81 protein-coding genes, 3 tRNA genes and 1 pseudogene are annotated in these 89437 nt (G+C 68.1%); 40 read left to right on the top strand and 45 right to left on the bottom strand.

Annotation, left to right across the window (positions count from 1 at the left end; translation table 11 throughout):
- The 4 genes and pseudogenes from EJ105_RS07715 to EJ105_RS07700 all read right to left on the bottom strand — a co-directional run.
- Positions 1 to 320, bottom strand: a pseudogene (locus EJ105_RS07715) (transposase); the annotation flags it as partial.
- A gap of 1179 nt (positions 321 to 1499) precedes the next feature.
- Complete coding sequence (locus tag EJ105_RS07710; RefSeq protein WP_347881305.1) at positions 1500 to 2126, bottom strand: type IIL restriction-modification enzyme MmeI; 627 nt, start codon at positions 2124 to 2126, stop codon at positions 1500 to 1502.
- Positions 2127 to 2155: 29 nt separating this feature from the next.
- Complete coding sequence (locus EJ105_RS07705; protein ID WP_250165838.1) at positions 2156 to 4396, bottom strand: class I SAM-dependent DNA methyltransferase; 2241 nt, start codon at positions 4394 to 4396, stop codon at positions 2156 to 2158.
- 38 nt (positions 4397 to 4434) lie between these two features.
- On the bottom strand, positions 4435 to 5781 hold the full coding sequence (locus EJ105_RS07700; protein ID WP_250165837.1) for a site-specific integrase: 1347 nt from the start codon (positions 5779 to 5781) through the stop codon (positions 4435 to 4437).
- A gap of 417 nt (positions 5782 to 6198) precedes the next feature.
- Between EJ105_RS07700 and EJ105_RS07695 the strand changes: the two genes are divergently transcribed.
- Positions 6199 to 7317, top strand: a complete 1119-nt coding sequence (locus EJ105_RS07695) for a trypsin-like serine protease (protein ID WP_250165836.1) — start codon at positions 6199 to 6201, stop codon at positions 7315 to 7317.
- A 23-nt stretch (positions 7318 to 7340) separates the two neighbouring features.
- Positions 7341 to 7667, top strand: a complete 327-nt coding sequence (locus EJ105_RS07690; RefSeq protein ID WP_250165835.1) for a hypothetical protein — start codon at positions 7341 to 7343, stop codon at positions 7665 to 7667.
- A 48-nt stretch (positions 7668 to 7715) separates the two neighbouring features.
- On the opposite strand, the gene EJ105_RS07685 is transcribed toward EJ105_RS07690, so the two are convergent.
- The 3 genes from EJ105_RS07685 to EJ105_RS07675 form a co-directional block, all read right to left on the bottom strand.
- Positions 7716 to 8489, bottom strand: coding sequence for a queuosine precursor transporter (locus tag EJ105_RS07685; RefSeq protein WP_250165834.1), 774 nt, complete (start codon positions 8487 to 8489; stop codon positions 7716 to 7718).
- A gap of 86 nt (positions 8490 to 8575) precedes the next feature.
- Entirely contained in the window at positions 8576 to 9799 is a 1224-nt protein-coding gene (locus EJ105_RS07680; protein ID WP_394041701.1) for a class I SAM-dependent RNA methyltransferase, read from the bottom strand.
- Positions 9793 to 10569: a TlyA family RNA methyltransferase gene (locus tag EJ105_RS07675; protein WP_250165833.1), complete on the bottom strand. Its 777-nt coding sequence runs from the start codon at positions 10567 to 10569 to the stop codon at positions 9793 to 9795. Before EJ105_RS07675 ends, EJ105_RS07680 begins: the two co-directional genes overlap by 7 nt.
- A 170-nt stretch (positions 10570 to 10739) precedes the next feature.
- On the opposite strand from EJ105_RS07675, the gene EJ105_RS07670 reads away from it, so the two are divergent.
- Together EJ105_RS07670 and EJ105_RS07665 are read left to right on the top strand one after the other, a co-directional pair.
- The gene (locus tag EJ105_RS07670; protein WP_250165832.1) at positions 10740 to 11312 is read left to right on the top strand and encodes a hypothetical protein; all 573 of its coding nucleotides are present in this window, start codon (positions 10740 to 10742) and stop codon (positions 11310 to 11312) included.
- A gap of 73 nt (positions 11313 to 11385) precedes the next feature.
- On the top strand, positions 11386 to 11874 hold the full coding sequence (locus EJ105_RS07665) for a hypothetical protein (RefSeq protein WP_038193536.1): 489 nt from the start codon (positions 11386 to 11388) through the stop codon (positions 11872 to 11874).
- A 37-nt stretch (positions 11875 to 11911) separates the two neighbouring features.
- On the opposite strand, the gene ureG is transcribed toward EJ105_RS07665, so the two are convergent.
- The 13 genes from ureG to urtA all read right to left on the bottom strand — a co-directional run bounded on the left by ureG (position 11912) and on the right by urtA (position 23997).
- Positions 11912 to 12535, bottom strand: coding sequence for an urease accessory protein UreG (ureG, locus tag EJ105_RS07660; protein ID WP_250165831.1), 624 nt, complete (start codon positions 12533 to 12535; stop codon positions 11912 to 11914).
- Complete coding sequence (locus EJ105_RS07655) at positions 12532 to 13215, bottom strand: urease accessory protein UreF (RefSeq protein ID WP_250165830.1); 684 nt, start codon at positions 13213 to 13215, stop codon at positions 12532 to 12534. The genes ureG and EJ105_RS07655 overlap by 4 nt, the downstream gene beginning before the upstream one ends.
- Positions 13208 to 13954, bottom strand: coding sequence for an urease accessory protein UreE (locus tag EJ105_RS07650; RefSeq protein WP_250165829.1), 747 nt, complete (start codon positions 13952 to 13954; stop codon positions 13208 to 13210). Before EJ105_RS07650 ends, EJ105_RS07655 begins: the two co-directional genes overlap by 8 nt.
- A gap of 64 nt (positions 13955 to 14018) precedes the next feature.
- Positions 14019 to 14558: a Dps family protein gene (locus EJ105_RS07645; protein ID WP_374251755.1), complete on the bottom strand. Its 540-nt coding sequence runs from the start codon at positions 14556 to 14558 to the stop codon at positions 14019 to 14021.
- Between the two features lie 89 nt (positions 14559 to 14647).
- Positions 14648 to 16360 (bottom strand): urease subunit alpha, encoded by a 1713-nt coding sequence (gene ureC / locus EJ105_RS07640; RefSeq protein ID WP_250165828.1) that lies wholly within the window; start codon positions 16358 to 16360, stop codon positions 14648 to 14650.
- Positions 16361 to 16398: 38 nt separating this feature from the next.
- Positions 16399 to 16755 carry a GFA family protein gene (locus EJ105_RS07635; RefSeq protein ID WP_250165827.1) on the bottom strand — a complete coding sequence of 119 codons (357 nt, stop codon included), beginning with the start codon at positions 16753 to 16755 and terminating at the stop codon, positions 16399 to 16401.
- Position 16756: 1 nt separating this feature from the next.
- Complete coding sequence (locus tag EJ105_RS07630) at positions 16757 to 17377, bottom strand: urease subunit gamma (RefSeq protein ID WP_081837726.1); 621 nt, start codon at positions 17375 to 17377, stop codon at positions 16757 to 16759.
- Positions 17378 to 17399: 22 nt separating this feature from the next.
- Positions 17400 to 18257, bottom strand: a complete 858-nt coding sequence (locus EJ105_RS07625) for an urease accessory protein UreD (protein ID WP_347881304.1) — start codon at positions 18255 to 18257, stop codon at positions 17400 to 17402.
- Positions 18223 to 18918 (bottom strand): urea ABC transporter ATP-binding subunit UrtE, encoded by a 696-nt coding sequence (gene urtE / locus EJ105_RS07620; RefSeq protein WP_250165826.1) that lies wholly within the window; start codon positions 18916 to 18918, stop codon positions 18223 to 18225. The genes EJ105_RS07625 and urtE overlap by 35 nt, the downstream gene beginning before the upstream one ends.
- Positions 18919 to 18922: 4 nt before the next feature.
- A complete protein-coding gene (gene urtD, locus EJ105_RS07615; RefSeq protein ID WP_024278964.1) occupies positions 18923 to 19669 on the bottom strand; it encodes an urea ABC transporter ATP-binding protein UrtD in 747 nt (248 codons plus the stop codon).
- 116 nt (positions 19670 to 19785) lie between these two features.
- Entirely contained in the window at positions 19786 to 20919 is a 1134-nt protein-coding gene (gene urtC, locus EJ105_RS07610; protein ID WP_250165825.1) for an urea ABC transporter permease subunit UrtC, read from the bottom strand.
- Positions 20916 to 22574, bottom strand: coding sequence for an urea ABC transporter permease subunit UrtB (gene urtB / locus EJ105_RS07605; RefSeq protein ID WP_250165824.1), 1659 nt, complete (start codon positions 22572 to 22574; stop codon positions 20916 to 20918). Before urtB ends, urtC begins: the two co-directional genes overlap by 4 nt.
- Positions 22575 to 22761: 187 nt before the next feature.
- The gene (urtA, locus tag EJ105_RS07600; protein WP_374251838.1) at positions 22762 to 23997 is read right to left on the bottom strand and encodes an urea ABC transporter substrate-binding protein; all 1236 of its coding nucleotides are present in this window, start codon (positions 23995 to 23997) and stop codon (positions 22762 to 22764) included.
- Positions 23998 to 24693: 696 nt separating this feature from the next.
- Between urtA and EJ105_RS07595 the strand changes: the two genes are divergently transcribed.
- Positions 24694 to 25305: a carbonic anhydrase gene (locus tag EJ105_RS07595; RefSeq protein WP_024278960.1), complete on the top strand. Its 612-nt coding sequence runs from the start codon at positions 24694 to 24696 to the stop codon at positions 25303 to 25305.
- 193 nt (positions 25306 to 25498) lie between these two features.
- On the top strand, positions 25499 to 26839 hold the full coding sequence (gene mgtE / locus EJ105_RS07590) for a magnesium transporter (RefSeq protein ID WP_250165822.1): 1341 nt from the start codon (positions 25499 to 25501) through the stop codon (positions 26837 to 26839).
- A gap of 4 nt (positions 26840 to 26843) precedes the next feature.
- Here the strand turns inward: mgtE and EJ105_RS07585 are convergent, their stop codons facing one another.
- Complete coding sequence (locus EJ105_RS07585; protein ID WP_250165821.1) at positions 26844 to 27104, bottom strand: hypothetical protein; 261 nt, start codon at positions 27102 to 27104, stop codon at positions 26844 to 26846.
- Positions 27105 to 27259: 155 nt separating this feature from the next.
- On the opposite strand from EJ105_RS07585, the gene EJ105_RS07580 reads away from it, so the two are divergent.
- On the top strand, positions 27260 to 28627 hold the full coding sequence (locus tag EJ105_RS07580; protein WP_250165820.1) for an HdeD family acid-resistance protein: 1368 nt from the start codon (positions 27260 to 27262) through the stop codon (positions 28625 to 28627).
- A complete protein-coding gene (locus tag EJ105_RS07575) occupies positions 28624 to 29796 on the top strand; it encodes an MFS transporter (protein ID WP_347881303.1) in 1173 nt (390 codons plus the stop codon). Before EJ105_RS07580 ends, EJ105_RS07575 begins: the two co-directional genes overlap by 4 nt.
- Before the next feature lie 13 nt (positions 29797 to 29809).
- Here the strand turns inward: EJ105_RS07575 and EJ105_RS07570 are convergent, their stop codons facing one another.
- Entirely contained in the window at positions 29810 to 30472 is a 663-nt protein-coding gene (locus tag EJ105_RS07570; RefSeq protein ID WP_197023032.1) for a DUF1796 family putative cysteine peptidase, read from the bottom strand.
- Between the two features lie 209 nt (positions 30473 to 30681).
- Positions 30682 to 30758 (bottom strand) — tRNA-Pro (locus tag EJ105_RS07565).
- Positions 30759 to 30924: 166 nt separating this feature from the next.
- Here EJ105_RS07565 and fabI point away from each other — a divergent pair.
- The 4 genes from fabI to EJ105_RS07545 all read left to right on the top strand — a co-directional run bounded on the left by fabI (position 30925) and on the right by EJ105_RS07545 (position 33814).
- On the top strand, positions 30925 to 31752 hold the full coding sequence (gene fabI, locus EJ105_RS07560) for an enoyl-ACP reductase FabI (protein ID WP_024278954.1): 828 nt from the start codon (positions 30925 to 30927) through the stop codon (positions 31750 to 31752).
- 31 nt (positions 31753 to 31783) lie between these two features.
- Positions 31784 to 32296 carry a hypothetical protein gene (locus EJ105_RS07555; protein WP_250165819.1) on the top strand — a complete coding sequence of 171 codons (513 nt, stop codon included), beginning with the start codon at positions 31784 to 31786 and terminating at the stop codon, positions 32294 to 32296.
- 35 nt (positions 32297 to 32331) lie between these two features.
- Positions 32332 to 32919, top strand: a complete 588-nt coding sequence (locus EJ105_RS07550; protein WP_024278952.1) for a histidine phosphatase family protein — start codon at positions 32332 to 32334, stop codon at positions 32917 to 32919.
- A gap of 142 nt (positions 32920 to 33061) precedes the next feature.
- Positions 33062 to 33814, top strand: a complete 753-nt coding sequence (locus EJ105_RS07545) for a hypothetical protein (protein WP_229644416.1) — start codon at positions 33062 to 33064, stop codon at positions 33812 to 33814.
- A 33-nt stretch (positions 33815 to 33847) separates the two neighbouring features.
- On the opposite strand, the gene EJ105_RS07540 is transcribed toward EJ105_RS07545, so the two are convergent.
- Entirely contained in the window at positions 33848 to 35176 is a 1329-nt protein-coding gene (locus EJ105_RS07540; protein WP_029558596.1) for a hemolysin family protein, read from the bottom strand.
- Between the two features lie 163 nt (positions 35177 to 35339).
- Between EJ105_RS07540 and aroC the strand changes: the two genes are divergently transcribed.
- Together aroC and EJ105_RS07530 are read left to right on the top strand one after the other, a co-directional pair.
- Positions 35340 to 36455: a chorismate synthase gene (gene aroC, locus EJ105_RS07535; RefSeq protein ID WP_250165818.1), complete on the top strand. Its 1116-nt coding sequence runs from the start codon at positions 35340 to 35342 to the stop codon at positions 36453 to 36455.
- Positions 36456 to 36469: 14 nt separating this feature from the next.
- Positions 36470 to 37237 (top strand): polysaccharide deacetylase family protein, encoded by a 768-nt coding sequence (locus EJ105_RS07530; protein WP_250165817.1) that lies wholly within the window; start codon positions 36470 to 36472, stop codon positions 37235 to 37237.
- Between the two features lie 108 nt (positions 37238 to 37345).
- On the opposite strand, the gene EJ105_RS07525 is transcribed toward EJ105_RS07530, so the two are convergent.
- Positions 37346 to 37430: transfer RNA gene (locus EJ105_RS07525), tRNA-Leu, on the bottom strand.
- A gap of 203 nt (positions 37431 to 37633) precedes the next feature.
- On the opposite strand from EJ105_RS07525, the gene lipB reads away from it, so the two are divergent.
- Positions 37634 to 38362: a lipoyl(octanoyl) transferase LipB gene (lipB, locus tag EJ105_RS07520; RefSeq protein WP_250165816.1), complete on the top strand. Its 729-nt coding sequence runs from the start codon at positions 37634 to 37636 to the stop codon at positions 38360 to 38362.
- Between the two features lie 189 nt (positions 38363 to 38551).
- Here the strand turns inward: lipB and gatB are convergent, their stop codons facing one another.
- Positions 38552 to 40042, bottom strand: a complete 1491-nt coding sequence (gene gatB, locus EJ105_RS07515; RefSeq protein WP_029558601.1) for an Asp-tRNA(Asn)/Glu-tRNA(Gln) amidotransferase subunit GatB — start codon at positions 40040 to 40042, stop codon at positions 38552 to 38554.
- Positions 40043 to 40300: 258 nt separating this feature from the next.
- On the opposite strand from gatB, the gene EJ105_RS07510 reads away from it, so the two are divergent.
- The gene (locus EJ105_RS07510) at positions 40301 to 41362 is read left to right on the top strand and encodes a glycosyltransferase family 2 protein (protein ID WP_081837729.1); all 1062 of its coding nucleotides are present in this window, start codon (positions 40301 to 40303) and stop codon (positions 41360 to 41362) included.
- A gap of 132 nt (positions 41363 to 41494) precedes the next feature.
- Here the strand turns inward: EJ105_RS07510 and gatA are convergent, their stop codons facing one another.
- The 4 genes from gatA to EJ105_RS07490 form a co-directional block, all read right to left on the bottom strand.
- A complete protein-coding gene (gene gatA / locus EJ105_RS07505; RefSeq protein ID WP_029558603.1) occupies positions 41495 to 42979 on the bottom strand; it encodes an Asp-tRNA(Asn)/Glu-tRNA(Gln) amidotransferase subunit GatA in 1485 nt (494 codons plus the stop codon).
- Complete coding sequence (gene gatC, locus EJ105_RS07500; protein WP_029558604.1) at positions 42976 to 43263, bottom strand: Asp-tRNA(Asn)/Glu-tRNA(Gln) amidotransferase subunit GatC; 288 nt, start codon at positions 43261 to 43263, stop codon at positions 42976 to 42978. The genes gatA and gatC overlap by 4 nt, the downstream gene beginning before the upstream one ends.
- Positions 43264 to 43343: 80 nt before the next feature.
- Positions 43344 to 43643: a type II toxin-antitoxin system RelE/ParE family toxin gene (locus tag EJ105_RS07495; protein WP_250165815.1), complete on the bottom strand. Its 300-nt coding sequence runs from the start codon at positions 43641 to 43643 to the stop codon at positions 43344 to 43346.
- Positions 43644 to 43649: 6 nt separating this feature from the next.
- Complete coding sequence (locus EJ105_RS07490) at positions 43650 to 43892, bottom strand: type II toxin-antitoxin system ParD family antitoxin (RefSeq protein ID WP_250165814.1); 243 nt, start codon at positions 43890 to 43892, stop codon at positions 43650 to 43652.
- 91 nt (positions 43893 to 43983) lie between these two features.
- Here EJ105_RS07490 and ruvX point away from each other — a divergent pair, with 91 nt between their 5' ends.
- Positions 43984 to 44502, top strand: coding sequence for a Holliday junction resolvase RuvX (gene ruvX / locus EJ105_RS07485; protein WP_024278940.1), 519 nt, complete (start codon positions 43984 to 43986; stop codon positions 44500 to 44502).
- 178 nt (positions 44503 to 44680) lie between these two features.
- The gene (locus tag EJ105_RS07480) at positions 44681 to 45616 is read left to right on the top strand and encodes an AEC family transporter (RefSeq protein WP_024278939.1); all 936 of its coding nucleotides are present in this window, start codon (positions 44681 to 44683) and stop codon (positions 45614 to 45616) included.
- A 67-nt stretch (positions 45617 to 45683) separates the two neighbouring features.
- On the opposite strand, the gene EJ105_RS07475 is transcribed toward EJ105_RS07480, so the two are convergent.
- Positions 45684 to 46109 (bottom strand): hypothetical protein, encoded by a 426-nt coding sequence (locus tag EJ105_RS07475; RefSeq protein WP_250165813.1) that lies wholly within the window; start codon positions 46107 to 46109, stop codon positions 45684 to 45686.
- A gap of 245 nt (positions 46110 to 46354) precedes the next feature.
- On the opposite strand from EJ105_RS07475, the gene EJ105_RS07470 reads away from it, so the two are divergent.
- The 5 genes from EJ105_RS07470 (at position 46355) to topA (ending at position 53670) form a co-directional block, all read left to right on the top strand.
- Positions 46355 to 47302, top strand: a complete 948-nt coding sequence (locus EJ105_RS07470) for an aspartate carbamoyltransferase catalytic subunit (protein ID WP_024278937.1) — start codon at positions 46355 to 46357, stop codon at positions 47300 to 47302.
- Complete coding sequence (locus EJ105_RS07465; protein ID WP_250165812.1) at positions 47295 to 48611, top strand: dihydroorotase; 1317 nt, start codon at positions 47295 to 47297, stop codon at positions 48609 to 48611. The genes EJ105_RS07470 and EJ105_RS07465 overlap by 8 nt, the downstream gene beginning before the upstream one ends.
- 58 nt (positions 48612 to 48669) lie before the next feature.
- A complete protein-coding gene (gene plsY, locus EJ105_RS07460) occupies positions 48670 to 49275 on the top strand; it encodes a glycerol-3-phosphate 1-O-acyltransferase PlsY (protein WP_250165811.1) in 606 nt (201 codons plus the stop codon).
- A 6-nt stretch (positions 49276 to 49281) separates the two neighbouring features.
- Positions 49282 to 50430: a DNA-processing protein DprA gene (dprA, locus tag EJ105_RS07455; RefSeq protein WP_250165810.1), complete on the top strand. Its 1149-nt coding sequence runs from the start codon at positions 49282 to 49284 to the stop codon at positions 50428 to 50430.
- 552 nt (positions 50431 to 50982) lie between these two features.
- A complete protein-coding gene (gene topA / locus EJ105_RS07450) occupies positions 50983 to 53670 on the top strand; it encodes a type I DNA topoisomerase (protein ID WP_250165856.1) in 2688 nt (895 codons plus the stop codon).
- 28 nt (positions 53671 to 53698) lie between these two features.
- On the opposite strand, the gene EJ105_RS07445 is transcribed toward topA, so the two are convergent.
- Together EJ105_RS07445 and EJ105_RS07440 are read right to left on the bottom strand one after the other, a co-directional pair.
- Positions 53699 to 55198, bottom strand: coding sequence for an MDR family MFS transporter (locus EJ105_RS07445; RefSeq protein ID WP_250165809.1), 1500 nt, complete (start codon positions 55196 to 55198; stop codon positions 53699 to 53701).
- A gap of 140 nt (positions 55199 to 55338) precedes the next feature.
- Positions 55339 to 56511, bottom strand: coding sequence for a zinc-binding metallopeptidase family protein (locus EJ105_RS07440; protein WP_029558613.1), 1173 nt, complete (start codon positions 56509 to 56511; stop codon positions 55339 to 55341).
- A gap of 205 nt (positions 56512 to 56716) precedes the next feature.
- Between EJ105_RS07440 and EJ105_RS07435 the strand changes: the two genes are divergently transcribed.
- Positions 56717 to 57184: a DUF488 domain-containing protein gene (locus EJ105_RS07435; protein WP_250165808.1), complete on the top strand. Its 468-nt coding sequence runs from the start codon at positions 56717 to 56719 to the stop codon at positions 57182 to 57184.
- Here EJ105_RS07435 and EJ105_RS07430 read toward each other — a convergent pair.
- The 3 genes from EJ105_RS07430 to EJ105_RS07420 form a co-directional block, all read right to left on the bottom strand.
- A complete protein-coding gene (locus tag EJ105_RS07430) occupies positions 57156 to 58808 on the bottom strand; it encodes an NTP transferase domain-containing protein (RefSeq protein ID WP_250165807.1) in 1653 nt (550 codons plus the stop codon). The two genes, EJ105_RS07435 and EJ105_RS07430, sit on opposite strands and share 29 nt — an antisense overlap.
- Positions 58805 to 59503 (bottom strand): XdhC family protein, encoded by a 699-nt coding sequence (locus EJ105_RS07425; protein ID WP_250165806.1) that lies wholly within the window; start codon positions 59501 to 59503, stop codon positions 58805 to 58807. Before EJ105_RS07425 ends, EJ105_RS07430 begins: the two co-directional genes overlap by 4 nt.
- Before the next feature lie 82 nt (positions 59504 to 59585).
- Positions 59586 to 59909, bottom strand: a complete 324-nt coding sequence (locus EJ105_RS07420) for an XdhC family protein (protein ID WP_029558617.1) — start codon at positions 59907 to 59909, stop codon at positions 59586 to 59588.
- A 62-nt stretch (positions 59910 to 59971) separates the two neighbouring features.
- Here EJ105_RS07420 and EJ105_RS07415 point away from each other — a divergent pair, with 62 nt between their 5' ends.
- Positions 59972 to 61066 carry a lysine-2,3-aminomutase-like protein gene (locus EJ105_RS07415; RefSeq protein WP_250165805.1) on the top strand — a complete coding sequence of 365 codons (1095 nt, stop codon included), beginning with the start codon at positions 59972 to 59974 and terminating at the stop codon, positions 61064 to 61066.
- Positions 61059 to 61925, top strand: a complete 867-nt coding sequence (locus EJ105_RS07410; protein WP_250165804.1) for a PPC domain-containing DNA-binding protein — start codon at positions 61059 to 61061, stop codon at positions 61923 to 61925. Before EJ105_RS07415 ends, EJ105_RS07410 begins: the two co-directional genes overlap by 8 nt.
- On the opposite strand, the gene EJ105_RS27980 is transcribed toward EJ105_RS07410, so the two are convergent.
- The 6 genes from EJ105_RS27980 to tpiA form a co-directional block, all read right to left on the bottom strand.
- Positions 61888 to 63093, bottom strand: coding sequence for a vWA domain-containing protein (locus EJ105_RS27980; protein WP_250165803.1), 1206 nt, complete (start codon positions 63091 to 63093; stop codon positions 61888 to 61890). The two genes, EJ105_RS07410 and EJ105_RS27980, sit on opposite strands and share 38 nt — an antisense overlap.
- 11 nt (positions 63094 to 63104) lie before the next feature.
- Positions 63105 to 64037 carry an AAA family ATPase gene (locus EJ105_RS07400; RefSeq protein WP_250165802.1) on the bottom strand — a complete coding sequence of 311 codons (933 nt, stop codon included), beginning with the start codon at positions 64035 to 64037 and terminating at the stop codon, positions 63105 to 63107.
- A gap of 58 nt (positions 64038 to 64095) precedes the next feature.
- Positions 64096 to 65601 carry an EAL domain-containing protein gene (locus tag EJ105_RS07395; RefSeq protein ID WP_250165801.1) on the bottom strand — a complete coding sequence of 502 codons (1506 nt, stop codon included), beginning with the start codon at positions 65599 to 65601 and terminating at the stop codon, positions 64096 to 64098.
- 136 nt (positions 65602 to 65737) lie between these two features.
- Positions 65738 to 69247 carry a transcription-repair coupling factor gene (mfd, locus tag EJ105_RS07390; RefSeq protein WP_250165800.1) on the bottom strand — a complete coding sequence of 1170 codons (3510 nt, stop codon included), beginning with the start codon at positions 69245 to 69247 and terminating at the stop codon, positions 65738 to 65740.
- A gap of 63 nt (positions 69248 to 69310) precedes the next feature.
- Complete coding sequence (locus tag EJ105_RS07385; RefSeq protein WP_024278918.1) at positions 69311 to 69607, bottom strand: FAD assembly factor SdhE; 297 nt, start codon at positions 69605 to 69607, stop codon at positions 69311 to 69313.
- 416 nt (positions 69608 to 70023) lie between these two features.
- Positions 70024 to 70773, bottom strand: a complete 750-nt coding sequence (gene tpiA, locus EJ105_RS07380) for a triose-phosphate isomerase (RefSeq protein WP_250165799.1) — start codon at positions 70771 to 70773, stop codon at positions 70024 to 70026.
- Positions 70774 to 70948: 175 nt separating this feature from the next.
- Between tpiA and EJ105_RS07375 the strand changes: the two genes are divergently transcribed.
- From EJ105_RS07375 to lexA, 9 genes are all read left to right on the top strand, one after another.
- Positions 70949 to 72841: a peptidylprolyl isomerase gene (locus EJ105_RS07375; protein WP_250165798.1), complete on the top strand. Its 1893-nt coding sequence runs from the start codon at positions 70949 to 70951 to the stop codon at positions 72839 to 72841.
- A 12-nt stretch (positions 72842 to 72853) separates the two neighbouring features.
- Positions 72854 to 74365, top strand: a complete 1512-nt coding sequence (gene trpE / locus EJ105_RS07370; RefSeq protein ID WP_250165797.1) for an anthranilate synthase component I — start codon at positions 72854 to 72856, stop codon at positions 74363 to 74365.
- A 315-nt stretch (positions 74366 to 74680) separates the two neighbouring features.
- Positions 74681 to 75313: an anthranilate synthase component II gene (locus EJ105_RS07365; RefSeq protein WP_250165796.1), complete on the top strand. Its 633-nt coding sequence runs from the start codon at positions 74681 to 74683 to the stop codon at positions 75311 to 75313.
- A 20-nt stretch (positions 75314 to 75333) separates the two neighbouring features.
- A complete protein-coding gene (gene trpD / locus EJ105_RS07360) occupies positions 75334 to 76368 on the top strand; it encodes an anthranilate phosphoribosyltransferase (protein WP_168457922.1) in 1035 nt (344 codons plus the stop codon).
- Positions 76365 to 77156 (top strand): indole-3-glycerol phosphate synthase TrpC, encoded by a 792-nt coding sequence (gene trpC / locus EJ105_RS07355; RefSeq protein ID WP_250165795.1) that lies wholly within the window; start codon positions 76365 to 76367, stop codon positions 77154 to 77156. Before trpD ends, trpC begins: the two co-directional genes overlap by 4 nt.
- Positions 77157 to 77245: 89 nt before the next feature.
- Positions 77246 to 77659 (top strand): DUF2147 domain-containing protein, encoded by a 414-nt coding sequence (locus tag EJ105_RS07350; RefSeq protein WP_250165794.1) that lies wholly within the window; start codon positions 77246 to 77248, stop codon positions 77657 to 77659.
- Positions 77660 to 77776: 117 nt separating this feature from the next.
- Positions 77777 to 78262, top strand: coding sequence for a cyclic pyranopterin monophosphate synthase MoaC (moaC, locus tag EJ105_RS07345; protein ID WP_250165793.1), 486 nt, complete (start codon positions 77777 to 77779; stop codon positions 78260 to 78262).
- 55 nt (positions 78263 to 78317) lie between these two features.
- Positions 78318 to 79532, top strand: a complete 1215-nt coding sequence (locus tag EJ105_RS07340) for a molybdopterin molybdotransferase MoeA (protein ID WP_250165792.1) — start codon at positions 78318 to 78320, stop codon at positions 79530 to 79532.
- Positions 79533 to 79690: 158 nt separating this feature from the next.
- Positions 79691 to 80401: a transcriptional repressor LexA gene (lexA, locus tag EJ105_RS07335; protein ID WP_024278908.1), complete on the top strand. Its 711-nt coding sequence runs from the start codon at positions 79691 to 79693 to the stop codon at positions 80399 to 80401.
- 120 nt (positions 80402 to 80521) lie between these two features.
- Here lexA and EJ105_RS07330 read toward each other — a convergent pair whose 3' ends face one another.
- On the bottom strand, positions 80522 to 82696 hold the full coding sequence (locus EJ105_RS07330; protein ID WP_250165791.1) for a ComEC/Rec2 family competence protein: 2175 nt from the start codon (positions 82694 to 82696) through the stop codon (positions 80522 to 80524).
- Between the two features lie 238 nt (positions 82697 to 82934).
- Here EJ105_RS07330 and gltX point away from each other — a divergent pair, with 238 nt between their 5' ends.
- Together gltX and EJ105_RS07320 are read left to right on the top strand one after the other, a co-directional pair.
- Positions 82935 to 84350 (top strand): glutamate--tRNA ligase, encoded by a 1416-nt coding sequence (gltX, locus tag EJ105_RS07325; RefSeq protein WP_250165790.1) that lies wholly within the window; start codon positions 82935 to 82937, stop codon positions 84348 to 84350.
- Positions 84347 to 84586: a sulfurtransferase TusA family protein gene (locus EJ105_RS07320; protein WP_250165789.1), complete on the top strand. Its 240-nt coding sequence runs from the start codon at positions 84347 to 84349 to the stop codon at positions 84584 to 84586. The genes gltX and EJ105_RS07320 overlap by 4 nt, the downstream gene beginning before the upstream one ends.
- A 94-nt stretch (positions 84587 to 84680) precedes the next feature.
- Here the strand turns inward: EJ105_RS07320 and EJ105_RS07315 are convergent, their stop codons facing one another.
- On the bottom strand, positions 84681 to 85847 hold the full coding sequence (locus EJ105_RS07315; RefSeq protein WP_250165788.1) for a M20 aminoacylase family protein: 1167 nt from the start codon (positions 85845 to 85847) through the stop codon (positions 84681 to 84683).
- A gap of 152 nt (positions 85848 to 85999) precedes the next feature.
- Here EJ105_RS07315 and EJ105_RS07310 point away from each other — a divergent pair.
- Positions 86000 to 86075, top strand: a tRNA-Lys gene (locus EJ105_RS07310).
- Positions 86076 to 86188: 113 nt separating this feature from the next.
- On the opposite strand, the gene EJ105_RS07305 is transcribed toward EJ105_RS07310, so the two are convergent.
- Positions 86189 to 86656, bottom strand: coding sequence for a hypothetical protein (locus EJ105_RS07305; RefSeq protein WP_250165787.1), 468 nt, complete (start codon positions 86654 to 86656; stop codon positions 86189 to 86191).
- Positions 86657 to 87001: 345 nt separating this feature from the next.
- Here EJ105_RS07305 and ribB point away from each other — a divergent pair, with 345 nt between their 5' ends.
- Together ribB and EJ105_RS07295 are read left to right on the top strand one after the other, a co-directional pair.
- Positions 87002 to 88309, top strand: a complete 1308-nt coding sequence (ribB, locus tag EJ105_RS07300; protein WP_250165786.1) for a 3,4-dihydroxy-2-butanone-4-phosphate synthase — start codon at positions 87002 to 87004, stop codon at positions 88307 to 88309.
- A gap of 210 nt (positions 88310 to 88519) precedes the next feature.
- Positions 88520 to 89362, top strand: coding sequence for a DUF1194 domain-containing protein (locus EJ105_RS07295; protein ID WP_250165785.1), 843 nt, complete (start codon positions 88520 to 88522; stop codon positions 89360 to 89362).
- Positions 89363 to 89437 lie beyond the last annotated feature (75 nt).

Here is an 89437-nt window from a genome sequence, read left to right as displayed (position 1 = left end):
CGAACTTCATCGGGAGGCCGCTCCGAAGATGAGCGCGGCTTTTTTTAAGATGTCGCGCTCCATCCGCAGGCGTTCATTCTCCCGCCTGAGCCGGGCGTTCTCGGCAGCAAGGTCGGCCGGCGAGGGGCCGCCGCCTGCGGGATCGGGCGCCGCGCCGGCCCCCTCGCCTGGGGGGCGACGTCTCTCACCCACCGGCGCAGCACCGTTTCGTGCAGCCCCAGTTCCTGAGCCACCTGTGCGGTGGAAAGGCCGCTGGCCGTGACCCGTTCAACCGCCTCCCGCTTGAACGCCTCTGGAAACACCCGACGCCGTGCGCCCATCGAACACTCCTGTGAAGCTCGCCAAAGCTAGCATGGGTGTCCACCAAAACGGGGGACGATCAGTCCTGAGATGCGACGCCGCTGCCCCGACTGGAGCGCTCGCCCCACGACAAGTTCATCAGTACGATGGCGAGAACCACAACGACATACCCGACCACGAACGGATTGACTTTCACTTCCGGCCTCCACGAACTCGGACCAAATAGCCTGCGATTGGCGCGACTCCCATGCCTATTCCCGGCCGCCGTCCGGGCATTCCGGCTCACGTTCCGTCCTCCAGGCAGGGCGGTGCTGTTTCCGGCCATTGCCTCCGCCTTGACCATCGCCTTCTATGGCAGAAGCGGAGAACCTGGAGCGACGTTTCGTCTTGGGGCCGGGCATGTTGCCGCCTATTCCTTGAAGCGCATCCGCAGCACAGGGTCCGGGAAGAGGAGCACGGTCGCTATGCCCAACTCCTCCTGCATCCGTGGCGGTGCTGGCCACGCCATAGGCGCCATGCCTTCCGTTGCCATGAGGTCGGGGGCCTTGGCTTGCTCCCCGCCGTCATGCGTCGCCGAGCCGCCAGCCCCGACACCCCCCGGCAATCCGATCCATTCGCTTACGACCTCCGGCATGGCCCCGAAATCTTCAAATCGGTAGTACCCGGTCAGGACCACCCAATGCGGGATCGAGTGCCAGCCGGGCGGCGGCGGCGGATTGACGTTGAGGCAGTCCCGCCGGGACCATCCGTCGTCGGTCAGAGGGACCGCCGGAACGTCCTCGACGCGGCATCCATATGGGTGGAGCGGGAACGGAAGCGGGATGCGCTGGCGAGGAGAGAGGCAGGCGGAGTCGTGGCGTTCATTGTCGGCGGGTGCTCGCGTGGTGTCGGGAAGGTTCGGCACAGCTCAAGCCGGCCGCAGGGGAACCTTCGGTGCTTCGCGCCCATGCTGTCCAATGACAGTTTTGAATCGATCAGCGGCAATTGATTCACTTCTTTGATGAATCCCCCGACCGATCGCAAAGCGCGTGGGGAGGTGCGGGCGCGAAGGCGCCAATTCCATCAAGGTGCATGGGCTGCTACGATGGCCATCGCGAACCTTGTCTTGTCAGGCGAGGGCCGCCGTCTCTAAGCCAGCAAGTTGGAAGGGCCACGAGGGGTGCCGCTGCAACGGTCCTCGTGGCCCTTTTGCTTGTTGGTCAGCTCGTCTTCGCCTGTGCCGCCGCCCGCTCCTGATTTAGGGCGAAGAGGCGGGCCAGCACCTCGTCGTCGGGGAGGTCTGCCGGCCAGCCGTAGGCGGCGGCGACGGCTTCGTCGAGGGTCTTGTGGGCGTTGGCGAGCCACGTGGGGCGGGCGTTGTAGAGGTTGGTGAGGGTGCGCTTCTTCAGCTCCTTCTCCGCCTCCGGGCTCACGGGCAGGATGCGGTCGGGATAGCCCGTCACCACCTCCGGCTCCCGGCGCACGAGGTCGGCCGGATTGAGCCAGTTCTCCCGCAGTTCATTGAGCCGGGCCGCCGCCTTGGCGATGGCGATGGCGCGGGGGTCGTCCGCATACGCGGCGGCAGGGATGTTGGGCGTGAGGCCTTCAGGGAACGGGAAGGTCTCGAAGGTGGTGGTGGGCGTGTAGCGCGGCCGGTCTTCGAGCGAGGTGCCGAGGCGCAACGCCCACAACTCATGGAACCGCGAATGTAGAATGCCGAACGTAGTGTCGTCGTCGCGGGTTACGACAACAAGGTTTTTATCCGGGACAATTCGAGTTGAGAGAAAACAAAATAATCTATACTTTGATACCTCAGGGGTGACAATAACGCGATCAAGATTATACATCCTCGCTCTGAGGGCTGGCGCCCGCCGAGCTAATAGCCACCAACGCGCTCTTTCTCCAGAAGCCCGGCTGCTTTCCCGTTCTGGACGGACCACGGAAATAAATATTCGAAGGGCAGCTCATACAAACTTGCTTCGCTCTCGGAGCATTCCCCGAAATGCACAATCCACGTATCGGGCCATCGCCGTGCAACGTGGAGCCCATTGTACCAAGGCGCCAGAACGTCCGAATTGGTTCGCCCGTTTGGGTTGGAGGGAGCTGAGAGCCATATTCTCGCGAGCTCACCGGGGATGTCGAACGAACCCTTCTTCGAAATGCCATTTGAGGCACCGTTTCTATTGCTCAGAAGTGGTTGAGCCGTGGTAATGTCAGCTTGATCCGCCGTGAGATCAGAGTTTATCCTGAATACCGGCCGTCCGTTCAGGCGAGGACGCCCATGTACAATGTCGCCACCCCCAAAACATACTAGGGAGACACGCACAGCCGCTCCCTCAACAACCCACGGCTCGTCAGACCACGCGTTGAATATCAGCCCATGTTGCGCAATTTTGGTGAGTATTTCTCGATTCGCGCCGCCTCTGATTGAATTTGTTGCGACGAGCCCCACCCTTTCAGCGTATCCGTTGTGGATTTGGTTCCAAGCTTTCGCGAGCCAGTAGATCACCAAATCAGCGCCGCCGCGAACGCAATCCCGCCAAGCTCTGCGCAAGGCTGCAGTGTAATCCTCGCCTAGCTCGGCGATCATCTTCTTGTCGCCCAAAAACGGCGGATTGCCAATGATCGCGTCCGCCTCCGGCCACTCCGCCCTCGTCCCATCCGCGTTCAGCACCGCATCCCGGCACTCGATGGTCTCCAGCGGCTTCAGCACGGGGTTCTGGGCCGCCTCGAAGCCGTTCTTCAGCATCCACTGGATTTCGCCGATCCACACCGAGACCCGCGCCAGCTCCGCCGCATAGGGGTTGATCTCGATGCCGCGCACCACCTCCGGCCCGATGCTGGGGAAGCGGCGAGGCAGGCCGAGGGCTTCCGCCTCCACCTGGGCACGGTGCTCCAGGTCCTTCAGCGCCCGCAGCGCCAGGTACAGGAAGTTGCCGGAGCCGCATGCGGGGTCCAGCACCCGGAAGTCGGCGAGGCGCTTCAGATAGCGGTCCAGCACCGCCTGGGCCGAATTGAGCGCGGCGGTGGCCTGCCCCTTGGCTGTGGAGCCAGCCTTGCCGCGCTGGGTCTTCGCCGTGGCGTCGAGAGCCGCCGCCTTCTCCATGAGCGCGGCAATCTCCGCCTTCGCCTCCGCCCATTCGGCGGCAAGCGGCGCGATGATGACCGGCTCGATGATCATCATGATCTTGTCGCGGTCGGTGTAATGCGCTCCCAGCTGGCTGCGCTTGTCCGGGTCCAGTCCGCGCTCAAAGAGGGTGCCGAGGATGGACGGGTCGATATCGCCCCAATAGCGCTTGGACGCCTCATGCACGAGGCGGATTTCGGCCGGGGTGAGCGGAAAGACGCGATCGTTGTCGAATAGGCCACCGTTGAACCACGCCACCTTTTCAAACCCGATGCGGCCGCCCGTGCTCATCGCGCGGAACAGGTCGCGGGCGAAGGCCTCGAACTCCGCCGGCTCCTCCAACGCCCGCTCCAGCATGCGAGAGAACATGCCCTCCTTCAGCAGCTTCACGTCCTCGGCAAACATGCAGAAGACGAGGCGGTTGATGAAGTGTGCCACCTCCTCGGGTTCGTCGTATCGCGCCCGGAGCGAGCGGGCGAGTTCGGCGAACTTGCCGGCCACTTCCTCGGTGAGCTGCTGGCGGGTCTTGGTGGGCCGCAGCGCCTCCGGGTCCGCAAAAGCGGCCTTCAGCCACTGCCGCTTCTCTGCATCCTCCAACTCGGCGATGGGGATGTCGTAGGCCTTGGAGACCGTGTTGGTCCAGTTGGTGTGGATGCGGATGGTGGTGCCGATGTCCGACACGATGAGCAGCGGCGGATTGTCGAGGGCTACCGCATAGCGCTGGAGCTGGAGCAAGGCAGCGTCGAGATTTGCGCGGGTGCCCTTGTATTCCCAGCCGAAATGGCCGCGTTTGAACACGTCGGCAAAGCCGTGCCCGCCGCCGGTCTTGGTGGCGCCCACCTCGAAGCCGTAATCGAGGCCGCCGGCATCCACCTGGGCCGGCGTCTTCTCGCCGAGCAGCCGGCATAGATCGAGGAAATGCTCCTGCGCCGCCGCCCGCTCCTTCAGCTTCGAGTTCTGCCACTTGGTGATGAACTCGTGCGGCGTCATGGTGCAGACCGTCTCCCGGCTCGGCGTGTTGTCCCGTTCTAGCGCAATCTTGGATGGACGCTAGCGCCACCCGCCTTCGGCAACTGCACCGCCTCGACACAGGCCCGCTTCGCCTCGATCCGAGACGCCCCCGGATATCTCCCCATCGTCATTGGGAGCGGGCCGCTCTCCTTCGAGTGGCCCACCACCTCCGCCAAGGTCCAGGCTGTGAAGCCCGTGGCGCCCTTTTCCAGCGCTTCCACGGCCCGCCGCATGAACCACCTGCGGAACGAGTGGAAATCAATTCGGGCCTGTCGCCGGCCGGGGATACGGTCTTCAAGCTCCAGCTCTCGGAGCAGACGGGTGAACGCCTGAGAGGCGGGGGCTCCGCGGGGACGGGCGGCGTTCTGTTGGTCGGGGAGTTCGTGGAAGAGGTAGGCGTCCGCCTCCTTCCCCTCGCACCGTGAGGCCACCAAGGCGACAACGTCGGGATGGATGGGCACGTCTCGCGTTGCTGCCTCCGTCTTCCCCTGCCCCACCCGAATGGTCCCTTCCTTCAGGTTGCGCACCCGGAGCTCGGCCATCTCCCCGATGCGCATTCCTGACAGGGCTCCTAGTCGGCAGAGGTCGCCGAGAACGCCCTTGGCGGCGGAAAGGATTTTGGTGATCTCGTCGTTCGTGAAGGGGCGCTTGGCCTCCTCCCCCTCCTCCGTCTTCACCTTCTTCAGCTTCAGGCTCTGCCGCTCCCACGGGTTGCCAGCGGCAGCATGGCCCCGCTTCTCCATCCACTTCCAGAATGCGGACAGGCCCGTGATGAGCTTGTTCGCGGTGGCGGGGTCGGCGTTCTTCGCGATGAACACCTCAGAGATGAACCGCCCCGCCGTCTTCCTGTCGATGGCCTCGACCGTCTCCGGGATGGATGAAGTGCGGCACCATTCGAGGAGCACCCGCACAGCCTGTTTCCGTGATGTCTCGGTGCGCCCCGCATAGTTCGCCTCGGCGAGCCATGCCGGCTCCAGGGGCTGGATGGGCGTGGCCCGCCCCTTCGCCACCTTGACGAAGGCAATCGCGGCCTCGGTCCCGTGGCGCTTCTCGATCTCTTCCGCCCGCTCGGGGAGGAGAATGTCGTCGGCCACATCGTCGCCCTTGGCGATGGCCTCGCGCCATTCCATCGCCTCGACAATGACCGGGTCACCGCCTTTCGCCTTGGCCTCGGCGACCCGCTGGGCTTTGGCGAGCTGGTCCTTCAGTTCCGAAACGACGGACCACTTCAGCATGTTCGCCTTGGCGAGGCTGTCGGTGTGCAGCGGCACCTTCAGGTGAGCCTTGCCGATGACCTCCCGCAGTGCAGCAGGAACCTTCACCTTGACACGGTACTGGTTGCCGTGACGCTCAAGAAAACGCATATCGTGACGCATAAGGGACCCCACCGGGACCCCAAATTGGTACCCCACAGGCCGCCTCATAATCAAGGTGTATCAACGGTTCTGCGGCCTCTCGCCCCACCCGTGGAACCCTCCCCTAGGGCGCGCCAGCTTCGCACGGCCGGCGAACGCTATCCCCCAGGCGCGATCCCACGACCCAGCTTTGATCCTAAGCATCTCCTTCCGGTCGCATCTTCGCGCCTAGCGTTTCTGACATGACGCTAGGTGTCCCCTATTTGCGGTATGCGGATGATCCCGCGCGGGGTGACAGTCAAGACAGATCAGAGAGCCGCCGTTTGTTCAAAAAGGTCTTTTGGGCAAAAGCGGCCTGACGCTCTGCTCTATTTTGCAAGCAGCGCTCCGGATTCGCGCCCGAGACGGCAGCGAAGGATGGGATCCATGTTGTCCAAATCGATTCAGATCACGGCGACAGCGGCCTCGATACTTTTAGTCCTCCTCCTCGGGTGTCCCGGGGCTGATGCGCAGGGGAGCGAAAACTGCCGGAACACATCGGAAGGTCGCGTCTGCGAGATCACCCAGCCCCTCGTGAACGGCGACCCGCTCGATGAGGCGACCCGCAAGGCGCGGGGGCTCGTCATCGTCAACGGCGGATGCAGCGGCATTCTGCTGAACCGCTACTGGGTTCTCACCGCCCGCCACTGCATTACAAACGAGCCCGCCGGTGCGACCGCCAGCGTCGATATCGGCTCGCCGGCGTTTCCCGCCAATCAGGTCACGATCACGGCCGCCTGGGATCCGACGCTCAGTGCGCAGGCGTCCGACTATTATGAGTTCGCCGTCAACCGGAACCTGGCCGCCGGCGCCGTGCCCGGCCGCGACATCGTGATGGTCTATCTTGGCCTGGGCGATCTCGGCCCGGTGGCGGGAATACTGCCCTACATCGCCGAGCCGGAGGGCACGGCGCCGGACCGCTGGACGGGCGTGCGGCTTCAGACAACGGACCAAATCATCCAGAATGGCCAAGGCTTCGGCACATTTGCGAGCGGCGCCTTTCTCGCCAATGGGCAAGCGGACCCGCGCAATCCGCCGCAGCAGGCGACCGGCCTTGGAACATACCGCAGCGGCCAGTTCACCCCCTCCGACATCAGCACGACCGGATACACGCTGACCTTGAACTCGGCTGCTCAGGTCGGACAGGGCGGTGACAGCGGCGGCCCCACCCTGGTCGGGCGGCGCGACGGTCGCGGGCTTGCGGTGGCTGGCGTGCAGTCCACCTGCAGCGCGACGGGCCACGTGCCGCACGCACCACTCCCGGCGGGCGCGTCCAATCCGGGCTGGGAATGGGCGACGGGCATCTCCGGCTGCCAATACGTCTCGGTGGAGCCGCTGGTGCGCGAAATTGGCGAGGCCATGGCGCGCGCACCTGTCTGCAAGACAGACGCGGAATGCGCGACCACGACCCTGCCATTCATCCTCGACTACGTCCTCGCCGATTCCGCGCCGGCCGCCACCGCGAGCCTGACCACCATCACCCGCTATCTCACCAGCGACGAGTAATCCTGAACCAGGGAGAAACCGAGATGACGACCCATGCAAACGTCTGGGGCTGCGCAATCGTGCTCGCCTGCAGCTTCGGCCTCGGCCAGCCCGCAGGCGCTCAACAACTGACCGTGACGGCAGGAACTGTTCTCAATGTCTTCGCGGACCCGTCCGATTTCGTCGTGGAAATGGACAAAGCCGGCCGTTGCGGCTCGAAATATTTCCACATCCAACGCACCAAGGCCAATTTCAAGGAAGTGACGGCGGTGATGCTGACGGCCTTCACCGCGGGCAAGACCTTCACCGGTTTCATCGAAGGCTGCGCCGGTGACCGGAACATCCTCAGCCACGGCGAGGTCTCGCGCTGACCTCGGATCGGCAGATGCTTCAGGCCGGAGTGTCCCTCCGGCCTTCACTCACACCTTCACCCGAAACGGCGTGAAGTCCGTACCCACGTCATAGACATCCACCCCCTCCCGCCGTTTCATGAAGCCGACGATCTTGTAGGTGACGGGGGTGAGCACCGCTTCCCAGCCCACCTTGAGCAGGTAGTTGGAGACCATCACCGTCAGCACGAGGTGGGTGTCCCACACGCCGAGGAAGGCGAGCGGGTAGAAGATGAGGCTGTCCACGGCCTGCCCGACGATGGTGGAGCCGATGGTGCGGGTCCACAGCATCCGGCCGCCGGTGAGCACCTTCATCCAGGCCAGCACGAAGGCGTTGGCAAACTCGCCGCACCAGAAGGCGAGGATGGAGGCGAAGAAGATCCGGGGCGTCTGGCCGAACACGCTGGTGACGGCGTCCTGCCCCGTCCAGCCCGGCGCGGGCGGGATGGCGACGACGATGGCCGTCATCAGCGCCGCATAGACGGAGGCGGCGAAGCCCACCCACACGATGCGGCGGGCGCGGGCATAGCCGTAGACCTCGGTCAGTACGTCGCCGAGCACATAGGACAGGGGAAAGAACAGCACCGCCGAACCGAACACGAACGGGCCGATGAGCGGCAGCTCCACCACCGACACCTTGGCGGCGCCGACGAGGTTCGAGCAGATCAGGATGACCGCGAAGGCCACCATGCAATAATCGTAATAGCGCAGGCGCTTGCCTTCGAGGGCGCGCGCCTCCACCGGCGTGATGCCGGCGCGGGTCTCGACGCCATCGACGCCGAAGTGTGTGTTGTCGGAAAGCATGTGGGGCAGCCTCGATGCTGCACCGCATTAAACCGCAAAGCGCCGCGCAAGCCCAGCTCTCGCTCGAGAAGGCCCGCCGGGACGGCTCAGCGCGAGAAGGTCGCCACTAGCTCCACATGGGCCGAATAGCGGAACTGGTCCACTGGCACCACGCCCTCCAGCCGCATCCCGCCCGCGACGAGCAGCGCCGCATCCCGGGCGAAGGTGGCAGCGTTGCAGGAGACATAGACGAGGCGAGGGAGCCGCGAGGCCGCTAGTTCGCGCGCCTGCGCCTCCGCGCCCTGCCGCGGCGGATCGATGACCACGGCATCGAAGGCGGCAAGCTCGGCCGCCATCAGCGGGCGTCGGAACAGGTCACGCGCCTCGCCGTCCACGCCCTTCAGGCCCGGCGTGTGGCCGGCCTTGAGCAGAGCGGCGAGCGCACCCGCATGGCTTTCGGCGGCGAATACGCGCGCCGTCTCGGCAAGGCGCAGCGCGAAGGTACCGACCCCGGCGAACAGATCCGCCACCTTGCGGGCACCGACCATGCCCGCCGCGACATGATCCGCCAGCACGCGCTCGCCCTCGGCCGTCGCCTGGAGGAAGGCCGCCGGCGGCAGGTCCACCCGCGCCCGGCCCATGGCGAGGCGCGGCGGCTCGCGCTGGATGACGAGTTCGCCGTGCCGCGTCAGCCGCGCAAGGCGGAAGCGGTCGGCGATGACAGCGAGGTCCGTGAGGAGCGCGGGCGGCAGCGGGCCGGAGCCGCGCACATCCATGTCCAGCCCGGTATCGGTGGTGATGATCTGGAGATCGAGCGGCTTCTTGAGCGGTGCCAGCGCCTCGGCCACCGCGCGGGCGGCGGGCAGCGCCTGGTCGAGGCCCGGCGCCAGCACGGGGCAGGCGTCGATGGCGACCATGGCGTGGGACTTCCGCTCGGCAAAGCCGACCACGGTGCGCGCCCCATACTGGCGGGCGTGGAAGATCACCCGCCGCCGCCCAGCCCCATGGGCGTCGATGGTGGGGGCCACGTCCGCCTCGATCCCCTCGCGGGCGAGGGCATCCACCACCATCTGCCGCTTCCAGGCGAGATAGGGCGCGCGCTCCCAATGCTGGAGCAGGCAGCCGCCGCAGCGGCCGAAATGCGGACACGGAGGCTCCACCCGCTCGGGGCTGGGCTCGACGATGGCATCGAGGAGGATGCGCTCGCCCTCCGCCTCCCCGCGCACCAGCTCCCCGGCGAGGGTGAGGGGCGCGAACAGGGGGCCAGCGGAGCCTCGGACGATGCCATCGCCCTGCGCGCCCATGCGCTCGATGCGGAACTCGGTCACGATCGGATCGCCCCCACGAGATATTCCTGATTGCCGTCGCCGCCCGCGATGGGCGACGGGATGCGGCCGAGAAGGCGCCAGCCCAGCGCCGCGATCTCCTGCTCCACCCTGGCGCAGACCTCGTCCCGCACCGCCGCGTCGCGCACCACGCCCTTGCGGACGAAGGCCCGCCCCGCCTCGAACTGCGGCTTCACCAGCGCCACCAGCCGTGAGGTGGGCGCGGCAAGCGCGAGGGCGGCAGGCAATACCAGCGCGAGTGGAATGAAGCTGACGTCGATGACGACGAGGTCGAAGCCTTCAGGCACCAAAGCGGGATCGAAGGTGCGGATATCCGTTTCCTCGAACAGGCGGACGCGCGGATCGTCCCTCAGGCGGGCATGGAACTGGTCGCGCCCCACATCCACCGCATGCACCCGGCGCGCGCCGCGCCGCAGCAACACCTCGGTGAAGCCGCCGGTGGAGGAGCCGACATCCAGCGCCTCGGCCCCGGCGGGATCAATGGCGAAGGCGTCGAGGCCCGCCGCGAGCTTGAGCGCGCCGCGCGACACGTAGTCGTGGACGTCTTCCGCCTCGATGTGCGCACCGACGCCGACCTCCGCCGAAGCCTTGGCCACTACGACCCCGTCTACCTTCACCAGCCCGGCGGCCAGCGCCGCCTGGGCGCGGGCGCGGCTGTCGAACAGGCCGCGCTCCACCAGCAGGCGGTCGAGCCGCATGCGGCGGCCGGCGTCCTGTTCGCCGTCGCGCGCCATATGGGAATGGGGTTTCAACATTTTTTGCCGCAGGGCTCCCTGCCCGATGTCGCGGGCGGCCGGAGGCCGTGATATGCGATGGCTGCGGGGGAAGCAAACACCAGTCGACAGTTGTGATTCGGAGATCGGAGGTCCGTCCGCCGGTCGCCAAGCCTGTCGATCGTGCGGCGAGGGGCAAGGACCCGGTGGCGATGGGTGGATGGTTCTACGGCCGGTGCGCGATCCTGGCGATAGCCGCAGCGTGTGTGCTCGCGCCGGTCTCGGGCGAGGCTGCCCCCAAATCCACCGGCAAGACCGGCGGGAAATCCGATTCCAAAAAGGCTGAGGCCAAGGCGGACCCCCGGATCTGGCTGGTCGTCAAGGTCGATGAGACCTATGTGCTGCGCTTCGGCCTGCCCCGCACCGCCGACCCGGTGTTCGCCGTCTCCTGCCAGCCGGGCGCGCAGCTGATCCAGTTCACCGCGGAAGTGGCCTCTGGCAAGGTGAAGGCGGGCGACGGCGTCGCCCTCTCCCTCGCCGCCGGCAAGCGGCATCTGGAGCTGGCGGCCTCCGCCTTCCGGGGTTCAGCCGAAGGCAAGGTGGTGGTGGAGGCGGCGGTCGCGTTGGACGGCCGCGTTCTCGACCTCTTCTCGGACGCGGACAATCTCGTCGTGCGCCTGCCCGGTGCCACCGAGACCTATCCGCTCGCCGGAGCCAAGCCCAAGCTGCCGGACTTCCGCCGCGCCTGCCTCACCGCCATGCCCGCGCCTGCCGAGCGCAGGTAACTTTACGGCAGGCTGGCATCTTTCCCTTTTGGATCGAGCCGGTATGATCCGCCGCCGCAAAAGGGACCCTGACATGCTTCGTTCCGTGCTCGCCGCCGCCGCTCTGGTTGCCATCTCGGCCCCCGCCATCGCCGCTCCCGCGCAGGAGAAGCCGGCGGAGAAGATGATCTGGCACATCCAGGACAGCGAGGACACCGCCGCTCTGGTTTACGGCGTGCCCGACAGCGACAAGGCTGCGATCTTCTTCCTCTGCCAGAAGGACGGGTCTGCGATCACCGTCCAGTCCATGATCGGCTCGAAGGATCTGACGCGCGGCGCCCAGACCGCCATCGTGCTGAGCGCGGGCAGCGTGAAGAAGAGCTTCCCCGGCAAGGCGGTGGCCATGGAGGAAGGCGACGCGGTGAATGTGGAGGCGCCGACCCAGATGGCGGATGTCAAGGCGCTCACCAAGGCCTCAGGCACCCTCACCATCGAAGTGAAGGGCGCCAAGCAGGCCATCCCGCTCTCCGGCATCGGCCCGGCCGTCACCAAGTTCGAGACCGCCTGCAAGCCCAAGAGCTGAGAAGCCCTCAAGGAGCTGGCGGCCTGAAGCCGCCGGCTCAGGCCGCCCCGGCGAGGCCCCCGGCCTTCTCGATGAAGGCCGCCACCACCTCCACGCCCACGCCATTGCGGATGGAGGAGAAGACATAGGGCCGGCCCGCCCGCATCCGGATGGTGTCCGCTTCCATCACCTTGAGATCGGCTCCGACCATGGGCGCGAGGTCGGTCTTGTTGACCACCAGCAGGTCCGACCGCGTGATGCCCGGCCCGCCCTTGCGCGGGATCTTCTCTCCCCCCGCCACGTCGATGACGTAGATGGTGATGTCCGCCAGCTCGGGCGAGAAGGTCGCGGCGAGATTGTCGCCACCGGATTCGATCAGCACCAGATCGAGGTTGGGGAAGCGGGCGTTCATGTCCGCCACGGCACGCAGGTTGATGGAGGCGTCCTCACGGATCGCCGTGTGCGGGCAGCCGCCGGTCTCTACGCCAAGGATGCGCTCGGGCGGCAGCGCTCCGGCCACGGTCAGGAGGCGCGCATCTTCCTTGGTGTAGATGTCGTTGGTGATGGCGCAGAGGTCGTAGCGCTCGCGGAAGGCCTTGCACAGCGCCTCCATCAGCGCCGTCTTGCCCGAGCCGACGGGGCCGCCGACACCGACGCGCAGGGGATTCTTGCCGGAACTCATGAGCGGAACAGCCTCGTATATTGGGTTTCGTGGCGAAAGCTGCCGAGATCGGCGCGGAAGGTGGCCGTGCCGAGATCATCCAGCGTGAGAGCGGGAATGTCCGCCGCAAGCGCCCGCACGGCCGGTGCAAGGCCGGCGACGACACGGGTGCCCGCCGTCTGCCCCACCGGGGCGAGGCGGATGCCCGACGACACCAGCGCCTGCACCAGCGCCAGAAGAAAGCCTTCGAGCGTCGGCCCGAGCGGAATGCCATGCGCCCCCGCCGCCAGCCCCACCGCGACCGGATAGGCGACCTCGCCGGAGAGGGCGCCCGCCGCCGTCTCGAGCGCAGGGGACGGCCACGCCGCGCGAACCGCATCGAGGAAGGACCGGCCCTGCTGGCAGGTTTCCAGCCTGAGTTCGGCGGATGGTGCGAGGCAGACGGCGAGTGCGTTCACCTCGCCGAGCGCTGCCCCGTCTCCCGCCGTGGCCGCCCGCCAGGCGTGGGCCAGGAGGATGCCGTCTGAACGGCCGAATCCGAGGCGCATCAGGTCCGACACCTGCGCCGCAAGACTCGCCTCGTCCTTCACCTCGCCGGCCTCCACCGCCCATTCCAGGGCATGGGAATAGGCATAGGCCCCCACCGGAAACGACGGCGAGAGCCACGCGAAGAGGGGCAGCAGGTCGGGCTGGTCAGCCATGCTTGTGGTCGTGCCCGCAGCCCGGGCCGTGGACATGACCTTCGGCGGCATGGTCATGGCCGTGCTCGTGGCCGTGCTCGTGCTTATGGTCGTGATGGGCATGGTCATGATGGGAATGATCATGGTGCGCATGATCGTGTCCGCACCCGCAAGCGTCGCCGTGAGCGTGGTCATGGTCATGATGCTCGTGACCGTGGTGCTCATGGCCGTGCTCATGTCCATGATGCTCGTGACCATGGTGTTCATGTCCATGGTGCTCGTGCCCGTGAGGCTCGTGCGCGTGGCCGTGCCCGCCATGGGCTTCCGCCGCCTCGTAGGCGCCCTTCTCCGGGCGGAACGGGCGCGTCACCTTGGCGACGCCGGCGCCCAGGCCACGCACCATCTCGGTCAGCACATGGTCGTCCACGAAATAGACGGCGGTTTCGGTGATCTCCGCCGGCACATGCCGGTTCCCGAGGTGCCAAGCCACCTTCATCAGACGCAGCGGATTGGCGGTGGTGACCTCCACCAGATCCTCGGCGGCCGCCTTGATACGGACGAGGCGCCCGTCCTCCAGCTTCACCGCGTCGCCGTCGTCCAGAACCGTCGCCTTGTCGAGGTCGAGCAGGAAGGAGAGGCCGCCGTCCGCCGTGAAGGCGAAGCGGCGGCGGTGGCGCGCGTGGTGATCGAGGGTGATCTCGTCCGCCACCCTTTCCGGGCGGACGGCGGGACGGCGGACGACGGTGGTGGCGCGGATCATCGGGTTACTCCGGTACAGCCACCCGAGCGCCCTGCCCCACCGCCTTCGCGGGTTCCGGCTGCGCTCAGGTGGCGCTGTCCTGCCGATTCTGGTTGGTCTCGAACAGGAACCACAGGCGCTTCTCGGCCTCGTCCACATATTCTTCCAGCAGGCTGGCGGTGGCAATGTCCTCCGCCTCGTCGCAGATCTCGTGGGCCTCGCGCATGGTCTTGATGGCCGCCTTGTTGTCGGCGATCAGCTCCGCGAACATGGCCTCGGGCGAAACGTAGGGCTCGTTGTTCTCCTTAAGGCCGGTGAGCTTCAGGATCTCGCCGTAGGAATGCACCGTCCGGCAGCCGATCTTGCGCACGCGCTCGGCCAGCGGGTCGATGGTGGCCTCGATGGTCGCGGCCTGCTCGTCCAGCAGCAGGTGGTAGTCGCGGAAATGCTTGCCGCTGACGTGCCAGTGGAAGTTCTTGGTCTTGAGGTACAGCACGAAGCTGTCGGCCAGAACGCGATTGATGGCATCCGCCACCTTCTGTGCCTTGGCGCTGTCGAGATCGGTGGGGGTCGCGAGGGCGGCGGTCTTCGCCGGCTTCTTGGTCAATGAACGAACGACGGCCATGGGTGTGGCTCCTCAAACGAAGCGGGTTGCAACACCCGCTGCAACGAGGAGCCACGGCGAAGGTTCCGCCGCGCCGTGGCGATATTCGCTCAGAACAGGAAGTAACGCTGCGCCATGGGCAGGACTTCGGCCGGCTCGCACACCAGCAGTTCGCCGTCCGCGCGCACGTCGTAGGTCTCGGGATCGACCTCGATGTGGGGCGTGGCGTCGTTGTTGATCATGCTCTTCTTGGAGATGCCGGAGCGGGTATTCTCCACCGCCACCAGCTCCTTGGCGATGCCCAGGCGCCCGGCAAGGCCATCCTCGATGGCCACCTTCGAGACGAAGGTGAGCGAGGTGTGGGTCCGCGCCCGCCCAAAGGCGCCGAACATGGGGCGGTAGTGCACCGGCTGGGGCGTGGGGATGGAGGCGTTGGGATCGCCCATCTGCGCCATGGCAATGGCGCCGCCCTTGATGACGAGATCGGGCTTCACGCCGAAGAAGGCCGGCGTCCACAGCACGAGGTCGGCCAGCTTGCCCGCTTCAACCGACCCGATGTGCCGCGACATGCCGTGGGCGATGGCCGGGTTGATGGTGTATTTCGCGATGTAGCGGCGGGCGCGGATATTGTCGCTGTCGGTCTCGCCGGGCAGCGAACCGCGCTGGCGCTTCATCTTGTCCGCGGTCTGCCACGTGCGGATGATGACCTCGCCCACCCGGCCCATGGCCTGGCTATCCGAGCTCATCATGGAGAGCGCGCCGATGTCGTGGAGGATATCCTCGGCGGCGATGGTCTCCTTGCGGATGCGGCTTTCCGCGAAGGCCAGATCCTCCGCGATGTCGGGGTCGAGGTGGTGGCACACCATGAGCATGTCGAGATGCTCGTCGATGGTGTTTCGGGTGTAAGGCCGCGTCGGGTTGGTGGAGGAGGGCAGCACGTTCGGCAGGCCCGCCACCTTGATGATATCAGGCGCATGCCCCCCGCCCGCCCCTTCCGTGTGGAAGGCATGGATGGTGCGGCCCTTGAAGGCGGCGATGGTGTCCTCGACGAAGCCCGACTCGTTCAGCGTGTCGGAATGGATCATCACCTGAACGTCCAGCGCGTCCGCCACGGTGAGGCAGCAGTCGATGGCGGCCGGCGTGGTGCCCCAGTCCTCGTGCAGCTTGAGCGCCGCAGCGCCGGCCAGCACCATCTCCTCCAGCGCGCCGGGCAGCGAGGCGTTGCCCTTGCCGGCGAAGGCGAGGTTCATGGGGAAGGCGTCGGCTGCCTCGATCATGCGGGCGATGTGCCACGGGCCGGGCGTGCAGGTGGTGGCGAAGGTGCCGGTGGCCGGCCCCGTGCCGCCGCCGAGCATGGTGGTGACGCCGGAGGCCAGCGCCTCCTCGATCTGCTGCGGGCAGATGAAATGGATGTGGCTGTCGAACCCGCCGGCGGTGAGGATCTTGCCCTCCCCCGCGATGATCTCGGTGCCGGGGCCGATGATGATGTCCACGCCCGCCTGCACGTCCGGGTTGCCGGCCTTGCCGATGCGGGCGATGCGCCCGTTCTTCAGGCCCACGTCCGCCTTCACCACCCCCCAGTGGTCGAGAATGACGGCATTGGTGATGACCGTGTCCATCGCCCCGTCGGCATTCGTGACCTGAGACTGGCCCATACCGTCACGGATCACCTTGCCGCCGCCGAACTTCACCTCCTCGCCGTAGACGGTGAAATCCTTCTCGATCTCGATCACCAGCGAGGTATCGGCGAGCCGCACCCGGTCGCCCGTGGTGGGGCCGAACATGTGGGCATAGGCGGCGCGGGGCATGCGGCCGGTGGTCATGGTCTCGCTCCTGAAATCTCGCGCATGCGGGCCGGGGATTACTTGCTGGCGCCGTCGTATTCGATGGGGTGAAGGCTCTTCACATCCACGCCGTCGAGGCAGCGCGCGTTCACCGCCACCGTCTCGGTGCCATCCGGCGCCGTGCCGCGGGCGAAGGATTCGATGCCGCAGGAGGTGCAGAACAGGTGATGGATCTTGCCGGTGTTGAAGAGATATTCGGTGGTCTTCCCCTCCCCCGACGTGAGGGTGAAGGCGCTTGCCGGGGCGAAGGCAAGGATGCCGCCGACGCGCCGGCAGCGGGAACAGTTGCAGGTCACCGTGCGATCGAGATCGACATCCACTTCATAGTGGACAGCGCCGCACTGGCATCCGCCGGAATAGTGCTGAACCGCCATGTCACAGTCCTCCCTGAACCGCCGCGCGGAAGCCGTAGACCTCGCGCTTGCCGCCGAACGGCACCAGCGTCACGTCCCGCGTCGCGCCGGGCTCGAAGCGCACGGCGGTGCCGGGGGCGATGTCGAGGCGCATGCCGCGCGCCTTGTCCCGGTCGAAGTCCAGCGCCGGGTTGGTCTCGAAGAAGTGGTAGTGGCTGCCCACCTGGATCGGCCGGTCGCCGGTATTGGCGACGGTGAGGTGAACCCGCTCGGCGCCCTCGTTGAAATGAATGTCGCCTTCCTGCGGCAGCAATTCGCCGGGGACCGTCTCGGAGGGGGTGCCGCGGATGGGGTGGTGGACCGTGACGAGCTTGGTGCCGTCCGGAAAGGTCGCCTCCACCTGGATGTCGTGGATCATCTCGGCGATGCCTTCCATCACCTGATCCGAGGTGAGCACCTTGGCGCCGGCCTCCATCAGCTCGGCGACGGTGCGCCCGTCGCGCGCGCCCTCCACCACGAAGTCGGTGATGAGCGCGACCGCCTCCGGGTGATTCAGCTTCACGCCGCGGGCGAGGCGCTTGCGCGCCACCTCGGCGGCCATGGCGACCAGGAGCTTGTCCTTCTCGCGCGGCGTCAGCAGCACGGCATCTCTCCTCGAACGAGCATCAGGTGGCCCACACGCGGGGGAGCGGGGCCTTTCGGAAAGCCATCAGAAACGAGGTTGCGGCGCGGCGCAACGTCCCGATGTCGGGAGCGAGCCAGCGCACGGCGAGAATGCCGTTCCAGGCGCTGGCCCCGGCCTCGCAGGGCACGTTCTCCACGAGGACGCGCGCTTCCTCCAGCCGTGCCTCGGCGTCGGGCGCGATGTAGAGGAGCGTCGCCAGCGCCCGCGCGCCACCCGCGACGGCCGGCCGCTCCAGCAGCGCGCCGATGGGGCCGGACAAGCGGAAGGCATCGGCATACACCAGCGCGCCGCCGCGTCGGATGCGCCAATGATCCTCAAGATGCCCCTCCCCCATCACGTCGCCATGGGCAAGGCGGCCCAGCATGAGCCCCTCGAAGGAGAGGAAGGTGGCGTCGGGCGCGAGGTCCACCGCGTAGCGGCGCTTCAGCCGGGCGCGGTCGAACAGGATGGTTTCCTGTGGCAACCATTCCAGCCGTGCGCCCTGCTGCGCTGCCAGCGACACGGAAATCTCCGCCAAAGAGCCATCGGAGCGATAGACCTTCTCCGCGGCCGGGGTTGCCACCGTGAGGTGCGCGCACTGCCCGGCCGAGGCTTCGATCGTGAAGCGGTCGCCGCAGCAGACCCCGCCGGCAGTGTTGACGATGACGGCTTCCAGCCCCGGCCCGCCGCGCGGTACCCGCACGCGCATGGCGCCGCCTTCCGCAAGGTCGGCGACGCGCGTTACCGCGCCGAACCGCGCACCGGCGATGCGGACCCGGCCTTCGCTGCGCTGGCGCTGGGGCGGGAGGGGAGCCGACGTGGCGTCAGATCGCCATGAGGCGGCGAACATCGTCGCCATCCAGCCCACTCCTGTCACCGCTTGCCACCACCTCGCCCCGGTCCATCAGGATGAAGCTGTCGGCGAGGTCGCGGGCGAACTCGAAATACTGCTCCACCAGCACGATGGCCATGTCGCCCTTGTCCCTGAGATAGGAGATGGCGCGGCCGATGTCCTTGATGATGGAGGGCTGGATGCCCTCCGTCGGCTCGTCCAGCACCAGCAGGCGCGGGCGGGTGACGAGGGCCCGGCCGATGGCGAGCTGCTGCTGCTGCCCGCCGGAGAGATCGCCGCCGCGACGGCGCAGCATGGATTTCAGCACCGGGAAGAGGTCGAACACCTCCTGCGGCACGAACTTCTCCTTGCTGGACAGGCGGGCGTATCCCGTCTCCAGATTTTCCTTCACCGAGAGCAGTGGGAACACCTCCCGCCCCTGCGGCACGAAGCCGATGCCCATCGCCGCGCGGTCGGGCGTGGAGAGCTTCGAAATCTCCTTGCCGTCCAGCGTGATGGAGCCGCCGGCGATGGGCCGCTGGCCGACGATGGCGCGCAGCAGCGAGGTCTTGCCCACGCCGTTGCGGCCGAGCACGCACGTCACCTTGCCCGCCTCGGCGGAGACCGACACCTTCTTCAGGGTGTGGGCGGCGCCGTAATAGAGGTCGAGGTTTTCCACCTTCAGCATGGCCTCACCTCCCCAGATAGACTTCGATGACGCGCTCGTCGGCACTCACCTGGTCGAGCGGCCCCTCGGCCAGCACCGAGCCCTCGTGCAGCACCGTGACCTTCACGTCGAGGTCGCGCACGAACTGCATGTCGTGCTCCACCACCACCACCGAGCGGGTCTTGGCGATTTCCTTCAGCAGCACCGCGGTGTCCGCCGTCTCCTGGTCGGTCATGCCGGCGGCGGGCTCGTCCACCAGCAGCAGGCGCGGCTCCTGCGCCAGCAGCATGCCGATCTCCAGCCACTGCTTCTGTCCGTGGGAAAGGTCGCCGGCCCGGCGATGACGGCTGTCCTTCAGGCGCACGCGCTCCAGCAGTTCCTCCACCCGCTCGCGCTCGTGGCGGCTCGGGTTCCACTCCATATTGGAGAAGGGGCGACGGTCGGCCTTCACCGCGAGGAGGATGTTGTCCTCCACCGAATGCATGTCGAACACAGTCGGCGTCTGGAACTTGCGGCCGATGCCGAGCTGGGCGATGGCGGCCTCGTCCAGGCTGGTGAGATCGTTGGTGCCGGCGAACAGGGCGACGCCCTGGTTGGGGCGGGTCTTGCCGGTAATCACATCCATCATCGTCGTCTTGCCGGCGCCGTTGGGGCCGATGATGGCCCGCATCTCCGCCTCGCCAATGACGAGGGAGAGCGCGTTCAGGGCGCGGAAGCCGTCGAAGGAGACGGTGATGTTGTCGAGATAGAGCAGCGCCGAGGTCAGGGCCATCCGGTCCGGGGCGGGCTGCTCCTCCTTCAGGAAGCCGAGTTCGGCCTCCAGCGAGAGCGCGCCCTGCGACTTGACGGCATAGGGATCGGCAGAGGGAGTCAGCATGCTCATGGGGCTCACTCCGCCGGGGTCGCGCTGGGGGTGGGGTCCGAGGACGGCCGGCGGGCCTTCCACTTCTCGGAGAGGCTCGCCGCGAGGCCGAGCACGCCCTTGGGCAGGAACAGCGTCACCAGCACGAACAGGGCGCCGAGGGCGAACAGCCAGGCCTCCGGCAGCACGCCGGTGAACCAGGTCTTGCCCGCATTCACGATGAGTGCGCCGAGGGCTGCACCGACCAGCGTGCCGCGGCCGCCCACCGCCACCCAGATCACCATCTCGATGGACTGGGCAGGGGCGAACTCGGACGGGTTGATGATGCCCACCTGCGGCACGTAGAGCGCCCCGGCGACACCCGCCAGCATGGCCGAGAGCACCCAGGCCACCAGCTTGTAGTTCTCCACCCGGTAGCCGAGGAACCTTGTGCGGCTCTCCGCATCACGCACCGCCACCAGCACCTTGCCGTACTTGGAGGTGACGAGCGCCCGGCAGAGCAGATAGCCCGCCGCCAGCGCCACGGCGGAGAGGAAGAACAGCGTCAGGCGCGTCGAGGGCGCAGAGATGGGGAAGCCGAGGATATCCTTGAAATCGGTGAGGCCGTTGTTTCCGCCGAAGCCCATGTCGTTGCGGAAGAATGCGAGCATCAGCGCGAAGGTCATCGCCTGCGTGATGATGGAGAGGTAGACGCCGGTAACGCGCGAGCGGAAGGCGAACCAGCCGAACACGAAGGCCAGCGTCCCCGGCACCACAAGCACCATCAGCATGGCGAACGGGAAGATGTTGAAGCCTTCCCAGAACCAGGGCAGTTCCTTGTAGTTCAGGAATACCATGAAATCGGGCAGCACCGGATTGCCGTAGACGCCGCGCGATCCGATCTGGCGCATCAGATACATGCCCATGGCGTACCCGCCGAGGGCGAAGAAGGCGCCGTGGCCGAGCGAGAGCACGCCGCAATAGCCCCACACCAGATCCACCGCCACGGCGAGCAGCGCGTAGCACAGATACTTGCCGAGCAGCGGGATCATGTAGTCCGGCACGTGCAGGGGATTGCCGGCGGGGAGCAGCAGGTTGGAGGCGGGGATAAGCACGCCCGCCGCCAGCACCACGATGAGGAAGATGCCGCCGGTGCGGTCGATGATGCGGGTGCGGTTCATGATTCCACCGCCCGGCCCTTGAGCGCGAACAGACCGCGCGGGCGCTTCTGGATGAACAGGATGATGAAGACGAGCAGCAGGATCTTGCCCAGCACCGCGCCGGCGAACGGCTCCAGCAGCTTGTTGGCGACGCCCAGCGTGAAGGCACCCACCAGAGTGCCCCAGAGGTTCCCGACGCCCCCGAACACCACCACCATGAAGCTGTCGATGATGTAGCCCTGCCCGAGGTTGGGGCTCACATTATCGATCTGCGAGAGCGCAACGCCCGCGATGCCGGCGATGCCCGAGCCGAGGCCGAAGGTCAGCGCATCGATGCGGCCGGTGCGGATGCCCATGGCGGCGGCCATGCGCCGGTTCTGCGTCACTGCCCGAACGTAAAGGCCGAGCGGCGTTCGCCGCAGCACCAGCAGCAGGGTGAAGAACACGATCAGCGCGAAGCAGATGATCCAGAGCCGGTTGTAGGTGATGGACAATTGCCCGATCTGGAACGCGCCGGACATCCACGAAGGCGCGCCCACCTCCTGGTTGGTCGGGCCGAACACGGACCGCACCGCCTGCTGCAGGATGAGCGAGACACCCCAGGTGGCGAGCAGGGTTTCAAGCGGCCGGCCATAGAGGAAGCGGATCACCGTGCGCTCGATCAGGATGCCCACCAGAGCGGTGAACAGGAAGGCCAGCGGCAGGGCGATGGTGAGCGACCAGTCGAACAGATAGGGCGCCTTCTGGCGGATCAGCTCCTGCACCACGAAGGTGGTGTAAGCGCCGAGCATTACCATCTCGCCATGGGCCATGTTGATGACACCCATGACGCCGAAGGTGATGGCGAGGCCGATGGCCGCCAGCAGCAGCACCGAGCCGAGCGAGAGGCCGTACCAGACATTCTGCACCACGGCCCAGAACTTGAGGCTTTCCTCGGCCTTGGTGATGCCGGCCTCGGCGGCTGCCTTGAGGGCCGGAGACGAATTCGCCGGCAGGCTGCGCAGCAGGCTGATGGAGTCCTGATCGCCACGCGCCGCGATAAGCTGGATGGCGGCGCGGCGATCCGGCTCCGGCGCGTCGGCCTTGCCGATGAGGATGGCGGCGCGGGCCTGCGCCAGCGCGGCCTTCACCGCCGGCACGGTTTCCTTGGCGATGGCCGCCTCGACCGTGGGCAGCGCCGCAGCATCGCGGGACTTGAACACGGCGGCGGCGGCATCGAGCCGTTTCGCCGGATCAGCATTGAGCAGCGTGAGCGCCCCGGCCGCGGCATCGAGCGCGCGGCGGACGCGGTTGTTGGCCCGCACCGGCGAGAGAGTGGCCGGCGCGCTGCCGACGATGGCGCCCGAGGCCGGATCGACCATGCCGCTGGGGGTGCGGATGAAGACGGCCTTGCTCGCCGGATCATAAAGCAGGTTGCCGGCGGCCAGCGCCTCGACCACGGCGGCCGCCTGCGGGCTGCCCGAGGTGGCGAGCGCGGCGATCGCATCAGAGGTGTCGGAATAGCTGTCGTTGCCGAACTTGGCGATGATGCCGGAAATGTCCGGCTGGCTCTGCGCGCGGGCGGGGATCGAAGCCACAAGCCCGGCCAGCAGCACGGCAAGAAGGGAAAGAAGCAGGGTCCGCAGCGTGCTGGGCGAGGTTTTCGCCTGCGGTACGGAAGGGGGCAGCCGCATCATTCAGGTCATCCGCTCCGGCACGGCCGGACAAGCCGGCGGCCCTTATCGGGAGTGCAGCAGGGCTCCCCCTCCCCTTGCGGGGAGAGGGAGAGGCGCCCCGAGGGACGGTACGAGAGGTCGAGATGAAAACCGTGAAGAGCCTTGGGAAGGCCGCGGGGATCGATGATCCCCGCGCAATGGCAGCCGCTTACTTCGCTGCGGCGCCCAGGCACTTGTTCGTGGTGGTGTCGTAGTTGCCGCAATTGTACTTGACCCAGTCGGCGACGAGGTTCTTCGAGCCGTCCAGATACTTGGACCAGGCTTCGCCGGGGATCAGGTCCTTGGTCTTCCACACCACGTCGAACTGGCCGTTGTCCTTGATCTCGCCGATGAAGACCGGCTTGGTGATGTGGTGGTTCGGCAGCATCTCGGAGGTACCGCCCGTGAGGTTGGCCTGCTTGATGCCGGGCAGCGCCGCGATCACCTTGTCCGGATCGGTCGTGCCGGCCTTCTCCACCGCCTTCACCCACATGTTGAAGCCGATGTAGTGGGCTTCCATCGGGTCGTTGGTGACGCGCTTCGGGTTCTTGGTGAAGGCGTGCCACTTCTCGATGAACGCCTTGTTCTCGGGCGTGTCGATGGACATGAAGTAGTTCCAGGCCGCGAGGTGGCCGAGGAGCGGCTTGGTGTCGATGCCGGCGAGCTCTTCCTCGCCCACCGAGAAGGCCACGACCGGGATGTCGGTCGCCTTGATGCCCTGGTTGGCCAGTTCCTTGTAGAAGGGCACGTTGGCGTCACCATTGATGGTGGACACCACGGCGGTCTTCTTGCCCGCAGAGCCGAACTTCTTGATGTCGGAGACGATGGTCTGCCAGTCGGAATGTCCGAACGGCGTGTAGTTGATCATGATGTCCTCGGCCTTCACGCCGCGGGACTTCAGATAGGCTTCGAGGATCTTGTTGGTGGTGCGGGGATAGACATAGTCGGTGCCCGCGAGCACCCAGCGCTCCACCTTCTCCTCGTTGGCGAGGTAGTCCACCGCCGGGATGGCCTGCTGGTTCGGCGCGGCGCCGGTGTAGAACACGTTGCGCTCGCTCTCCTCACCCTCGTACTGGACGGGGTAGAAGAGGATGTTGTTCAGCTCCTTGAACACCGGGAGCACGGACTTGCGTGACACCGAGGTCCAGCAGCCGAACACGGCCGCGACCTTGTCCTTGGTGATCAGCTCACGGGCCTTCTCGGCAAACAGCGGCCAGTTGGAAGCCGGGTCCACCACCACGGCCTCGAGCTTCTTGCCGAGGAGGCCGCCCTTCTTGTTCTGCTCTTCGATGAGCATGAGCATCACGTCCTTCAGCGTGGTCTCGCTGATGGCCATGGTGCCCGACAGTGAATGCAGGATGCCGACCTTGATGGTGTCCTCGGCCCGTGCCGCGCCCACACCCATCGTGCCCGCGACGACGGCGGCAGCGGCAAGCGCTCCGAATCCCCTCCTGGTCGTCCGTCCCAGCAAACCGAGCATGCGCTCTCTCCCCTATTCCGACGGCCCGAGCGGGCCGACCAGTGGAGAGTGAGCAAGGCGCGTGCCAAGGCAGGCGGCGCCAGACAGGCAGGCGCCACGCAATACCTCGCTCCAGTCCAGCCTCCGCCCACGAGAGCGCGGCTGAAGTGAATGCCTATCGATTGGGCAGGAGAGCGAATTGCAAATGGCTAAATTTGCATCAGAAACGGCGCGCGATGCATGCAAGGGCTCGAAAGGGTAATTTCGTACTTCAGCAGGCGCCCCCGCGCCCGGCCGCAACAAGACTCCCTTCGGAAACTATTTGCGCAGCGATTAATCAGCGGGCGCCCGGCGTAGCGCACGCCCTTCCCGACCCTGCGCTGCATCCTGGAAACGCCGGGCGCAACAATCGCCACGCCCAGCTCCAGCCTCAGAGGAAGTTGAAGAGGTACAGGAGGACGATAACCGAGATCGGAACACCCATGATCCAAAGTAGAATTCCGCGCATGTCCTTGGCTCCACACGTTTTCAAGGCGTCGCGATGAGAACGTGGCAAGGCGAACTCCGGTTCCGCGCGGCATGCTCTTGACTTGTCAGGCGCGCTCAGACTTCCGTGGCCGAGTAAGCGAAGGGAGCGATGGCGTGGACGATCTGATCTCCGGCTACAAACGGTTTCGGGAAGTGGCATGGCCCGAACGCAAGCTGCTGTTCGAGCGGCTGGCGGCGCGCGGCCAGAAGCCGGAAACGCTTGTCATCGCCTGCTCGGACAGCCGCGTCGATCCGCAGATGATCTTCGACGCCGGCCCGGGCGAGATGTTCGTGGTGCGCAACGTCGCCAACCTCGTCCCGCCGTTCATGCCCGACGCCAATTATCACGGTACTTCGGCGGCCATCGAGTTCGCGGTGCGGGTGCTGAAGGTGAAGCAGGTGGTGGTGCTCGGCCACGCCCAGTGCGGCGGCATCCACGCCCTGCTCGACGGCGCCCCTCCCGGCGCAGAGGATTTCGTCGCCGACTGGATGAAGATCGCCGAGCCGGCGCGGCTCATGGCGGAAGACGCCAGGCTTCCGCCGGACGAGCGCCAGCGCTTCTGCGAGCAATGCTGCGTCAAGCTCTCCCTCGCCAACCTCGCCGGCTTCCCCTGGGTCGCCGAGCGGGTTGCGGAAGGCGACCTCAAGTTGCATGGCGCCTATTTCGGCGTGGCGACGGGGCGCCTGGAGCTTCTCGGCGACGACGGCACCTTCGCCCCCACCTGAGGCGGCCTTCGCTCCGGCGCGGGAGGTGACGACGTAAAGGCGTGCCGAAAGGGCAACGTGGCCGGTTGTCCCGGCCGCGTTTCATCCCCTTGTATCAAATGGCGATTATCCGATATGGGTCGGCTCGACCGGCACCTTGCTTCTGACAGGGCCGATCCAGCTTGCACATCCCCTCGAACCGGGACACACCCATATGACCGACGCGGCTATCGCATCGCGGCTCGGGCACGAGCACGTCGCTGACATCGTCGAATTCCTGAATGGCAAGAGCGCCGAGGAAGCGACCGGCGTGGTTTCGCATATGCCGCTAAAATGGGCGGTTGAGGTGCTGGACCAGCCGCAGTTTCACGATGCCTGCGAGGTCATCGAGGCGCTGCCGCAGGAGAAGGCAGTTGGCATTCTCGAAGGGATGTCCGCCGACCGCGCCGCTGATGTGCTGCGCTGGATCGAGGAGCCGGCCAAGGGGCGCCTTCGGGACGCGCTCAGCCCCGAGGCGCAGGTGGCCATCGACCACCTGCTCACCTATCCCGAGGGCACGGCCGGCGCGCTGATGACCACAGAGTTCGTCTCGGTACCGTCCAACTGGACCGTGCAGCAGACCCTCGACCACATCCGCGAGGTGGAGCGCAGCCGCGAGACCGTCTACGCCATCTACGTGCTCTCCCCCGGCACCCGGCGGCTGGTGAACACGGTGTCGCTGCGTCGGCTGATCTCGGGCAATCCCGGCGATTCGATCCTGTCGGTTGCGAACCCCTACACCCCGATCACCGTGCCGCCGAACCTGCCGCAGGAGGAGGTGGCGCGCACCATCTCCAAGTACGACTTCCTCGCCGTGCCCGTGGTGGACACGACCGGCCATGTCCTCGGCATCGTGACCGTCGACGACGTGATCGACGCCATGATCGAGGAGCAGACCGAGGACGTCCAGCGCATGGGCGGCATGGAGGCCATCGACGAGCCCTATCTCGAAATCTCCTTCAAGGAGATGATCAAGAAGCGCGCGGGCTGGCTGTGCATCCTGTTCATCTCCGAGATGTTCACGGCGAGCGCGATGCAGTTCTTCTCCGATGAACTGGAGAAGGCCATCGTGCTGGCCCTGTTCATCCCGCTGGTGATGAGCTCGGGCGGCAATTCCGGCTCGCAGGCCACCTCCCTCATCATCCGCGCCCTCGCCCTGCATCAGGTGCGGCTGCGCGACTGGTGGCGGGTCGCCCTGCGCGAACTGCCGACGGGCATCACGCTCGGCACCATCCTGGGTGTGATCGGCATCATCCGCATCGTCGTCTGGCAGCAGACCGGGCTGTTCGACTACGGCGAGTACTGGAAGCTCCTGGCCGTCACCATCGGCGCCGCGCTGATCGGCATCGTCACCTTCGGCTCGCTGGCGGGATCGCTGATGCCGTTCCTGCTGAAGCGCCTCGGCTTCGACCCCGCCTCCGCTTCGGCGCCCTTCATCGCGACGCTGGTCGATGTGACCGGCATCGTGATCTATTTCTCCGTGGCATGGCTGTTCCTCCACGGCACCATCCTGTGATGCCTCAGGACTGCCGGACGAAGCGCATCAGCGCGACGTAGCCGTCCTCTTCCGCGTCTTCCGATTCCTCCGCTTCCGCCGGCGTCTCAGCGTCGCTGGCGGCGGCGACAAGGTCGGATGCCGTCACCTCGAACCCGCGAGAGGCGAGGAAACGCACCGCATCGTCGGTGGAGGAGAAGCCCTCCACCGCCTCGGCGAGGACGGCGCTGAGGCCCGTGTTGCCCGACGCATCGGACTTCAGTCGATCCATGTCGGCGTTCGTCATTGAAATACCTCTCGATGGTTTTGCGTCCTTAACCGGAACACGAGACCCACCGCGAAGTTCCGAAAGCCTTCCCGCGACCGGCGCGGACGACTTGCGTTCTTGATCCCTTTACCGTCATCCTGCGGCGGTTTCCGCTGAGTGATCCCCGCCTCGCCATGGTTAAGCTTGCCTTCCTGCTTGTGGGAGCCCGTGCATTGCGCGACCGCTGGTGGGTGCTCACCTTGGTCGCGGCCGCGCTGTTCCTTATCGCCTCCCTGATCCTGATCGACGCCATGGACGGCACCATGTCGGTGGCGACTCAGGTGTTCGGGGGTGTTTTCGTGTTCGAGGGCCTGCTGGGGCTCCTGACGGCCTTCGCCTTCTCGGGCACGCGCAGCCGGCTGCTGGCGCTCGGCCGCGCCGCCGCGCTTGTGTTCCTGGGCACCTTCATCCTCGATTACCCCTCCCATAACGGAATGGCGTTGTCCCTTCTGTTCGGCACCGCCTTTCTCGTGGACGGGGCGGCCCGCATCGCCACTGCGGCGGTGGTCCGGTTCCGCATGTGGCGTTCGACCGCGGCGGTGGGGGTGGTTGAACTCTTTCTGGCGCTGTTCATCGGCAGCCACTGGCCCCTCGCGCATGAACTCAAGGTGCCGCTCGCGGTGGCCATGCTCACGCTGATGTCCGGCTGGATCATGCTGCGGGCGAGCCTGATGCTCAGAGCCCACCTCGCCGAAGTGGCCATCCTGAGCCTGCCCATCTATGGCGGGCGCGACTGGTACGAGAACGCGCCGGTGATCGTGGACGACACAGGCCCCCTCCCCCCTTGGGAAGGCCCCATGACCGTGCGCGTGTGGACCCCCACCGGCTCTGCCGACGTGAAGGACCACCACCCGGTGTTCGACCGCTACATTGCGGCGGTGGACCGCAACGGTGCGATTTCCACCGGTCACGCCTCGCTCGAGCTGAAGCCCGACCTCTACATCAGCCATTATCCGGCGGAGGAGATCGAGCATCCGCCGGATGAATTCGCCCGCATCCTGCGCGCCACGGCGGAGAACGACGTGAAGGGCCGCTTCCAGCCGTCCTACGCCTACGAATGCGCCAACTGGTGCGAGGCCGACCAGAAGGTGGAGTTCACCCGATTCGATACGCGGCGGCTCATGGCCTTCTGGGCCGGCTACCGTCAGGTGGACACCTACAACCTCACCGACCGCAATTGTTCGGTCGCGGTGGCCGCCGCGCTCGATTCGGCGCTGGAAGGATGCCTCGCAACCCGGATGCCCTGGCTGCGGGTGGCCTCCCTCATGTTCAATCCGGACGTCTGGGCGGCCGCCTACATCCGCTCGCGGGCGGAGGCCATGAGCTGGACGCCCGGGCTCGTGCTCGACTACGCCCTCACGATGAAGCGGATCGTCGAGCCGGCGCCGCCGCCCTTCGCGGACCGGCTGAGGGATTTCCTGCGCCGCTTCGCAGCGGGACGCGTTGTCGCCACCCCTCCGGTGCGCCAACGCGCCGAGGCTGCAGGGCCAGCCCATCCGTGACCCACGAAAGCAGCGAGCCGATCCCCCCAGCCCTTCCCGACACATCCACCGTGCTCGCGCGCGGCGCGGTGATCGCGACGGCCATGGTCTTCGGCCTCACCTATTCCCTGACCGCCCCGCTCATCGCGTTCGATCTGGCCGCCCGCGGCCTCAGTGAAACCGTGATCGGTGCCAATGCCGCCATGCACGCCGTCGGGGTGCTGGCGACGGCGGTCATCCTCCCGCGGATGGTGGCCCTGCTCGGCCCCCGCCGGCTGATTCTCCTCGCCATCGCTGTCTCGGCGCTGGCGCTCGCCGCCTTCCCGGTCATGCCGGCCATTTGGCTCTGGTTCGTGCTCCGCCTGTTCCTCGGCATGGCGGCGGAAGCGCTGTTCGTCACCTCCGAGACCTGGATCAACGCGCTCTCGACCGAGAACACCCGCGCCCGCTCCATGGCAGCCTACACCGCCGCCATGTCGGTCGGCCTTGCCCTCGGTCCGATGATTCTCTCCCTGGTCGGCACCGAGGGGGCCTTGCCCTATCTGCTGGGTGCCGGGGTGGCCTTGGTCGCGGCGCTGTTCGTGGCGTCGCCCAGGGTGATCGCGCCGCATTTCGACGAGCCGACCATCAGCAATCCGCTGCGCTTCGTGCGACTCGCGCCGCTGGCCCTGTCGGCGACCATGCTGAATGCCACCATCGAGACCGCCGGCCTCTCCTTCCTCGCGCTCTATGCGGTGGGGCTCGGCTGGGCGGAGGAGCATGCGACACGGCTGATGTCGGTGATGATGATCGGCGCCATCCTGCTGCAACTGCCTATCGGCTGGCTCGGCGACATCATGGACCGCCGCAGGCTGGTGATCCTGCTCGCGGTCATCTCGGCGGTCGGAGCGGCGATCTGGCCGCTGGCGCTCGGCAACGTGGTGGCGACCTGTGCCCTGCTGTTCGTCTGGGGCGGCGCCTTCGTCGGCATCTACACCATCATGATCACGCTGGTGGGCAGCCGGTTCAAGGGCGGCGACCTCGTGGGCATCTACGCGGTCTCCGGCCTGTTCTGGGGCCTCGGCGCACTCGTCGGCCCTCTGGGGGCGGGATTCGCCATGCAGATCCACCCCCATGGCCTGGCCCTGTTCGCCGCCCTCTCCTGCACCCTCTTTGCCCTCGCCGCCTGGCGACTGCGCGGGAGCGCGTGACGGGGCTGGCGAATCAGGGAGCGGGCTCTCCAGGCGGCACCAGCGTCTCCTTCAGATCGTCGAATCGGAACGCATCGCCTCCCCGACAGGAAATGCGCATGGACCGAAATGTGCGATCCCATCCGCGGGGAGAGCCGACATCGGTGCAGTCCTTCAGGCGAGGAACGGTTGCGGTCAGCAGCCACGGGCGGGGGCGCACCGGCGCATAGTCGAGCAGCAGCAGCCGGGGATCGGCGGCCATGGTGCACAGCTTCGCGTGGAGGCTATCGATCGCCACCTCCAGCGCCTCTTCCCTGGGATCGTGCTCCGGGAGGCACTGCCGGACGAACAGAGTGATTCCCTGCGCGCAATCCCCCAGGAACCGCGCCTGAAGGGCCTGGTATTTCGGGATCAGGCGCCGCGCCATCTCCGCCTCTTCGAGGGCGAGAAAATCCTCTCCCGCGGGGAATTCGTGGAGGTGGATGGTGCCCGAGAGGTGGGAATACAGCGCGGGGTGGCCACCGTAATCCGGCACCTTCATGAGCTGCGCTGCCTCGAACACAGCCGGCGCGCCGGCGTCGAGCACCTTCATCACGCTGCCGAGCGGCGTCACCCACCAATCGAACGGATAGGCCCGCTCGGACCGGGAGAGGCGGCGCACCTGATAGGCCACTTCGCAAAGCGCGCCGAGACTCACGATTCGGTCCGGAACGAGCGCGGGAGTGCGGCGGAGAAGGCGGGACAACATGGCACCTGTCTACCATGAGACGGTAAAAGATGCCCTACGCAACCTCCCGCAGCAGAAAGAATCCACGAGGCGTGACGCGTGCTTCGGCGCGCCCGAGGGCGGCGAACAATCATCGAGATGATGGGGGACAGGGTCTCCGGCCTAGCCGGATTTTCATCTGGTCGGAGTGGCAGGATTTGAACCTGCGACCCCCACGTCCCGAACGTGGTGCGCTACCAGACTGCGCTACACTCCGATCCAGAGGCGCCGCATCTAGCATCCGCTCTCGGGCGATGCAAGGGGGGCGACGCGCCAGCTTCGCTTGAACGGTGGATGGCCCCATGCCATAGGAAGCGCGCCCATGGTGCGTCCACTGGCCGGCATCATGGGTTTCAATAGCTTGAGCATGTGGAGTGGGGTCTATGGCGACGGACGGTTTCGCGAGCGGTCTTCTGAAGGGCAAGCGCGGGCTGATTCTCGGTGTCGCCAACAACCGATCCATCGCCTATGGAATCGCCAAGTCCGCGCGGGCCCATGGCGCCGAGCTCGCCCTCACCTATCAGGGCGAGGCGCTGAGGAAGCGGGTGGAGCCGCTGGCGGCGGAACTGGGCGGTCATCTGGTCGGCCACTGTGACGTCACCGAGCCCGAGACGCTGGATGCCGTCTTCGCCGAGACCGAGCGCCTGTTCGGCACGCTCGATTTCGTCATCCATTGCATCGCCTTCTCCAACAAGGACGAGCTGGACGGCCGCTATGTGGAAACCACGGCGGACAATTTCACCAAGACCATGCTCATCTCCTGCTACTCCTTTACCGCCGTCGCGCAGCGGGCGGAGAAGCTGATGACCAATGGCGGCTCCCTCATCACGCTCACCTATTACGGTGCGGAAAAGTGGATGCCCCACTACAACGTCATGGGTGTGGCCAAGGCGGCGCTGGAGGCCAGCGTGCGGTATCTGGCCGCTGACCTCGGCCCCAAGGCGATCCGCGTGAACGCCATCTCCGCCGGCCCCATCAAGACGCTGGCCGCCTCGGGCATCGGCGACTTCCGCTACATCCTGAAGTGGAACGAGCTGAACTCGCCGCTGCGCCGCACCGTCACCACCGACGAGGTTGGCGACGCGGGCGTCTATCTCCTCTCCGATTTGTCGCGTGGTGTGACCGGCGAGGTGCATCATGTGGATGCCGGGTACCATATTGTGGGCATGAAGCATCCCGACGCGCCGGACCTCGCCCTCGTCCGCGATTGAATACGGCGCGCGCCCACAAAGGAGACAAACCATGACGGCGCTTGATTCCCGGGCTTCCCGTTTCGCCCTCGCCGTTGCCGTCTCCGCGGGATTGCTCGTGTCTGCCGGTGCGGCGCTGGCGCAGAGCCCGCCGACCTTCGAGCAGTATCCGTTCCGCGACCGCGTGTTCGGCCCGGGCGGCGCGATCTTCCCGGACTATGTGACGCCCTACGAGAGCGGCGTCAGCTTCATGATCGGGGGCGGCGGCAGCCGCAGCGCGCTCTTTGCCGCCGGCACCTCCGACTACAACTGCCAGCAGACGCAGATTCCGACCATCCAGGTCCTCTCCGCCCCGCCCGGCGGCAAGGTCGGCATCCAGTATGGCCGCTTCGTCGCCACGGGAATCGATGGCGGGCGCACCACCAAGTGCATCGGCCAGCCGGCCAAGGGGCTCATCGTGAGCTACAAGGGCAAGGCGGCGCCGGGCTCGACCATCAAGCTGCGCGTGACCTACCCGCCGCGCGGCGAGTGGTACGACCACGTAATCACGATTCCGCCGCGGTGAGCGACGCCGCGCCCGACAGGGCGGGCCGGAGAGAGATGACGACGCGACGCTTTTTCCTCGTCCGCCATGGCGAGACCGACTGGAATGTGGTGGGCCGGCTCCAGGGGCGCCGCGACGTGCCGCTGAACACGCTCGGCCGCATCCAGGCGGGCCAGGTCGGACGCGTGCTCGCCCAGCTGGCGGGAGATACGCGCGCCTTGGCCTATGTCTCCAGCCCCCTGTCGCGGGCCGTGGAGACCATGCGCATCCTGCGCACCGGCCTCGATCTGCCTGTCAGCGATTTCAAGACCGACATCCGTTTCGCTGAAATCTCCTTCGGCATATGGGAGGGCCAGACCTGGCCCGAGCTGCGCCGCCGCGACCATGACGCCGTGCGCCGGCGCGATCTCGATCCCTGGAACTTCGCGCCCCCCGGCGGCGAAAGCTATCGCACCCTGTGCGAGCGCGTCGGCGCGGCCTGCGCCGAGATCGAGGATGACGCCGTCATCGTCACCCACGGCGGCGTCATCCGCGCGCTGCTGCACGTGAAGGCCGGGATGCCGGAAGCCGAAGCCTCCAATCTGCCCGTGCGGCAGGGGGCGGTCTATGTGGTCTCCCGCGGCGGCTTCGAGGTCGCGGACTGAGCTTCCGCGCTGTCCGTCCACACATTTCCCCTTGGCATTTTTCTTGCTGCGTCAAACCGGTAGGCCCGGCACCCGTGTCGCGAACGCGACGGGCAGGGTCGTTTGTTGACGCCTTTTCACCCGAGCCCCGGGGGGACTTTTCATGACCGACATGGCCGAACTGCAGAAGCGGAAGATGCCGCTCAACCTCGCCATCGTCCATGTGGATCCGGACGCCTTCATCGCCCACTACATGGGCTGGCTGGAAATCACCAAATTCATCACCGCCCTGCGCGCCGGCGATGCGACGGTTCCGGCTGATGGCAAGACCCCCACCCTCAGCCCGGCCGACCTTGCCAATGGCGGCGTGCACAATGTCGCCAACGATGCCATGTTCGCCTTCTGCATGACGGCCGCGCTGAAAGGCGACAAGGCGGCGGTCGACAAGGTGGAGGCCGCCTTCATCGAGGCCTGGGGCAAGGAATATCCGGGCAACTTCGCCCTCTGGCACTTCCGCACCAACATCGAGACGCCCATCACGCTCGAGGATTTCGTGGGACAGGCCGGCAAGAAGATGCTGCTGGGCGACATCCCGCCCCCGCCGCTGCGCTCCAAGGAGAACTGGAGCGCGGGGCTGCGCTTCTTCGAGAAGGCCCGCAAGTCCAACTTCGTCCACGAGATCATGTACCCGCTGGCCTTGTGGCACCGCGCCAAATGGACCGAGACGCTGGAGAAGGGCATCGCCTTCCTCAAGCACATCGAGGACACGGTGCCGGTCCTGCGCGAAACGCTCGAAGAGAAGCGCAACGATCAGCCCTTCATTGCCAACATCCTGCTGAAGAACGCGTTCGGCGTGGATATGGAGCTGACCGAGGAATACGAGGGCTTCCTGCGCTCCCTCGCCCGGCGGGATTAATCAAGAGGCTGAAGGGCCGGCGCGGGCGGGGCCTCAGCCCTGCCCCGCCACTTCCTGCCGGTGCAGCACGTGGGGCCGCGACACCAGCAGCTTGTCGATGCGGCGGCCGTCCATGTCGACGATCTCGAACCGCCATCCCAGCGCCGTGAAGACCTCGCCCTCCTCGGGGAGTTCCTTGAGGTGGGAGAGGGCGAAGCCGGCGACCGTGTGGAAGCCCTCGTCGATCGGGAGGGCGACGTCCAGCAGGTCGCGCAGTTCGTCCACCGGCGTGTCGCCGGCCACCAGATAGCTGCCGTCGTGGCGCTCGACCACGTTGCGCTCCACATGCGCATCGCCCGGCTCATGGCTGGCTTCCACCGATCCGGTGATGGCGAGCAGCAGGTCGTAGCCCGTCACCACGCCGGCCATGTCGCCGTACTCGTCCACCACGATGGCCATGGGCACCTCGGCGCCGCGCAGCACGCGCATGGCCTCCAGCGCGCCCACGTTTTCCACGATGAAGGGCACCGTCTGCACATATTGCCGCGGGTCGGGCCGCTCGCCCTTCAGATAGGCGTCCAGCACGCGCTTGGCCTGAATGACGCCGATGGTCTCCTCGGGCGATCCGTCGCAGGCCGGCAGGCGCGAGTGGGGCGTGGTGAGGAGAACGTGGCGCACCTCCTCCGCATCCTTGGAGATATCCACCCACTCCACGTCCGGCCGGGGCGTCATGATGGCCGTCACCGGGCGGTCGGCAAGGCGCATCACGCCGGAGATCATGCGCCGTTCGGCGGGGTCGATGACGCCCGCCGTCTCGGCCTCGGTGATGATGGCGCGGATTTCCTCGTCGGTGACCGAGCTGGAGCGGCTGCCGCCCCGGCCGAGCAGGGTCAGCACCGCGCGGGTCGAAGCATCGAGCAGCCACACCATGGGCGCCGACACCTTGGAAAGCCCGATCATGAGGGGCGCGAGAATGCAGGCCAGAGGCTCCGCATTCTGAAGCGCGAGCCGCTTGGGAATGAGTTCGCCGATCACCAGCGACACATAGGTGATGGCCACCACCACCGCCGTATAGCCCAGCGGGTGCGCGACACTGGTGGGCAGTCCGGCCTCCCGCAGCGTCTCGCCCAGGAGATCGCCGAGGCTGGCGCCGGAGAAGGCGCCGGCCAGGATGCCGATGAGGGTGATTCCGATCTGGACGGTGGAGAGGAAGCGGCCGGGGTCTTCCGCCAGCCGCATGGCCGCCTTGGCCCCCTTGTTCCCGCGATCAGCCAGCGTCTTCAGCCGCGCGGGGCGAGACGAGACGATCGACAATTCCGCTGCTGCGAGAACGGCGTTGATGAGAACGAGGACGAGGACGATCAGGATTTCGAGTAGAGGCATGGCGGGGGTGTGGTGCTCCGTCGGCGCACGTCATAGCACAGGATGCCCTTCCTGTGTGACGCCGGAGCCACAAATGCGCGGTGGGCGGCACCGGCCCTTCCTCGTTCCCTTGCCGGCCGTCCTCGTTTATTGAGCCCGGAGCAGTACGAGGACTAAAGGCGCCATGTCGTTCAACACCTTCGGCCACATGTTCCGCGTGACCACCTTCGGCGAAAGCCACGGGGTCGCCATCGGCTGCGTGGTGGATGGCTGCCCGCCCAACGTGCGCTTCTCCATCGAGGAGGTGCAGGCGGCCCTCGACCGGCGGCGGCCCGGCCAGTCCCGCTTCACCACCCAGCGCCGCGAGCCGGACGAGGTGAAGGTGCTGTCCGGCACCCTGCCCCATCCCGAGGGCGGCCTCGTCACCACCGGCACGCCCATCGCGCTGCTGATCGAGAACGTGGACCAGAGGTCCAAGGATTACGCCGACATCGCCGGCGCCTACCGCCCCGGCCATGCGGACTTCACCTACGACATCAAATACGGCATCCGCGACCATCGCGGCGGCGGACGGTCCTCTGCGCGCGAGACGGCGACGCGGGTCGCGGCTGGCGCCATCGCCGCCAAGGTGCTGCCCGGCGTCACCGTGCGCGGGGCTGTGGTGCGCATCGGCGAGATCGAGATCGACCGGTCTCGCTGGGACTGGGACGAGGTGGGCAACAACCCGTTCTTCTGCCCGGACCCCGGCACCGTGCCGCTGTTCGAGGAATACCTCGACGGCATCCGCAAGGCCGGCTCCTCGGTGGGCGCGGTGGTGGAGCTGGTGGCGGAGGGCGTTCCGCCCGGCCTCGGCGCACCGCTCTATGCCAAGCTGGATGGGGACTTGGCCTCCGCCCTCATGGGCATCAATGCCGCCAAGGGCGTGGAAATCGGCGAGGGCTTCAACGCCGCCCGCCTCACCGGCGAGCAGAATGCGGACGAGATGCGCCTCGGCAACGAGGGGCGGCCGCACTTCCTCGCCAACCACGCGGGCGGCATCCTCGGCGGCATCTCCACCGGCGCCCCCATCGTCGCGCGCTTCGCGGTGAAGCCCACCTCCTCCATCCTGACGCCGCGCCAGACCGTGGACCGGACCGGCCACGAGACCGAGATCTTCACCAAAGGCCGGCACGACCCGTGCGTGGGCATCCGCGCCGTGCCGGTGGGCGAGGCCATGGTGTGGTGCGTGCTGGCCGACCACCTCCTCCGCCATCGCGGGCAGGTGGGCCAGAGCCCGGCCTGGCCGTTCCCCCAAGGCTGACGCGGGAGGCGGGAATGAAGCAGCCGCCCCACGCACGGCGCCTTCTTCTGGCCGTGGCCGCGCTCCTCCTCTGCGCGCCCGGCCCTGCCCTCGCCTGCGGGCCGGAGGCGCTGGGGACGGCGCGGGTGATGGAAATCGACCCCAAGGGCCTGCGCGTCGGCAAGAAGTCCTTCCCGGATACCTTGCCGCTGGCGCCCAAGGAGGTCGTGCTCACCTTCGACGACGGGCCATGGCCGACCACCACAGCCGCCGTGCTCGATGCGCTGAAGGCGGAGTGCGTGCGCGCCACCTTCTTCCTCATCGGCGAGAATGCCCGCGCCCGACCGCAACTGGTGAAGCGGGAACTGGCGGAGGGCCACACCGTCGCCCACCACACCATGACCCATCCCGCCGCGACCCTGGCGAAGATCCCCTTCGACGCGGCGGTGAAGGAGATCGAGCGCGGCATCGCCGCCGACGACACCGCTGCCTACGGCGCCGCCGGGGCGGCGCCCCGCGTGCCCTTCTTCCGATTCCCGGGGTTCGCCTCGACGCCGCAGCTGCTGGCCTATCTGGAGACGAAGGGCATCGCCGTGTTCGGCGCGGACCTGTGGGCCAGCGACTGGAACGTCATGACGCCGGAGGCCGAGCTGGATCTGGTGATGAAGCGGCTCGATGCGGCCGGCGGCGGCATTGTGCTGTTCCACGACACCAAGCCCTATACCGCAGCGATGATTCCCGCCTTCCTCAAGGCCTTGAAGCGGAACGGCTACAGCATCGTGCACATGGTGCCGAAGGCCTGAGGGGACGCCGGAGGGCCCATTCCTAGCCCTGAAACGAAAAAGGCGGCCCGAAGGCCGCCGATTTCGCGCGATCCGCACGCCTGGGGCGCCGGATGCTCACCAATCCACTGGTGCGGACGAGAGGACTCGAACCTCCACGGGTCTCCCCACTAGCACCTCAAGCTAGCGCGTCTACCAATTCCGCCACGACCGCAGTCAGGGATGGCACCGGCCTCAAGGTTCCTCGGGAGAGGACCGCTTCCGGCCGGGGGCCATCGTCTAACAGATCGAATGTGCCGCCACAAGTGCCCGGCAAAGGTAACGCGCCGCTCGTGCTGCGGCCTGTGGATGACGGTTCCGCGAACCCTGAGACGGCGGGGGCTGGACCCACCGTGCGGATGGATTAAAGCAGTTCGCATGAACGCCAGCGCCCCCACCCCCGCCATTACCCGCGCCAGCCTGGAAACCGACTTCCGCCCGCTCGATTCTTCCGCTCCCCCGGTGGAGTGGGTGGTGAGCGACGCTCTCGTGCCCTATCCGGAGGCCCTCGCGGCGATGGAGGCACGCGCGGCCGCCATCGCCGAGGGCACGGCGGCGGAGTGCGTGTGGCTGCTGGAGCATCCCCCGCTCTATACCGCCGGCACCAGCGCGCGGCCGGAAGACCTCGTGGACGCGCGATTCCCGGTCTACGAGACGGGCCGGGGCGGCCAGTTCACCTATCACGGCCCCGGCCAGCGGGTGGCCTATGTGATGCTCGACCTCAAGCGCCGCTCGGCGGACGTGCGGCGTTATGTGAGCGCCCTGGAAGCATGGATCATCGGCACGCTCTCGGCCTTCAACGTCACCGGCGAGCGGCGGGAGGACCGGGTGGGGGTGTGGGTCAGGCGGAAGGGCGGCGGGGAGGACAAGATCGCCGCCATCGGCATCCGCGTGCGCCGCTGGGTGACGTTCCACGGCATCTCGCTGAACGTGGAGCCGGACCTTAGCCACTTCGGCGGCATCGTCCCCTGCGGCGTGCGCGAGCACGGCGTCACCAGCCTCGCCGACCTCGGCCTGCCGGTGACGATGGCCGAGGTGGATGCGGTGATGCGGGTGGCGTTCGAGGAGGTATTCGGGAAGACGCTCGTGGGCGAACCGCTCGTCTGAGGGGGAGCTGATGACTCCCCTCTCCCCTTGCGGGAGAGGGGCTGGGGGTGAGGGGGAGAGGTGGTGCCGCCTTCCAGCTGCTGGGGGAAAGGGCGAGACACCCCTCACCCCAACCCTCTCCCGCAAGGGGAGAGGGAGTGCGAGCGGCGCGGCGGCAACTACCGCGCACCCCTCAGAGAGAGCACGCCCTCAGATCCCGAGCTTCGCCTTCAGGATATCGTTCAGCGCCTGCGGGTTCGCCTTGCCGCCGGAGGCCTTCATGGCCTGGCCGACGAACCAGCCGAGCATGGTGGGTTTGGCCTGCACCTGGGCCACCTTGTCCGGGTTCGCGGCGATGATCTCGTCCACCACCTTCTCGATGGCGCCGGTGTCCGTCACCTGCTTCATGCCGCGGGCTTCCACCACCACGCGCGGGTCGCCGCCCTCGGTGAAGATGATCTCGAACAAATCCTTGGCGATCTTGGAGGAGATGGTGCCCTCCCCGATCAGGTCGAGGATGGCGCCGATCTGCTGGGGCGTGACGGGCGAGGAGGTGATGTCCTTCCCCTCCTTGTTCAGCCGGCCGAACAGCTCGTTGATGACGAAATTGGCCGCTGCCTTGCCGTCGCGCTTGGCGCCGCCGCCTTCCACCACCTGCTCGAAATAGTCGGCGGTCTCGCGCTCGGCCACCAGCACGCCGGCGTCGTAGGGCGAGAGGCCGTATTCGGCGATGAAACGGGCCTTCTTCTCGTCCGGCAGCTCGGGAAGATTCTCTTTCAGCTCCTCCACCCACTCGGGCTTGATGTCGAGGGGCAGGAGGTCCGGGTCGGGGAAATAGCGGTAGTCGTGCGCCTCTTCCTTGGAGCGCATGGACCGCGTTTCGCCCTTGTTCGGGTCGAACAGGCGCGTTTCCTGATCGATCTTGCCGCCGTCCTCGAGGATCTCGATCTGGCGCCGCGCCTCCACCTCGATGGCCTGGCCGATGAAGCGGATGGAATTGACGTTCTTGATCTCGCAGCGCGTGCCGAGCGGCTCACCGGGCCGGCGCACGGAGACGTTCACGTCGGCGCGCAGGTTGCCCTTTTCCATGTCGCCGTCGCAGGTGCCGAGATAGCGCAGGATGGTGCGCAGCTTGGTCACATAGGCCTTCGCCTCATCCGCCGAGCGCAGGTCGGGGCGGGAGACGATCTCCATCAGCGCCACGCCGGAGCGGTTGAGGTCCACGAAGGAGAGGGTCGGCGACAGGTCGTGGATGGACTTGCCGGCGTCCTGCTCCAGATGCAGGCGCTCGATGCCCACGGTGAAGCTCTCGCCGTCCAGCAGATCGACGATCACCTCGCCCTCGCCCACCACGGGCTGCTTGAACTGGCTGATCTGGTAGCCCTGCGGCAGGTCCGGGTAGAAATAGTTCTTCCGGTCGAACACCGAATGCAGGTTGATCTCCGCCTTCAGGCCGAGCCCGGTGCGCACCGCCTGCGCGACGCACTCCTTGTTGATGACGGGCAGCATGCCGGGCATGGCCGCATCCACCAGCGACACGTGGTCGTTGGGCTCGCCACCGAAGGCGGTGGAGGCGCCGGAGAACAGCTTGGCATTGGAAGCGACCTGGGCGTGCACCTCCATGCCGATCACCACCTCCCAATCACCGGTGGCGCCGGAAATCAGCTTCTTGGCCTCCGCGGGCCGGGTGTGAAGGGTCATGGTCGTCCTATCGTCGTGCGCGGATGGTCCGCACTGTCTGGTCCTTGCGGCAGCGCCGCCATCTGGCCGTGTCGTACCCCTAGGCGACATTGCAGGCAACGGCCATGCGATGCCGCAACGTCTCGAAACACTTTGTTACACCAAGTTATCTGCGCCTCATTTCGCCCGCAAAACCGCCGCGGTCCCGCTACCGCCGTACCCAAATTCTGCTCAGCCCGCCTTTAGATTGTGCACCGGGGGCTAGTAGGAGTAGGGCTGATGAGGCTGGCGGGGGTCTCCATCGTCCGCGATGAAGCGGACATAATCGAAGCGTGGGTACGCCATAATCTATTTTTCTTAGATCATCTTTACATTGTAGATGATGGCAGTACCGACCAGACAACTCGCATCCTCGAAATTCTCGTCGAGGAAGGTCTTCCCATATCGGTGACTTCTGAGAAATCACTGGCGGCTTATCATCAGGGCGAGCGCACTACGGCCCTGATCACGCACGCCATGAACGCTTCATCGTGGGATTTCATCTTTCCTCTGGATGGCGATGAATTCATCGTCGCGGAGGATCGCGCGGCCCTGGAGACGGACCTCGCCGCCATCGGCGGATATCGCCTCGGCGGGCTGAACCCGCGTCATTATCTCATGACCGAAGAGGACGACCCGGACGAGCCCTGCCCGCTGACCCGGCTGCGCCACGTGGCGGTGCACGACCCCTACATCTTCAAGGTGGTGGTCCCCGGCCCCCTCGCCTGCGAGCGGGGCTTTGCCATCATCGACGGGAACCACCGGGCAACCAAGTGGGACGTCACGCTGCCGTCCATGATGCTGCCCAACGTCCAGCTCGCCCATTTCCCGGCCCGGTCGGAGGCGCAACTGGTGAGCAAGGGAATCGCCGGCTATCTGCGCTGGACCGCCCGGACCGACTTCTCGGAAGGCGCTCCGGACCGGATCTTGGCAGGGGTGGGCATCCTCAAGGAGGAATCGGACATCCGGGTGCGCGCGCTGGACCGGCTGGCGGAGGTTCTCGGCCCGGATCGCGGCGGACACCATGCGCGGCTCCAGCCGTTCGTCGAGCGCCGGGGCGAAGTGCGCTATCCCGAGCTGGCCCGTATCTTTCCCTATCGTCGCGTGCTGTCGGCGACGGACGATCTCGTCCACGCCTTCAAGGCGGCCCTGGACGAGAACCGCGAGCTGCGGCAGGTGGGCGCCACCTTCCGGTCACGCCTGATCGCGCTGTTTTCCCGACGCCAGAAGTCGCTGCTCAAGCGGCTCACCGCCCTGCGTCATGCCCAGGACGTGCCGAAGGCGCCGCTCGGGTACTATTGAGGGCGCGATTGCCGGGGGCTTGGCCTCAGAGCTTGATGATGCCCCCCAATGGCGCCGGCTTGCCGGCCTGGAACCCGTTCGGACCGCGAAACCCGGGCAAGGCCGGGGTTTCGCAGCGCCGGAGGGTGTCTCTCAGGACTTCCACCACAGATCTTCGACCGGGAAACGGCCTGCCGCTTCCTCGATCACCTCGGCGAGGGAGAACAGCGTCTCCTCCTCGAACGGGCGGCCGATGAGCTGGAGGCCCAGCGGCAGGCCGTCGGCCGAAAGACCGGCGGGGACGGAGATGCCCGGCAGGCCGGCCATGTTCACCGTCACCGTGAAGACGTCGTTGAGATACATCTCCACCGGATCGGCCTTCAGCTTCTCGCCGATGCCGAAGGCGGGCGACGGGGTCGCCGGGGTCAGCACGGCGTCAACGCCCTGCGCGAAGGCGAGGTCGAAGTCCCGCTTGATGAGGCTGCGGACCTTCTGGGCGCGCAGGTAATAGGCATCGTAATAGCCGGCGGAGAGCACGTAGGTGCCGATCATGATGCGCCGGCGCACCTCGGGGCCGAAGCCGGCGGCGCGGGTGTTCTCATACATCTCCACCACGTCCTTGCCCGGCACGCGGGCGCCGTAGCGCACGCCGTCATAGCGGGCGAGGTTGGACGAGGCTTCCGCAGGCGCCACGATGTAATAGGCCGGCAAAGCGTACTGGGTATGGGGCAGGGAGATGTCGACGATCTCGGCGCCGGCCTCTTCCAGCCACTTGGCGCCCTCGCGCCAGAGGGTGTCGATCTCGTCGGCCATGCCGTCCATGCGGTATTCGCGCGGAATGCCGATCTTCTTGCCCTTGATGGAGGCGCCGACCGCCTCCTCATAGTCCGGCACCGGCCGGTTGACGCAGGTGGAATCCTTCGGGTCGTAGCCGGCCATGGAGCGCAGCAGGATCGCCGCATCGTTCACCGTGCGGGCGAAGGGGCCGGCCTGATCGAGGGACGAGGCGAAGGCGACGATGCCCCAGCGCGAGCAGCGGCCATAGGTGGGCTTGATGCCGACCGTGCCGGTGAAGGCCGCCGGCTGGCGGATGGAGCCGCCGGTATCGGTGCCCGTCGCGCCGGCGCACAGGAAGGCCGCCACCGCCGCCGCCGAGCCACCGGACGAGCCGCCGGGCACGATGGGGGTCGTGTCGCCGTCGCGCTGCCAGGGTGACACGACAGGACCGAAGGCCGAGGTCTCGTTGGACGAGCCCATGGCGAACTCGTCGTTGTTCAGCTTGCCGAGCATCACCGCCCCGTCCCGCCACAGGTGGGAGGTGACGGTGGATTCGTACTGCGGCACGAAATTTTCGAGGATCTTCGAGCAGGCCGTGGTGCGCACGCCCTCGGTGGCGAACATGTCCTTGATGCCGAGGGGGATGCCCTCCAGATGCCCGGTGTCGCCGGAAGCGATGCGCTTGTCGCTCTCCTTCGCCATCTCAAGGGCGATCTCCGGCGTCTCAAGCACATAGGCGTTGAGCGGGCGCGCCTCTTCCATGGCCTTCAGATAGGCCTCGGTGAGCTCGACGGAGGTGAACTCGCCCTGGGCAAGCCCCTCGCGCGCCTGGGTGAGGGTGAGCTTGGTGAGCTTGGTCATTCCACCACCTTCGGCACGGTAAAGAAGCCACCCTCGGCATCGGGGGCATTGGCGAGCACCTTCTCCGGGCAGTTCCCATCGGTCACGGCGTCTTCCCGCATGGGCAGCTCCATCGGGACAACGCTGGTCAGCGGCTCGACCCCGGAGACATCGAGATCCGCCAGTTGCTCGACGAAATCGAGAATGGCGTTGAGCTCGTTCTGAAGATGGCCGAGTTCCTCCTCCCGCACGGCGATGCGTGCGAGATGGGCCACCCGGCGGACTGTCGCCTGATCGACGGACATGAGTAGGCTCCCAAAAGCTGCCTGCCGCTATAGCAAGGGGTATGCCGCGGTGGAAGGGTTTGGGCGCGGGGGGCGGCCCGTCAGAGGTGGCGTGGCAGGTCCATCCGTTGGTGCAGAATTCGGACGACCTCTAGCGTTTCTTTGCCTGCGAGCCGGAAAAAGACCACGTGCGATCCGACGGCGTGGCGCAGATAACCGGCCTTCACCGCGCTTGCATCACGGCCGACGATGGTTCCTCGGGCGAGGCAATCGAGGGCGCCGGCGATCAGCCTCACGTAGGTTTCAGCCTGCGCCGCGCCCCAGCGGTCTTGCGAGAACGTCCAGATGGAATCGAGATCCTGCCGCGCCTTGGGCGTAAGGATCAGGAGAAGGCGCGCCATATGCGGTCAGGCCGCGCCGGACCGCTTCTCGGCGAGGAAAGATTCGACATCGAAGGGCTCACCCGGCCCGCTCGCCTCGCCCTCGGCCAGAGCCGACCGGAGCGCATCGAGTCGCGCCTCATGCTCCTCCAGCAGCCGCAGGCCGGCGCGCACCACTTCGCTGGCCGAACTATAGCGTCCCGCCTCCACCTGGCGATCGACGAAACTGGCGAAATGGTCGCCGAGGGAAACGGACGTGTTGCGCGACATGGGTCAGCTCCTCTTCGAAGAATACCAAGGATTGGTACAGGTTGGTAGGCTACCCCCTTGCTCCGCTCCGCAAATCCTCTACCCCTCGCTTATGGTAGACGCCCCCCTCCCCGCCCCCGTTGGTCCGCTCGCGGACATCGCCGCTCTTCTGCCGCCGCGCGGGGCGCTGATCGGACTTGATCTCGGCACCAAGACCATCGGCGTCGCGGGCTCCGACCCGGACCGCCGCATTGCCACCGTGATCGAGACTGTGAAGCGCACCAAGTTCACCGCCGAGGCCCTGCGTCTGGTGGCATTGGCGGACGAGCGGCGGGCGGTGGCCTTCGTGCTGGGACTGCCGCTCAACATGGACGGCACCGAAGGTCCCCGCGCGCAGGCGAGCCGGGCCTTCGCCCGCAATTTCGCCCGGCTGGCGGGGCGGCCCATCGCCCTGTGGGACGAGCGGCTGTCCACCGTCGCGGTCGAGCGGGCGCTGATCTCGGCGGACATGAGCCGGTCGCGACGGGCCGAGGTGGTGGACCAGCACGCGGCGGCCTTCATCCTCGACGGGGCGCTCGGCTTCCTCGACCGCCTCGCACAGAACGAGGCGGGAACCGACTTCGAAGATTGATTCGGCCCCCTCCCGTTCCCGGCAGGTTCTCCGCCCGCCGCCGACCCGGCCCCATTTCGGGACAATGGCGCTTTTCTTATCCCGGCTCCGGGCCTAAAGCGGGCGCGCGGCGAATTCGCACCGCCGTGTAGGAGTAATTGCCTGCCGCCGAACGGCCGGCACGGTAAGCGTCTGCCCCATGAGCCTCATCTTCACGGCCCTCGTGCCGGTCTTCCTCGTCATCGCCCTCGGCGCCGTGCTGCGACGCATCCTCCTGAAGGATGCGGCCCATTGGGCGGCGCTGGAGAAGCTGACCTATTTCGTGCTGTTCCCGGCGCTTCTGGTGGTCTCCGCGGTGAAGGCGGACCTCAGCACCGTGAACGTCGTGGCGGTTGCCGGCGCGCTCATCGGGACCGTCGTGATCCTCTCGGGCCTGATCGTTCTCCTGCACAAGCCGCTGATCGCAGCGCTGGCGGCGGACGGCCCGGGCTTCACCTCCCTGTTCCAGGGGGCGGTGCGCTGGAACACGTACATCGTGCTGGCGGTGGCAGGCGGCCTCTACGGCGCGGCGGGAATCACCATCGCCGCGCTGGCGCTGGTGGCGATGATCCCGGTGGTGAACATCATCGCCGTGCTGGTGCTCGCCTCCTTCTCCGGCCGCCATCCGCCCACCTTCGCTTATGTGGCCGAGCAGTTGGCGCGCAATCCCTACATCTGGGCCTGCTCGGCGGGTGCCCTGCTCAATGTCACGCACGTCCCGGTGCCGCCCGTCCTGGTGGAGTTCGGCGATATCCTCGGCAAGGCCTCGCTGGCGCTGGGGCTTCTGGTGGTCGGCGGCGGCCTGATCCTGGACCGGCTGAAGCGGCCGCGCGCCATCGTGTTCGCCAGCCTCGCACTGAAGCTGCTGGTGAAGCCGGCCATCGCGATCGCCCTGGCGCTGGCGTTCGGGCTGAGCGGCACGGAGCTTGTGGTGGTGGCAATCACCGCCGCCGTGCCGTCCGCGCCCAACGGCTATGTGCTGGCGCGGCAGATGGGCGGAGACGCGCCGCTCCTTGCGGAGATCCTGACCATCCAGATCATCGGCGCCGCCATCACGCTGCCGCTGGTGGTGACCATCGCCAAAATGCTGGCCTGATGATGCTGGCCTGATCCAAACGAAAGGGCGGCCGAAGCCGCCCTGACGAACCCCATATCCCCGCGACTCAGCAGGGCGAGAAATAGCCCTGCCCGCCCGGGCCGGTCGTCACCCAGCAGCTGCGCGGGCGCGGCGGGGGCACCGGCTCCAGATAGACGCGCGGCGCGGGCTGGTAATAAACAACCGGCGGCTGCTCGTAATAGACGACCGGGGGCGGCGGAGGCGCAGCCACAGCGCCAGCGATGGCGGCCGCACCCAGCACGCCGATGGCGACGCCCGCGCCGAGCGCTGCGCCGTTGCCGCAGTTCCAGCAGCCGCCGCGATAATAGCGGCCGCGATACCAATAGCCGACATCGGTGACGCTCGCGGCCTTGGCCGGCGCCATGGCCAACGCGCCGGTGCCGATGGCGGCGGCGTTGCCCGTTCCGGCACTGCCGGTGAGCACCACGGCGACGCCGAGCGCCATGAGGTTCGTCCGCATCAGAATGGACATGACGATTAACTCCCAACCTCCGGGGCGACGGTCTGGCGGCTCGCAACAGCCCGTCCGGTCCGGCTGCGAAAAGGCTCGATGAGACTTCGTTCCAAAGTGTGGCGACGCCGGGGAATCACCGGGACCGCCCTTCACGGATGGTGAACGGCCGGTAAATCACGGCGATCGATGCCTTGCCGCGCCAAGCTTCATTCACAGGCTTCCCTTGCCGGGGCCGCGCTTGGCCGCTATGCCTCCCGCCTGCCATGCAAGATCCTTCCGCCTTCACGCTCTCCGGCCGAGACCTCATCGGCATCGAAGGGCTTTCCGCCGGCGAGATCACGGGTCTGCTCGACCTCGCCGAGGAGTTCGTCGAACTCAACCGGCAGATCGAGAAGAAGCGCACGACGCTGCGCGGACGCACCCAGATCAACCTGTTCTTCGAGGCCTCCACCCGCACCCAGTCCTCGTTCGAGATCGCGGGCAAGCGGCTCGGCGCCGACGTGATGAACATGTCGGTCGCCTCCTCTTCGGTGAAGAAGGGCGAGACGCTCATCGACACCGCCATCACGCTGAACGCCATGCACCCGGACATCCTTGTCGTCCGGCATCACGCCTCGGGCGCGGTGGCGCTTCTGGCGCGCAAGGTGGATTGCTGCGTGGTGAATGCCGGCGACGGCGCCCACGAGCACCCCACCCAGGCGCTGCTGGACGCCCTGACCATCCGCCGCAACAAGGGGCGCATCCAAGGACTGACGGTCGCCATCTGCGGGGATGTGCTCCATTCGCGCGTGGCGCGCTCCAACATCGCGCTCCTCAACACCATGGGCGCCAAGGTGCGCGTGGTGGCGCCTTCGACCCTCCTGCCTTCCGGCGTGGAGAGCCTCGGCGTCGAGGTCTTCCGCACCATGGAGGCGGGGCTGGAAGGGGCGGACATCGTGATGATGCTGCGCCTCCAGCGCGAGCGCATGGCCGGCTCCTTCATCCCCTCGGTGAAGGAGTATTTCCACTATTTCGGCCTCGACGAGGCCAAGCTGCGCTACGCCGCGCCCGACGCACTGGTGATGCACCCCGGCCCCATGAACCGCGGCGTGGAGATCGACTCCGCCATCGCGGACGGGGCGCAGTCCCTCATTCGTGAGCAGGTGGAGATGGGCGTCGCCGTGCGCATGGCGGTGCTCGATTCCCTCGCGCGGAAGCTTCCCAATGCGTAACGGCCGCTCCCATTCCAACGATTCCCGGCCGCTGCTGCTCGCCAATGCGCGGGTGATCGACCCCTCGCGCGGCGCGGACTTCCATGGCGATGTCTTCCTCGCCGACGGCGTGGTGAAGGACGCCGGCTTCGGCATCGCCGCCGCCGGCATCCCTGATGGCGCCGAGGTGGTGGATTGTGCCGGGGCGGTGGTCGCGCCCGGCCTCGTGGACATGCGCGCCTTCGTGGGCGAGCCCGGCGCCGAGCATCGCGAGACGCTGGCCTCGGCGAGCCACGCGGCGGCGGCGGGCGGTGTCACCACCATCATCTGCCAGCCGGATACGGACCCGGCGGTGGACGATCCGGCCATCGTGGACTTCATCCTGCGCCGGGCGCGGGACACGGCGGTGGTGCGGGTGCATCCCATGGCCGCCATCACCAAAGGCCTCGAAGGCCACGAGATGACCGAGATCGGTCTGCTTCAGGCCGCCGGCGCCGTCGCCTTCACCGATGGCCACAAGTCCATCATGAACGCCCAGGTGTTGCGCCGCGCGCTCACCTATGCCCGCGATTTCGACGCCCTCCTGGTGCACCACACCGAGGACGCCTCCATGTCGCAGGGGGCGATGAACGAGGGGGCCTTCGCCTCTCGCCTCGGCCTCTCCGGCAATCCGAAGGCGGCCGAGACCATCATCCTCGAACGCGACGTGCGGCTCGTGGGCGCGGCGCGCTCGCGCTACCACGCGGCGGCGCTCACCTGCGCCGAATCGCTGGAGGTGCTGGAGCGGGCCAAGGCCGCCGGGCTGCCGGTCACCGCCTCGGTCAGCATCAACCACCTCTCGTTCAACGAGCTGGATATCGGCGCCTACCGCACCTATTTCCGCCTCGCCCCGCCCCTGCGCGGGGAAGAGGACCGGCAGGCGCTGATCCGCGCGCTGGCCTCCGGCCTGCTGGACGTGGTGGTCTCCGACCATCTGCCGCAGGACGTGGAGGGCAAGCGCCTGCCCTTCTCGGAAGCCGAGCCCGGTGCCATCGGGCTGGAGACGCTGCTCTCCGCCGCGCTGCGCCTCGTCCATTCCGATCAGGTGGACCTCGTGAACCTGCTCGCCGCCCTCTCCACCCGGCCGGCGCAGATTCTGGGTCTGGATGCCGGAACGCTCCGGCCCGGCGCGGCGGGGGACGTGATCGTGTTCGATCCGGGCATGCCCTATGTGCTCGATCCCCGCTCCCTGAAGTCGCGTTGCCGGAACACGCCGTTCGACGAGGCGCGCCTCGACGGGCGGGTGCTGCGGACCGTCGTTGCCGGGCGCACCGTCTACGAATACGTTTGACCCACCGTGACCTGTGCCGTCCCGCCGCGGCGGCGCGGCGAGATCGTTCGAGGTGCGCATGCCTGATACCCCGCCCGCGCTCGTGCTGCTGATCGCGCTCGCGTTCGGCTACCTGCTCGGCTCGGTCCCGTTCGGGCTCCTCCTCACGCGATTTGCCGGCACCAAGGACCTGCGCACCATCGGCTCCGGCAACATCGGCGCCACCAATGTGCTGCGCACCGGTCGCAAGGATCTCGCCGCCGCCACCCTTGTGCTGGACGCGCTGAAAGGCACTGCGGCCGTGCTGGTCGCCCGCCATTTCGCCGGAGAGACGGCCGCCATGGCGGCGGCGGTCGGCGCCTTCCTCGGCCACATCGCGCCGGTCTGGCTGCGTTTCAAGGGCGGCAAGGGCGTCGCGACCTTCCTGGGCGTCACCATCGGGCTGTTCTGGCCCGCCGCCATCGCCTTCGCGGTGGTGTGGCTGGGGGCGGCCTATTTCACGCGCTATTCCTCTTTGTCCGCGCTCATGGCGTCGGTTGCCACGGTCATCGCGGCCATGGGCCTCGGGCACAACAATCTCGCCGTGCTGCTCGCCGTGCTCGCCATCCTGCTGTGGCTGAAGCACCACGAGAACATCCGCCGGCTGCTGGAAGGCACCGAGGGCAAGATCGGCGCGAAGGGCTGAGGCGACATGGCGCGGGGCAGGGCACAGGGTCCCGCCAGCGGGCCGTCGAAGGGCGAATTGCTCGGGCCAGAGCAGCGCCGCGACTGGCTGCGGCTGATCCGCACCGAGAATGTCGGCCCGCGCACCTTCCGCGCCCTCATCAACCAGTTCGGCGGTGCCGGGGCGGCCCTGGAGGCCCTGCCCTCCCTCGCCCGGCGCGGCGGACGGCTGATGCCGCCGCACACGCCCACCATCGCCGAGGCGGACGCCGAGATGGAGGCGCACGCCCGTATGGGCGCCCGGCTGGTCGCGCTCGGCGAGCGTGACTATCCCCCTGCCCTCGCCGCCCTCGACGATGCGCCGCCGCTGATCTCCGTGCGCGGCGAGGCCGAGGTCCTGCGCCGGCCCATGGTCGGCATCGTCGGCGCCCGCAACGCCTCGGCCGCCGGCCGCACCTTCGCGGCGCGCCTCGCCCGTGACCTCGCGGCGGGTGGCTGGGTGGTGGTGTCCGGCCTCGCGCGCGGCATCGATGCGGCCGCCCACGAGGCGAGCCTCGACGGGGGCACGGTGGGCGTGTTCGCCGGCGGGCTGGCCAAGCCCTACCCGCCCGAAAATCTCGGCCTGATGGACAAGGTGGCCTCGACCGGTGCCCTCGTCTCCGAGATGCCCATCAGCTGGGAGCCTCGCGCCCGCGACTTTCCCCGCCGCAACCGGCTGGTTTCGGGCATGAGCCTCGGCGTCGTGGTGGTGGAGGCGGCGGAGCGCTCCGGTTCGCTGATTACCGCGCGGCTCGCCGCCGAGCAGGGGCGCGAGGTGTTCGCCGTGCCCGGCTCGCCGCTCGATCCCCGTGCGGGCGGCACCAACCGCCTGCTGAAGCGCGGCGCGACCCTCGTCACCGAGGCCGCCGATGTGATCGAGGTGCTCACCCCCATCGCCGGGCGGCGCGAGGAACCGGTGGTGGAGGCGGAGGCGCCGTTCGTGCCGGCGGGGCCGGTCACGCCGGGGGACGATGCACGTGCCCGCGTGATCTCGCTGCTCGGCCCGGTGCCGACGCCGACCGACGATCTGGTCCGCCTGTCCGGTTGCACGGTCGCGGAAGTCCAGATCGTGCTGCTGGAGCTTGAGCTTGCCGGACGCCTCGACCGCCCGGGCACCGGGCGGGTTGCGCTCAAATAGGGGCGGAGCGGCTCACCGCCGCTCGGCGTCGGTGCTCCCCGGTCCGCGGGACGATACGTTGTCGGCCAACGCGCGCGCCTCCTGACGCGCCATATCGAGCACAAGGCGAGGGTACTGAACCCGTGGTTGCGGGCGAGACGTGACAATTCGGCGGTAATGGCGGCGACATAGGCAGCCGTCGCGGCCGCATCGTCGGCGATGTCGACGGGAGACCGTTCGGTCATGTCGGTTCCAAGCCCCGGTTGGTATCTGAGACTGGTCTTAAAGATTGAGCTCGATATTGAAACATACTCTGGGTTGTACTTTCATCAAACCCGGCGGCTGAGCCTGAAGGGGGGCACCATTTGACAGGCGCCCCTTGGCTCCCCATGTTGCGGCGCTCTCGGCGTCGCGATCCTCTTGCTGGGGTGAGCGATCGCGATCAGACGCCGGGCATCGGAGCCGGAGCTTCACGCTTCGCTCCCGGGATACCAAACGGTATCGCGGGATGCTCCCTCCCCTTTCCAAGGCCGCGCAATGGGGCGGCGGCCCTTGATTGAGACACGGTTCGTCATGCAGGTCGTCATCGTCGAATCGCCGGCCAAGGCGAAGACGATCAACAAATATCTCGGTCCCGGCTACGAGGTCATCGCCTCCTACGGCCACGTTCGCGACCTCCCGTCGAAGGACGGGTCGGTGGATCCGGACGCCGACTTCCGCATGCTGTGGGACGTGGACCCCAAGGCGCAGAAGCGGCTCAACGAGATCGCCGCCGCCGTGAAGGGGGCCGATGGCCTGATCCTCGCCACCGACCCGGATCGCGAAGGCGAGGCCATCTCCTGGCACGTGCTGGAGGTGCTGCGGCAGAAGAAGGCGCTCAAGGGCCAGAAGGTCGAGCGCGTGGTCTTCAACGCCATCACCAAGCAGGCGGTGCTGGAAGCCATGAAGGCGCCGCGCGATATCGACGTGGCGCTGGTGGACGCCTATCTCGCCCGCCGCGCCCTCGATTATCTCGTGGGCTTCACCCTCTCCCCCGTGCTGTGGCGCAAGCTGCCCGGCGCGCGCTCCGCCGGCCGTGTGCAGTCGGTGGCGTTGCGCCTCGTCTGCGACCGCGAGCGGGAGATCGAGACCTTCGTCCGCAAGGAATACTGGTCCATCCTCGCCCGGCTCGCGACGCCGCGGAACGAGGAGTTCGAGGCCCGCCTTTCCGGCGCCGACGGCAAGAAGATCACCCGCCTCTCGGTGGGCACGGCGGAGGAGGCCAAGGCCTTCCGCGAAGCGCTGGACAGCGCGGCGTTCCGGGTGCGCTCGGTCGAAGCCAAGCCCATGAAGCGGCATCCCCAGCCGCCCTTCACCACCTCCACCCTGCAGCAGGAGGCGAGCCGCAAGCTCGGCCTCGCGCCGGCCCGCACTATGCAGATCGCCCAGCGCCTCTATGAGGGTGTGGACGTGGGCGGCGAGACGGTGGGTCTCATCACCTACATGCGAACCGACGGCGTGGACATGGCCCCCGAGGCCGTCGCCGCCACCCGCGATGCCATCGGCAAGCAGTTCGGGCCGAAGTACCTGCCCGGCGTGCCGCGCAAGTACACCACCAAGGCCAAGAACGCGCAGGAGGCCCACGAGGCCATCCGGCCCACCGACCCGTCGCGTCATCCGCGGGATGTGGCCCGCTATCTCGATGGCGAGCAGGCCAAGCTCTATGAGCTGATCTGGATCCGCACGGTCGCGAGCCAGATGGAATCGGCCGAGCTGGAGCGCACCACGGCGGACATCGAGGCGAAAGCCGGTGCCCGCACGCTGGACCTAACCGCCACCGGCACCGTGGTAAAGTTCGACGGCTTCCTTACCCTCTACCGCGAGGGCAAGGACGACGAGGACGACGACGAGGAGAGCCGTCGCCTTCCGGCCATGAGTGCCAACGAGGCCCTGGCCAAGCGCGACATCAACACCACCCAGCACTTCACCGAGCCGCCGCCGCGCTATTCGGAAGCCTCGCTGGTGAAGCGCATGGAGGAGCTGGGCATCGGCCGCCCCTCCACCTATGCCGCCGTGCTCGCGGTGCTGCGCGACCGCGAATATGTGAAGCTCGACAAGAAGAAGCTGGTGCCGGAGGACAAGGGCCGGCTCGTCACGGCCTTCCTCGAAAGCTTCTTCAAGCGCTACGTGGAATACGATTTCACTGCCGACCTCGAAGAGAAGCTCGACGAGGTTTCCGCGGCCGAACTCGACTGGAAGGAGGTGCTGCGCGCCTTCTGGCAGGATTTCCACGCCGCCATCGAGGCCACCAAGGACCTGCGTGTGTCGCAGGTGCTGGACGCCCTCGACGAGATGCTGACCGCCCACATCTTCCCGCCCACCGAGGACGGGACAGACCCGCGCCTGTGCCCCACCTGCGGCACCGGCCGGCTCTCGCTGAAGATGGGCAAGTTCGGCGCCTTCATCGGCTGCTCCAACTACCCCGAGTGCCGCCACACCCGTCCGCTCACCGGCGACAATGCGCAGGAAGGCGACGGCACCCGCGTGCTCGGCCTTGATCCGGACTCGGGCGAGGAAGTCACCATCCGCTCCGGCCGCTTCGGCACCTATCTCCAGCTCGGAGAGGGCAAGGAAGGCGAGAAGCCCAAGCGCTCGTCGCTGCCCAAGGGCCTCGCCCCGGCGGACGTTGACCTTGAAACCGCACTGAAGCTGCTGGCCCTCCCGCGCGAGATCGGCCTCCATCCGGAGGATCGCGAGCCCATCCTCGCCGGCATCGGGCGCTATGGACCCTATGTCCAGCACGGGCGCACCTACGCCAACATCGAGGACGGCGACGACATCCTCGCCATCGGCCTCAACCGGGCGGTGGCGCTGATCGCGGAGAAGCAGTCCAAGGGTCGTGGTGGGCGCGGCGGCACGCCGGCCGGGCGGGTCGTCGGCGATCATCCGACGCTGGGCGGGCCGATCACCGTGCGGCCGGGCCGCTTCGGGCCTTACGTGAACCACGGCAAGGTCAACGCGACCCTGCCCAAGTCCACCGATCCCGAAACGCTGACGCTGGAACAGGCGGTGCAGCTCATCGACGCCAAGGCGGCGTCTTCGCCGGCCAAGCCCGCGCGTGGCGGCGCCCGCAAGGCGGCTTCGGCGGATGGCGAGAAGGCCGCGCCGAAGAAGGCCGCCGCGAAGAAGCCGGCGGCCAAAAAGCCGGCGACGAAAGCCGCGGCTCCCAAGAAGCCCGCCGCCAAGAAGGCAGCCGCAAGCAAGCCCGACGCGGCCGAATAGGCGCCGCGCCGTTCCGGCCGGGGCAGCATCACACGATGCTGCCCTCGCCCTCGCTGGCGTGGACCGACGTGCGCAGCGGCCGCTCCGGCAGGAACGCCAGCGCCACGGCCGCCAGCGCCGCCACCACCGTCATGGTGAGGAACACTCGGCTGAACGCGCTTGCGAGGCGCGCCGGGTCCGCGCTGCGCGCCAGGGTCTCGATATCCGCCGCCCCGCCCGTGGCCAGCGCGGCGAGAAGCACGGCGCCAAGCACGGCCACGGCCAGCGCCCCGCCGAGCTGGCGGAAGAAGGTCATGACGCCCGTGGTGGTGCCCATCAGATGCGGCTGCACTGCGTTCTGGATCGACACCGTGCAGACCGGCAGCGCCGTGCCCAAGCCCAGGCCGATGACGACGAACAGCGCCAGGGCCAGCGCCAGCGGCATGGCCGGAACCAGACCGATCGCGAGGAGTCCCGCGGATGCGAGCGTCAGCCCGGCGAGGGCCGGACGCTTGTAATGGGCAAGGCGCGCCATGGAGCGCCCGGAGAGCACGGCCCCCATCACCACGCCGCCCATGAAGGGGATGAGCCCCAGGCCCGACTGGGTGGCGGAGAGGCCGCGCGCCGTCTCGAAATAGAGCGGCACGAAGATGGACAGGCCGACCATTCCCCCGAATGCGAGGAACGAGGCGATCATGCCCCAGCCCACCACCTTGTCGGCGAGGAGGCCGAGGGGCAGGAACGGTTCCTCCGCCCACCGCATCCGCCAGATGAACAGGGCAACGAAAACCGCCGCGCCGGCGAACAGGCCGAGGATGGGCGGCGAGCCCCAGGGCAGACGCACACCACCCCAGCCGAGGGCGAGGAGCAGCATCAGGCTCGCCACCGCCATCAGCGCCGCGCCCAGATAGTCCATGGCATGGCGGCGCTCGTGGCGCGGCAGGTCGCGCAGCCGCCGTTCGGTGATGAGCAGCGCCACAAGGCCGATGGGCAGGTTGACCCAGAAGATGAGGGTCCAGCTGAGATATTGCGCAAACAGGCCGCCCAGCACCGGACCGGCAATGCTGGAGGCGGCGAACACGCCGGCGATCTGGGCCTGATAGCGCCCCCGTTCCCGCGGCGAGACCAGATCCGCGATGATGGTCTGCGACAGGGAGATGAGGCCCCCGCCGCCCAGCCCCTGCACCGCCCGCGCGATGATGAGGGCGAGCAGGTTCGGCGCCAGCGCGCACGCCACGGAAGCCGCCGAGAACACGGCGACAGCCGTCAGCAGCATCACCCGCCGCCCGTGGATGTCGCTCAGCTTGCCGTAGAGCGGCGTCGCCACCGTCGCGGTCAGGAGATAGGCGGTGACCACCCAGGAGAGGTTGGCGAAGTCGCCGAACGCATCGCCGATGGTCGGCAGGGCCGTGGCCACGATGGTCTGGTCCAGCGCGCCCAGCAGCATGGCCAGCATCAGGCCGAAGATGATGCGGCGGATCTCGGCGTGGCTGGGTGGGGTCTTCGCCCCTGACGAAGCGTGGGGCGACTGGGGATCGATCTGGTTCATCGGGGGAATCGAACGACGGCGGAGGGACGACCATGGGTCGCCCGTTGCCATCCGATTGCAAGGCCGACGGGACGGATGGGGCACCCCCATCCGCTCCCGCCCAGCTTCACGAGTGCGTGAAGGCGCACCCCGCCGACGCCTTACGCGACTGCGGCGATCGGGCTGCCCTCCGGCGCATCGGCGGCATTCTCGCCACGGCCCGGCGGCACCTCCTCGGTGACGGTCTCCGGCACGGGATCGGCTTCCACCTGCCGGTGGACCAGGCTGTGGATGAAGCCGACCTTCTCGATGACGCCCGGACCGAGGATGAACGGATAGGCATCGGACATGCCGAGGCAGCGGTTGAGATTGTTGAGCGCGAACGAGATGGGCAGCCAGGAATCCACCATCTGCTGGATGGCGCAGGCGCGATACGGGTTGAAATCCACCTCCGCGCCCAGCTCGCCGGTCCGGTCGAGCCGCGGCTGCACGCGCATGCCGAAGGCGCCCGCCATCTCCAGCGTATCCACGATGTGGATGTAGTGCTTGAACGTCTCGGCGAAGTCCTCCCACGGGTGGGCCGTGGCGTAGGCCGAGACATAGTTCATCTGCCAGTCGGGCTTGGGACCATTGGCGTAATAGGCCTGCAGCGCCTCGCCATAATCCACCGTCTCGTCGCCGAAGAGGGCGCGGAAGGCTTGGAGGCGACCGGCGTCGCGCACCAGCCGGTTCCAGTAATAATGCCCCGTCTCGTGGCGGAAATGGCCGAGCAGGGTCCGGTAAAGCTCGCCAAGCTCCCCCTTGCGATGCTCGCGCTCGGCGTCGTCTGCCTCCGCGAGGGCGATGGTGATGAGGCCCTCGTCGTGGCCGGTCATGATCTTCGGGGCCGAGCCGTCCGGATCGTCGGCGAGGAAGTCGAAGCAGAGGCCGCCCTCGCGGTCCTCGTTGTTCTCCAGCGGCAGGTTGAGGCGCAGGAGGGAATAGATGAGCCGGTGCTTTGCCACCTCCACCTTGCGCCACTTGCGCAGGTTTTCCGGCACCGTGAGGTCCGGCACCGTGCGGTTGTGGCGGCAGGCGAGGCAGAATTCGCCTTCCTCCTCCGCCGGCATCAGCCAGTTGCAGGCATCGAACGCCGCATTGGCGCAGAAGCGGTAGCGCTGCTCGCCGCCGCGACCGATGGCGCGCCACACGCTGCTCTCGGCATCCCCTTCGCGCTCCAGCGGCACCAGAGCGTTGGCTTGCGGGATGTAGCCGAGATCGTGGCCGCACTTCTCGCAGCGGCGGTTTTCGAAATACAGGAGCTGATCGCAGGCGGCACAGCGAAACAGGCGCATGATGGGTCTCCCCCCAAGCCAGCGGCCGTCCTTGTACGACGCCCGCCCGGGTGGCTCTTGAACCCGAGAAGCGCCGCGCGGTTCCCCGTTCACCGCTGGCTCAGGCAAGAAAGTGAGCCTTTCCCCGGCTCAAGTCCATTTCGCGCCTGCGAAACGCGCTCTGGGCGGGGATGACGGGTCGTCCGCCGCGCGGCATGATCCCTTCATGAGCAGCCGCAAAGCCCCCACCGCCCTCTTCACCATCGGCTACGAGCAGTCTACGCCCTCCGCCTTCCAGTCGGCGCTGGATGAGGCGAAGGTGGGCCTGCTGGTGGACGTGCGCGCCGTCGCGGCGTCACGCCGGCCGGGTTTCTCCAAGACGGCGCTGGCGGCGGGCATTGCCGAGCACGGCGTCGCCTATGTCCACCTCAGGACGCTGGGCACGCCCAAGGAGGGCCGGCTCGCGGCGCGCAGCGGCGACCATGACGCGCTGATGCGCATCTACGACGCTCACCTCGCCACCGATCCCGCCAAGGCGGCGCTGGAGGAATTGGCCGAGCTGGCGCAGGGCCGGCGCATCTGTCTCATGTGCTTCGAGCGCCATGTGGAGGGGTGCCACCGGCTGCGGCTCGCGCAATTCCTGTGCGAGCGGCTGGACATCGGCGTCACGCACCTTCAGCCGGCGCCGTTCTGAGCTGCCGCTCACCTTTGGCGGCGGCCTCGCGCGCCTCGGCGAGGAGGCGCGGCGTGTCCACGTCGAGGAAGGCGCCCTCCTCCGCCGCGACCGGCACTTCCGCCACCAGCTCGGCATTGGCGGCGAGGATGGCGCGGGCGCCCACATCCCCCTCCAGCGCCGCCAGCTCGGCGAAGAAGCGGCGCGACCACAACACCGGATGCCCCCGCTGCCCGCCCTCCACCGGCGCCGCGATGAGCCGACCCGAAGCAGGCGCATAGGCCGTCATCAGGCGGTCGAGCAGGCCGGGCGCGAGCAGCGGCATGTCGCCGAGCACCACCAGCGCGCCGGCCGCCGTCTCCGGCACTGCGGCAATGCCGGCGCGCAGCGAGGAGGCCATGCCCGTCGCATGATCGGGATTGTGGACGAATACGACCTCCAAACCCGCCAGCGCCGCCTCCACGCGGCCGCGCTCGTGCCCAGTCACGACGATCACCGGCCGCGCACGGGAGGCCAGCGCCGCCTCCGCCACGCGGCGTATCACCGGCCGTCCGCCCACTTCCGCGAGCAGCTTGTTGATGCCCTCCCCCATGCGCGAGGAGCGGCCGGCGGCGAGGATGACGGCGGCGAACCCGTCCTCCGCCTCGTCGCTCTCTGCGCGGGGATGGGGGCGGGCGGCGATATCCTGCAGCAGCCCGCCGGCGCCGAGCCGGGCGATGTCGCGGGCGCTCACCTCCAGCCCGGCGAGGAGGCGATGGAGGATGAAATCGAAGCCGTTCTCCTTCGGGCTGCGCGCGCAGCCCGGCGCGCCCAGCACCGGCACGGCGCCAAGCCGCCCCAGCATCAGGAGGTTGCCGGGGTCCACCGGCATGCCCAGCCGCTGGACTTCTCCGCCCGCCGCCACGAGCCCCGCGGGGATCACGTCGTTGCGGTCGGCGATGGCGGAGGCGCCGAAGACGATGACCAGTTCCGCACCGTCCGCCACCGCCTCCTTGAGTGCGGCGGCGAGGGCCGCCGTGTCATGGGGCAGGGTCTGGTGGGCGATGACCTCGGCCCCGGCGATCGCGAGGCGGGCGCGGGTGACGGCGAGCGTCTTCGCCACCACCTTGTCGGCGAGGCCCGGCAGCAGGGTGGAGAGCACCGCCACGCGCTTCAGCCGGAACGGCGCGATGGCGATCACGCCCTGTGCCGCCGCGGCGGCCGCCTCCACGAGCGCACCCGGGACGGCATAGGGGATGATCTTCACCGTCCCCACCATGTCGCCGGCCGCCACCGCGCTGAAGTCGCGCAGGGTGGCGAGGGTGATGGCTTCGTCCACCGCGTTGAAGGCGTCCAGCGCGGCATCCGAAATCCGCAGGACGCCGGCGGCGGCGGCGTAGAGATTGGCGCGGCCGGTGAAGGCCGTGTCGGGCCGCACGTTGGCGCCCGCCACCGCATCGGCGAGGCGACGCGCGGCGGCATCCTCGGCCACATCCCCCGGCTCCATGCGCGCCGCGACCACCTCGGCGATGCCGGCCGCCGCGAGACGGGCGATGTCGGCCGCCGTCAGGCGGGTGCCCTTCTTGATGGTGCCGCCGGGGAGCCGCACGGAATGGGCGGCGACGGCGCCTTCGGCCTCGGCGAGCGGCAGGGGGCCAAATCTCACGCCGCCGCTCCCGCCGTGGCGCTGGCACCGGTGCGCAGGGCGCGGATCACCTCGGCCAGCACCGCGACCGCGATCTCCGCCGGGCTGGAGGCGCCGATGTCCATGCCGATGGGCGCGTGGATGCGGCTGATGGCCTGCTGGGACAGCCCCGCCGCCGCGAGCCGTTCCACGCGCTTGGCGTGGGTACGCCGCGAACCGAGCGCGCCCACATAGAAGCACTCGGCCCGAAGGGCGGCGGCGATGGCCGGCTCGTCGATCTTCGGATCATGTGTGAGCGCCACCAGCGCGGTGAAGGGATCGAGCCCGTAGGCCGGCAGCGCCTCCTCCGGCCATTCGGCGATCACCGGCACATCCGGGAAGCGCTCGGGGGTGGCGAAGGCGGTGCGCGGATCGAGAATTGTCAGGTCGAATCCGGCGAGCCGCGCCATGGGCGCCAGCGCCTGGGAGATATGGACGGCGCCGATCACCAGCATCCGGGGCGGTGGCACATCCACCGCGAGGAAGACGCTGCCCTCCCCGGCCTTGCCGCTGCGACGCTCGGCCAGCGCCGCCGCGATCTCCGGCGCCAGCGGATCGGAGGCGAGGGTCGCGGCGGTGGCGAGCCTTTGGGCACCGGTGGCAAGCTCGGTCACGACGACCGCCGCGCGGCGGGCGGCGCGTTCCGCATTCAGGGCCGCGAGCAGGTCGAGACGCATGGTGGTCCTCCCTCAGGGAGCATCCGGATCATCTTCCCCACTGAATATAACGCTTGACGGCCTGCGTCACCGCCCGGTGTGCTCAGTCCACCGGCTCCACATAGACGGCGATCTTGCCGCCGCAGGAGAGGCCGACCTTCCAGGCGGTCTCGTCAGCGACGCCGAATTCCAGCGTGCGCGGCCTGCCTGCCGCGATCACCTCCGCCGCCTCGCTCACCACCGCGCCTTCGACGCAGCCGCCGGAGACCGAGCCGAGGAAATTGCCCTCCGCATCGATGACAAGGCGGCTGCCCACCGGGCGCGGTGCCGAGCCCCAGGTTTCCAGCACGGTGGCGATGGCCACCCCCCGGCCCTCGCGGCGCCAGCGCTCGGCGGCGGCGAGAACATCGCTGTCGGTCACGTCCATGGGCGGCTCCCGTATCGATTTGGCATCCCGGCAGGCTTCCCATATAGCTGTCCGCCGAGCCGATGCCGAACCCTCTCAACAAACTTGTGTCCTTGGCCGCCCGCGATCAAGGGACGCTGCGCACCGCCGACGACCTGATCGGCGCCGGCCTCGCCGCGCCGGACGCGCGCACCGCGCTGGAACAGGTGGCCGCCCGCTATGCCGTGGCGGTGACGCCCACGCTGGCCGCCGCCATCGACATGACGGACGCCGCCGACCCCATCGCCCGCCAGTTCGTGCCCGATGCCGCCGAGCTGAAGGTGCGCCCCGAGGAGTTGGCCGACCCCATCGGCGACGACGCCCATAGCCCCGTGCCGGGCGTGGTGCATCGCTACCCCGACCGGGCGCTCCTGAAGATCGTGGGCGTCTGCGCCGTCTATTGCCGCTTCTGCTTCCGCCGCGAGATGGTGGGGCCGGGTGCGGCCTCGCTTCTGTCGGACGATGCGCTGGAGCAGGCGTTCGCCTATTTCGCCGGGCATCCGGAGATCTGGGAAGTCATCCTCACCGGTGGCGATCCCTTCATGCTCTCGGCGCGGCGCATGGGCGAGGTAGTGGGGCGGCTTGCCGCCATCCCCCATGTAAAGATCGTGCGCCACCACACCCGCGTGCCCATCGCCGCGCCGGAGCGGGTGACGCCGGCCTTCGTCGCCGCGCTCAAGGCATCAGGCCTCACGCCCTATGTGGCGGTGCATGTGAACCATGCGCGGGAATTGACGCCCGCCGCCCGCGCCGCGCTGGCGCGGCTCGCCGATGCCGGCATTCCCCTGCTGTCGCAGACGGTGCTGCTGCGTGGGGTGAACGACAGCGTCGAGACATTGTCCGAGCTATTCCGCGCCCTCGTGGAATGCCGGGTGAAGCCCTATTACCTGCACCATCCCGACCTCGCCCCCGGCACCGGCCATTTCCGCCTGCCCATCGCCGAGGGGCAGGCGCTGGTGCGGGCGCTGCGCGGGCGCCTTTCCGGCATCGCGCAGCCGACCTATGTGCTCGATATCCCCGGCGGGGCCGGGAAAGTGCCGCTCACGCCGGGCCATCTGGCCGCGACCGAGGGCGGCTATCAGGTGAGCGACAATTGCGGCGGCCTGCACGCCTATGCCGATGAGGGAACAAATGGCTGAGCTTCGCCGCATCACCCAGCCCGGGCCGGTCGCCCCCCAGCGCATCGAGAGCGCGGTGGGTGCGCTGAAGGTGCTGGACTTCACCCTCCAGCCCGGCCTCACCATCAATGCCGCCATCTGCGGGCCGCTGCTGGACGCCGGAATGGGCGCGGCGCAGGTAGAGATTTCCGGCGGCGCCTTCGGCCCCTTCACCTATGTGATGCCCGCCGCCTCGCCCGACGACACCCACGCCGCATGGTACAGCCGCGCCTTCTCCCCCGAGGGCGTGACCAAGCTGGAGCGCGGCAACGTCACCTTCGGCCGGAAGGAGGGCGCGCCCTTCATCCATTGCCATGCCTTCTGGATCGAGCCGGACGGCACACGCCACGGCGGCCATGTGATGCCCCACGAGGCGGTCGTGGCCGAGCCCATCCGCGCCCGCGCCTATGGCGCCGCCGAGGTGGAGACATCAGCCGATTACGATCCCGAGACCAACTTCCCCCTCTTCACCCCCCATGCCGTGAACGCTCCGGCCGATGGCCCGCGCATCGCCTTCGCGCGGGTGCGGCCCAACACGGAGCTGTTCGGCGCGGTGGAAGACATCTGCCGCCGCCATGGCTTCAAGGGCGGGCGGCTGCGCGGCGGGGTGGGCAGCATCATCGGCGCGCGCTTCCATGATGCGCCGGAGGTGGAGGACTATGCCACCGAGGTGTTCGTGACCAACGGCGTGATCGCCCCCGATGTGACGGGCGCGCTGGTCGCCGACATCTCCCTCTCCCTCATCGGCCTCTCCGGCGTGCTCGCCGAGGGGCGGCTGGTGCGGGGGGAAAACCCTGTTCTCATCACCTTCGAGCTGGCGGTGGAAGAGACCGCCGGCTGAGGGGGCCGGACAGGGCTGTCACAAGGCCTTCCAGGCTTTTAAGGTCGTGGACGGGACGCATCTCGTCCACCTGCGGCAGCATGGCGGCGACGCCCTGCGCCTTCGGCTCGAACCCTTCGTAGCGCAAAAGCGGATTGAGCCAGACGAGCCGGCGGCAGGAGCGCTTGAGGCGGGCCATCTCGCCGGGCAGCGTATCGTCCACCTCCCGCTCCAGACCGTCGGTGAACAGCAGAACGACAGGGTTCTGCGCCGTTACCCGGCGCGACCACTCCACATTGAAGGCGCGCAGCGAGGCAGCGATGCGGGTGCCCCCCGCCCAGTCCCGCGCCGAGGCGGAGACGGCCGCCAGCGCCGCATCGGGATCGCGCCGCGCCAGCTGCCGGGTGACATTGGTGAGGCGCGTGCCGAACAGGAAGACGGACACCTTCCGCCGCGCCCCGAGCGCATGGAGGAAGGAGAGGATGGGACGGGAATAATCCGCCATGGAGCCGGAGATATCCACCAGCGCCACCACCGGCGGCGGCTTCTCCTTCGGGCCGCGATGCTTCAGCAGCACGAGGTCGCCGCCCGTCGCCACGGCGGCGCGTAGGGAGGCGCGCAGATCGAGCCGGCGGCCCTTCGGGTCGGGGATGAGCCGCCGCGTGCGGGCATAGTCGTCCGGCATCCGCAATTGCGCGATGCGGCGGCGCGCCTCGGCGAGTTCGGCGGCAGACATCTGGGCGAAATCCTTGGTGCGCAGCACGTCCTCGACGGAGGCGGAGAGGCGCGCCTCCACCTCCACGCGGGGCTTTTCCACCTGCCGCTCGGTGCCGACTCCGGCGAACAGCGCCTCCTCCACCCGCCGGAGCACGCTCTCGCGCTTCTGCTCGCGCTGCGGCACGGCCACCGGCGAGAGCATGGCGATGAGCCGTTCCTGATGCGCCCGACGGCGCCAGAACAGGCGGAAGGCCTGATCGAACACCACGCTGTCCTCGTGGCGCGACACGAAGAGGGCGTGGAGCGTCCAGTAGAAATCCTCGCGCGCGCCGACGCCCGCCATCTCCACCGCCGCCACCGCGTCGAGGATGCGGCCCGGCCCCACCTTCAGGCCGGCGGCGCGCAGGGCCCGGCCGAACCAGGCGATGTTCTCGGCGAGCCGCCCGTCTTCGGCGGCGGTCGCAGCGGTCACAGACGTCCCGTTCACTCCGCCGCGCGCGAGGCCTGCCGCGCCTCCTCGATGAGACGCTCGATGCGGGGCGCGTCGGTGCGGGCGATGTCGTCCTGATATTTGAGCAGCACGCCCAGCGTGTCGCCCACGAGGCCGGGATCGAGCGACACCGCGTTCAGTTCCACCAGCGCGGAGGCCCAGTCCAGCGTCTCGGCGACGCCGGGCACCTTGAACAGGTCTTCCTTGCGCAGCGCCTGCACGAAGGCCACCACCTCGGCCGAGAGCCGCGCGGGGGCGTCCGGCAGGCGGGTGCGCAGGATCGCCATCTCGCGGGTGGCGTCGGGATAGTCCACCCAGTGATAGAGGCAGCGCCGCTTGAGGGCGTCGTGGATTTCCCGCGTGCGGTTGGAGGTGAGGAGCACGATGGGCGGGGCGGCGGCCTTGATGGTGCCCAGCTCCGGGATCGTCACCTGATGGTCGGAGAGCACTTCCAGCAGGAAGGCCTCGAAGGCTTCATCCGTGCGGTCCAGCTCGTCCACCAGCAGGACGGGCGGGCCTTCGGCATGGGGCTCCAGCGCCTCCAGAAGGGGGCGGCGCAGCAGGTAACGGTCGGAGAAGATGTCGGCGGCGATGGCGCCCTTGTCGCTCTCGCCGGCGGCTTCCGCGAGGCGGATGGCGATCATCTGGGCGGCGTGGTTCCACTCGTAGACGGCGGCCGAAAGGTCCAGCCCCTCGTAGCATTGCAGGCGGATCAGGCGGCGCCCGAGGGCCGCGGCCAGCGCCTTCGCCACCTCGGTCTTGCCGACGCCGGCCTCGCCCTCCAGCAGCAGCGGGCGGCCCATGCGCAGCGCGAGGAAGACGACGGTGGAGAGCGCCCGGTCGGCCACATAGCCCTGCCCGGCCAGCAGCCGGCCGGTGTCGTCGATGGAGCCGGGCAAGGCGCCCCGTGTCGCGTCTGCGGTCATGGCGCGAGTAGAGCATGGGGCGGGAAACCGGCCAAGCGGGGGCAAGCCCCGTCGTCGGTCAGGCCGGATGGGCTGGCGCAGGCAGCGCCGGCAGCCCGTCCAGCAGCGCCTCAAGCTCGATCGGGCGGGAGAACAGGAAGCCCTGCGCGAAGCGGATGCCGCAATTGCGGACGCGTTCAAGCTGCCGCTCGGTCTCGATGCCTTCGGCGATGATGAGGACGCCGAGGTCGCGCAGCAGCGGCACCATGGCCTCCAGCATGTGCGGCTCGGTCCACGCCTCCTCGCGCAGGAAGGAGCGATCGATCTTGACGAAATCGACCTCGATCATGCCGAGCAAAGCGAGATTGGAGAAGCCGACGCCGAAATCATCGACCGCGATCTGCGCGCCGCGATGGCGCAGGCTGCGCAGCACCTCGCCGAGGGCCGGCGCGTCATAATCGAGCGCCTGGCGCTCGGTCAGCTCGAACACCACCTGGCAGAGCGCCAGCGGGCGCGTGCCGAAAGCCTCGTCTGCCATCTGCACGAGGCGCGTGTCGCTGAACTGGACGGGCGGCACGTTCACGGCGAGCGAGAAATCGGGAACCTTCTGCGACATATGGGAGAGATCCCGCGCCGCCTGCAGCAACACCCACCGCGTGGTGTCATGGATGAGGGGGCTGGTCTCGATCCAGGGGATGAAAGAGTTCGGCATCAGCACGCCGTGGCGGGCATGCCGCCAGCGCAACAGCGCTTCAGCTCCCACCCAGTTGCGCGACGCCACATCCACCAAAGGCAGGTAGGCGAGGAAGAAGTCCCCGCGCCGCAGGGCATTGCGCACCTGCCCCTCCACCGAAAGACGCCGCCGCACCAGAGACATGGGACCGAACCACAGCGCGATCCCCAACCCCGAGATCAGGCTGAGCTGTAGCGGCACGGTGGCCAGCCACTGGTGGACCAGGCTGGATTCCGGCACGTTGATGACAACCACCACCGGCCACTTGTGCGACTGAGCCTTGAGCTCCACGGGCGAGACGAACATGGACAGGACGCCGGCAACGGTCGCGTCGCCCGCGTCCTGCGGCGTCGCTGACATGGACCGGCCCAACTGGACGGAGAGCAGGCGATGCCGGACGCCCTCGTCCGCCTCCGGCGGGACCACCGCTTCAAGGAGGCAGGCCCCGTTGAGATCGAGCAGCAGCCTGCGACCGTCACCGAGGTCCAGAGGTATCTGCACCGGGTCCCGATCCGACATTCCGGCGCACAACTCGTCCAGGGAAACCGCCGACCGCACCGTACAGGCGTCGCCCTGCCGCCCCTGGAACTCAACATTCAGCAGGGGCGCCGTGCCCAATTGCTGCCTTAGGCCCCGAACACCTTCCGGGCTGCACAGATCTTTTGAGCGGCCGGCAGCATCACGCACCAGACCCGCAAGGCGGTCGAGGTTGCGGTCGGTCCATTGGGCGAGGTTGAGAGCCTGCGTGTGGTAGCGCTGGACGACCCCCGATCTCATCCTCTGGAAGTCGAGCATGAGATAGACGGCCGCGACGAGGCAGACGGTCGCGACGAACACGACAGGCACCATCATCTCGAGATGTTTCGGCCAGAGGCGCCGGCGCCAAGACTGCACGTCCCCCATCCCGCATCACCACCCCTAGTGGAACTTGTTTCTCCAAACCAAGGCCACGTTGTAATTGATCCGGGATGTACCAGAACACCTGAAACTACGCTAATCCTTTCCGTGCGGAAAGATCTGCGAGCTTTTTCAGCACGGTGAGGGTGCCCTTCAGCCGGTGCTCGGCGTTCGGCCAGTCGCGCAGGAACACGACCTTGAAGTCGGGGCGCACCTTGGCCTGATTGCCCTCGTTGGCAATGAGCTTCACGAGGCCCGAGGGGTCCGAGAACTCGTTGCCGCGGAAGGTGAGGACCACGCCCTTGGGGCCGGCGTCCACCTTCTCCACATTGGCCTTGCGGGCCAGCGCCTTGATCTGGGTGAGCTTCAGCAGCTGGCCCACCTCCTCCGGCGTGGGGCCGAAGCGATCCACCAGTTCGGCGCCGAAGGAGTCGATCTCGGCATCGTCCTGGATATCGGCGAGGCGCCGGTAGAGGGCGAGGCGGACGTGGAGGTCGGCCACGTAATCCTCGGGGATCAGCACCGGCATGCCGATGGTGATGTTGGGCGACCACTTGTCGTCCACATAGTCGGTGATGCCGGCCTTGATGTGGGCGATCGCCTCCTGGAGCATCTCCTGGTACAGCTCGTAGCCCACTTCCTTGATGTGGCCGGACTGCTCGTCGCCCAAGAGGTTGCCGGCGCCGCGGATGTCGAGGTCGTGGCTCGCCAGCTGGAAGCCAGCGCCCAACGTCTCCAGGGATTGCAGCACCTTCAGCCGGCGTTCCGCCTGCACCGTCACCGGCTTGGTGGCGGGCACGGTGAAGATGGCATAGGCGCGCGCCTTGGCCCGGCCGACGCGGCCGCGCAGCTGGTAGAGCTGGGCGAGGCCGAACATGTCCGCGCGGTGGACGATGAGCGTGTTGGCGTTGGGCACGTCGAGGCCACTCTCCACGATGGTGGTGGAGAGCAGCACGTCATACTGCCCATCGTAGAAGGCGGTCATGATGTCTTCGAGCGCGCCGGCGGCGAGCTGGCCGTGGGCCACCGCCACCTTCACCTCGGGCACCGAGGCGGCCAGAAACTCCCGCACCTCGGCGAGGTCCTCGATTCGCGGCACCACATAGAAGCTCTGGCCGCCGCGATAGCGCTCGCGCAGCAGCGCCTCGCGCACCACCAGCGGATCGAACGGCGTGATGAAGGTGCGCACCGCGAGGCGGTCCACCGGCGGGGTGGCGATGATGGAAAGCTCGCGCACGCCGGTCATGGCCAGCTGCAGCGTACGGGGAATGGGCGTGGCGGTCAGCGTCAGCACATGCACCTCGGCGCGCAGCTGCTTCAGCCGCTCCTTGTGGGCGACGCCGAAATGCTGCTCCTCGTCGACGATGACGAGGCCGAGATCCTTGAAGGCGATGCCCTTGCCCAGCAGCGCGTGGGTGCCGACCACGATATCCAGCGTGCCGTCGGCAATGCCCTTCTTGACCGCGGTGAGGTCCTTGCCCGTCACCATGCGGGAAGCCTGCCCCACCTGAACCGGCAGGCCCTTGAAGCGGTCGGAGAAGGTCTTGAAATGCTGGCGGGCGAGGAGCGTGGTGGGCACCACCACCGCCACCTGCTTGCCGGAGAGCGCCACCGCGAAGGCGGCGCGCAGGGCCACTTCCGTCTTGCCGAAGCCCACGTCGCCGCAGATCAGCCGGTCCATGGGGTGGCCGGAGGCGAGGTCGTCCAGCACCGAGTCGATGGCGGCTTCCTGGTCGTCCGTTTCCTCATAGGGGAAGCGGGCGCGGAACTCGTCATAGAGGCCCATGGCCGGCACCAGCTTGGGCGCCTCGCCGAGCTGGCGCTGGGCGGCGATCTTGATGAGTTCGGACGCCATCTCGCGGATGCGCTTCTTCATCCGCGCCTTGCGCTGCTGCCAGGCGCCGCCGCCCAGCTTGTCCAGCTGCGCTTCGGTCTCCTCCGAGCCGTAGCGGCTCAGGAGTTCGAGATTTTCCACCGGCAGGAACAGCTTGTCGCCGCCGGCATAATGCAGCTCCAGACAATCATGGGGTGCGCCCATGGCCTCGACGGTCTTCAGGCCGATGAAGCGGCCGATGCCGTGGTCCACATGCACCACGAGGTCGCCGGCGGTGAGCGCGGTCAGTTCCGTGAGCACATCCTGCGGGCGGCGCGCCTTGCGCTTGGGGCGCACGAGGCGGTCGCCGAGGATGTCCTGCTCGCCGATGACGGCGAAGTCCGGCGTCTCGAAGCCAGCTTCCACGCCGAACACGGCGAGCGCCGCCTGGGTCTTCGGCAGGGCGGCGAGGCTGTCGAAGCGGGAGATGGCGGCGCAGCCCTTCAGGCCATGGTCGGCGAGCACCGTGCCGAGCCGCTCGCGCGAGCCTTCCGACCAGCCGGCGAGGATGACCTTCTTGGACTTCTGCAAATCCCTGACATGGGCGATGGCGGCGTCGAAGACGTTGGCGTCCTGGTCCGCCCGCTCGGCCGCGAAGGAGCGGCCCTGCACACCGCCGAGATCGATGACCTTGCCCGCCCCGCCTTCCGGCACGGCGAACGGCGAGAGGCGCGCGAGGCGCATGCCGGCGAGGGCCTTGGACCATTCCGGGCCTTGCAGATAGAGCCGGTCCGGCGGCAGCGGATTGTAGATCGGTCCGCCGCTGAGGTCCTGCGCCTGCCGGCGGGCGTCGTAATAGTCGGCGATCTGGGCGATGCGCTCGCCGCCAGCTTCCTCGGCCAGCGGATCGAGCAGCAAAGTGCCGCCTTCCAGATAGTCGAACAGCGTGTCCATGCGCTCATGAAAGAGCGGCAGCCAATGCTCCATGCCGGCGTGGCGGCGGCCTTCGCTCACGGCTTCATAGAGGGTGTCGCCCTTCTGGGCGGCGCCGAACTGGGCGATGTAGGCCATGCGGAAACGGCGCATGGTGTCGGTGGTCAGCTGGAACTCGGCCATGGGCACCAGCTCCAGCGCGCGGAGCTGGGAGGTGGTGCGCTGGGTCTCGGGATCGAAGGCGCGGATGCTCTCCAGCGTGTCGCCGAAGAAATCGAGCCGGATGGGCGCGTCGAGTCCGGGCGGGAACAGGTCGATGAGGCCGCCGCGCACCGCATATTCGCCGGTGTCGCGCACGGTGGGGGTGCGCAGGAAGCCGTTCTGCTCGGCCCACTCGGTGATGCCGTCCAGCGCGATGGCATTGCCCGGGGCCGCCACCAGCGACTGCGACGCCAACAGCCCCTTGGCCGGCACGCGCTGCACCGTGGCGTTGACGGTGGTCAGCAGCACGCTCGCCGCCCCGCCCTTGATGCGGGCGAGCTTCGCCAGCGCCGCCATGCGCCGCGCCACGATGGAGGCGTTGGGCGAGGCCCGGTCGTAGGGCAGGCAATCCCACGAGGGGAAGGAGATCACCTCCAGCTCAGGGGCGAAGAAGGCGAGGCCCCGCTCCAGCGCCGCCATGCGCTGGCCGTCGCGGCAGACCACCGTCAGGCTCGGCCAGGGTGCGTTCTTGCCCGCCGCGATGGAGCGCGCGAGGTCCGCGACCACCATGCCCTCCATGCCGTCGGCGACGCGCGAGAGGGTCAGCGGCCGGCCTTCGGCCAGCACGTCGGCGATGGGCAGGGGACGCTTCAAGACAGGAACTCCGGAAGGACGGCGGGGGCGGAAGATCAGCCCGGCAAGATCAGCCGAGCAAGATCAGCCCGGCAGCCCGCGGCCCGAGAAATGGAAGGCGCAGATCTTGCGGAACAGCTCGGTGTCGAATTCCGGCGGGATCGGCTCGGTGCCGCTCACCCAGGCGAAGACCTTCTGGTCCTCGGGCTCCAGCAGCTCCTCGAAATCAGCGAGTTCCGCGTCCGACAGCGCGGTGATCTCGGCATCGGCGAAGCCGCCGAGAATGAGGTCCATCTCGCGCATCCCGCGATGGCGGGCCCGGAACAGGACGCGGCGGCGCCGCTCGTCGAGGCCGTCGCTGGACCTGATGATGCCGGACATGAGGGGACCTCCAAAGCAAGGCGACGGCCGGGCCCTGCGGCCCGTCCGACACCGGCATATAGGGGCTTGTCCCCCGTCTTGGCCAGTAGGCACGGGGGATGGCGGCTGGTCGCGGCGGGATTTGCCGGCGCCGATAGGCCTCCTCTCCCGCGAAGGGAGAGGGGCAAAACCGCCCACGGGGCGACAGCGGCGAAGCGGCTGGCCCGCGACACCGGCCGAACTCCCTCTCCCCTTGCGGGAGAGGGCTGGGGTGAGGGGTGAAGGATGCCGGACGGGGCGGGATTGCCGGGGGTCACCGCCAGTGGGCCGACGGGAAAACTCTTCCTCACCGTCGCGCGCATTGGCGGCGATACCCCCCTCACCCGTCTCGCGGCTGCGCCGCGATCCACCCTCTCCCGCGTAGGGGAGAGGGGAAATCAGCCCACCGCCCGGGCAATCGCGAGGAAATCGGCCGCCTTGAGGCTGGCGCCGCCCACCAGCGCGCCGTCCACATCGGCGGTGGCGAGCAAAGCGGCCGCGTTGTCGGGCTTCACCGAGCCGCCATAGAGGATGCGGATGCCGTTCGCCTCGGCGCCGAAGCGCTCGCCGAGAATGTGGCGGATGGCGCCGTGCACCTCGGCCACATCGTCGGTGGTGGGGGTGCGGCCGGTGCCGATGGCCCAGATGGGCTCGTACGCGACAACAAGGTTCACCGCCGTCGCCCCGTCCGGCACCGACTGCCGCACCTGCCGCGTCACCACCGCAGCGGCTTCCCCGGCATCACGCTCCACCAGCGTCTCGCCCACGCAGACCACCGGGAGCAGCCCGGCCCGCCACGCCGCCTTCACCTTGGCCTTGACGATGGCATCACCCTCCTGGTGGTCGATGCGCCGCTCGGAATGGCCGAGAATCACCGCCACCGCGCCGGCGTCGCGCAGCATCTCGGCGGAGATGTCGCCGGTATGGGCGCCGCTCTCGGCCGGGTGGCAGTCCTGCCCGCCGATCATCAGCTGGGTGCCCGCGACGTCGGCGGCGAAGGCGCCGATGAGGGTGAAGGGCGGGCAGATCATGGTTTCCGCCGAAAGACCGGCAAGGCCGGCCGCCACGGTCCGCAACTCGGACTTGGCCGCCCGCAGGCCGTTCATCTTCCAGTTGCCTGCGATCAGGGGGCGGCGTTCGGCCGTCATAGCGGTTCCTCCGGGTTTTGCAGCAGCAGCAAGGCTCGCGTAGGGGCCTCACGTACCAGAGCGGCGCGCCCGCTGGAAAGGGGTGCGACCATGCGCCGTTGCGAGGCCCCCTCCCCCTCCCTATGATGCGCCGCTTCCGCGCCGGGGCCCCCGGCGCTCTTCGAACGAATGAACGATGGTCCTTCAGACACTCCGCAAGGGCGCCTCCGGCTGGATCGCCAAGATTTTCCTCGTCGTGCTCACCCTCAGCTTCGTGGTCTGGGGCATCGCCGACGTGTTCCGCGGCATGGGCGCGTCATCTGTCGCGAGCGTCGGCGGCACCGAGATTTCGGCGCAGGTGTTCCGCCAGCAGTATCTCGACCAACTCCAGCGGATCAGCCGGCAGGCCGGCCGTGCCATCACGCCCGAGCAGGCGCGCGCCTTCGGGCTCGACCGGCAGGTGCTGAACCAGATGATCGCCGACGCGACGCTGGACGCCGAGGCCGCCCGCCTCTCGCTTGCCGTGTCCGACGCGCAGATCGCCCGCGAGATCGCGGAAAACCCGAACTTCCGCGCCCCCGGCGCCAAGGCGTTCGACCCCGGCTATTTCCAGCAGATTCTGCGCTCCAACGGCCTGACGGAGCAGCGCTTCGTCGCCAGCGAGAAGCAGCGCCAGGTGCGTGACCAGCTGCTGCAATCGCTCGGCGCCGGCGTCTCGGTGCCGCAGGTGCTGCTGGAGGCGGTCAACCGCTTCGAGGGCGAGACCCGTACCGCCTCCTATATCCGCGTGACCCCGGCCGCCGCCGGTACCCTGCCCGCGCCCACCGAGGAGGCGCTGCGCGCCTATTTCGATGCGCACAAGCTGGCGTTCCGCGCCCCCGAATACCGCAAGATCAGCGTGCTCGCGCTGACGCCCGCGACCCTTTCCGCCGGCATCACCGTGACCGACGCGGACGCCAAGGCCGACTACGACCGCACCATCGCCCGCTTCGGCAAGCCGGAGACGCGCGAGGTGCAGCAGATCGTCTTCACCAGCGCCGCCGATGCGGCGGCCGCGGAAGAGAAGATCAAGGCCGGCGCGACCTTCGCCGACATTGCCACGGCGCGCGGTCTGACGCCGAAGGACACCGACCTCGGCCTCGTCGCCAAGTCCGCCATCCTCGATCCGAAGATCGCCGATGCCGCCTTCTCCCTCGCGGACGGCGCGGTGAGCGGCCCGGTGGAAGGGCGCTTCGGCACGGCGCTGGTGCATGTCACCAAGATCGTGCCCGGCGCCTACCAGCCGTTCGAGCTGGTGAAGCCGCAGATCGTCTCCGAGCTGCAGCTGGACAAGGCCAAGCGCATCATCCTCGACATGCACGACAAGGTGGAGGACGAGCGCGCCTCCGGCGCCACCCTCCAGGAAGCCGCGCAGAAGCTGGGCCTCAAGGTCCAGAGCTTCGACGTGGACCGTTCCGGCCACGACACGGCGGGCGCTTCGGTGGACGTGCCCGGCGGAGCGGACGTGATCTCCGGCGCCTTCGCCGCCCAGCCGGGCGTCGAGACCGACACGGTGCAGCTGCCCCAGGGCGGCGGCTTCGTGTGGTACGAGACCGCCGCCATCACCCCCGCCCGCGACCGCACCTTCGAGGAGGCCAAGGACGCCGTGACTGCCCGCTACACCGAGGCGGAGACGGAAAAGGCGGTGGAAGCCAAGGCCAAGGAGCTGATGGACAAGGCGAAGGCCGGAACGCCCCTCGCCCAGGTCTCCGCCGAGGCGGACATTCCGCTCCAGATCGCCGAGGGCCTGCACCGCGGCCGCGCGGAAGGCCCGTTCAGCGCCGAGAGCGTCACCTCCGTGTTCGACGTGAAGGAGGGCGGCTTCGGCATCGCCCTCGGCGCGCCCGAGCCGGACCGCATCGTGTTCCAGGTGACGAAGGTGGAGGTGCCGCAGCAGATGCCCGACACCAGCCGCGTCAGCCAGGAGCTGTCGCGCCAGCTGGAGAATGACGTGCTGGTCCAATACCTCGCCGCCATCCAGAAGGAGCTGGGCGTGAAGATCAACGAGCGCCTGTTCGCCCAGGCGGTCGGCACCAACCCGGCGAACTGAAGGCCGGCGCCCGTGAACGCACCCACCGACTTCGACCTCTTCGCCTCGCGCTACCTCAGGGGCGAGGCGCAGGTGGTCTCGACCACCCTCGTCGCCGATCTTGAGACGCCGGTCTCGGCCTTCCTCAAGCTCGCCGGCGACCAGCCCAACGCCTTCCTGCTCGAATCCGTCGAGGGCGGGCAGGCACGCGGGCGCTATTCCATGATCGGGATGAAGCCCGACCTCATCTTCCGGGCCTCCGGCGATGTCGCCGAGATCAACCGGACGCCGGATGCCGACAAGGGCGCCTTCGTGCCCTGCGCCGAGCCGCCGCTGAAGGCCCTGCGCACCCTTCTGGCCGAATCCGCCATCGAGCTGCCAGAGGGCGCCCCGCCCATGGCGGCGGGCGTGTTCGGCTATCTCGGCTACGACATGGTGCGGCAGATGGAGAAGCTTGGCCCGGCCAAGCCCGATCCCATCGGCGTGCCCGAGGCGCTGCTCATCCGCCCCACCATCATGGTGGTGTTCGACGCGGTGAAGGACGAACTGACCGCCGTCACCCCCGTACGGGCGAAGGAGGGTGTCTCCCCCCGCGCAGCGTGGGAAGCGGCGATCGAGCGCCTTGACCAGGTGGTGGCGGACCTCGACCGCGCCATCGCCCACCCGGCGCCCGATCCGTTCCACGGCGAGGTCTCGCAGGCCTCCAACACCAGCGCAGCTGAATTCTGCGCCATGGTGGAGAAGGCGAAGGATTACATCCGCGCCGGCGACATCTTCCAGGTGGTGCTGTCCCAGCGCTTCGAGAGCGCGTTCACCCTGCCGCCCTTCGCCCTCTACCGGGCGCTCCGGCGGGTGAACCCGGCGCCGTTCCTCGTCTATCTCAACTTCGACGGTTTCTCGGTGGTGTGCTCCTCGCCGGAAATCCTCGTGCGGGTGCGCGACGGGAAGGTCACGATCCGCCCCATCGCCGGCACCCGCAAGCGCGGCGCCACCCATGCCGAGGACGAGGCGCTGGCGCAGGAACTGCTCGCCGATCCCAAGGAGCGGGCCGAACACCTGATGCTGCTGGACCTCGGCCGCAACGACGCCGGCCGCGTCTCGCGCGTCGGCACGGTGAAGGTGACGGACTCGTTCTTCATCGAGCGCTACAGCCAGGTCATGCACATCGTCTCCAACGTGGAAGGCGCCATCGACACGCGCTTCGACGCGGTGGACGCTCTGGCCGCTGGCTTTCCCGCCGGCACGGTCTCCGGCGCGCCCAAGGTGCGGGCCATGGAGATCATCGACGAGCTGGAGAAGGACAAGCGCGGCATCTATGCCGGCGCCATCGGCTATTTCGGCGCCAATGGCGAGATGGACACCTGCATCGTGCTGCGCACGGCGGTTGTGAAGGACGGGCGCATGTTCGTCCAGGCCGGCGCCGGCATCGTCTACGACTCGGTGCCCGAGAGCGAGCACCAGGAGTGCGTGAACAAGGCCAAGGCCCTGTTCCGCGCCGGCGAGGAAGCCGTCCGCTTCGCCGCCCGCGCCGGCAAGGGGCAGTGAGGGGATGGAGATGGGGATGACACGCCGCGAGCGATGGTGAAGCGGGAGCAGCCTCGCGCCCCGGACGCATGCAGCGTCAGCGGAATGCGAGCCGGGGCCCAGCGCAAGGAGGCCGCCGCATGCGCTTCCTGATCCAGCGCTCTCCGGCATCGCCCGCTTCGCGGTTGTCCCTGCGCTGGACCCCGGATCGGCGCTCCAGCTCCGCTGGAGCTTGTCCGGGGAACCGCTTCGCGGCGCATCACCATTGACCGCCCGTCATTCCTCGCCTTAACACCCGCCATTCCCGCACAGCGCGGCGCGGGGCCGGAGTTCCAGATGTCCGCCACACAGGTTTCGGCCAATCCCTCCCCGAAGGTCACGCTGATCGATAATTACGACAGCTTCACCTACAACCTCGTCCATTATCTCGGCGAGCTCGGCGCCACCGTCACCGTCCACCGCAACGACACGGTGAGCGTGGAGGACGTGCTGGCCGAGAAGCCGGACGCCATCGTGCTGTCGCCCGGCCCCTGCACGCCCAACGAGGCCGGCATCTGCCTCGATCTCATCGCCAAGGCGGGGGACAAGGTGCCGCTGTTCGGCGTCTGCCTCGGCCATCAGGCCATCGGGCAGGTGTTCGGCGGCGACGTGGTGCGCGCGCCCTCCCCCATGCACGGCAAGATGAGCGAGATCCTGCACGAGGGCAAAAGCGTCTTCCGGGGCCTCAACCATTCCTTCCAGGCCACGCGCTATCATTCCCTGATCGTCGAGCGGGACACCCTGCCGGACGCGCTGGAGGTGACGGCCCACACCGAAGACGGCCTCATCATGGGCCTCGCCCACAAGAGCCTGCCCATCCACGGCGTGCAGTTCCACCCCGAGAGCATCGCCTCGGAGAACGGGCACGCGCTGATCCGCAATTTTCTCGAGATCGCCGCCGCCTTCAACGCTGAGAAGGCCAAGGGCTGAGACGGGGGCGAGGACACACCATGGACCAGTTCAAACCCCTGCTCGGCAAGGTGGCCACCGGCGCGAGCCTCAGCCGCGACGAGGCCGCCTTCGTGTTCGACCGCATGATGTCCGGCGAGGCGACGCCCTCCCAGATGGGCGCGCTGCTCATGGGCCTGCGCGTGCGCGGCGAGACGGTGGAGGAGATCGCTGGCGCGGTCTCCGTCATGCGCGCCAAGATGCTCACCGTGGAAGCCCCGGACGAGGCGGTGGACGTGGTGGGCACCGGCGGCGACGCCTCCGGCTCCTACAACATCTCCACCTGTGCCAGCTTCATCGTGGCCGGCGCGGGCGTGCCGGTGGCGAAGCACGGCAACCGGGCGCTTTCCTCCAAGTCCGGCGCGGCGGATGTGCTCGCGGCGCTCGGCGTGCGGCTCGATCTTGATCCGGCCGGCATCTCCCGCTGCATCGGCGAGGCCGGCATCGGCTTCATGTTCGCCCCCTCCCACCATCCGGCGATGAAGCATGTGGGCCCGACACGGGTGGAGATGGGCACGCGCACCATCTTCAACCTGCTCGGCCCGCTCTCCAATCCGGCCGGGGTGAAGCGGCAGATGGTGGGCGTGTTCGCGAAATCCTGGATCGTGCCCCTGGCCGAGGTGCTGAAGGCGCTAGGCTCGGAGAAGGCGTTCGTGGTCCACGGCTCGGACGGGCTGGACGAGATCACCATCTCCGGCGGCACCGACATCGCCGTGCTGGAAGACGGCCGCATCCACACCTTCACCCTCAACCCGGAGGATGTGGGCCTCGCCCGCGCCCCGGCCGAGGCGCTGAAGGGGGGCGATGCCGCCCACAATGCCGAAGCCCTGCGCGCCGTGCTGGACGGTGCCCCCGGCGCCTATCGCGACGTGGCGGTGCTGAACGCTGCCGCCGCCCTCGTGGTGGCCGGCCGCGCCAAGGACCTGACCGCCGGCGTCGGCATGGCGCAGACCAGCCTCGACACCGGCTCCGCCCGCGCGCGGCTCGAACGGCTCGTCACCCTTTCCGCCTCACTCGCCCCGGAGGCCGCGCAATGAGCGACATTCTCACCAAGATCGAGGCCTACAAGCGCGAGGAAATCGCCGCCGCCAAGAAGGCCCGGCCGCTCAACGAGATCGAGGCCGCCGCCCGCTGCGCGCCCCGCGTGCGCCCCTTCGCTGGCGCCATCGAGCAGAGCCTGTCCGAAGGCCGCACCGCGCTCATCGCCGAGATCAAGAAGGCGAGCCCCTCCAAGGGCCTGATCCGAGCGGATTTCGACCCGCCCTCCCTCGCCCGCGCCTACCAGCGCGGCGGCGCCACCTGCCTCTCGGTACTCACGGACACCCCCTCCTTCCAGGGCGCGCCGGATTATCTGAAGGCCGCCCGCACGGCGGTGAGCCTGCCCGTGCTGCGCAAGGATTTCATGTACGACACCTATCAGGTGGCGGAAGCCCGCGCCTGGGGGACGGACTGCATCCTCATCATCATGGCCGGGGTGGACGACGCCCTCGCCCGCGACCTCGCCGACGCCGCGGCGGCGCACGGCATGGATGCCATCGTGGAGGTGCATGACGACGCCGAGCTGGACCGCGCCCTCGCGCTGCCCTGCCGGCTCATCGGCATCAACAACCGCAACCTGCGCACCTTCGAGACCACGCTGGAGACCTGCGAGCGCCTCGCCCCGCGCGTGCCGAAGGACCGCATCGTCATCGGCGAAAGCGGCATCTTCACCCCGCAGGACGTGGCCCGGCTGGCGCAGGTTGGCATCGGCACCATCCTCGTGGGCGAGAGCCTGATGCGGCAGGAGGATGTCGCGTCCGCCACGTGCCAGCTGTTGGCCACATAGGCCTCGCCACCTCGGCTTGCCGTATACGTGAAGTTACTCTTTAATACGTGAGGTGGCCCGCAAGAGGCCGCACGCAAGGGAGGAGCTTCATGAAGACGTTTGCGATTGCCGGCCTCGCCGCCCTTCTCGCCACGCCTGTTTTCGCCGCGGACCCGACCGGCCTGTGGCTGACTCCCACCCGCAGCGGGCAGGTGGAAATCTCCAAGTGCGGCGCGGGCCTGTGCGGCCGCCTCGTTTCCTCTGAGGGTCTGAAGGCCGATCCGGCGCTGAAGGACGTGAACAATTCCAACGCCTCGCTGCGCGGCCGGGCGCTGAAGGGCCTCACCATCCTCACCGGCTTCTCCGGCGGCCCGCAGGAATGGACCGGCGGCAGCATCTACAATGCCGAGGACGGCAAGACTTATTCCGGCACCATCACCATGGATGGCGACAACACGCTGAAGCTGCGCGGCTGCGTGGTCGTCCCGCTCTGCAAGACGCAGGTGTGGACCCGCCTGCGCTGACCTGAACCCAGCCCGGCAACACTGCCTTTCCGCCGCATTGCTCCTGCGGCGGTGGACAGGCGCCGCCGCGGACGCCATCTTCCCCCCGACATCGAATCCGGGAAGACCGCGACGGCCATGGCCAGCCTGACCCATCTCGACGAACAGGGCGCCGCCCGCATGGTGGACGTGTCCGACAAGGACGCGACCACCCGCGAGGCGCTGGCCGAGGGGCAGGTGGTGATGGCGCGCGAGACGCTGGACCTCATCCTCTCCGGCAACGCCAAGAAGGGCGACGTGCTGGGCGTGGCGCGCATCGCCGGCATCATGGCCGCCAAGCGCACCCATGAGCTGATTCCCCTCTGCCATCCGCTGATGCTGACCAAGGTGGAGGTGGAGGTTTCCCCCGATCCCGCTCTGCCCGGCCTCCACGTCACGGCCCGCGCCAAGGTGACGGGCCAGACCGGCGTGGAGATGGAGGCGCTCACCGCCGTCTCCGTGGCCTGCCTCACCATCTACGACATGGCCAAGGCCGCCGACCGTGGCATGCGGATTGAAGGCATCCGCCTGCTGGAAAAATCCGGCGGCCGCAGCGGCCACTTCCGCGCCACCGACGCGGCCTGAGCCGGCCCGCCACCATGACAAGACCTGCGTTCAGGCAGAGTGAGGGAGCCGCGCCATGGCGCTCATGACCGTCGAGGAGGCCACCGCGCTCATCACGTCCGGCGTGTCTGCGCTCGGTGTGGAGGATGTGCCGGTGCAGGCCGCGGCCGGCCGTGTGCTGGCGCGCGATCTGGCGGCCCGCCGCACCCAGCCGCCGGCGGACATGTCGGCCATGGACGGCTACGCCGTGCGCGGCACCGATATCGCGCAGACGCCCGCCCGCCTCGCCGTCATCGGCGAATCCGCCGCCGGACGACCCTTCGCGGGCACGGTGGGCGCCGGGCAGGCCGTGCGCATCTTCACCGGCGCCGTGGTGCCGGAAGGTACCGACACGGTGGTGATCCAGGAGAACGTCTCCCGCGAGGGCGACACCATCACCACCACGGCCCCGACCGCCGCGCTCCGCAACGTCCGCAAGCGCGGCTGCGATTTTTCCGCCGACGCGCCCGGCCTCTTCGCGGGCCGGCGGCTGACCGGCCGTGACATCATGCTGGCCGCCGCCATGGACCATGCGACCGTGCCGGTCGCCCGCCGCCCGCGCGTCGCGCTGCTCCAGACCGGGGACGAACTGGTGCTGCCGGGCCAGGGCACCGGCAACGACAGCGAAATCGTCGTCTCCAACGCCTTCGGCCTCGCGGAACTCGCCCGCCGCGCCGGCGCCGATGTGACCGACCTCGGCCTCATCAAGGACGACCTCGCCGCCATCCGTGCCGTGGTGTCGCGGGCGCTCTCCGGCGAGTTCGATCTCGTCGTCTCCTCCGGTGGCGCTTCGGTGGGCGATCATGACCTGATGGCCCCGGCGCTGAAGGCGGAAGGGGTCGATCTCTCGGTCCACAAGATCGCGCTCAGGCCCGGCAAGCCGCTCATGTTCGGCCATCGCGGCACCGTGCGGGTGCTGGGGCTGCCGGGCAACCCGGTATCGTCCCACGTCTGCGGGATGGTCTACCTCGTCCCCCTCATCCGCGCCCTGCAGGGCGATTCCCGCCCCGGACCCGAGACCGTGCCGGCGCGCCTCGCGGCCGACCTGCCGCCCAACGACGTGCGGCGCGATTTCATGCGCGCGACCCTCGAGCGCCGGGCGGATGGCTCGATCCACGCCATCCCCTGCGCCTCGCAGGACAGCGCCATGCTGAGCATTCTTTCCGCCGCCGACTGCCTTCTGGTGCGCCCGCCTTTCGCCCCGGCGGGCCGCGTCGGAGACCCCTGCGAGATTATTCCCTTCGCGGATTGAGCCCTTAACGGAGCCTTCACCACTTGCGGAACACAAAAGGAACAGATAAAGACTGTTCATGATTTGTTTCGCGGCGCACCGGGCTGGATGCGCCTTGAATCGGGACCGGCCGAGAGCGCCTGTTCCGCGGCGGTGCGTGCAAGGAACGGGGCCAGGGAATGCTCACTCGGAAGCAATATGACCTTCTGCGCTTCATCCATGAGCGGCTGAAGGAAACCGGTGTTCCCCCCTCCTTCGACGAAATGAAGGAAGCGCTGGACCTGCGCTCCAAGTCCGGCATCCATCGTCTCATCACCGCGCTGGAAGAGCGCGGCTTCATCCGCCGCCTGCCCAATCGCGCCCGCGCGCTGGAGGTGGTCCGCCTGCCCGACAGCGTGGCGCCGGGGCTCGCCTCCGCCCGGTCCGCAGGGCGGGGCTTCTCGCCCTCGGTCATCGAGGGCAGCCTCGGCAAGGTCCGCCCCGTGGCGGAGGATGACGAGGCGGGACAGGTGGTCTCGGTGCCGGTCATGGGCCGCATCGCCGCCGGCTCGCCCATCTCCGCCATTCAGAGCCGCAGCCATACGCTGAACATCCCGCCCGAAATGCTGGGCTCCGGCGAGCATTTCGCCCTCGAGGTGCGCGGCGACAGCATGATCGAGGCCGGCATCCTCGACGGCGACACGGTGCTGATCCGCAAGTGCGATTCCGCCGACACCGGCGACATCATCGTCGCGCTGGTGGACGACGAGGAAGCCACCCTCAAGCGCCTGCGCAAGAAGGGCGCCTCCATCGCGCTGGAGGCCGCCAATCCGGCCTACGAGACCCGGATCTTCGGTCCCGACCGCGTGCGCATCCAGGGCCGCCTGATCGGCCTCATGCGCCGCTACTGATCCTTATTTCTCCCGCGGGAGATCCGGAACGGGGTGAGGGGCGCGGTGGTCCACGCTCAACGGGCGCCTGCGCTTTTTTGAAGGCGTTGCCCCTCACCCCGACGCCTTGTGGTTGTCGCATCAGGGAGCGGTGGCGTCGGTCTGCGGATCGCCTGCATCGACCGCCCCCCGCTCCGGTGCGAGGTCCGGCGGCAGCGGTGCCATCCACGGCCGGGACACCGAGGGGCTGCGGCTTCGCTCGGCCACGAGGGCACCATCGCGCAGGGTGAAGGCGAGCGTTCCGGTCCGCGCGAGTTTTTCCGGCGTCAGAACCTCGGCCGGGCAGGCGCGAGGCGGGGCATCGCGGGTCACGACCATGCGGGCGTTGAGGCAGTCCGCCTCCAGGCTCTCGGCGCGCCGGGAGACGGCGATGGTTCCGCCGCCGGGCAGCGGCGCGGTGCAGCCGAGCGGGTCGCACAGGAAGGCGGAGGCGAGGTCCTTGGTGCCGGCCGTCCGGCGGTCGCCCTCCCGCGTCAGCCATTGCTCCACCACCAGCTTCTGGCCCGAGGCGCCGAGCACGGAAAGCCGTCCATCCGGCATCCGCACCGCCACCGTCTGCGCATCGGGCGCGATGAGGAGGTCCGGTTTCAGCGGCGTTCCCGCCACCAGCGCGGCAAGGCCGAGGGGCACCAGCGCCGCGAGGGTCAGAACGCCCCGCAGCAGGCAAAGGGCCAGCAGGGCGAGGGACAGCCAGAGCAGCGTTCCGGCACCGACGAAGGCGGCGCGGATGTCGGCGCCCGGCAGGGTCCCCACCCAGTCGGACACCGCCGTCATGATCTCGATGCCCCGCCCCATCACCGGCCAGGCCAGATGATCCCAGCCGAACGGCATCAGCAGCACGCCCGCAAGCCCCGCCGGCATCACCAGGAAGGAGACGGCCGGCATCGCCGCGAGATTGGCGAGCAGGCCGTAGGGCGCCACCCGCTGGAAGTGGAAGATGCCATACGGCGCCGTCGCCAACCCCGCCACCAGCGAAGTCAGCGCCGTGCCGGCCACCAGCACGGCCACCCAGGAGACTACGGCTCCGGCGATGCCATCCGGCCGGGGGATCGCCCGCAAAGGCTGGAGCCGTTCATAGGCGGCGACGAGGGCGAGGGTGGCGGCGAACGACATCTGCGTGCCCGGGTCCAGCGCCGCCTCCGGCGTCAGCGCCAGCACCACCACCGCCGCGACACCCACCGAGCGCAGCGACAAAGACGGCCGCCCCACCAGCACGCCGGCCAGCACCAGCCCCGTCATCACGAAGGAGCGCTGCGCCGGCACGTCGTTGCCCGACAGCACCAGATAGAAGGCGCTGCCCGACAGCGCGATCAGCGCCGCCATGGACTTGATGGGCCACGACAAAGCCAGCCCCGGCACCAGCGCCAGCAGGCCCCGCGCCAGCGCGAACAGGGTGCCGGCGACCAGCGCCATGTGCAGGCCGGAGATGGAGAGGATATGCGAGAGGCCGGACACCCGCATGCTCTCCTCCACCGCGCGCGGAATGCCGGAGCGATCGCCGGCCACCAGCGCCACCGCCACCTCCGCCGGCACGCCGGAAAGCGAGGCGCGGATGCGGTCCGACAGGCTCTGGCGCACCCCGTCGAGCGCCATGGCGAGGCGCACGGACAAAGGCGGATCGCGCGGCGCCGCCGCCTTGGGCCGGCCGAGCCCGTAGCCAATGGCGCCGATGCCCTGAAACCACGGCGTGCGGCCGAAATCATGGGCGCCCGGCATGGCCGGGCCGGAGGGCGGCAGCAATTGCGCCAGCTGGGTTACATGGCTCCCCACCGGCGGCGCCCACCCCTTGCGGAGCGAGAGGCGCACCAACGCCGGCGCGTTTTTCAGCCCCCGCACGGCGTCGCCGTCGAGCCGCAGCAGGATGCGGTCGCCGGTGGTCCGCCGCTCCACCCGCTCGATGAAGCCGGACAGGCGCACCGGGGTCTTGGGCGGCACCACCATCTCGTGGGCGATGAACGCGGTGCGCACCCCGCCGGCCGCGAAGCCGGCCATGGTGGCGAGGAGCACCGCGGCGGCCCCGAACATCACCGGCCGCGCCCGAGCGCCCCAGGCCGCGGCCGCGAACAGGGCCACGAGCACGAGGCTCGCGGTGAGCGAAGGTTCGGTGGAGGCGCCGAAATAGAGCAGGATGCCGGCGGTGAAGGCGGCCGGCAGCCACAGGATCAGCCGGCCGGACGCCGCCTCGGCCGTAACATCATGGGCGATGCGGGCCTTCAGCGCGTCGGCGAGGCGTGAAAGCCCACGCGCGGAGAACACCGGGAGCGCGCCCGCAGCTCCCCGTCCCCCTGCCCGCGCGCCGCCTGAAGCCCGCTCGTCCATCCCCGTCCGCCGGGGGCCGGGCCGGGTCGCGCCCGTCCCCGCCCCATGTTCCTTGTGCCCCGCCTCTATGCTACACGGGCGCCTCCCGCGCGCCATGTGGTTCGGTTTGCGTTCCGCAGGGCTGCGCACGCGTGTCTTCCGTCCAAGCGGACCCCATCCCGCCGAGCCCCGCCCGATGTCGCAGATCGTCACCCGCTTCGCCCCCTCGCCCACCGGCTTCCTGCATATCGGCGGGGCGCGCACGGCGCTGTTCAACTGGCTCTATGCCCGCCACACCGGCGGCAAGATGCTGCTGCGCATCGAGGACACAGACCGCCAGCGCTCCACCAAGGAGGCCATCGACGCCATCATCGAGGGGCTCTCCTGGCTCGGCATCGACTGGGAGGGCGAGCCCATCTACCAGTTCGCCCGCGCCGAGCGGCATCAGGCCGCGGTGGCGGAGATGCTGGCGAAGGGCAACGCCTATCGCTGCTACGCCACGCCCCAGGAGCTGGACGAGATGCGCGAGCTGGCCCGCAAGGAGGGCCGCCCGCCGCGCTATGACGGCCGCTGGCGCGACCGCGACCCCTCCGAGGCGCCGGCTGACCGCGCGCCCGTCATCCGCCTGCGCGCCCCGCAGGAAGGCGAAACGGTGATCGACGACATGGTGCAGGGCACCGTGACCTTCCCCAACAAGGACCTCGACGACCTCGTGCTGCTGCGGTCCGACGGCACGCCCACCTACATGCTGGCGGTGGTGGTGGACGACCACGACATGGGCGTCACCCACATCATCCGCGGCGACGACCACCTCACCAACGCCGCCCGCCAGACGCAGATCTATCGCGCGCTCGGCTGGGACGTGCCGCGCATGGCGCACATCCCGCTCATCCACGGGCCGGATGGCGCCAAGCTCTCCAAGCGCCACGGGGCGCTGGGCGTCGATGCCTATCGCGACATGGGCTATCTGCCGGCGGCGCTGCGCAACTATCTCGTGCGCCTCGGCTGGAGCCATGGCGACCAGGAAGTGTTCTCCACCGACGCGATGGTCGAATTCTTCGACCTCGACAAGGTGGGCCGCTCGGCCGCGCGCTTCGATTTCACCAAGCTCGAAAGCCTCAACGGCCACTATATGCGCGCCTCCAGCGACGCGGACCTGCTCGCCGCCATCGACGCGCTGGTGCCCTACCTGCCGGACGCCGCGCACCGCCTGCCGCGCATGACGGACACCCGCCGCGCCCAGCTCGCCGCCGCCATGCCGGGGCTGAAGGAGCGGGCGAAGACGCTGGTCGAACTGCTGGACAATGCCGAGTTCATCTTCGTCGAGCGGCCGATCCCGCTGGACGAGAAGGCGACCACGCTGCTCTCGCCCGAGGCCCGCGCCCATCTCGGGCGCCTCGTGCCGCTGCTGGAAGCCGTGGACTGGAGCGCCGCCGCCACCGAGGAGGTGGTGCGCCGCTATGCCGAGGCGCAGGGCGTGAAGCTCGGCGCCGTGGCCCAGCCCCTGCGCGCCGCGCTCACCGGCAAGTCCACCTCCCCGCCGGTGTTCGATGTGCTCGCAGTGCTCGGCCGCGAGGAGAGCCTCGGCCGGCTCCGGGATCAGGCGATTTGAAGCCGGCCGCCGTCACCGTCGCACTGGATCTGAAGGGGCTGAAATGCCCCCTGCCCGCCTTGCGCACCCGCAAGGCGCTGGCGCAGGCGGCGGCGGGCACCCGGCTCGTCGTCACCTGCACGGACCCCATGGCGGTGATCGACATTCCCCACCTCGCGCACGAGACGGGCGCGGTGCTGGAAAAGCAGGAGGTCGAGACCGGCCTCCTGACCTTCGTGCTGGTGAAGCCGGCCTGAGAGAGCTTTGCACCGCGCAGGCTTTTGGTGCGTCTCGCTCAGGCGCCGCGCGGGCTTCTAGCGCGTCTCGCTCAAGCGCCGCGCAGGCTTGAACTCACGCCGTCAGCGGCAGTGCCCGCTCCACCAGCCGCACCCAATAGGACGCGCCGTAGGGAATGGCCGCGTCGGCGAAGTCGTACTGCGGATGATGCAGGCCGGCGGATGGGCCGTTGCCGATGAAGATGTAGGCGCCCGGCTTCTCCTCCAGCATGTAGGCGAAATCCTCGGCCGCCATCAGCGGCGGCGCGGCGGCGTCCACCTCGGAGGCGCCGGCCACCTCGCTCGCCACCTCGGCGGCGAAGGCCACCTGATCGGCATGGTTGCTGGTGACCGGATAGCCTTCCTTGAAGCTCACCGTGGCGGTGGCGCCATAGGCCGCCGCGACGCCTTCCGCCACCTGCCGGATGCGCTCGCGCAATTGGGCGCGCACCCCCTGGTCCAGCGTGCGGGCGGTGCCGACGAGGGTGGCCGAGGGCGGCAGCACATTGTCCGCCTCGCCCGCATGGAACATGGCGATGGAGACCACCGCCGCCTCCAGCGGGTCCACATTGCGCGAGACGATCTGCTGCAGGGCCATGACGATGGCGGCGCCGGTGAGCACCACGTCCACGCCCTGGTTGGGCCGCGCCGCATGGGCGCCGCGCCCGTCCACCACGATCTCGATATGGTCGGCCGAGGCCATGATGCCGCCCGGCCGCATGGCGAAGCGCCCCACCTCGAGCCCCGGCAGATTGTGCATGCCGTAGACCTCGCGGACGGGGAAGCGGACGAACAGCCCGTCGTCGATCATCGCCTTGGCGCCGGCCCCGCCTTCCTCCGCCGGCTGGAAGATGAGCACCGCCGTGCCGGAGAAGGCGCGGGTCTCGGCGAGGTGGCGCGCGGCGCCGAGCAGCATGGCGGTGTGGCCGTCATGGCCGCAGGCGTGCATCTTGCCGGGCGTTTGCGAGGCATAGGCGGCGCCGGTCTTTTCCAGAATGGGCAGCGCGTCCATGTCGGCGCGCAGGCCGATGAGCGGGCCATCCCCCTTCCCACGCACGATTCCCACCACGCCGGTGCGGCCGATGCCGGTGATGACCTCGTCGCAGCCGAAGGCGCGCAGCTTCTCCGCCACCGCGGCGCTGGTGCGGTCGAGGTCGTACATGAGCTCGGGGTTACGGTGGAAATCCTGCCGCCAGGCCGCGATCTCGTCGGCGCGGGCAGCGATGTGGTTGTTGACCGGCATGGCAATTCCAGAAGCAATTGAGCGGCCATGGTGCGGAACCCATCCTGCCCGGTCAATGCCCGCGACCGCGCCGCCCCCTGCCGAAATGCCGGGACATCCCGCCCGCCCGGCCTTGACCCCGCCGCCTTCGCACCCTAACCAACGCGTCAAGTGAGCCCGTAGCTCAGCCGGTAGAGCACGTGACTTTTAATCATGGGGTCTCGGGTTCGAATCCCGACGGGCTCACCACCTCACCTCGACATATTTTTATTGCTGTATTCTCAATGGGTTAGAGATGCGGCAATTTGGTTTTATGCCTTAGAAGGTGCACTAAACCTAGACCAGCTCCCGCCGATCGCGACTCAGGAGCCCAGCGCTTGAAGGGCCTCCCAAAGCTTCTGGACAAGAGGAACCGCTGCCGACACACCAATGAGCCCATCCTTGAGTGACTTCATCAGAGCTGAAATTACCGCAGGCTTCCGCCCTTCAATTACCTGTTGCGAGAGTGCCTCGATCAATTCCACCATTTTTGCCTGCTCATCCGCCGTAAGCTCGTGAGCCGCGAGAACTACCGCAGTGAGTGCTTGAATTATTTTTCCAATACCCTCGGCATCCGACCCTTGGGTCTGCGTTATGGCTGTATCTATTTTTTGGATGCTGCCGGTGTTGATGATACCGACTTGGCTGTTGGTCAAATTGAAATGGTTCAACGTAGGCGATCCTTGTATTGCGCGAGCGAGCGGCTCAATGGGTATTCGACCACCTGGAATAAGGGGCCACATCACTGCATCCATGTCGTCCAATGCCCGATTGGCCATTGCCGCGTTCATCAAAAACTCTTGCGCGTGAATCCGAGAAAGGATTCCGTAGCAGTGGAGACATAGCGCTACCCCCTCCACTTCGTAGAAGGCCGGCCTTTCGCACTGGTGGCATTTCATCAGCGTGGACCTGAGGCTTCAATTGGCTGCACACCCATAGGTAGCAGGAGTCTGGCAGCTTTGGCGATACTACGCCATCGCCCTTGTCCTCCCGGAACAGCCGCCCTCACCTCTATTGGGCGCCCACGCTGGCCGTTCTTGCCGGAATAGACGAATTCAGCCTTAGCAAACATGGCGCCAAAGTGACTTGCCGCACTTTTTCATTGTCACTGAAATTCGCTTCGCTATGCTGGCCCCATGAAGCTCGCGGAATGGCTCTCGGCAACCGGAACGAAGCGCAGCGCGTTCGCGCGGCAGGTGGGCATGTCCCCGGCCAGCGTGACGGCCCTGTGCAATGACGAGCGCGCCTGGATCTCCCGCGAGACGGCCGAAAAGATCGCCGAGGCGACGGGGCAGCAGGTGACGCCCAACGATTTCCTCGGCCTCGTCCCGCACATCCGAGGTTTGCCCGTGACCGATACCACCCAGGCCCGCGTCCAGTCCGCCATCGAAGCCATCGCGCGGGGAGAGATCATCGTCGTCACCGACGACGACGACCGCGAGAACGAAGGCGACCTCATCCTCGCCGCCTCGCTGGCGACGCCGGAGAAGATGGCCTTCGTCATCCGCAACACCTCCGGCATCGTCTGCACGCCTTTGCCCCCGTCCGAGGCGAAGCGGCTGCGGCTCGATCCCATGGTGTCGAACAACGACGCGCCCATGGGCACGGCCTTCACCGTCTCCATCGATGTGCGCCACGGCACCACCACCGGCATCTCGGCCGAGGAGCGCACCAACACCGTGCGGGCGCTGGCCAATCCCAACATGGGCGCCGGTGATTTCGTGCGGCCGGGCCATGTCTTCCCGCTGATCGCCCGCGAGGGCGGCGTCCTGATCCGCTCCGGCCATACCGAAGCGGCGGTGGATCTCTGCCGCCTCGCCGGCCTGCCGCCCATCGGCGTCATCGCCGAGCTGGTGAATGACGACGGGACGGTGCAGCGCGGGCCGCAGGTGACCGCCTTCTCCGAGAAGCACAACCTCACCCGCATCTCGGTGGCGGAGATCATCGCCTATCGCCAGGCGCGCGAGAAGCTGGTGACGCGGGCGGCGGAATTCCCGGTGCCGACCGTTGTCGGCGAGTTGCAGGGCTATTCCTACGTGACGCCCTTCGATCCGGTGAACCATCTCGCCCTCGTGAAGGGCCGCATCGGCGACGGCGAGAAGGTGCTGGTGCGCCTGCACCGGGCGGATGCCATCGCCGACGCCTTCAGCGGCGGCAAGGTGCTGCAGAAGAGCCTGGAACGCATCGAGGCCGAGGGCCGCGGCGTGCTGGTCTATCTGCGCGACGGCACCAGCGGCGTGCCGGCGGTGGCCATGGGCCAGAATTCCGAGAAGAGCACCAGCGAGCTGGAGCGCGATCGGCACTGGCGCGAGGTGGGGCTGGGCGCGCAGATCCTGCGCGATCTCGGCATCCAGTCGATCCGCCTTTTGTCCTCCAAGACCCGAACCTATGTGGGCCTCGCGGGCTTCGGCATCGAGATCCTCGGTACCGAAACGCTCGATTGATTTCGGCACGGCGGCGGCATTGCCGCCGCTAACCCGTTGCGAGGGTTAAAAAGACAATGGCGTGACGCCCGCAGCGCACGCCATTGCAACGGTTCCGCCGCAAAACGTGACAGGCCCTGAGGCGGCAAATCTCTTCTCCCCGCCGGGGAACGGTGTCAGCATTTCACGGACGTGATGCCGCACCGTTCCTTCCCCGGGAGGAAGCCGTCCATGTCCTCGCGCCGCCGCCTCTGGTCTCGTGCTTCCGGCCTGCTGGCCGCGTCTCTCCTCGCCCTCGGCCTTTTCCACACCGCGCCGGCTGAAGCCGGTGGCTCCGGCAAGCTCGCCGTGGATGTGGAACTGGTGCTTGCGGTCGATGTCTCCTACTCCATGGATGCCGACGAGCTGGCCCTGCAACGCGAGGGCTATGCCTCCGCCATCACCTCCCCCGAATTCCTCGATGCGCTGAGGCTCGGCCCCAATGGCCGGATCGCGGTGGAATATGTGGAGTGGGCCGGCGAGAACGAGCAGAAGATCGTGGTGGAGTGGCGCATCATCGACGGGCCGGACAGCGCGAAGGCGTTTTCCGATGCGGTGCGGTCCGCGCCCATCCGGCGCATCTACCGCACCTCCATCTCCGGCGCCCTGCTGTTCGCCGCCGACCAGTTTGACCTCAACGGCTTCCGGGGCCTGCGCAAGGTCATCGACGTGTCGGGCGACGGCGTGAACAATCAGGGGCCGCCCGTGGCGCTGGCGCGGGATTCGGTGGTCCGCCGGGGCATCACGGTGAACGGCCTGCCGCTGCTGATGAAGCGCTCCGCCTCGTCCGCGCTCGATATCCCCGAGCTCGATGTCTATTACGAGGATTGCGTCATCGGCGGCCCCGGCGCCTTCGTCATCCCGGTCGAGACGATGGCCGAGTTCTCCCGCGCCATCCGCACCAAATTGGTGCTGGAGGTGGCCGGCGTGGTGCAAAAGCCCGGACCGGGCCTGATCCAGCACGCCTCAGCCCAACAGCCCCGCATCTCCTGCACCATCGGCGAGAAGATCTGGATGGATCACTGGGCCAATTGAGGCATGGGCGGGATAGGCGCCCGTCTCGGCACCGCCGTCGCCCTCCGGCTCGACCGGAGGGCCCATTCCTCCGCA

Origin of the sequence: Xanthobacter aminoxidans (genome assembly GCF_023571765.1) — a bacterium.
GTDB lineage: Bacteria > Pseudomonadota > Alphaproteobacteria > Rhizobiales > Xanthobacteraceae > Xanthobacter > Xanthobacter aminoxidans.
Note: the sequence above shows the minus strand (reverse complement) of the source record. Positions and strands in the feature narration are given on the sequence as shown.

Excerpts from the sequence above, each read along its gene's own strand:
- EJ105_RS07710 (WP_347881305.1), bottom strand. The coding sequence starts at position 2,126 with ATGTATAATCTTGATCGCGTTATTGTCACCCCTGAGGTATCAAAGTAT.
- EJ105_RS07705 (WP_250165838.1), bottom strand. The coding sequence starts at position 4,396 with ATGACGCCGCACGAGTTCATCACCAAGTGGCAGAACTCGAAGCTGAAG.
- EJ105_RS07700 (WP_250165837.1), bottom strand. The coding sequence starts at position 5,781 with ATGCGTTTTCTTGAGCGTCACGGCAACCAGTACCGTGTCAAGGTGAAG.
- EJ105_RS07695 (WP_250165836.1), top strand. The coding sequence starts at position 6,199 with ATGTTGTCCAAATCGATTCAGATCACGGCGACAGCGGCCTCGATACTT.
- EJ105_RS07690 (WP_250165835.1), top strand. The coding sequence starts at position 7,341 with ATGACGACCCATGCAAACGTCTGGGGCTGCGCAATCGTGCTCGCCTGC.
- EJ105_RS07685 (WP_250165834.1), bottom strand. The coding sequence starts at position 8,489 with ATGCTTTCCGACAACACACACTTCGGCGTCGATGGCGTCGAGACCCGC.
- EJ105_RS07675 (WP_250165833.1), bottom strand. The coding sequence starts at position 10,569 with ATGTTGAAACCCCATTCCCATATGGCGCGCGACGGCGAACAGGACGCC.
- EJ105_RS07670 (WP_250165832.1), top strand. The coding sequence starts at position 10,740 with ATGGGTGGATGGTTCTACGGCCGGTGCGCGATCCTGGCGATAGCCGCA.
- EJ105_RS07665 (WP_038193536.1), top strand. The coding sequence starts at position 11,386 with ATGCTTCGTTCCGTGCTCGCCGCCGCCGCTCTGGTTGCCATCTCGGCC.
- ureG (WP_250165831.1), bottom strand. The coding sequence starts at position 12,535 with ATGAGTTCCGGCAAGAATCCCCTGCGCGTCGGTGTCGGCGGCCCCGTC.
- EJ105_RS07655 (WP_250165830.1), bottom strand. The coding sequence starts at position 13,215 with ATGGCTGACCAGCCCGACCTGCTGCCCCTCTTCGCGTGGCTCTCGCCG.
- EJ105_RS07650 (WP_250165829.1), bottom strand. The coding sequence starts at position 13,954 with ATGATCCGCGCCACCACCGTCGTCCGCCGTCCCGCCGTCCGCCCGGAA.
- EJ105_RS07645 (WP_374251755.1), bottom strand. The coding sequence starts at position 14,558 with ATGGCCGTCGTTCGTTCATTGACCAAGAAGCCGGCGAAGACCGCCGCC.
- ureC (WP_250165828.1), bottom strand. The coding sequence starts at position 16,360 with ATGACCACCGGCCGCATGCCCCGCGCCGCCTATGCCCACATGTTCGGC.
- EJ105_RS07635 (WP_250165827.1), bottom strand. The coding sequence starts at position 16,755 with ATGGCGGTTCAGCACTATTCCGGCGGATGCCAGTGCGGCGCTGTCCAC.
- EJ105_RS07625 (WP_347881304.1), bottom strand. The coding sequence starts at position 18,257 with ATGGCGACGATGTTCGCCGCCTCATGGCGATCTGACGCCACGTCGGCT.
- urtE (WP_250165826.1), bottom strand. The coding sequence starts at position 18,918 with ATGCTGAAGGTGGAAAACCTCGACCTCTATTACGGCGCCGCCCACACC.
- urtD (WP_024278964.1), bottom strand. The coding sequence starts at position 19,669 with ATGGCCCTGACCTCGGCGCTGCTCTATCTCGACAACATCACCGTCTCC.
- urtC (WP_250165825.1), bottom strand. The coding sequence starts at position 20,919 with ATGAACCGCACCCGCATCATCGACCGCACCGGCGGCATCTTCCTCATC.
- urtB (WP_250165824.1), bottom strand. The coding sequence starts at position 22,574 with ATGATGCGGCTGCCCCCTTCCGTACCGCAGGCGAAAACCTCGCCCAGC.
- urtA (WP_374251838.1), bottom strand. The coding sequence starts at position 23,997 with ATGGGTGTGGGCGCGGCACGGGCCGAGGACACCATCAAGGTCGGCATC.
- mgtE (WP_250165822.1), top strand. The coding sequence starts at position 25,499 with ATGACCGACGCGGCTATCGCATCGCGGCTCGGGCACGAGCACGTCGCT.
- EJ105_RS07585 (WP_250165821.1), bottom strand. The coding sequence starts at position 27,104 with ATGACGAACGCCGACATGGATCGACTGAAGTCCGATGCGTCGGGCAAC.
- EJ105_RS07580 (WP_250165820.1), top strand. The coding sequence starts at position 27,260 with ATGGTTAAGCTTGCCTTCCTGCTTGTGGGAGCCCGTGCATTGCGCGAC.
- fabI (WP_024278954.1), top strand. The coding sequence starts at position 30,925 with ATGGCGACGGACGGTTTCGCGAGCGGTCTTCTGAAGGGCAAGCGCGGG.
- EJ105_RS07555 (WP_250165819.1), top strand. The coding sequence starts at position 31,784 with ATGACGGCGCTTGATTCCCGGGCTTCCCGTTTCGCCCTCGCCGTTGCC.
- EJ105_RS07550 (WP_024278952.1), top strand. The coding sequence starts at position 32,332 with ATGACGACGCGACGCTTTTTCCTCGTCCGCCATGGCGAGACCGACTGG.
- EJ105_RS07545 (WP_229644416.1), top strand. The coding sequence starts at position 33,062 with ATGACCGACATGGCCGAACTGCAGAAGCGGAAGATGCCGCTCAACCTC.
- EJ105_RS07540 (WP_029558596.1), bottom strand. The coding sequence starts at position 35,176 with ATGCCTCTACTCGAAATCCTGATCGTCCTCGTCCTCGTTCTCATCAAC.
- aroC (WP_250165818.1), top strand. The coding sequence starts at position 35,340 with ATGTCGTTCAACACCTTCGGCCACATGTTCCGCGTGACCACCTTCGGC.
- EJ105_RS07530 (WP_250165817.1), top strand. The coding sequence starts at position 36,470 with ATGAAGCAGCCGCCCCACGCACGGCGCCTTCTTCTGGCCGTGGCCGCG.
- lipB (WP_250165816.1), top strand. The coding sequence starts at position 37,634 with ATGAACGCCAGCGCCCCCACCCCCGCCATTACCCGCGCCAGCCTGGAA.
- gatB (WP_029558601.1), bottom strand. The coding sequence starts at position 40,042 with ATGACCCTTCACACCCGGCCCGCGGAGGCCAAGAAGCTGATTTCCGGC.
- EJ105_RS07510 (WP_081837729.1), top strand. The coding sequence starts at position 40,301 with ATGAGGCTGGCGGGGGTCTCCATCGTCCGCGATGAAGCGGACATAATC.
- gatA (WP_029558603.1), bottom strand. The coding sequence starts at position 42,979 with ATGACCAAGCTCACCAAGCTCACCCTCACCCAGGCGCGCGAGGGGCTT.
- gatC (WP_029558604.1), bottom strand. The coding sequence starts at position 43,263 with ATGTCCGTCGATCAGGCGACAGTCCGCCGGGTGGCCCATCTCGCACGC.
- EJ105_RS07495 (WP_250165815.1), bottom strand. The coding sequence starts at position 43,643 with ATGGCGCGCCTTCTCCTGATCCTTACGCCCAAGGCGCGGCAGGATCTC.
- EJ105_RS07490 (WP_250165814.1), bottom strand. The coding sequence starts at position 43,892 with ATGTCGCGCAACACGTCCGTTTCCCTCGGCGACCATTTCGCCAGTTTC.
- ruvX (WP_024278940.1), top strand. The coding sequence starts at position 43,984 with ATGGTAGACGCCCCCCTCCCCGCCCCCGTTGGTCCGCTCGCGGACATC.
- EJ105_RS07480 (WP_024278939.1), top strand. The coding sequence starts at position 44,681 with ATGAGCCTCATCTTCACGGCCCTCGTGCCGGTCTTCCTCGTCATCGCC.
- EJ105_RS07475 (WP_250165813.1), bottom strand. The coding sequence starts at position 46,109 with ATGTCCATTCTGATGCGGACGAACCTCATGGCGCTCGGCGTCGCCGTG.
- EJ105_RS07470 (WP_024278937.1), top strand. The coding sequence starts at position 46,355 with ATGCAAGATCCTTCCGCCTTCACGCTCTCCGGCCGAGACCTCATCGGC.
- EJ105_RS07465 (WP_250165812.1), top strand. The coding sequence starts at position 47,295 with ATGCGTAACGGCCGCTCCCATTCCAACGATTCCCGGCCGCTGCTGCTC.
- plsY (WP_250165811.1), top strand. The coding sequence starts at position 48,670 with ATGCCTGATACCCCGCCCGCGCTCGTGCTGCTGATCGCGCTCGCGTTC.
- dprA (WP_250165810.1), top strand. The coding sequence starts at position 49,282 with ATGGCGCGGGGCAGGGCACAGGGTCCCGCCAGCGGGCCGTCGAAGGGC.
- topA (WP_250165856.1), top strand. The coding sequence starts at position 50,983 with ATGCAGGTCGTCATCGTCGAATCGCCGGCCAAGGCGAAGACGATCAAC.
- EJ105_RS07445 (WP_250165809.1), bottom strand. The coding sequence starts at position 55,198 with ATGAACCAGATCGATCCCCAGTCGCCCCACGCTTCGTCAGGGGCGAAG.
- EJ105_RS07440 (WP_029558613.1), bottom strand. The coding sequence starts at position 56,511 with ATGCGCCTGTTTCGCTGTGCCGCCTGCGATCAGCTCCTGTATTTCGAA.
- EJ105_RS07435 (WP_250165808.1), top strand. The coding sequence starts at position 56,717 with ATGAGCAGCCGCAAAGCCCCCACCGCCCTCTTCACCATCGGCTACGAG.
- EJ105_RS07425 (WP_250165806.1), bottom strand. The coding sequence starts at position 59,503 with ATGCGTCTCGACCTGCTCGCGGCCCTGAATGCGGAACGCGCCGCCCGC.
- EJ105_RS07420 (WP_029558617.1), bottom strand. The coding sequence starts at position 59,909 with ATGGACGTGACCGACAGCGATGTTCTCGCCGCCGCCGAGCGCTGGCGC.
- EJ105_RS07415 (WP_250165805.1), top strand. The coding sequence starts at position 59,972 with ATGCCGAACCCTCTCAACAAACTTGTGTCCTTGGCCGCCCGCGATCAA.
- EJ105_RS07410 (WP_250165804.1), top strand. The coding sequence starts at position 61,059 with ATGGCTGAGCTTCGCCGCATCACCCAGCCCGGGCCGGTCGCCCCCCAG.
- EJ105_RS07400 (WP_250165802.1), bottom strand. The coding sequence starts at position 64,037 with ATGACCGCAGACGCGACACGGGGCGCCTTGCCCGGCTCCATCGACGAC.
- EJ105_RS07395 (WP_250165801.1), bottom strand. The coding sequence starts at position 65,601 with ATGATGGTGCCTGTCGTGTTCGTCGCGACCGTCTGCCTCGTCGCGGCC.
- EJ105_RS07385 (WP_024278918.1), bottom strand. The coding sequence starts at position 69,607 with ATGTCCGGCATCATCAGGTCCAGCGACGGCCTCGACGAGCGGCGCCGC.
- tpiA (WP_250165799.1), bottom strand. The coding sequence starts at position 70,773 with ATGACGGCCGAACGCCGCCCCCTGATCGCAGGCAACTGGAAGATGAAC.
- EJ105_RS07375 (WP_250165798.1), top strand. The coding sequence starts at position 70,949 with ATGGTCCTTCAGACACTCCGCAAGGGCGCCTCCGGCTGGATCGCCAAG.
- EJ105_RS07365 (WP_250165796.1), top strand. The coding sequence starts at position 74,681 with ATGTCCGCCACACAGGTTTCGGCCAATCCCTCCCCGAAGGTCACGCTG.
- trpD (WP_168457922.1), top strand. The coding sequence starts at position 75,334 with ATGGACCAGTTCAAACCCCTGCTCGGCAAGGTGGCCACCGGCGCGAGC.
- trpC (WP_250165795.1), top strand. The coding sequence starts at position 76,365 with ATGAGCGACATTCTCACCAAGATCGAGGCCTACAAGCGCGAGGAAATC.
- EJ105_RS07350 (WP_250165794.1), top strand. The coding sequence starts at position 77,246 with ATGAAGACGTTTGCGATTGCCGGCCTCGCCGCCCTTCTCGCCACGCCT.
- moaC (WP_250165793.1), top strand. The coding sequence starts at position 77,777 with ATGGCCAGCCTGACCCATCTCGACGAACAGGGCGCCGCCCGCATGGTG.
- EJ105_RS07340 (WP_250165792.1), top strand. The coding sequence starts at position 78,318 with ATGGCGCTCATGACCGTCGAGGAGGCCACCGCGCTCATCACGTCCGGC.
- lexA (WP_024278908.1), top strand. The coding sequence starts at position 79,691 with ATGCTCACTCGGAAGCAATATGACCTTCTGCGCTTCATCCATGAGCGG.
- gltX (WP_250165790.1), top strand. The coding sequence starts at position 82,935 with ATGTCGCAGATCGTCACCCGCTTCGCCCCCTCGCCCACCGGCTTCCTG.
- EJ105_RS07315 (WP_250165788.1), bottom strand. The coding sequence starts at position 85,847 with ATGCCGGTCAACAACCACATCGCTGCCCGCGCCGACGAGATCGCGGCC.
- EJ105_RS07305 (WP_250165787.1), bottom strand. The coding sequence starts at position 86,656 with ATGAACGCGGCAATGGCCAATCGGGCATTGGACGACATGGATGCAGTG.
- ribB (WP_250165786.1), top strand. The coding sequence starts at position 87,002 with ATGAAGCTCGCGGAATGGCTCTCGGCAACCGGAACGAAGCGCAGCGCG.
- EJ105_RS07295 (WP_250165785.1), top strand. The coding sequence starts at position 88,520 with ATGTCCTCGCGCCGCCGCCTCTGGTCTCGTGCTTCCGGCCTGCTGGCC.